Raw genomic sequence first — 115,343 nt, 5'->3', positions numbered from 1 at the left:
CAGATTTTGCAAAAATATTTCGGCAGCAGCGAAGAGGTGGAGTTCAACGTCTACTTCTCCGAAGGCGTGCTCGCGCGGACCCAATACATAGTGCGGGTCAACAATAATAACGTGGATGTAGACGTGAACGAAGTACAGAACAACCTGATTGAAGCGGCCCGCAGCTGGGACGACCGACTCGACTCCGTGCTGCTCTCCCATTATGGCGAGGCCCGTGGCAATGCCTTGCGTGGCCGTTTCAGCAGCGCCTTCCCCCGTGCCTACAAGGAAGATGTGCTGCCGGGCTCCGCTGTGGCAGACATCATGGCGCTGGACAACCTGAGCGAAGCCGAACCGCTGGGCATGCTGTTTTACCGCGCTCAGGAAGAAGAGAACGATCGCCGGGTTCGCCTCAAGCTGTTCCATCGCACCGAGCCCATTCACCTCTCCGATGTGCTGCCCATGCTGGAAAACATGGGGCTGCGGGTGATCGGTGAGACCCCGTATCAGGTGCGTACCCCTTCAGGGGATATATTCTGGATCCTCGATTTCTCCATGTTGCTGCGCGGTGAACAGCCCTTTGATCTTGAGCAGAGCCAGCAGCGATTCCAGGAAGCCTTCGCCGCCGTCTGGAACAAGGGGCTGGAAGATGACGGCTTCAACCGTCTGGTACTGGGGGCCGGCCTCACGGGTCGTCAGGTTTCTGTGCTGCGTGCCTACGCAAAATACATGCGCCAGACCGGGGTCTCTTTCAGCCAGTCCTATATCGAAGAGACCCTCACCCGTTATCCTGACATCGCCCAACTGCTGTTTACCCTGTTCGAGCAGCGCCTCGATCCTGCCAGCAAGCAAGATGCCAAGGTACAGGCCAAGCTCCATGATCAACTGGCAGCCAAACTGGATCAGGTCGCGAACCTGGACGACGATCGCATCATCCGCCGCTTTGTGGAGATGATCGACGCCACCCTGCGTACCAACTACTACCAGCTGGACAAGGCTGGGCAGATCAAGCCCTACATCTCCTTCAAGCTTGCACCGGCCAGCATTACCGACATGCCGTTGCCGCTGCCCAAATTCGAAATCTTCGTCTACTCGCCGCGGGTGGAAGGGGTGCATCTGCGCTGGGGCAAGGTGGCTCGTGGTGGCCTGCGCTGGTCCGATCGCAAGGAAGATTTCCGCACCGAGGTACTGGGTCTGGTCAAGGCGCAGCAGGTGAAGAACACCGTCATAGTGCCGGTGGGCGCCAAGGGCGGCTTCTACTGCAAGCAGATGCCGGTGGGGGCCGCCCGCGCCCTTATCCAGGAAGAGGGCAAGGCCTGCTATCGCCTCTTCATCCGCGGTCTGCTGGATGTGACCGACAACATCATTCAGGGCGAGGTGATCCCGCCCAAATCCGTGGTGCGTCACGACGAGGATGACTACTACCTGGTGGTGGCGGCTGACAAGGGGACGGCCACCTTCTCCGACATCGCCAACGAGATAAGCCAGGAGTATGGCCACTGGCTCGGCGATGCATTCGCCTCCGGCGGCTCAGTCGGTTATGACCACAAGAAGATGGGGATCACGGCCCGTGGTGCCTGGGAATCGGTCAAGCGTCACTTCCGTGAAATCGGCATCAATTGCCAGACCACCGACTTCACCTGCGTAGGGGTGGGTGACATGGCGGGCGACGTGTTCGGCAACGGCATGCTGCTCTCCGAGCATACCCAGCTGGTGGGTGCGTTCAACCACATGCACATCTTCATCGACCCGACCCCCGATGCGGCCAAGAGCTTCGTCGAACGCAAGCGCCTGTTCGAACTGCCTGGCTCCAGCTGGGATGACTACAACCGTGACCTCATCTCGGCAGGGGGGGGCATCTTCCTGCGCTCGGCCAAGTCCATCAAGCTGAGCCCGCAGATCCAGACACTGCTTGGTACCGACAAGGCCAGCATGGCCCCGAACGAGCTGATCAAGGCGCTGCTCTGTCTGAATGTGGACCTGCTCTGGAACGGCGGTATCGGCACCTATGTGAAGAGCGCCCGCGAGAGCGACGCCGAAGTGGGGGATCGCAGCAATGATGTGCTGCGGGTCAATGGTGGCGACCTGCGTGCTCGCATCGTCGGCGAGGGTGGCAACCTGGGCTTTACCCAGCTCGGTCGGGTGGAATACGCCAGCCAGGGTGGCCGCATCAACACCGACTTCACCGACAACGTGGGCGGGGTGGATTGCTCCGACAACGAGGTCAACATCAAGATCCTGCTCAACCAGCTGGTGGCTGCCGGTGATATGACCCTCAAGCAGCGCAACCAGATGCTGTATGAGATGACCGACGATGTGGCGCAAATTGTCATTACCAACGCCTACCGCCAGTCCCAGTCCATCTCGGTCACCAGTTTCCGTGGCACCGAGCAACTGAAAGAGCAGCAACGCTTCATCCAGGGGCTGGAGCGTGAAGGCAAGCTGGATCGGGGGCTGGAGTTCCTGCCCTCCGATGAGGAGCTGTCCGAGCGGATGGCGGCAGGGCAGGGCTTGACCCGTCCCGAGCTGGCGGTGCTGGTGGCTTATGGCAAGATGGTGCTCAAGGAGCAGCTCAACTGCCCTGAGATCACCGAGGAGCCTTTCCTGGCCAACATGCTGGTCACCAGCTTCCCGGCCAAGTTGCAGCAGCAGTTTGGTGCCGCGCTTGCCCAGCACCCGCTGCGTGGCGAAATCATTGCGACCCGGGTGGCCAACATGCTGGTCAACGACATGGGGCTCAACTTCGCCAGCCGGATGAAGGACGAGACCGGTGCCTCCGTGGCGGAAGTGGCTTGCTGCTTCGCCATGGCTCGTGAGGTGTTTGGCCTGGGGGCCCTGTGGCGTGACATCGAAGCGTGTGACAACCTGGTGGATGCCCAGACCCAGCTCGAGCTGATGTTCTACAGCCGCCGCATTGTGCGTCGTGCTACTCGCTGGTTCCTGCGTGCCCGCAATCGCAGCTGGAGCATCGCTGAGAACATCGCTTTCTTCCGTCCGGCGTTCGAGACCCTGGCGACCCACCTCTACGAGGTGATGGACGAGAGCGAGGTCGCAGAGCACCAGCAGGCAGTCGCTGCGCTGGTGGCCAAGCAGGTGCCGGATGCCATCGCCCGTCAGGTGGCTCACATGAGCAGTCTCTTCTCCAGCCTGGATCTGGCGCAGATTGCCGCTGAGCACAAGACCGACATACTGCGTGCCGCCAATGTCTACTATCGTCTCGGTGCCAAGCTGGATCTGCACTGGTTCCTTGAGCAGATCAACCATCAGCCGGTTGGCAACCACTGGCAGGCAATGGCACGGGCATCGTTCCGTGAAGATCTGGACTGGCAGCAACGCAGTCTCACATCTGTGGTACTGGAAGGGTGCAAAGAGCAGGGAGAATGCGCTACCATACTGGCCGACTGGATTTCGGAGCATGAGCAACTCTTGTCCCGTTGGACCCATATGTTGGCCGACTTCAAGACCACGAGTACCCACGAGTTCGCCAAGTTCTCGGTGGCCTTGCGAGAGTTGAACCTGCTCCAGTTGAATTGCCGAACCTCGGCATAACCCCGAAAGCCCCGGCCAGTTGCCGGGGCTTTTTTAAGGAGCAAAAATGTTGTACCCCCTCGCCAGGCATTTCTTGTTCAAGTTCAATCCCGAACAGGCACACGATCTCTCCATCAAATATTTGCCCCGCCTTCTCGGTACGCCACTTGATTGTTTCTTCCGCCATTCATTGCCCAAACGCCCCGTCACTGTCATGGGGCTTTATTTTGCCAATCCGGTCGGATTGGCAGCCGGGCTGGATAAAGACGGGGAGTGCATCGATGCATTCGGGGCCATGGGGTTTGGCTTTATAGAAGTCGGTACCGTCACCCCCAAACCCCAGAGTGGCAATGACAAGCCCCGTCTGTTCCGGGTTATTCCGGCAGAGGGGATCATCAACCGCATGGGATTCAACAATAAGGGTGTCGATCATCTGGTGGCGCAGGTCAAGAAAGCCAAATACCAGGGGGTCATCGGCATCAATATCGGCAAGAACAAAGACACCCCGATAGAGCAGGGCAAGGACGATTATCTGATCTGCATGGACAAGGTCTATGATCATGCCGGTTATATTGCCGTCAATATCTCTTCCCCCAACACTCCGGGCCTGCGTTCGCTCCAATACGGTGATGCCCTCGATGAGTTGCTCGCAGCCCTCAAAATGCGTCAGCAAGAGCTGGCCGCCCAATATAAAAAGTACGTGCCGCTCGCCGTTAAAATTGCACCGGACTTGAGTCTGGATGAAATTAATCAGGTCGCTGCATCCTTGATCAAAAACAGGATCGATGGCGTGATTGCCACCAATACAACCCTGGATCGGGAGATGATCTATGACATGCCCCATGCCGGTGAAGCCGGTGGCCTCAGTGGGCGTCCGTTGCAGCACAAGAGCACAGAAGTTATTCGCCAGCTGGCCAAGGCTCTGGACGGTGCACTGCCCATCATAGGGGTAGGGGGTATCGACAGCGCCATGGCTGCGCGGGAGAAGCTCGCTGCGGGTGCCAGTCTGGTCCAGATTTATAGCGGCTTTATTTATAAGGGCCCGAGTCTGGTCAAAGAAATTGTGACTCATATTTAAGAAATAAACGGGTGCCCTTTATTTAAAGTTGCTGAAATTCTCGACATGGAATAAAGTCGAGTAACGACTTTCAGTAAGGGCACCCCCATGTGTATCCAACCCAATGACAATTGGCAGTGGCATTATGATGCTCATGATGATCGTCTGATGCTGGATTTATCCGATCGCATGATATTCGCTACTGAATATAAAGGGCGACAATTGGTGCCCAGCTCCTTCACCACCCAACCTTTTTGTGTGGATGATGCTGCCCTCTATTATCAATTGATGGACAAAGCTGTCGAACTCGACTGGAGTACGCCACATCAGGTCCAGCTGGTACTCAATGCCATCGCTGTCAGTCGCTTTTATAAACCACTGATGCCACAAAGCTGGTTCTTTGGTGAGGTCCACCCCTTTATTATTCCTGAAACCGGATCCTTGGTGTGCATGAATACACCTCATGGCAAGGGGGAGTTCATGGTGATCGAAGCAGGTGAACAGGCCAGCGTGTGCCTCAATCTGACTGAGGATCTGATACTGACTACCAGCAAGATCCTGCCGCGCTTTGGTGTGATCAAGGTGATGAACAACCGCATGGCCGCCAGAGTTGCAACCCAGACACAATATCGTCAGGTGAGCTGATACTCATCCAAGTAAACGTGCTCAATATTTAGTCTGATTTTGTTCGTCCGATATTTTTTTGCCCCTTTGTTGTTGCTCCTCAATGCCCATCCTATTTGGTGAATAGCCCCTTTTCTGTCGCGCCATAGTACTTTTTGCCTCTCATGTTATGCCCACAAAAAAGCCCTCCTACCAAACAGGATAAGAGGGCGTAAAACACACACGACAGAAGGAATGGATGGTTTGTTTCAACAGCCGGGTCATGTTAGAGGGAATTGTTTCTTCTGAAACCTGATAGATATGACAGTCCGGCATAAATAGGCTATCGCCAGGCCGCGCCCAAAAAAATAGCCCTCCCGGTTTACGGACGATAACGGGAGGGCAAAACACGGGGTACAGAAAGGACTTGCTCTGTCGGAAAGATAATAACGCAATGAGTCTTGTTTGACGCCTGTCAGATATGGCAATTAGTGTGAATAACGGTGGAGCATTCATACCCGGATATGGACGCCATTACATAGCATCTTGCTCTGACGAGGCAATGAATATCCGGGGTCATCTGATGACCGCTCGTCTATAGCTGACCCACAAGCTGACCCACATGAGCATCACATCTCCATCAGGTTCCTATATGTCAATTGGCCAAGCCTTCTTGCGTATGTCAGATAAATGGGGATGGGGAGCAGGCTTGCCTGTACCTGTCCACGGGCCCTGTTTGTAGAGCCAGCGCGAAGCTTTTGCTGCTCCGGATCGGCTCTTAAGGTATAATGCGGCACTATTTTTATGGCATCCCCGTGAGCGTGATGAAAGAATTTTTTGCAACCTGCCCCAAGGGGCTGGAAAACCTGTTGGCCGACGAGCTGACCACACTGGGCGCAGAGCAGGTCCGTGAGACTGTCGCCGGCGTTCACTTCAAAGGCGAACTGGCTATTGGTTACAAGGCCTGTCTGTGGAGCCGTTTTGCTTCCCGCATCGTGCTGGTGCTGTCCGAATTCCAGATGAACGACGATCTGGATCTCTATCTGGGCGCCCACACCATCCCTTGGGAAGAGCACTTCTCCGGCACCTCCACCATTGCGGTGGACTTTACCGGTACCAACCCGGCCATTCGCAATACCCAGTACGGTGCGCTGAAGATCAAGGATGCCATCGTTGATCGCTTCACCAAACGCGGTCATGTGCGCCCGGATGTGGACAAAAAGGCGCCGGATATTCGCATCATGGCGCATCTGGGCAAAGGCAAGGCCAATATCACGCTGGACTTGTCAGGCCCGGCGCTGCACCAACGTTTCTATCGTCAGGGCACAGGCGAAGCACCGCTCAAAGAGAACCTGGCCTGTGCCATGATTGCCCGTAGCGGCTGGGCCGGTGAGCCCATGATGGACCCCATGTGTGGTTCCGGCACCTTGTTGATCGAAGCGGCCTTCATCGCCGCCGACATGGCGCCGGCGCTGCGCCGCGAGCGCTTCGGTTTCGATCGCTGGCTGCAACACGACAGCGAACTCTGGCAGAGCCTGATGATGGAAGCCCAGGTGCGCGCCAAGCGTGGCATGCAACGCTGCGAAGTGAAGCTGTTTGGCTGCGATGCCGACCCCCGTGTGCTCATGAAAGCCCGCGACAACGCCAAGGCGGCCGGTGTGGCCCACCTCATCACCTTCAAGCAAGCCGATGTGACCCAGCTTGAAAATCCGCTGCCGATGCCGGCCGTTGTTGAAGGGGAAGTGAGTCAGGGGGAAGCCCGTCAAGTCGGCATGCTTATCTCCAACCCGCCCTATGGCGAGCGTCTCGGCGAGTTTCCGGCCTTGCTCGAAGTGCATCAGGCACTCGGCGATGCCTTGCGTCGTGGCTTCCAGGGCTGGCGCGTATCCATTCTCTCTGCCTCGCCCGAGCTGCTGAGCTGTCTGCGTCTGCGTGCCGACAAGCAATATCGTCTGTTCAACGGGGCGCTTGAATGTCAGCTGCGCAACTACCAGATTGCACTGGATTCCGTGGCCTCCCAGAAAGAGGTGGCGCAGGACTTTGCCAACCGTCTGCGCAAGAATCTTAAAACCCTCGAGAAATGGGCGAGCAAAGAGGGCATCGACTGCTACCGCCTCTACGATGCGGACTTGCCGGAATACAATGCCGCCATCGACCGCTATCAGGATTACCTGGTGGTGCAGGAGTACGCCGCGCCCAAAGACATCCCCACCCAGAAAACTCGCCAGCGTCTGCTCGACATGGTGCAGGCCGCCATTAAGGTGACTGGCATGGACGGCGAGAAGGTGATCCTGAAGGTGCGCGAGCGTCAGGAGGGCAAACAGCAGTATCAGAAGCTCGCCGCAGAGCAGCACCGGATGGAGGTGCAGGAGTACGGTGCCCGTCTGTGGGTCAACCTCTACGACTACCTGGATACCGGCCTTTTCCTTGACCACCGTCAGACTCGCCGCATGCTGGGCCAGATGGCCAAGGGCAAGCGCTTCCTGAACCTGTTTGCCTATACCGGCAGTGCCACAGTGCATGCGGGTCTGGGCGGTGCCAGCGAGACCACCACGGTCGACATGTCCCACACCTATCTGAACTGGGCGCAGGACAACATGCGTCTCAACTCGCTGGTGGGCCGTCAGCACAAGTTTGTGCAGGCTGATTGCCTGAAGTGGCTGTCGGAAGCGGACGATCAGTACGACCTCATCTTTATCGATCCGCCGACTTTCTCCAACTCCAAGCGGATGGATGAGAGCTTCGACGTGCAGCGCGATCACCTGCTGCTGATGCAGCACTTGAAGCGTCTGCTGGCGGCCGATGGCACCCTGGTGTTCTCCAACAACAAGCGTCACTTCAAGATGGATCTGGCCGGGCTCGAGGCCGCTGGCCTCAAGGCGCAGAACATCACGAGCAAGACGCGTCCCAAGGACTTCGAGCGCAACCAGCATATCCACAACTGCTGGAGCATCACCCACGCCGACGTGCCAGCGGAGGCTTGATGCTGACCCTGTTTCACACCGACGGCTGCCACCTGTGCGAACAGGCATGGCAGCTGGTGGAGGAGGCCGGATTGGCCAGCCAGACCCGCCAGTGTGACATCATCAATGATGCCGAATGGCTCGCTGCTTATCGGGTACGCATTCCGGTGCTGCGCGATGAGGCCGGTCGCGAACTTGGCTGGCCCTTTACGTTGGCAGAACTCGGTGTCTGGGTAACTGCGCAGGCCAGTCACGGCTGAGCACGAATAGAGAAAAAGGGGGGCAGAGAGTATCTGGCCCCGCTTTTTTCATCAGGTAAAAAGGAAGAAACATGGCTTTATTAACATTGCACGGCGCTTGTCTGTCGTTCAGTGATTTCCCGCTGCTCGACAATGCCGAGCTCAGCATTGAGCGCGGTGAGCGTCTCTGTCTGGTCGGGCGCAACGGGGCGGGCAAGTCCACCCTGATGAAGATCATTGCCGGCGAACTGCCGCTCGATGACGGGCGCATGGTACAGCAGCAGGATCTGAAAGTGACTCGCCTCGAGCAGGATCCGCCTGCATCGAGTGACCTCACTGTGTTTGACTACACGGCCGAAGGGCTGGCCGGTGTCGGCGAGCTGCTCAAGCAGTATCACCATATCTCCATGGAGCTGGCCCACGATCCGAGCGATGCCAACATACGCATCATGAGCGATCTGCAAGAACAGCTCGACTATCAGAATGGCTGGCAGTTCGAGACCCGCATCAGCCAGGTACTGACCCTGCTGAACCTCGATCCCGATGCAACCCTGGACAGCCTGTCCGGTGGCTGGTTGCGTAAAGTGGCCCTGGCCCGTGCGCTGGCCTGCGATCCGGATCTGCTGCTGCTCGATGAGCCGACCAACCACCTGGATATCGAAGCCATCAACTGGCTGGAAGATTTCCTCAAGGATTTTCGCGGCGCCATCGTCTTCATCTCCCACGATCGGGAGTTCATCCACAAGCTGGCGACCCGGATCATCGATCTCGACCGCGGCGTGATCACCTCCTGGCCTGGCAACTACGACGAATATCTGCAAGGCAAGGAAGAGGCACTGCGGGTTGAAGAGCTGCAACATGCCGAGTTCGATCGCAAGCTGGCCCAGGAAGAGGTGTGGGTACGTCAGGGCATCAAGGCGCGCCGTACCCGCAACGAAGGCCGGGTACGTGCCCTTGAGGCGATGCGGATGGAGCGTTCCCAGCGTCGCGAGCTGCAGGGCAAGGCCAAGCTGCAAATGGACGATGTGAATCGTTCCGGCAAGCTGGTGTTCGAAACCGAAGGGCTGGGGCTGGACTTCGGCGATCGTACCCTGTTCCAGGGGCTGGATCTGCAGGTGCTGCGTGGCGACAAGATCGCCCTGGTGGGTCCTAACGGTTGCGGCAAATCGACCCTCATCAAGTTGCTGCTTGGCCAACTCGAGCCCAGCCGTGGTTTGGTCAAGGGGGGCACCAAGCTGGAAGTGGCCTACTTTGACCAGTATCGCGATCAGCTCGATCCCGAGCAGACGGTGATGGACAACGTGGGGGAGGGCAAGCAGGAAGTGATGGTGCGCGGCCGTTCCCGTCACATTCTGGGTTACCTGCAGGACTTCCTGTTTGAACCCAAGCGGGCACGTACCCCTGTGAAAGCCTTGTCAGGGGGCGAAAAAAACCGTTTACTGTTGGCCAAATTGTTCTTGAAGCCCAGTAATTTACTGATCCTCGATGAACCAACCAATGACCTGGATGTCGAAACGCTGGAATTGCTGGAGGAGCTGCTGGCGGACTATCCTGGCACCCTGTTGCTGGTCAGTCACGATCGTCGCTTTATCGACAATACAGTGACAGGTTGCTGGTTGTTTGAAGGGGATGGACGTATCAGCGATTACGTGGGCGGTTATGCCGACATGATGGCGACGCGGGCCCAGCAGAGCACACAGCTGGCGGCAAAAGCGGCTCAGGTCAAAACGCCAGAGCCTGTCGCTGTGGCAAGCCCTGCTGCCTCTAAAGTCAAAAAACTCTCTTACAAGTTGCAGCTGGAGCTGGATAATCTACCGGCCCGACTGGAACAGCTGGAGACTGAGCTGAATGCTCTGCAGGCGGAGGTAAACCATCCCGGTTTCTTCGCGTTGCCGAGCGATCAAACCCAGCTCAAACTGGATGCCCTGAATGCAGCAGAGGCTGCATTGGAACAAGCCTTCTCCCGTTGGGAGGAGTTGGAAGCGTTGAAACATCAGGACTAAGGAAGTAGATGAAAAAGCAATTATCCATGCTGGCCATTCTGGTCAGCGCCAGCCTGCACGCCCAGGCGGCACAAAGCCCCTTTTTCACCATTGTCGACGGGTCTGACAAGGGATTCGCCAGCGCGATCAGTGCCGATGGCAACGGGCTAGTCGGGATCAACACCAAAAACGACATGGCCGAGCACTTCTCGACTGTGCGGTTTGCTGACTTCCTGGTCGATCGTTTCCGTTTTGAGCAGGGCTGCATGCTCTCGAACTCGGTTTGCAACGCCTTCTGGAACGACAAGAGCAACTTTGCGTATCAGTGGCGTGTCGACTTTCTGGCCAAAACCGATCAGCGCAGCAACGTGGGTGACCTAGTCAGCAACGAAACTGATGGCTTGGTTACCGCTTTGGGTGACGTAGCGGGCACTCGTGTGGGCTACAAGATGGATGGCAAGCTGCGCACCGCATTTGCCATCGTCGAGGAAGGTAACGCCGTCAGCCTAAAGGATGGCGCCAGCACCCACAGCCTGAGCGTGCCAACCAGCATCAAAAAGCTGGATAACGGCCAGTACCTGGTGACCGGCACCGCTGCCACTGGCAAGAACATCGCCGTCAATTCCGAGACCTACAACTGGTGCTTCTCCGGTAACGACGGCCAGTATGGCGACTACCGCTACTGCCCGGGCCTCAACACCCAGGCCAGCTTCTGGTTGCTCAACAGCACTGGCACCTTCAACAAGCTGATCCAGGCCAACGAGTATTCCCGTGGCCGTAACGAAGTGATCCAGACGGCGTCGGCCCTCGGGGTCGCCAACGTCAATGGCAGCTTGTATGGTGTGGGTTACTCCTCCACCGGTGAAATTGGCAGCAACTACCTGGATGGCCGCAACCTGGCGGCATACTGGACGCTGGATCTGGCCGGTGGCAAGGTCGGTACCACCCAGACCATACCGCTGGCCGAAGGCGAGCCGGGCAAGGATGACGCCAAGCTGCAACACAGCTGGGCTGTGGGGGTCAATGACAACGGTTATGTGATTGGCAACCAGCGCTATCGCATCAACAAGGGTCAAAACCGCCCGGTCGAGATGTTTGTGTTCAACTTGAATACCAAACAGACGGCGAGTGTACCGTTGCAAGACAGCCCAATCAGCGGTGCAGGCTCGGAAGCTGCCGCCATCAACAACCACAACATGGTCGTGGGCTGGCGTGATTCTCGTCACCAGACCCAACCTGTGGTCAATGGCACCAACCGCATGCAGGAAGGTTTCCTGCTCAACGCCGCGACCGGTAAAAATTGGTATCTGAACGACCTGATTTGTGGTCTCGACGATGCTGGCGCCAAAAAATGCGCTCAGAACGGCTACTTCTATCACATCGCATATGCCAGCGGCATCAGCACGGATGGTACTGTCGCTGCGACGGCTTTTCGCTATAACAGCGAGAGCGATCTCAACAATCGTACCAATTCAACCATCGTTAGCGTGAAGCTGACGCCAGCCGTTGCCGATTACAAGAACAACGAGCCTGCAAGCTATGTGGTCGCCAATGCGCCGGTCAATAACCAGACCGGTCAGGATGGTGGCAGTGGTGGTGGTGGCAGCCTGTTCTGGCTGACTCTGCTGGCCCTGCCATTTACCTGGCTGCGCCGTTACCAACGATAAAATGGGATGTCACTAAAAATTAATGTGGTTCAGTGTCTTGTGTCACAATGACCGGATAGCATGACATTTTTTGTTTGACCCTGCCCATCTCGTGGGGTAAAGATGAAAGCGACCGATGAAAAATTGGTCGCTTTTTTTGTTCCACGAAGAGGGTCGTAGATGATGAAGAGACAAAAACGGGACCGTCTGGAAAGAGCTCGCGCTCGTGGTTATCAGGCTGGCGTGGTCGGCAAACAGAAAGAAGCGTGTCCGTACCAATGCCTGGATGCCCGAGGGCATTGGCTTGGTGGTTGGCGAGACGCCATGGAAGGGCGGGGTTCAGGCCTCTTCATGAAGTAATTGGTACTTCATCACTCATTACAAAAGGAAAGGGGCCATTGAGGCCCCTTTACGTTATCTCTTCATTACCACTAAATCAGTCGATCAGAATGCAGTGGTATCTTTGAACAGGCCCACTTTCAGATCGCTGGCGCTATAGATGGGACGGCCATCGACTTCCACGACGCCATCGGCGATCCCCATGACCAGTTTGCGGTTGATGACGCGCTTGAAGGTGATCTTGTAGGTCACTTTCTTGGCGGTCGGCAGGATCTGACCAGTGAATTTCACTTCACCCACACCCAGTGCACGGCCTTTGCCCGGACCGCCTTTCCAGCCGAGGAAGAAGCCGACCAGTTGCCACATTGCATCCAGACCCAGACAGCCTGGCATAACGGGGTCACCCGGGAAATGGCAGTCAAAGAACCAGAGGTCCGGCGTAATGTCGAGCTCTGCCAGGATCTCGCCCTTGCCGTGCTCACCACCGTTGTCGTTGATCTTGACGATGCGATCCATCATCAACATGTTGGGGGCGGGCAGCTGACTGTTACCCTCACCAAATAATTCGCCACGGCTGCAGGCGAGCAGCTCTTCACGGGTAAACGAGTCTTTGCCTTGTTCACACAGGGAAAGGCGGGGATCAATGGTGGTATTGTCTACGGTCACGCTGTTTATCCTTCATATGGGTCAAAGCCGGGCCAATTTAGCGTACACTTGTGCGCTAAACAACTCCGATCTCTTCTTTATTACAGGCTGAACAACCGGCCCAGCAGGCGGCGGATCAAGCCCCCCTTGAACGCGGTGCCATTCAATTCGTCCAGTCGCTGCTGGATCCGGCCAAACAGGGTATCCAGCATGTCCGGCTCACCCGCTACACAGCCAGTCAGCAGCTCGATAGCCTCTTCCACATGGTCCACCGGATGAATGTGGAACTGACCTGCTTCGACGGCGGCAATCACCTCGTCTGAGAGGTTCAACTGCTGGATGTTGGTGCTCGGCAGAATGATGCCTTGCTTACCTGTGATGCCATGGATTTTGCACACCCGGAAGAAGCCTTCAATCTTCTCGTTCACACCACCTACCGCCTGCACATTGCCGAACTGATCGACCGCGCCGGTGACGGCAAAGTGTTGATAGATGGGCTGGCGGGCGAGGGCAGAGAGGAGGGCGCACAGGCCGGTCAGAGAGGCGCTGTCACCATCGATCTCATGATAGGACTGCTCGAACACCAGATTGGCAGAGAGCGGCGAGGGGGTTTCTGCACCAAATTTGTTGGAGAGATAACCATGAATGATCATCATCGCCTTGGCGTGGATATGGCCAGCCAGCTCAGCTTTTCGTTCGACATCCGCTATGTCGCCATCGCCCAGATGCACGGTCGCGGTGAGACGTACAGGTTCGCCAAAATCATAGGGATGACCCGAGACCTGAATGACGGACAGGCCATTGATCTGGCCGATCTCCTCACCATCGGTTTGCAACAGGATCTGGCCGTCAATGACGCCCTGATCAGACTGTTCAACCAGATAATTTAGGCGGTAGTCCTGCTCTTCAAGGGCCAACCGGATATGCTCATCAGTCACGGTTTCGGCTTCCATTTCACGGGCCAGGCTGTCCGCCATGCGCATGATGGCACCGAGCTGTATCTCGGACAGAGAGAGCCACTCCTGATGGTCACACAGGCGACTGGCATGGCGACAGAGGGCGGCGAGGGCGGCCGGGGTGAAGTCCAGCAGTGTCCAACGCTCGCGTAACCATGCCAGATACTGCAGAAATTCAGGCAGGTCTTCATCAATGTTGACCTCTGATACCAGATCCGCACGAAGGAAGATGCGCTCGGACATGTCCCTGTCCAGCATCTGGAACTCGGATACCTCGAGGCGGTCACCGACCAGGATCAGCTTGAGCTTGATGGGGGTCGCTTCCGGGGTAAAGAAGGGAGTCAGGGTCTTGCCTTCCTGATAGGCATTCCAGTCCAGTTCGCCTTTCTGAATGGCATTCTTGAGCTTGAACCAGAGGTGGGGCTGATCCAGCAGCTCGTCGAGTTGCAATATCAGATAGCCGCCATTGGCCTGACGCAACAGACCCGGCTCCAGCAGATGCTGGTTGGCGTAAACAGAGCCTTGTTCGGTCTGATAGTTGATGGAGCCGAACAGGGTATCCCAGTTCAGATCCCGGCCATAAATCACCGGAGCTTCCTGATCTTCATGGTGGATCAGCAGGTTGATGAGCACAGGGTGCTGGAATTCGAGTCCTTGAGCCACATGGGCCGCCAGATCGGAAAGAAAGTCATCGATCTTGGGATCGTTGTTCTGCTTGCGCATGATGCGAGTGACCAGACGCTCGGCATCCAGATGGTGGCTCATCAGTTTGAGCAGTTCGCCAACCATTTCGCAAAACTCGATGCCGGTACCGGGTTGCAGACGCAACCAGATCGGTTTGAACGGGTTGTTCAAGTTTTCCGTATAACAGAGGTCAAACAGGTCACCATCCTTGCCATTGGAGGCAGCGATCAATGTCTGGCACACACCTTCATAGTCAGCGCCGGGGAAACCATTGAGCAGCATGACCGGGCAATCACCATCAAAACTGGCGAGGCGCTTGATGCCGGAAATCACTCTGGGTTGCAAGGCAGCGAAGGGAATGGGTTCTAGCTCGCTAAGTGCAGGGAACTGTTCAATCGCGAAAGCGGGTTTTAGTTGTTCTGATGTTAATTCAGCCACTTAAGATATCCGGTCGGAGATAGGATCATTTGTTTCCATTATACACAGTTCAATTTAGGGGAACAGAAAACAAGATACTCAATTTAACATAATATACATTATGCGCGGTTAGGTCATGCCCGTGGCTAGGGGTCAGGAACACCGCAGCCATAAGGGCTACAGCCGTTCCGGCTCCTTTGGTGTACTTCGCCAGGATGTCATACCAGGCCTGTTTGAGTTCGGGGTCTGTTGCTCTGACGGCTGCCAGACTTAACAGCACTTCTTTGGCATCCAAGCCAATTTCCTCGGCAAGCTTTTTCGCAGTCTCATCAGTGAGTTGCGACTTTCCTTTGTTCACAGCTGATATGTATGAGCTGGTAAATCCTAGGTCTGCGGCAACTTCCTGGAATTGGCTGTACTTTTTGGCCCTCATGTAGGCCAGAAGCAGCGTTTTAGAGTCCATATTTTTGTCTCCTGAGTGGTTAGACAATCGTCCCATCATACCGATTTTGGCGAAAAACAGCTTGTTTCCAATCAACTCGCCACATGGTTGAATGCATCAACCAACCATTTGATTGTGTGATATATGACCCACTCTAGCCCACAAAACCAGGATCTGCCCGCGCTCATTGAGCGCAAGGTCTACTGGCAGGCAGAACCAACCGGCGATTACTCCGCCTGTGTGGCGGGTCAGGTTGAGATGTTTCGCGACCTGCATGAAATGCGGATCTACCTGTCCATGACCTACCCCGATACGGCGTTTGAGCTGGTCGAGGTGACCCAGGACACATGGCAAGACTTCTATGACCAGGGAGTGTTTTTCGATGACTGGTCATAGATCCGTGATGCCGATAAATGGGGTTATCGGCGACAACCTGGATGTGAGCGTCCAGCCCTTTGTTGTCGGCTTTGGTCTGCTGCTGGTGCTCTGCCTGCTGGCTACCCTGGTTGGCTTGGTGGCCACCTCCTGGGATAAGCAGCTATGAGCGGCCATAAGACCCTGATCGACTATCTCTCCTTCACCTGGGCACCTACTGAGTTGCGCCAGATGGTTGAGTTAGCCAAGCAAGGTGCCCTGTTGAAGGCCATCCCCCGCTTCGATACCCAGAACAAGGCCATCCAGGCGGCGCTGTCTGCCCCGCCCGTTGAGGGGCTGCGTTACCTGTGGAAGCGTCCGGTGGGCTTTGCTCCCCTCGCCCGTTTCGACAAGGTGACAGAACGGCTTTATGACAAGGCTGAGCGGTTGGGCGTTGCCCCTGCCCCTGCGACCGTGGCGCGGGTATACGACAAGGCCTCCGAGCGGGTGAGCCTCAAAGGTATAGCCAAGTCCCCTGCCCCCGTCTTTACCCCGTCCATGACCGAAATGATGGAGCGGGCCTTGCACTCCAATTACAAATCCCGGGCCGACATGCGCAAAGAGCTCAAAGCCGTCTGCGCTGACCTGCTCAAGTTCTCCGAGTTTGAGGTGGTCGAGGGTGCCAAGTATTGGGAAGCGTATAACGACTTGATCGACAGCTACGGCGTCCAGTTCCTGGACACCCTCTGCTGCGCTGAGCTGGAGACATGGTTGGAGGAGCTGAACACCCGCATCGGTGTTCCCATTCCTGAGCCGCGCTTCACTATGCGCCCTCGCCGCTCCGGTCTGCATGGCTACGCCAATTCGGCTGACCTGCTGTGTGATGGCCTCCCCTGCGGCCTGATTGGTTGGGGTGCAGCTAACCACGGTTGCATGGTCAGTTTTTCCGGTGTGGGTTGTGCGGCCCTGGACTTCCAGGCTCTGCACTCTGTTATCTCTCACATTCCATCGGTGCGGATCACGCGGGTGGATTTGGCCCTGGACGATTACAGCGGCGACCACATCAGTTACCAGGGCGCGATCACTGCCGCTGAGGCTGGCGAGTTTCATCCGCAACGGGGCCGTGCGCCTTCCTGGATGAAAATCGAATCAGGTGAGTTCGTGATCTCCGAAATATCCAAGGGTATCGCCAAGCGCTTTGGCATGGTGCCGACCAAGGGATGTTCCTTTTATGTGGGTAGCCGGATAAACGGTAAATGCGCTCGCATATATGAAAAGGGAAAACAGATGCAGTCTGAGGAGCATCCTAATTGGGTTCGCGCCGAAGGCGAATTACACAACAAGGATAGAATTATTCCACTGGACGTCCTGGTAAACCCTGACCCCTATTTTTCGGGGATGTATCCGCAATTTGCTAAATGGCTGGATGCAGTTTCCCAGGAAGATACTGTGCCGGTTCGTGTGACCACGTTTAAGAATAAATTCAAAACGTCCAGGGACAATGCCGTTTTTAATATGTCTCGGATGGCAGGCCGCCTTGTCAATTGGTTAGCAAACATTGAGGGGTTAGCCCCAGAGAAGATTGTTAACCAATTAACTGCGCACCTGGGAGAAGATGATATTCCCGCACGGTTAAGAATGCCGCTGCCACCTGAGATTTTATCGGGTGCACATAATTTGGTATCGACCTAAAAATCAGGTTCTTCAAAGAAAGGGTAAATAATATGTCTCTGCTAACTGGTGTTCTGGTCACTCGTGTGACTCATGGTTATGGCGTTTCCCGTAAATCTGGCGCGCCTGTGCCTTATGACTTCGCCCAGGTGGAATATCTGGCGGTAGCCAATAACGTAAACAAGCCGGAGTGCAATATCACCTCCTGGGGCTATGAGGTTCGCCAGTTGGCCCTGCGCAATGATTCACCGACTATTAAAGAGCTGGCCGACTGCCCTAAATTGGTAGCGGTGGATCTTATCCTGGAAGCGGATCCCCAGAATCCGACCCGAAACGTTGTTGTTGGCTTCCAGCCTACCAAAAAGCCGGTATAACCGCCGCGCAACGAGGAGGAGGAGCGAGAGCGCGCAGCGAGCGACGACGAGGGCGCGATAATGCTTTGTTTAAATATTACCTCTGAGGGATATGCCCGTCTTGCTGAGGGGGATGCCTGTCAATACGTGCTCTTGACTGTCCAGGAGCACACCAAATTAACGGATATATCGAGCTGGTTTGAATTCGATACATCCACGGTAACGATGGCCTTTGGCTTTGGATTAATCATCTGGGTCGCTGGCCTCAAATTGGGCGCTATTGCCCGTGTCATTGTTGGTGCAAAAAGAGGATAAATATAATGCAAAAACTTTCAGGCTTGTTCCGTAACGGTTGTATCGCTGCTGTTGCTGCTGTTTCCGGTTCTGCTTTTGCAGAAGGGACAGGGGCGGCTGATGCTGCGGGCAAGGCACTTGAAGCGGCTCAGGCCGATGTGAATGCCACTTCACCCAAGGTGATGATGGTTGTCGCTCTGGTTGTTGGCTGTGGCATCCTGATCAGCCTTATTCGCAAAGCCTAAGCCATGTCCCTGCTTATCGGGACGCTCTGGTTTTTGTTCTTTGTCGAGGGATGGCGAACATCCTTTTCAATCTAAGGCGGCTTCGGTCGCCTTTTTTCATATTGGGGGCTGTGTGCGCATAGGTTGGCTTTTATTATTTTTTCCATCGTTTGCATTCGCTGTTATGGGGTGTCCTACTGGTGTTCCATTGGGTAATGTCACTATGGCGACACGTCTTCCTGTTTGCCTTAAATTTGAAGGTTCTGATTTAGGTGGCTGTCTCGTTGATTGTAAGGGTGTTTGCGTAGAGTTGCCTTTAGCTAACACTATGGGGCCTGTTGAAACAACGGGTTCGGCTTGTAGCTTGTCAGATAATGGCAGCGGTGATGGCGATTCGGATGGCAGTGGTAAAACTCCTGGTGAGGGTTCTTCGGGAACTAAGCCGATTGATGGTTGGCTTGATTTTCAGCCCGTTGTCGGTGATGCCACTGGGACTTCTGTTTCTGGTTCCGTTGCTAAACTAAATAAAAACCTGGGTCTTGCTTTTCGTCAGTTGATGGATGGCACTAAGCGGGATTCTAATAACATTAATTCTATTACTCATAGTGCTGAATCATTTGCTAGGGATATGAGAACAGCTCTCTACCATTTGGATAAAATGTCTAATGATGTTCTTCAGACTAAAAATAACAGCGCTGAGCTTTTGGGTGGAATTAACACATCTAATGAATATTTGAATGCAATAAACGCCAAGCTTGATTCTTTAGGTTCTTCATCTCCTGGCGGGGACAAAGATGGGGATGACTCAAAATTGTATGATGAACTGAAACAGTTTCATCTTAATACGTTTGGCCCTGATTTCGCTCAAAATAATATAGGGGGTAACTTTTATGATTTAGTGAGGGGGTATCAATATGATGTTAACAGTATAAAAGAGAGCGTTCATAACCTTGACACCACATTTAGTAGTTTTCATTGGAATACGTCTCAAGAGTTGCGGAATAACAGTATTGAAATGAACCGCAATATCAAGGCGATTGCCGAAATACTCAAAGGGAACGGCGGTGCTGGGGGTGATGGTAGTGGCTCAGGTAGTGGCGATGGTGAGGGTAGTGACATTGATTACAGTAAAATGCCTGGATCCGGTGATAACCCCCTTGCAGTCCAGGGCAGTAAATATAATTCTGCTTGCCAGGGAAAAGACTGTTTCTTTGATGTGCCTGCGATGCAAAAGAAACTCGATGATGCCAACAAGTCGCTGACAGACAAATACACGACTATTTCTGACGATGTGCAGAAGGTCTTTACCTTTAGCCTGTCCGGTTCTGCTGACCCGATGGAGTGCCTTGATTTATTCAGTCACCAGGGAAAAACCTATTCGGTTTGTCCGCCAACGGGGGACTACTGGCAGACGCTCGCCGCGATAATGATGTTTGTGTTCTATTTCATTGCGCTGATGATCATATTTAAGAGGTGATATATGGAATGGCTTGGAGAGTTCTTTAATTCGTTTTTCGCCGATATATATCAATTGGCGGTGCAGTTTGGCGCGTGGCTGGCCATCCGCTTGGCGGTGCAGTGGGTAGAGTTCAAACTATTTCTGTTGACGTTTACCTGGGATGTCGCCAAGGAAATATTGGTGAACGTTCACTTTAGTGAATTGCTGTCGTCATCCTTTAATTCCCTGCCGCCGACCATGAAAGGGATACTGTTATACATTCACCTGGACAAAGGGTTAACCATCCTCGCCCAGGCGTTTGTTACCCGCTTCATGCTCAATATGATGGGGTGGTAAATGTCTATCAAGATCCACCACGGCGCTCCAGGCTCCTACAAGTCGTCAGGGGCCATTCACACCGATGTGATACCCGCCATCAAGGCTGGCCGTCACATCGTTACCAACGTGCGCGGCTTCACGGCTGAGCGGTGCAGGGAGGTACTGGGCAAGGCCGTCCCCGATGACTTCCAGGTAACGTATATCGAAACCGAATCCCAGGAGGGACGGGATCATTTTGCTCGCTTCTATCACTGGGCACCCAAAGGCGTGTTCTTCCTGGTCGATGAGGTGCAACGGATATTTCCGCCTTCCTGGCGGCAGACTGATTTAGACCGGCTGGATTATCCAGGTGGGCCGGATGCAGCTAAAAACGATGGGCGACCGGAAACCATAGATGTGGCCTTTGATATGCACCGTCACCATAACTGGGACTTTGTATTTACGACTCCGAACATCAAAAAGGTGCACCAGGTAATTCGAGCTTCTGCCGAAACAGCCATTCGGCATACAAATATGGCGATATTGGGGATAGGTGGTCGTTACAAGACGGTATTACACCTCTCGGATAACTCCGGTTCGTCCATGTCTGATGTATTGCAAGCCAAGCCATTCAATAAGGTGCCCAAGTATGTTTTCAAGCTTTATGACTCAACTACAACCGGTAAAGTCTCGGATACAATCGCGGGCAGCTCGATACTACGAGATCCTAAAATTCTGTTTTTTCTGGCGGTGTGGGGGCTTTGTGTATTCTTTGGCTTCATCAAGCCTGAGTATATTGATGTTCCTGCTAAGGCCTCTCAGGCTGCTGCTGACGCCTCTTCGGTTCCTGGGGAGGTGGATGGTGCTCCCGCTGATGGGGTACGTCCTGGCGGCGCTCCTGCTGCGTCTCCTAGCGGGGTTCTTTCTGTAGGGCCATTCGCTGGGCATCGGATCATCATTAGCTGTCATGTCCTGGTGAAGGATCACCGGGGCGAGTATCGCGTTGAGTATTGCTTCTCACTGCGCAAGGGTGACGCGGTGCAACCGCTCTATAGCGATGATTGGCCGGATGAGCTTGCCAGCGTGGATGCTGTAAGCGGCTGTCATGCGGTGGTGAAGTACCAGGGCAAGCCGGTGGATGTGTATTGCGACCCTGATGGGGATACCCTGCGCCGGAAATACAATGCTGCCCTCTTCGCCGGCGGCGATACCAAAAACGCGCCATCGGATGACAGGTCATAACTATAAACATGAACGGGTATAAAAACTTAACCGCGACATGGCATTATTTATGTTAAATAAGGATGCCTAAGCCCTAAAGGACGGGGGCGGTAGCCCCTATAAGCCGCCCCTTGGTGCTAATTTGGCCCTCTAAAGTCTCGCGGCGGAACACGCAGATATAGCCCCGAGACTGGATCACCCCCTTCCCTGCTAAACCGGCTTTTAAGGCTATTCGAGTCTGAGGGAGGAGGAATGCCATAGCACCACTGGGCGCTATTATAAGTGGTAAATAAGGGCTCTATTCTCTAGTTCTTTGTCTAGTGGTGATTTATTGTTTAATGGTATTAAATCAAGAACGAAGTCATTTTTATTAACTTCATATTTAAAGAGCTTTATATGTTCAAAACGTTCTGGATCTGATTTTAGATATTCTATAATTGGCTTTGTGTCTTTGATTTCATACTTACTACCCAAGTATATTGAGTTTATTTTTTTTATTGAAATGTTTTTGAGTATCATGACTCCGTCATAATGTGCAACGCGTGAGACTAAATATCCGGCGTTAATTTTATTTGTGTTGCTATTTATATTGTAAATGTCGAAATTTTCATTTTTGTTTGTCTCGTCTTTTATTATTCTGTTCTCGTTTTCATACTGCAGCATTATTGAATGCAATTGGCTGTTTGCGTGTTTGTACACGACTATCTTATCTGCATATTCAAGTGGAATTATACTGCGGTGTTCTTTTTCATACATCCATTCATCGCTCTTTGTCCGTATGGCTTGCATTAATATATCTATGGTTCTATTCCCATCATAAAGGATATCACTGTCAAATCTTTTTGAGTCATATCTAACACGCTGTGGATTTAGGTCGAACATTGGCACATCATATTTTATTGGCTCTATAGCTGAAAACATATCGGTCTGATAACCAATGCATACACCTCTATGCGCACTACCATAATGAGACCACATTAGTAAGTTTCTGTGTGTTTCAGTCAGTGAGACTATTCCATAATTTTTGCTGATGTTTTTGTATGAAATGATTAAATCATTTTTAATTTCATTAATTTTTCGTCTACTTTTGTCTTTGTAAACATCTCTTTCTAGTAATTTATTTGTTAAGTTGAGAGCTAAATCTTCACTCAGTTCTTTCTCGAACGGATCGTTTAGTGATGTTGTAGTGGCTAATTTTATTGATGGTTCGTTTAAATGTTGTAGTAAATCAAGTGTTGATGAGTAGTATTTGAACAGTGTATTCATAATTCCCTCGATACTTTAAGTTTGCCCCCCCGTATAGTAATACGGGGGGAATTCTTTGCACAGAGCCTCCTGGCACCCTGGATCACATCTTTAGTGGTTTATGCTGTCCTGCAGCGCACATGGTCAACTCTATGGAGCACAAAATGCCAAGGATTGCCGGTAAGATAGGTGACCGGTCTATTGTCCCTTGTGTTTAGAGTGTTACTCTGTAGATAGAGTCCTCGAGCAAGGATATGTATGTCTGTTTTTGATGAGCTTTTCTATGTGAACCTACAAGCACAACCCAACGGGGATCATGAGGTTCATAGAGGGAGCTGTGACCATCTACCGCTGGACTCTCTGCTCATCTACCTGGGGCTTTTTCCAAGTCCATTGGCGGCGATTAACGCTGCTGAGAAACTCTACCCTCAAGTCAACGGATGTATCCTCTGCTGCGCCCCTTCTGATCGTCCAGTATGAGTGTGCTATGCTTTCCATTTAGGCCCCACCACATCTGGGGGAGTCATATGCATGACTTGAAGAAAGGAGACTTGGTTAGACGCCGTTCTGATGATCTCCTGATGGAAATTGATTCCGTAGAGCAAGACCTAGCTTGCTGTCACGTTGTAGAGCCCTTTATGCCTCCGCGAAAGATTGTCATATCTCTCGATGCTGTAGTGCTTGAGCATAAGGCCGAGAGCTTTTCGAGAGGCCTGGATAAGTAAGGGGGGCTTACACCCCCCTCCCCTTTGTCTAGCTGATACCGAGTTTCTTCCGCCAGTAGAACGCGGCCAATTGCCTTTCGGATCGTTCCACCTGGATGATGGCCAGGGCCTCGATCCTTCGTCTGTCGAACCTCACGCCGGTTGGAGAGACGAGGCAATCATTCGCCATTCGCCAGCCTTCCCAAGCCTTGAAGATCGTGGGCAGTTCCCGCCCAGATGCCATACGCATAAGCCGTTTATAGACAGGTGGGATATTTGTACCCTTATCCCAATATGTGACCTGCCTCACAGAAACGAAACATAGATTTGCCACCTCTTCAACGGAAAAGCCGCATTCAAACCAGCGAAATATGAAGTTTTTGGTCAACTCTCGTTCCATCCAAGTAAATACCTGATAAACCAGCAAAATTGCGTGGGCTGGCTTATCGGCCGGTTTCGGATGGGCATTTAACAAAACGTCGCATTATGCGCGGTTTTGTTTATGAGATGAAACACGATACCGAGTTGGTGCTCATCATGGTTCATGACGTCAGCTCTTGCTCCTATCAGCGCGCGTGTTCGGTTGGCCACTGTATCACTCATATTGATTTGTTATCTCTCACTCTTCATCGACACACCAACACACGTTCATTCATGCAACCTATCAAGCGGTTTATGGTTGGCGCTTTCGTGCCGTTCACTGTTGCCGGTGTGCAGATATTTGGAGGTGGTGTCTATGCTGTCATGACCCGCGTCAGCTTGAACATGGGATAAGGGTCGACCATTGAGATTGATGTCATGGGTAATGCCGGTGTGGCGAATGGAGTGCGGCGTCAGATTGCACATCTCGGCGGCGTCCTGGGTAAAGCCATCCTGTTCGGCCAGATTCGCAGCGGTCTGGATAACCGTCATCACCAGTTCACGTAGTTGACGGATACCGAGATTGGCATTGAGCTCTCCCTGTTCACGGCCATGCGCGGCGGCTTTATGGCGTACAAAGAGTGGTGTTTGTTCATTGGGGGCCGGCAATGGCGCTAACCCCAAGAAAGTGCGATAGCGCTTGAGCGCTTCCAGCAAGGCCTGAGACACCGCCACAGTACGTCGTTTTCCACCCTTGCTGCGTGGAATGTAATAGCCCCAGACGCCGGTTTTACCGTCACGGCGAAACTGGCCCATGACGGGCGTAAAACCCGGTCTGGCTGCCACTTCCGAGATGCGCAGATAGCAGGCATACATCAGGCTTATCAGAAAGCGGCTGCGTTCATGCTGTTCTGGCTGTTCGGTTGCCAGTCGCTCGGTCGCTTGCATGACATAGGACCACTGCAGCTCGGTGAAGGCCTGGCTCTGCTCATCGGTCTCCTGCTGAATTGGCCGCTTGACTCGTTGTAGCAACAATGCCGGATTTCTGTCCATGTACTCTTCCTGGATAAGAAACTGGAAGAAGGCCGACAAAATGGCGAGTTTGGTCTTCATTGCCTGCTCACTCAGGCGATACGGCAGTTCACGTCCCAGCTCCCGTTTGCCGAGGAACGGCCGCCACAGCGGATTGGGCAGCCGTTCTCCCCACTCTTTGTCGAGGATGAACTGCGCCACATTGCGGTAGGCAATCAGCTGGTCTGGTGGCGCCTGGCAATAGTCGAGATAGCGCATCATGATGCGCCGGGTCAGGTCTTTCGGGCTGATGGCCAGCTCGCTGAAACACCAGTGCAGAAATGTCGTCAGCTCGCTACGGTACGTTTTGTAGTTGTTCTCGTTATGGCGTTGCTCCAGCAGCCAGTCGACCGCCAGTTCGTAGACGAGGCCTGCATCGGGCACGTCGTTCAGGCTGAGGTTGGCCAGATACTGATTGACCTGGGGATTGCCCGCCTCCAGGTGAGCAAGGCCGTCAAACAGCGGCATGGCGGGTGGAAGTAACATTGAGGTCATGGTGGCACTTGCTTGGTCTATAGGATGGGAGCCGTGTGCTCTGTTCAAAAGCTGATGCCGATAAATGGGGTTATCGGCATCATGATGTGACAAAAAATCCAGCTGTGTGCGATGCCGCATCGGCTGTTGTAACCCGTTTGGGCGATTTTCTATGTTTATTCAATGGATATGCACCCTTGTTCGAAATTTCTCGGGGTAAATATCCGTAAAATTGACTGTAAATTCTTAAATTGTGAATAGCTTGGGGTGTTTGAGCTTGTTGTTTCACTGTTTCAACCTGGCGCCTCACTCCCCTTGCCTTCACGCCACGCTCTTGAGGGATTTTCCCTTGGGTTTGTCAGCGTCAGCCTTCTCTTCCATTGGTTGGGGATCCTCTTTGGTACTCCCCAGCGCCTTGCCACCGCGTAGTACGTTTTGCAGTACGTCACGCTGTTCGGCCAGGTAGAAGGCCAGGGTCTCTTGCTGTTCGGGTTCAAGATTGACAGGTGCCCCCGCCAGCAAGGTCATCAACTCGTCGGCGGTATCCAGCAGCTTGTCATAGGCATCCGCCTCTTTCTTGCTGGCAAAGGTCATCTTTTCCACTCCCCCACGCACGACAACATATTTGATTTCAACAGCCATAATGGCGTCCTCCTCATGATAGTGAACACAAGTATATGTACGGATATACAGTATTGCAAATATCCAGATAAAGCGGGTGATGATGAGAGACTGTGGCCGATTACGCGGCCATCATCACATTGATGAAAGGGTCATTTGACATCCGCTTTAAGCAAGCTGGATGATGGGCTCATGACGATCACAAGACAACTGCTCATACTGCTGCTGGTTGAAGTGATGCTCCTCGGGGGCATCGCGCATCTGGTCATTGGCCTCTCTCCCCTGCTCTCCCTGCTGTTTGTGGTATTGACGCTATTGGGGCTGCGCTGCCTGGTGGTATTGCTGACCTGGGGGTTCTCCCGCTTCTATCCGGCACCGGCCATCGGCTTGCGGGCCTGGTTACGCATGGTGGTTTGGGAGATGCTCGCCTATCTGTTTACCTTCACCTGGCTGCTACCATTTGAGCGGCTGCTGATGGCGCCGGACAGGCTTCCCCCCTCCCCCCTGCCCTTGCTGCTGGTTCACGGTTACGGTTGCAGTCGCGGGATCTGGCGGGTACAAAGAGCCCGTCTGGAAGCGGCCGGTCACGTGGTCGCCACCGTTACCCTGACTCCTCCTTTCGGTCATCTCGATGACATGGTACCCCTGCTGGCCAAGCGTATCGATGAAGTGCTGGCTGCCACGGGTGCCGCTCAGCTGGTGTTGATTGGCCATAGCATGGGGGGGCTGGTGTGCCGTGACTATCTTGCCCTGGCCGGCGGTGGCAAGGTGGCGCAGCTTATTACCCTGGCGACGCCCCATCAGGGCAGCCAGCTGGCGACCATTGCACTGGGTGACAACGCGCGGGAGATGGAGCCAGGCTCTGGCTGGCTGCAACGCTTCGCCGCAGTGCCGCTGTGTGTGCCCGGGATTTCGGTGCGCACCAGTCATGACAACTTTGTGTTGCCCCAGTCCCGTCAGCTGATGGCGGGCATGGAGGACATAGAGCTCGCAGCCCTTGGCCATCTCTCCCTTATCTACTCGTGCCGTACCACGGCCCTGCTGCTTACCCTGCTTGCCCGCTCCCAGCCAGAAACGAAAAGGGCCTGATTGCTCGGGCCCTTGGTGTTTGTGCTCTCTCTTGATCGATGAAAGCAGGTTAGAAGTGAATGCCCTTGATAAGGGTAGAGACCGCCATCTGATCCGCAGAGGCTTTGGACTCGCCGCCCTCTTTGGGATCCGAGAAGGTGCGAAAGCTGGTGTTCATGATCACCTGGGCCACTCGTGGCGCCAGGGCATGGATCACCTGACCAAATACCCCGAGGCGGGTAGCCAGCCGTACATGCTTGTTGATGATGGTGTCGCACACCAGATCGGCGGCCTCTTCCGGTGTCATCATGGGCACCTGCTCATACACCTTGGTCGGCGCCACCATGGGGGTTTTCACCAGCGGCATGTTGATGATGGAGAAGTTGACTCCTTTGTCCGCAAATTCGGACGCCGCGGTGCGCACCCAGGCATCGAGCGCCGACTTGGAGGCCACGTAGGCGGAGAAGCGCGGCGCATTGGTCAGCACCCCGATGGATGAGATATTGATAATGTGACCCTTCTTCTTCTCGATCATGGTGGGCAGCACCCCCATGATTACCTTGAGGGTGCCGAAGTAGTTGAGTTGCATGGTGCGCTCCAGATCGTGGAAACGATCGAAGGAGTCCTCGATGGCGCGACGGATGGAGCGGCCGGCATTGTTGATGAGGATATCCACCCCGCCGTGTTCAGCCACTATCTGTTTGGTAATAGCCTCCCCTTGGGCGAGGTCCGCCATGTCTCCCTGATAGACTTGCAGGGTCAAGCCCTGCTCGGCAAACTCGGCCTGGGTCTGTGCAATCTTGTGCTCGTCCCGGGCAATAGTCAGCACCCTGGCGCCAGCCTCGGCCAGCTTTTTCGCGGTGGCCTTGCCGATCCCCGAGGTAGCACCGGTGATCAGCACTACTTTACCCTCGACCCGGCCGCGCAGAGTGCGGTCGATGAACAGCTCGGGGTCGAGGTGACGCTCCCAGTAATCCCACAACCGCCAGGCGTAGCTGTGCAGCGGCGGCACTTCAATGCCGGTTCCTTTCAGTACCCGCTGGGCTTCGCGGTTGTCGAAGCGGGTGGGATAGTTGATGAGCCGGAAGATATCCTTGGGCAGACCGAGATCGGCGATGGCGGCATCGCGAATGCGGCGCACCGGCGTCAGTGCCATCAGCATGGCCATCAGGTGGCGGGGAATAAAGCTGAACAGGGCCGCATTGATGCGAATAGCTGGCTCGGGCGCGTGGGCCGCGCGGGAGAAGGTGCTCAGCATGTCGCCAACCCGCATCGGATGGGAGTCGGTCAGGTGAAATGCCTTGTTGTCCTCTCCGTCCAGATGGGCGATGTGATCGATGGCATCCACCACGAAGTTGACCGGCACCAGGTTGATGCGCCCCCCCTCGACACCGATGGCGGGCATCCAGGGCGGCAGCAGGCGCCGCAGCTTCTGGATAGTCTTGAAGAAGTAATAGGGGCCATCCACCTTGTCCATCTCGCCTGTGTTGGCATCCCCCACCACTATACCGGGTCGGTAGATGCGCCAGGGGATGGTGCTCTCCTTGCGCACTATGCCCTCGGCCTCGTGCTTGGTCTGGAAATAGGGCATGTCGAGGTGTTCTGCCTCATCGAACATGTCTTCACGAAACAGGCCGTCGAACAGACCGGCCACTGCGATGGAGCTGCAATGATGGAAGCAGCGAGCGCCGAGTCGTTCGGCCAGTTGCAGCGCCTGACGGGTGCCCTCAGTATTGACCTGCTGCTGAATACCCGCCTTGGCGTTGAGGTCATAGATGGCAGCGAGATGGAGGAAGTGATCGATATTGCCGACGAGTGGTTCCTGCTCGGTGGCGCTCACTCCGAGTTGGGGATGGGTCATGTCTCCGACGATCGGGATGGCCCTTTGCTCGTCGACTCCCCAGTAAGCCAGCAATTCGGGTACCCGCTCAAGATGGGCTGCGCGCATCAAGAAATGCACCCGGCTATTCGGGCGCTGCAGCAGTTTTTTTATCAGTCGGCGGCCGATAAAACCGCTGCCCCCCGTGATGAAATAGTCCATGGTATTTATTCCCTTACTGATTGGGCTGTTAGTTGTCGTTAGATATATCACGCTTCAATTGGAAATATGCATTCGAACATCATCTTCGTGACCGAGACCAAAATTACCACGACTGCCTGTTCCGTTATTAGGTAGAACCCTCTATTTTTTCCCCATAGACTGAGAATGAAAGCTCAGTAATGCCACAACGAATGTTCCAAGGTTGTTGTCATTACCTCATCCCACTCTCCAGTAAGGAAACAATCATGGCCAAGAAATTGAAATCGCTGGCAAGCTCGGTGACCGACAACCAGCTCACCTCGACCATCAAAGAATCCACCCAGCAGATCTGGCTGGCGGGCTTGGGTGCCTATGCCAAGGCACAAGAGGAAGGGGGCAAGATCTTCGAAGCCCTGGTGCAGGAAGGCGAAGCATTGCAGACCCGCACCCGTCAGAGTGCCGACGAAAAGATCGCGGCCATCACTGACAAGACCACAGGGACCTGGGGCCGTCTGGAACAAGTGTTCGAGGATCGCGTGGCCCGCGCCGTTGCCAGCCTCGGTATCCCGACCCGCAAGGATATCGACAAGCTCTCCAAGCGGATGGCCGAGCTGACCGAAGTAGTACAGCAACTGGTCGATGCACAGGATGACACGGTTGCACCGGCTGCCGAAGCCAAACCTGCCTCCGCCACTGTCGCCAAGAAACCGGCGGCCAGGAAGCCACCGGTGAAAAAGGCCGCAGCCCCCATCGCCAAGGTGAAAGAAGAGGTCAAGGCGTTGGCGTCCGAGGTAGAAAAAGTCGCCAAGGATGTCAAGGAGAAGGGCGAGACCACCCTCTCCTGATCTGACCGGCCAGACCTGCTTGGCCTGGCATAGTGATTGACCGGCCCATGCCCTCTTGCTGGGCCGGTTTTGCTTGAGAAGGGAGGCTGTGTCATGAGCACGATTGCGATTGCCCTCGCTGGAGGGGGTCCTCTGGGGGGGATTTACGAGATCGGAGCCTGCGCCGCCCTGGCCGACAGTATCAAGGGGCTGCGTTTCGAACAGGCCGATATTTATGTGGGGGTCAGTTCAGGTGCCGTCGTTGCCTCGGCGCTGGCCAATGGCATTTCCCCCGACAAGCTGGTGCGGATCCTGCTCAGCGATGACAGCAGCGAGTTTTTCGACCCCTCTACCCTGCTGCGCCCCGCTTTCGGTGAATACCTTGACCGACTGACCTCACTGCCGCCATTGGCGTGGGAGTGCCTGGCCGATTACCTCTCCGCCCCCTGGAACAAAAGCTTACTCGGCTCCTTGCAAGGCATGTCCAAAGCGATCCCGACAGGTTTGTTTGACAGCCGCGGGGTGGATCGCTTCCTGACCCAATTTTTCTCTCGCCGTGGCCGCAGCAATGACTTTCGCAAACTCAAGAGCCGCCTGTTCGTCATCGCCACCGAGCTCGACACAGGCCGCGCCGTGGCATTTGGCAGCCCGGGGCTCGACGATGTGCCCATTTCGGCGGCGGTACAAGCCTCTGCTGCCCTGCCCGGCCTGTTTCCACCGTCATTGATCAATGGCCGTCACTATGTGGACGGTGCGCTGATCAAGACGCTGCATGCCTCGGTGGCACTGCAGGAGGGAGCCGATCTGGTGTTTTGCATCAACCCGCTGGTGCCGTTCGATGCGGGGATCGCCAGCGAGCGCCCCGCCAATCTGGTGGACAGTGGTTTGCCTGTGGTGCTGGCCCAGACCTTTCGCGCCATCATACATTCGCGCATGCACGTGGGGATGGATCGCTACAAGCATCAGTACCCGGATGCCGACGCCTTGCTGTTCGAGCCCTCCCAGGCTGATGGCGAAATGTTTTTTGCCAATGTGTTCAGCTATCGGGATCGCCGCCACCTGTGCGAGCACGCCTTCCAGCATACCCGTCGTGATCTGTGGCAGCGCCGGGCTGAACTTGGCCCCATCCTCGCCAAGCATGGGCTTGAGCTCAATCTGGGGGCGCTGGCCGATCAGCAGCGCTCCCTGCTCACTCCGGGGACTGGCTCGGTCGCGGCACTGGATGCCTCCCTGACCCAATTGCAACATTGGTTGACCCATCGTTATGGCGGCAAGAGCCGCCGGCAACCGAAGGAGTAGCATGGAGAGCAAACCAAAGCGGCGAACGCGGGAGCGGATCTTGGCCACCGCCCTCACCCAGTTCAACCTGCTGGGTGAGCCGACCGTCACCACCTCCGCCATCGCGGCCGAGCTGGAGATGAGTCCGGGCAATCTCTATTACCACTTTCACAACAAGGAAGAGATAGTCAACGCCCTGTTCGGCGAGTTCGAACAGGAGATGGCTCATCTGCTCGACACCGTCACCCCTCCGCTGGATGAAACAGAAGATATCTGGTTCTTCTTGCACCTGATGTTCGAACTCATCTGGAAATATCGCTTCTTCTACTATGACATCAGCACCCTGATGAGCGGCAATCACAAGGTGGAGCTGCGCTTCTCTGCTCTGCTGCGGCGCAAGGAACAGACCGCCGCCGCCATTTGTCACAGCCTGTCCGGCAGTGGCTTGCTGCAGGGCAGCGACGCCCAGATCGCGGCCCTGGCGGCCAATATCGCGCTGGTGGGCACCTTCTGGATCTCCTATCAACGGGCACTGCACCCGCGGGCCGATGCCGACATCGCCCTCGGGGTGTTTCAGGTAATGCAGCTGGTGGCCCCTCGTCTGCGGCCCAATGCCCGTGCCCATCTGGATGCCATCGCCATGCATTACTGCCCGTCCCTTGCGACGCGGGCACCCAATTCCGATTTTTAACAGGGAGCACAACATGACCATTTCACAGCAAAAATTGTCCGAGTTCACCCCGTTCCCCTGGCCGGACGCGGCCTATGACTACGCGGGGGCGGGTCTCAAGCAACATTGGGCTCGCCTGCATCAGGGGGATGCAGAACCCTGGCCTCAAGACGCTCAGGTGCAAGCGGCCTGGCGTGCCTACCATGCCGGTGACTTCGGTCAGGCGGTGGCATTGGGGAATGCGGCGGGGGACGCGGGCCTCAACGTGATGAACAAGGCGCTGGTGATCCACGCCAGCTACCTGCTGGATGACAAATACGCCAAGCGGGCGGCATTCGAGCTGGCCGCCAGCAACGCCGAACAGTTGCAAAAGCGTCAGCCCGACAATGCCAACGGCTGGTATTTCCACGCCCTGGCGCTGGGTCGCTATAGCCAGGTGATCTCGGTCTCCAAGGCTCTGTCACAAGGGATAGGTGACAAGATAAAAACCAGTCTGGAAAAAGCACTGACACTGGCCCCCGAGCATGCCGAGGCCCACATCGCCTTCGGTGCCTGGCATGCGGAGATCATCGACAAGCTGGGCGCCATGATCGGCGGGATCACCTATGGTGCCAAAAAAGACGAAGCTGAGCGTCACTTCAAGGCTGCGTTGGCCATACTGCCCCACTCTGCCATCGCCCGCATGGAGTACGCCAATGCCATGGTGATGATGCATGGCAAGAGCAAGATGGCGGCGGCCGAAGCGCTCTATGCCGAGGCTGCCGAGTGTGAGCCCATGGATGCCATGGAGCGGCTCGATGTGGAAGCGGCCCGTGAGGAGCTGGAGGACGAATAACGCCGCCTTGTGGCCATGAAAGAGGCCAACCCTTGGGTTGGCCTCTTTGTTTTCCTGTAAGACAGCTTGCTCGGTACGCTTAGTCTCCTTGCAGCAGTTGCTCGAGTACCGCAGGGTCATAGACCAGATCCGGTTCCATCAGCACCAGCAACAGTAGTTGTTCAAACTCCACGGCAAAGCGGTCGACGATAAGGTCAGGGTCCGGCACCCGCTTCTTGTCGGTGATGAGGCCAAGTTGCACCTTGTTGTCATAGGAGAGGATGGAGACACCGACACCTATGTCACCCGCCTGGGGCACCCAGAACAGGGGCTGGCGCAGACGGGCACCGGCCAGATAAAGGGTCTGCTGGGGACCGGGCACATTGGTGATGACGGCGCTGGCCTTGGCCGAGAGAATATCGATGGTCTGCTGTTGCAAGGCCTTGGGGGCCATGCCCATTATCTCCAGCAGGTTCAGCACCACGGCTGGTTGCAGGGAGGACTTGAGCGCCTGCATCCGCTCTCGCACCGCATGCAGCCGTTGCAGCGGGTGTTCGATATCCAGAGGCAAGTCCATGGCCACCAGCCCGAACCGGTTGCCAAGGGCACCGTTGTCGTCGGGGGCGCGCATATTGACCGGCACCAGGGCCCGTATTGCGACACCATCGGCGTCATCCCCTTTCTCAATCAGATAGTGGCGAAGCGCTCCTGCGGTGGCGGCAATCAGCAGATCGTTGACTGAACAGCCGAGCACCCGTCCTACCGCCTTCACATCCGGTAGCGGTATCTGTTCAGACCAGGCCACCCGCTTGGTGCTGCCTGTCTCCCCTTTCAGCCGTGTCCTGGCATCGTCTGAGAGGGTGGCGATGGTGTAGAGCTCGGCGGTCACATCCCGGCTTATCTTGAGGTAGTCCATCGCCTTGGTGGGATGGGTCAGCACTTCGACATACTTGGACCAGAGGGTGCCGGTCAGCTTGAGACCGGCTCGCAGCAGGCGACTGCCCTGATGAGCGTCGTGGTCGTCATCATGGTCGCTGGCCAGGGGCTCGGGCTGCGGGCGCGGCGCGGACACCGGGCTCTCATCCATCATGGTGAGCAGAGCGCGCACCAGGGAGAATCCATCTCCCATGGCATGATGAAAGCGAACCACCAGCGCCTGACCACCGAGGGAGGTATCCACCAGGTGCATCTCCCACAGGGGGCGCTGATGGTTGAGCGGGGTGGAGGCAAAGTCGGCCACCAGCCGCTCCAGCTCGGCCTTGCCAGCCTTGCCCGGCAGGATCACCCGCTTGAGGTGCAAATCGAGATCGAAATCGGGATCGTCACGCCAGTAGTACTCCCCCCCCTCCATGCTGGCCTTTTGGTGAAATCTGGGCTGTACCCGTATGGTGTACTCGAGACTGGTACGCAGCTGGGCCTCGTCGAGCTGACCGTCAAACATCAGCACACCGACGATTTGCATCAAATTGTTGGGTCTGTCCATCCGCAGCCAGGCGGTATCGACACAGGAGATAAGTTCACACGGTGACATGGTTTTTTCCTACCGTTTCGCTTATTTGTCCGCCATCTTCCCATGAAGACTGCAATATCGATGGCGAACAAACAGGAGTCGTATATGTTGGTGCCAATACGCTTCGATTAATTATTTCTGCCTGGGCAGAATGAAACGTGGCGACGTGAACATGGCATCGTAAAAAAATAATTGTTCCGCTCGTCTTGCCTCCGGTTTATTTGTTATTCGGAGGTCGTCGCATCGTTCATTTAATATACAGACGTGCTGTCTAGCATCTATTTTCGGCGACAGACAGAGCGAGTGTTGATGTTCCTGTGCGGCTTATCCCTGACTGGGACAAGGCAGGCGGTTATCGACATATTCGAGGATCTCCTGCTCCAGCACGCTGCGTACCGGCAGCAGCATCAGGCCGAGACGCACCTCCAGTTGCAGGTTTGTGTCGGTCAGGCAGAGAAAGCCATTGACCCCGGCACCGCGAAACAGCAACCGGGTCTCTTCCTCATCTTCCCATTCACAGTCGAGTTGGTACTCCTCGCTCATGTCTTGTGCAATGGCTTCGGCGGCGAGCCGCACACCGGCCAGCCCCAGGGGGTGCTGGCGATTGACCTGGATGGTCGACAGGCTGCTGCCGACAAGGGGATCGTATAGGAACATGCTAACTCTCTGAGCGATGACAACATTTATTGATATTAAACACATGAATCAAACAAGTGAAAGCCATTTGCAACATAATTGGGACTCACTTAACAAAGCCGCTTGAGCAAGGGCACCACGCATTTATCCCCTGCCCGCCCGCGAGTTACACTCAAGGAGAAGGATGTATCAGCGCGGTAGTGCACGCTACTATCCGCCTCACTATCCACTTATCATGTGCCCTGTTTTAATCCGTTCGCCAAGCCATTCGTTGCAGGTCACCAGAGAGCTGAATATGACCCAAGAGACACGCCTATCCGATGATCCGCAGTCCGAAGAAGAGAGCACACTGGGGCGGCTTTATCGTCAGCTCAATCGGGTCGCCTCCCTGCGCGAGCAGATGCGTAACCACCCGGAAGATCAGCAAGACAGAGACAGATTGCGTCAATGGCAGGCAGATCGCTTGGGTCGCACCCACAGGGATCTGCTGGTGAGCGAGCGCTACGGCCCGGCCGCCGAATTTTTCCTGACGGATCTCTATGGCCCCGGGGATTGTGCCCGGCGCGATGCGGACGTGATGCGCGTCATGCCGACCGCCGAGCGATTGCTGCCGGAATCGGGCCTCAAGGTGCTGGCCCAGGCGATTGAGCTTGACGCCCTCTCCGAGGAGCTCGACTACCTGATGGTGGTGGCGCTGCGTCGCAGTGGCGCCATAGGTCGGTTGACGGCAACGGCGTATGCCCTCGCCTATCGGGAAGTGGGCGAACCCGGGCGGCGCGCCCATCAGATAACCCTGGTCACAGAGCTGGGAATGACGCTTGACAGGTTGGCCCGCAAGCCTTTCCTCGGCACCACCCTCAAACTTGTCTCTGGGCCGGCTCATCTGGCGGGGCTCGGCGAGCTTTTCTCTTTTGTCGAGCGCGGTTATCGGGTCTGTCATCAGATGGGGCGGGCCAACGAATTTCTGGAAACCATCGCCAGCCGGGAAACAGCCATCATGACGGCGCTGTTTGACGGGGATGCCAGCGTGCTGGCCTGACTGGCGGCGCGTGACGCTCCAATAAAATAAGAAGCGGGCCCCTGCGGCCCGCGTCTATTTCTGGTGGGGAAACCTGCGGATCAGATCACCAGCAGATCCATAAAGGCGTGGACCGGTGTGCTGGCCAGCTGCTTGCCATCCTGGCAGAGGGCGAGAATATCGTGCACCCGTTTGGCCGGGAAGCGTGTCGCCAGATTGTGCTGGAATTTTTCCACCAGCAGGGGGATCCCCTCCTCCCGCCGGCGACGGTGACCGACCGGATATTCCACCTCCACCTTGGCGCTGTGACTGCCATCCTTGAAGAAGACCTGGATGGCATTGGCGATGGAGCGCTTGTCTGCCTCCAGGTATTCGCGGCTGTAGCGTTTGTCTTCCTGTACCACCATCTTGGCGCGCAAGGCATCGATACGGGGATCGGCGGCCACGTCATCTTCATAGTCCTCGGCTATCAGGCGCCCGAAGATGAGCGGCACGGCCACCATGTATTGCAGGCAGTGATCCCGATCCGCCGGGTTGTTGAGTGCCCCCACCTTGCTGATGATGCGAATGGCCGATTCATGGGTGGTGAGCTCGATGCGGTCGATCTCATCCAGTCGTGCCTTCACCTCCTCATGCAACTTCATGGCGCACTCGACGGCTGTCTGGGCATGGAACTCGGCCGGATAGGCGATCTTGAACAACACGTTCTCCATCACATAGCTGCCATAGCCCTGATGCAGGGCGAACTGATTGCCCTTGAACAGCACATCGTAGAAGCCCCACTTGGGTGCGCTCAGTACGCCGGGATAGCCCATCTCGCCGCTCATGGTGATGAGTGCCAGTCGCACGGCGCGCGATGTCGCATCCCCGGCCGCCCAGCTCTTGCGTGACCCCGCGTTGGGGGCGTGGCGATAGGTGCGCAGGCTCTGGCCATCGACCCAGGCCTGAGAGACCGCATCGATCACCTGATCGCGATTGCCCCCCAGCATATGGGTCACCACTGCGGTACTGGCGACTTTCACCAGCACAACGTGATCGAGCCCGACCCGGTTAAAGGAGTTCTCCAGCGCCAGCACGCCCTGGATCTCGTGAGCCTTGACCATGGCGGTCAGTACATCGGCCATGGTGAGCGGCGCCTTGCCCTCGGCGACACGAGTGCGCGACAGCCAGTCAGCGGTAGCCAGAATACCCCCCAGGTTGTCGGAAGGATGGCCCCACTCGGCGGCCAGCCAGGTGTCGTTGTAATCGAGCCAGCGAATGATGGCGCCTATGTCCCAGGCCGCCTTGACCGGATCGAGGCAGAGCTGGGTGCCGGGCACCCGGGCACCAAAGGGCACGACCGTGCCCGGCACGATGGGCCCCAGATGCTTGGTGCACTCGGGAAAACGCAAGGCCAGCAGGCCGCAGCCCAGGGTATCCATCAGGCAGTAGCGGGCCGTATCGAGCGCCGCCTGGCTGGTAATGGGGTGGTTGCAGACATAATCGGCAATATCGACCAGCACCTGATCGGGAGAAGGTCTGTGGTTGACGTCGACGTTGGCGGACATCGTGATTTCCTTATCGTTGTTGCAGAGAGACGAAATGACGGGGGGCCGGGCCGACGTAATCGGCGCTCGGGCGAATGATCCTGTTGTGTTCCCGCTGCTCCATCACGTGGGCGCACCAGCCGGTGACCCGCGAGCAGACAAAAATGGGCGTGAACAGCTTGGTCGGGATCCCCATGTAGTGGTAAGCGCTGGCGTGGAAAAAATCGGCATTGGGGAACAAGGCTTTCTCCTCCCACATCACCTTCTCCGCCTCACAGGAAACGCGATAAAGACGTGAGTCTCCCACCGCCTCGGCCAGCCTGGCCGACCACTCCTTGATGATGACGTTGCGGGGATCCGAGGTGCGATAGACGGCGTGGCCAAAGCCCATGATCTTCTCCTTGGCGATGAGTTTCGCCTGCAGCTCGCGCCGGGCCTGGGCTTCATCCTGCCAGGGCTCGATCATCGCCATGGCGGCCTCGTTGGCACCACCGTGCAGCGGCCCGCGCAGGGTACCGATGGCGGCGGTAATGCAGGAGAACATATCAGAAAGCGTGGAGGCACAGACCCGGGCTGCGAAGGTGGAGGCGTTGAACTCATGCTCCGCATAGAGAATGAGGGAGACATGCATAACGCGGCGCGCCAGCTCGCTCGGGGCTTTCTGGTGCAGCAGGGCCAGGAAGTGGCCACCGATGCACTCCTCATCGGTATCGAGCGCAATGCGCAGCCCTTCGTGGCTGAACTTGTACCAGTAGAGCAGTATGCCAGGGAAGGCCGCCAGCAGCCGATCAGCCACTTCATGCTCGTGCTCGAAGCCCTCTTCCGGCTCCAGATCGCCGAGCATGGAACAACCGGTACGCAACACATCCATGGGATGGGCAGTGGCAGGGATGCGCTCAAGCACCTCCAGCAGGGCGGTGGGCAAGGTGCGCAGGCGACGCAGCTCGCGCTTGTAGTCCACCAGTTGTTGTTCACTGGGCAAGGCTCCCTTGAGCAGCAGATAGGCAACCTCTTCAAACTGGGCGCCCTCTGCCAGCTCCTTGATGTCATAGCCGCGATAGGTGAGCCCGGTACCGCTCTTGCCCACGGTGCAAATGCTGGTCTCCCCCGCGCTCTGACCCCGCAGGCCGGCGCCGCCCAATGGCTTCTGTTGTCCCATAACCTTGCCTCCTAATCCCTGGATGTGAACAGACGATCCAGTGTCTGCTCGTAATGGTGATAGCCGAGGAAGTCATACAGGGCTTCCCGGGTCTGCATTGTGTCCACGACGGCTCTTTGGTGGCCATCCTGGCGAATGTGCTGATAGACGTTGAGCGCGGCCTGATTGGCCGCCCGGCTGGCACTCAGGGGATAGAGCACCATGTCGACCCCATGCTTGGCGAGCGCCTCTTTATCAAACAACTCGGTCTGGCCGAACTCTGTCATGTTGGCGAGGATGGGCACCCCGGCCGCCTGCTTGAAGCGATCATACTGACCAAGCTCGGTCACCGCCTCGGCGAAGATCATGTCTGCTCCGGCGGCCACATAAGCGGCGGCGCGCTCCAGCGCAGAGCCAATCCCCTCCACTGCCAGTGCATCGGTGCGTGCCATGATGACGAAGTCATGATCCTCACGGGCATCTACCGCCGCCTTGATGCGATCGCACATCTCCTCCAGCGAGACCACCGCCTTGTTGGGTCTGTGGCCGCAGCGTTTCTGGGCAACCTGATCTTCCATGTGTACGGCGGCGACACCGGCGCGTTCGAAGGCGCGAATGGTGCGGGCGATATTGAAGGCGCCGCCCCAGCCGGTGTCGATGTCGACCAGCAGTGGTACCCTGGTGGCCGCCGTGATCCGCTCTGCATCGATCAGCACATCATTGAGGGAGGTCATGCCGAGATCCGGCAGGCCATGGGAGGCATTGGCCACGCCGGCACCGGAGAGATAGATAGCCGCAAAGCCGCTACGTTCGGCCATCAGGGCCATGTAGGCATTGATGGTGCCGACGATCTGCAGTGGCCGTTCGTTGGCAAGGGCTGTGCGAAAACGCAGGCCTGCCGAAGGGGTAAGGCTGGACATCATGACTCCTTTCATTTGTCTGGTCTGACTATCTAATATCACGTTTACGTTAACGTCAATCATACTTTCGTGGCAGAACGGCGCCAGGCAAGACAGGGCGCGGGTTTTAGGGTAAATTTCACCAATTCCTTCAACAGGTTGAATCGTATGTCGGATCCCAATCCCGTGATCGTCTGCCCGGCTTGCGACTTGCTGATCGAACGCAAGTTATTGCCAATGCGACGCCACGCTCACTGTCCCCGTTGCCATCAGCATCTGTATGGACGCTACGCCTTTCGCCCCTCCCAGTTGATGGCCCTGACCATCACAGGTTTTCTGCTGCTGCCCTCCGCCTTCTTCGAACCGCTTATCTACCTGCGTCTGGCCGGGGTGAACTCGGATGCCAACTTGCTCAAGGGCATCCTGGTGCTGATGGTCGAACACGAATTCTGGGTGGCGGGACTGGTGCTCTGGTGCGCCGTGCTGGCACCGGTGGGCCTGCTGCTCGGTATCTTTTTGCTGTCCTGTGGTCTGGCCAAGCGTTGGCACATACTGGCCCCGACCCTGAAAGCGGTGGAGGTGTTTCGTCACTGGGCCATGCTGGAGGTCTACATCGTCAGCCTGCTGGTCGCGCTGTTCAAACTGATCGATATCGCCGATGTGCGCCTGGGGGGCGGCTTGTTGAGTCTGGGTATTCTGATGCTGCTCAACATGACACTGCTGACCCTGTTTGATCCCGCGCCTTACTGGGAGCGCGTGCCACTGGAGGAGCCGGGACATGACCCAGACCAGCGCCCGTGAGCTGGGGCTCTGCCGCTGTCACAGCTGCGGTTTGCTGGTGCGCCATCAGGCCGGCGCAGTCTGCCCCCGCTGTCACAGCAAGTTGCAGTTGCGCATCCCCCATTCGCTGGCCTGGTCATGGGGCTTGCTGGCACTGGCCACCTTCATGTTGCTGCCCGCCAATCTGCTGCCCATCACCCACTTCTATAACAAGGGATTATTGCAGTCCGATACCATCTTCAGCGGTATCATGATGCTCTATCGCAGCAAGATGTCGGGGATCGCCACCATAGTGCTGACCGCCAGCATCATAGTGCCGGTGGGCAAAATTTTGGGGCTGGGCTGGATCTGCTGGCAGTTGCAGCGCACCAAGCCGGTGCGGCGCAAGCGTCAGCTAATCATGTATCGCATCATCGATTTTATCGGCCGCTGGTCCATGCTGGATTTGTTTGTCATCTCGCTGATGGTGGCGTTGGTTGATCGCGGCGTGTTGCTCAATGTGCGGGCGGGCCCCGGCGCTACGGCGTTTGCCTGCGTAGTGGTGCTGACCATGATGTCGGCCAGGATGCTGGATACCCGGCTGCTGTGGGACAAAGCGGCCCGCTGATACCCCTTGGATAATCTCCCTTTCTGTTTTTGGACAAGGTGACTTGTTGATGATTTGTTTGTATCTGAAGTGCTGTTCACATCAGCCAATTAAGGAGTCGGTATGATCGGGGCTGAACCCGTCATTGAGAAGCGTCGCTGGTTATCGCCAGTCTGGTTGTTGCCCTTCATTGCCCTCTTGCTGGCGGTCGGGTTCATCTACCAGCAGTTTGCGAGCAGTGGACAACTTATTCGCATCAATTTTGCCCAGGGCAACGGCATTCTGCCGGGCAAGACCCAGCTGCGCTATCAGGGGGTGGCCATAGGGGTGGTGCAGGATCTGGAGCTGGCTGAAGATGGCCACAAGATAGCGGTACTGGCCAAGATAGACAGCCGAGCCCGTTCGCTTATCCGCAAAGGCTCCGACTTCTGGCTGGTGAGCCCCAAGGCATCGCTGACCGAAATTTCCGGCCTCGATACCCTGGTCTCCGGCAACTACATCAACCTGCAGCCCGGCCGGGACAACAATCCGCTGGAAGAGGAGTTTGATGCACTGGACGGCCCTCCCCCGGGTTATCAGGCTCAAGGGCGCATGTTACACCTGACTGCTGACTCGCTGGGGTCGGTCGGGATTGGCGCCAGGCTTTATTTCCGTGGTATCGAGGTGGGCAGCGTCATCAATACCCGCTTGGGCCAGGACAACCAGAACGTGATCCTGGATCTGGTGATCGAGCCGCGCTTCGAGCACCTCGTCAAGGCTGACACCCGTTTCTGGAACATCAGCGGCATCAAGGGGTCCTTCAGTCTGGCCGGCGTCAGTGTGGAGGCGGGCAGCCTCACCTCCATCCTCAGCGGCGGCATAGCATTTGACTCTCCCAAAGCATCCCCAGAGCCACAAAAGGGGCAGACCTTCACCCTCTACAAGGGGCTGGCCGAGGCCGCCCGTGGTGAGCGGATCGACATAGCCGCGGGGGATCTGCCCATCAAGGAGGGAATGCCCATCCTCTATGAGGGGATCGAGATTGGCCGTATTGACCCCATTCGCCTGACCGACAAAGGCCGGATCGTGACGGCTTTGATCAACCCGGAACAAGCATTTCGGATCACCGGCGAAAGCCGGCTGGTCTGGGAGACGGTTTCCCTCGGCACCAGTGGTCTCAAGCACGCTGATCGCCTGCTGGCAGGGCCCGCCATTCGCCTCGACTATGTGGCGGGGGAAAGGGTCAAAGCCGTCACCTTGAGCGGCCAGGATCAGGTCAGCGGCACCCGGCTCACACTGTTGGCCGATGATCTGGCGGGCCTCAATGAAGGGGCTCCGCTCTGGTACAAGGGGTTGCAGATTGGTCAGATAAACCAGCTGAGCCTGGATGCCAACGGCAATGCCAGCGTCGCTCTGGTGGTCAATACGCAATATCAGCACTTGCTGAAACGGGCCCGCTTCTATCGGGCCTCGCCGCTGCAGATCGACGCCGATCTCAGCGGTATCAAGGTGGAAACCAGCCCGGCAAGCGCCTGGATTGGCGGCGGTATCAAGCTGGTGCAGGCCGTCACCGGTGAGCGCATCAACCGCCTCTACCCGAGCCAGGAGCTGGCATTGCTCGGTACCCGTGATGCCAAGCCTCAGCGCTGGTTGCTCAAGGCAGAGCAGGCAGATGGTATCGGCATCGGCTCACCCGTGCTCTATCTGGGGCTTGAAGCGGGCAAGGTCAAGCAACTGCGCGCGGCCAAAGAAGGGGTGGAGATCGAACTGGAGATTGACGGCGTTTATGCTCCCCTGCTCTCCCGGCAGCCGCAGTTCTGGAAAAAACCGGCCCTGGATACCCGGGTGCGCGTCGATGGCGTACACGTCAAGGTGGGCAATCTTGCGACCCTGCTACGCGGTGCCATCGAGTTTGACAGGCTGGGAACCGGCCGCAGCAGCCATCAACTGTTTGATAGCAAAGAGCAGGCACGGGCGAAAGTGCGCGCCCTCTCCCTGGTGGCCGACAACAATCCGGGTCTGGGGGTCGGCAGCCCGATCCGCTATCGCGGTGTCGACATCGGCAAGATTGAGCAAATTGAGCTGGAGCCATCGCTGGGTCAAGTGATCTTCAAGGCCGAGCTGGATGGTCAGTATGCGGAGCGCTTTATGCAATCCGGTGCCCGTTTTACCCTGGTACAAGCCAAGTTGGGATTGGGCGGCATAGCTCACCTCGATACCCTGATCAAGGGAGCCTTCGTGGAGGCTCAGCCAGGCCAGGGGGCGGGCAAGGACCATTTCCCCTTGAGTCAGACGGGCCCGGTTGGACTGGCCTTGACCCTCAAGAGCCCGTCGGTCAGCGGCTTGAGTGTTGGCAGCCCCTTGCTGTTTCGCAAACTGGTGGTGGGCAGCGTCACAGGCGTGGCGTTGGCACGCGATGGCAGCGAAGTGTTGATCGATGTGAGCGTGGATCAGGAGTATGCCCACCTGGTGCGGGCCAACACCCGCTTCTGGAACGTCTCCGGCGTCAAGGCAGATATAGGCCTGACCGGGGGCACCATCGAAGTGGAAACCGTGCAGAGCCTGCTGGCGGGCGGCATTGCCTTCAATACCCCAGAGCGGGAGATGGGGCCGACCGTCAAGGCGGGCCATCGTTACCCCTTGCATGGCAAGGCAGAGAAAGAGTGGCTGGAGTGGAGCCCTCGCATTCTGCCCTGATCGTCTCTTTCCTATCACACCAGCCCGGCCATGACGCCGGGCTTTTTTATGTTGCCGGTCGGCACTGTTAAGAAAATTCCTAGCCTTGTGATAGGATATCGCCCCTTATTTTGGGTCAACGAGACGGCGCCGTGCACGACAATACCTATCTTCCCGATCACTTCTTGCACCACATTGCGGCCATCATGCCGGCTCATCTCTCCATGGATGAATTCGTAGCCAGTTGTCGGCGGCCGCTGCGGCGCAGCATCCGGGTGAACACGCTGAAGATATCTGTCTCCGACTTTGTGATGCAGATGCAGCCACTTGGCTGGCAACTCGATGCCGTTCCCTGGTGCGAGACCGGTTTCTGGTTGACCCGGGCCGATGAGTCCGTGCCCCTTGGCAATACGGCAGAGCACCTGAGCGGTCTCTTTTATATTCAGGAAGCGAGCTCCATGTTGCCGGTGACTGCGCTATTTGCCAGCGATCAGGTCAAGCGAGATGGCATGCTGCTGGATGCGGCGGCCGCACCTGGTTCCAAGACCACCCAGATCGCGGCCTTGATGAACAACCAGGGCATGCTGGTTGCCAATGAATATTCCAGCAGTCGGCTCAAGGTGCTGAGTGCCAACATCCAGCGCTGCGGCGTCACCAATGTGGGCATGACTCACTTCGATGCCAAGGTGTTTGGCCAGTGGTTGCCGGAGACCTTCGATGCCATCTTGCTCGATGCCCCCTGCTCCGGCGAAGGGATAGTGCGCAAAGATGAAGATGCCTTGCGCAACTGGAGTATCGAGAGCATCGACGAGATTGCGGCGGTGCAGCAAGGGTTGTTGGAGAGCGCGTTTCACGCCCTCAAACCCGGCGGCGTGCTGGTCTACTCCACTTGCACCTTGAGCCAGCAGGAGAATCAGGAAGTCTGTCAGTCTCTGCTGGAGAAGTTCGGCGATGCCCTGACGGTAGACTCGCTGGCCGACCTGTTCCCCAGTGCGGAGCAGGCCTGTACGCCCGAAGGATATCTGCACGTTTGGCCCCAGATCTTCGACAGTGAAGGCTTTTTCGTCGCCAGAATACGCAAGCATCACTCAGTGCCCAACACCATGTTCAAGCCGGGCAAACTCGGCAAGTTCCCCTTCTCGCCACTGCTGGCCAAAGAGGCTGAGCCCATGTTGCGCGAGATTGAAGCCAATTTTGGTGTGGTACCCCAAGGTCAGCTGTTTGGTCGCAATGACGAGATCTGGCTCTTCCCTCACCTGTTTGGGCTGGTGCAGGGCAAGCTGCGTTTCGATCGCATCGGCATCAAGCTGGCGGAGACCTTCAAGAAGGGCTATCGCCTTACCCATGAGTGGGCACTGGCCTATGGCGACAAGGCGACACAAGGGGTTGTCGAACTCGACAGTGCCAATGCGCGAGAATTCATGATGGGGCGGGACGTCTGGCCCGAGCAGGAGGCTAGCACTGGCGAGGTGATCGTTCGTTATCAGGGGCACACTCTGGGCATGGGGAAGTGGGTCGGTAGCCGGGTCAAGAACGCCCTGCCCCGTGAGCTGGTGCGCGACAACAATCTGTTCGGTGCATAAACTCCGCGCCTGATCGAGTCTGAAAAACCCACACTTCAGTTGAACTTTTATTCGGATCTTGAAAAGCCTTGAGCCTTGTCTAAGCTTAAGGCTATCCGAACACCAGTTAGCGCACGGCTCTGCAAAGAGCCAATTCCCCTATGCCAGGTACAAGGAATTCGTACCTGGCTTTTTTTATGTCCGGACGTTCTGTTTTCTGCCTTTCACTCAAGCACATCCGCCATCTCTTTCTCAACCTGGGGCTGGGATGACAACTCATGCTGATAGAGCAGATCGATCGCCTGCTCGATGAGCGAAGCCTGACTGTCTTCAAGGTGCATCCCCAATTCCTGTAACCGCTCGGCGTGGCGATTGCTTATCCAGCACTGCAACCGGCTATGGGTTTCCTGCTTGCGTTTCACATGCTGGCGCTGTCGTTCGGCATTGTTGTGTGGGGCAGCCGCTTGGGGCTCATTCACGTTTATTTCCTGGCTCATATGACCTTGCCATGTTCTGCTTTAACATTTGTTATCTCTAACCTGTGGCGCATTGTTGCCTGAACAAGAAGGCTTTCCCCTCCCATCAGGCACTTTGCAAAGTGCGATAAATATATCATTAGATCAACAAGATGCAATTTAACATAAAAAATGCAGTGACGCGGAGTGTCACAACAAGCCATCCAGGGCGTGATCGGAAAACTTGTGGGCATCGTCGAAATACTCCTGCAGGGTACGCATGTCCTTGTGGCGAGTCACCTCTATGATCTTGTTCATGGGTTTGCCGGCGGTGACGGCCGAGGTGATGAATCCCCGTCGCAGGCTGTGGCCACTGACATAAAGATCGTCGATGGCCTGGCCGGTGCGCCGCTTGATCATCAGGTTTATCCCCTGGGGGCCGAGGGGTTCCGACATAAGCTGACCCCAGCGGTTCATGCGACGAAACAGCGCACCTTCGCCGATCCGACTTTTTTTAAGCCAGGTGTGCAGCGCCGAGACGGGGCAATACTGCTTGCCAGGAATTAGCGCTATCTCGGTTTCATGGAGCTGATGTTTGCTCGGCTTGAGGCGAAGCCGGATCCCCTGCCCCACAAAATCGAGATCGCTGACCTCGATTCTGGCCGCCTCCGAGCGGCGCAAGGCACCACTGAACATCAGCAGCAGCAGGGTATGATCCCGTAAACCGGCCAGGTTGGAGGTGTCGATTTCATCGAGTACCCTGGCCAGCGGTTGCAGGGTCAGCGCCCCCGTCTTGCGCTTGCGGTTATCACCAAGACGCACTATGCCACGCATCATCTCCTTGATTTCGGCATGCTCGGTCGGCATGGGATGAATGCCTTTCTGCTTGAAGGCGTAGCGGATCCCGGCCAGTCGCCTGACCAGGGTCGCAGGCTTACGTGGTTCACCGTTGCGCAGCTCCCCTTTCCCTTCCTCTTTATCCAGCCACACCCAGTCCGCCAATATGCCATCGGCCTGATCCGCCAGAAAATTCATGATGTCGTGATGAGTGGTTTGCAGCGGGTCAAGCCCGTGGAGCTGGCACCAGAATACGAAAATACGGGTATCGGCCTGATAGGCATTGAGAGTGGAATCCGCTTTGGCACTGCGCAAGAAGCGTCTCGCCCGACTATTGAGCTGAGGATCGAACACAGTCTGCAATGACTGATAAACAGGGGGTGAAACGGTTGGGTAAGCCACGTAAGTCTATGATTCAATGCGGAGTTTGGGAGGATCTTACAGGATCCTTCATATACATCAAGTATCGATAATGAATATTATCGATACTTATAGAACCGCTAATTAAAACCCCTGAACCTCGATTTTCACCTGCAGCAAGATCATCTGTAATGAACAGGTATTCAACGACTTCATCGCGCTGACATTCAATGAGAAGTGAGAGATAACAAGTGGGATAGGCAGTGATAACGAGGGAAAGTATGCGGATGATTTGAAATAAAGAGGCCCTTTTATCCGGGGCCTCGTCGTCTATTTTTTTGCCAACTTGAACAGTTCAAAGAAGTTTCGGCTGGTCACCTCTGCCAACTCGCTCAGCGGCATCTGACGAAGGTCGGCAATAAACTGGGCAACATCTCGTACAAAGGCAGGCTCGTTCTCCCTCCCCCGATGAGGCACAGGGGCAAGATAGGGAGAGTCCGTTTCGACCAGCAAGCGCGCCAGCGGCAGCGCCTTGACCACGGCTTGCAGCGCGGACGCATTCTTGAAGGTCGCTATGCCGGAAATGGAAATATAGAAGCCCATCTCCATCGCGGCCTGGGCCATCTCCAGGGATTCGGTGAAACAGTGCAACACACCGCCCACCTGGTCGGCCCCCTCTTCACGCATGATCTGCAGGGTATCTTGCTGTGCATCACGGGTGTGAATGATCAGCGGCTTGCTCAAGGCGCGGGCGACCCGGATGTGTTCGCGGAAGGAGGCTTGCTGCACCTCCTTGTTTTCCGGCGAGTAGAAGTAGTCGAGACCAGTCTCGCCGATGGCGATCACTCTTTCGTCCGCCGCCTGGGTCAGCAACAGCTCGGCATCGACACCGGGTTCCTGATTGAGCGGATGCACGCCACAGGAAGCAAACACCTGGGGATAAGGGGCGATCGCCGCCAGCATGGTCGGAAACTGTTCCTGGGTGACACTTACACACAGAAAGTATCCCACGTCCTGCTGCGCAGCCTTGGCCAGCACGTCGGCCATGTCGGTCTGCTTGCTGCCATAGCTGAGGCGATCGAGGTGGCAATGGGAATCAACGAGTAACATAAAGAACCTTTGCGTCTTGTCAGATTTATAACCAGCGGCTGAGCCAGTTCATCAGATGAATGGTGGGATTGGAGAGCTGGCCAGGTTGGCAGGCGGCCTTGAGCGCCACGAGCTGCTGCTCCGCCTCCAGCAACTTTTCGCTGGAGTTGCCCTCGGCCAACTGCTGACTGAGGGCCGCCAGATCCGGCATCGCCAGCTGATGATGACCACAGCCGGCCTGAGTCTTGAGTGCATCGCACAAGAACAGCTGCAACCAGTGCAGCCTTACCTGAGTTTCATCCGCCAGCTGGCTGCAAACATGGGTGGCCCGAGTCGGGGTCAGTGACAGGGAGACGAAACTCTCCAGCAACTCCCGGCGTTTGCCATCCTGCTGCTCTTCGATGTAACGCAGCACCCGCAGTGGAGCCCCCTGGCAGATCCGCACCTGAGCCAATGTGGCCTGGTGACCCTGTTCAGCCAGCCAGCGTACCGTCTCCCCTTCCGTCGGCAACTGGCAGACGTGCTTGTGACAGCGGCTCAGGATAGTGGGCAATAGACGGGAAACCTGGGAGGCAATCAGCAGCAAGAGACTATCGCCGGCCGGCTCTTCCAATGTCTTCAGCAAGGCGTTGGCAGCGGACTCCGTCATGCGCTCCGCATCCGGAATGATTACCACCTTGCCCCGACCAAGCTGGGCCGAGTTCTGCAAGCGAGCGCAGATCTCGCGAATGGCTTCGACCCCTATGGTCTTGCTGTCGATTGTAACGGTACCAAGATCCGGGTGATGTCCCTTGTCAAACAGCTGGCACGAGTGGCACTGGCCACAGGGCTCTCCGCGATCCGGCTGCTGACAGAGGTGCAAGCGCGCCAATCGTTTTGCAAGCTGCTCCTTGCCAAGACCGGGATCGCCGAGCAACAACCAGGCGTGGCCCAGCCGACCGGCCTGGGCCGTCTGACTCAGGGCATGCCAATCCGGGATCAGCCAGGGATACATACGTGCTCGTTCGACAGGTAGTGGTCCAGTGCGGCCTCGATGGCCGTTTTGACCTGATCCGGAGTTTGTCCGGCATCGATCACCCGGATGGAATCATCCTTGGCGGCCAGTTCGAGATAACGGCTGCGAGTGCGCTCGAAGAAGCTGAGCTGCTCCAGTTCGATCCTGTCCAGCTCGCCACGATGACGGGCTCGCTGCAAACCAAGGGCAGGATCGATATCGAGATAGAGGGTGAGATCCGGTTTGAAGTCACCGAGCACCGCCTGCTTGATGGCGCCGATGAGCGCCGCATCGATGCCACGGCCGCCGCCCTGATAGGCCTGGGAGGAGAGATCGTGACGATCCCCCACCACCCAGCGCCCCTCAGCCAGAGCCGGCTTGATCCGGGTCTCGACCAGTTGCACCCGGGAGGCATACATCAGCAACAGCTCGGCTTCGATGGTAAGGCGCTCGTCGTGCACCTCCTTGACGATAGCGCGCATCCGCTCGGCCAGCGGGGTTCCCCCAGGCTCACGGGTGCATTCGATCTGGTCTATGCCGTGGCGTTGCAGATAATCGGTAACATAACGTACCGCGGAGCTCTTCCCTGCCCCTTCCAGTCCTTCAATCACGATAAATTTAGACATTAGGGTTTCTTCAATATGTATTCGCGAACCGCCCGATTGTGTTCATCGAGGGTCTTGGAGAAATAGTGGGCACCGCCCCCTTTGGCGACGAAATAGAGATAGTCGGTCGACTTGGGGTTGAGGGCCGCTTCGATGGAAGCCTTGCCGGGCATGGCGATGGGCGTAGGCGGCAGGCCATCGATCACATAGGTGTTGTACGGATTCACGTCCGTCAGATCGCTGCGGCGGATATTGCCATCGTAACGATCCTTGACCCCGTAGATGACGGTAGGATCTGTCTGCAGCTTCATGCCAAGACGCAAGCGGTTGACGAACACGGAGGCGATCTGCGCCCGCTCGTCCGGCTGGCCCGTCTCTTTTTCGATGATGGAAGCCATGATCAGCGCTTCATAAGGGGTCTTGTAGGGCAGATTGGCCTGGCGCTTGTCCCAGCTCTGTTGCAGGAAGGCTTTCATGTCCTGATAAGCGCGACGCAGTATGGAGATGTCGCTGGCATGGGTGGTATAGGCGTAGGTCTCCGGCAGGAACCAGCCCTCCAGTTTGCCATTGTCGATGCCAAGCTCGTGAGCCAGGTCGGCTTCAGATTGCTCCACGGTCAGCCGCTCCAGATAGGGCGCGCCGGAGAGCTGCTTCAGCCAATCCTCAAAACGGGAGCCCTCGACGAAGGTCAGGCTGAAATGAAACTCCTTGCCCGATGCAAACAGAGAGAGGGTCTCTTTAAGTGGCGCCCCTTCCTTGATCTCGTAGGTACCGGATTTGATGGCAACCAGCTCGGGGTGACCACGCAGCCAAAGCCGCACGGCCCAGGGACTGGTTTCCCCCTCCCCCAGCTCGGCGATCAGGCGCGCAGCATGGGCCCCTTTCTCGACGGTAAAGAGGCGTGTCGGCCCCTTGTTGGTGAGCGTCTCCACCTGCTGCCACTTGTGATATACATAGCCCCCGGCCACGGCAACTGTCAGCGCCGCGCCCGCGAGCAGGGTGTAAAGCCGATTAAACTTCAATGACCAAACGCTCCTGTAAACGGCGGATCAATACCGGGCTCGGATACTGAGTATCCCCAATGCCGGTCACCGGCACTATGCCCATCAGGGTATTGGTCAGCCATACCTCTTCGGCCTGCCACAGTGACTCCAGCGGAGCCTCCACGACACGCAGTTCAATACTCATCTGTTTTAGCATCGCCATCACATGGCGCCGCATGATGCCATCAATACCGCAGTGGGAAAGATCCGGTGTAAACACCGTCTTGCCACGGCGCCAAAACAGATTGGCACTGACACCTTCTACCAGAAATCCCCGACTGTTCAAGACTATACCTTCGACTCCCGAACGCGTCGCAAGTTCGCTTTTCAGCAAGACCTGTTCCAGCCGGTTCAGGGTCTTGAGTCCCGCCAGCATGGGGGCATCGCCGAGCCGTTGCTGGCAAACCAGCAGTGGAATGCCGTTTTGCTGCCAACCCTGATAATGGCTCGGGTAATCGGCAAGGGAGACGATGCGGGTAGGCGCCTCGCAGGCACTGCCGTCATAACCGCGCCCGCCAGTTCCCCTGGTCAGCATCACCTTGGCGACAGCCTGCGTCTGGCTGGCAGCCAATTGCGCCACCTCCCGGGTCAAGGTTGACCAGTCCATCCCGGCAAATCCGAGTCTGGCGCTGGCCTGCTGCAGCCGTGCCAGATGGGCAGGCCACCAGACAACCTGACCGTTTCTGACCAGCATGGTGGTGAAATGACCATCCCCATAGGCCAGCCCACGATCCCTGGCGGACACAACATCTGTCTGCATTCCATTGATAAGCAAAAGGATCCCTCCGATAAAAAAGGCCCGATACCGGCAGTATCGGGCCCGAGTCATCCGCCCTGGGGCGAATTATACGCGTTTGAAGATCAGTGAGCCATTGGTGCCGCCAAAACCGAACGAGTTGGACAAGGCATACTCAAAGTGACCAGGTTTGGCTACGTGGGGCACCAGATCCAGATCGCACTCTTCATCCGGATTGTCCAGATTGATGGTGGGTGGTGCCACCTGATCACGCAGCGCCAGCACTGTGATGATGGCTTCGATAGCACCCGCCGCCCCCAGCAGATGGCCGGTCATGGACTTGGTGGAGCTGATCATCAGGGCGCTGGCATGCTCGCCAAACACCTGCTTCATGCCGCGCAGCTCGGCCACATCACCCAAGGGGGTAGAGGTGCCGTGGGCATTGATGTAGCCGATCTGCTCGGGAGCGATACCGGCATCCTTGATGGCATTTTTCATGGCGCGCGCGCCACCGCTGCCGTCAGAGGGAGGTGCCGTCATATGATAAGCATCGCCACTCATGCCAAAGCCAACCAGCTCGGCATAGATCTTGGCACCACGGACCTTGGCGTGTTCATACTCTTCCAGTACCAGTACACCGGCGCCATCACCCAGCACAAAACCGTCGCGATCCTTGTCCCACGGGCGACTCGCCTTCTGGGGCTCGTCGTTGCGGGTAGAGAGTGCCTTGGCCGCCGCAAAACCACCCATTCCCATGGGGGTAGAAGCCTTTTCGGTACCGCCGGCTACCATCACGTCCGCATCACCGTAGGCGATCATGCGGCCGGCCATGCCGATGGCATGGGTGCCTGTGGTACAAGCAGTAGTCACCGCTATGTTGGGGCCTTGCAGTCCCTTCATGATGGAGAGATGACCGGACACCATATTGATGATGGTGGAAGGCACGAAGAAGGGGCTCAGCTTGCGCGGGCCACCGTTGATCAGGCTGGTATGGTTCTGTTCAATCAGACCCAGACCGCCGATACCGGAACCTATGGCCACACCGACCCGCTCTGCATTGTCTTCATTGACAACCAGACCCGCATCATCGAGCGCCTGGATCCCCGCTGCCACGCCGTACTGGATGAAGAGATCCATCTTGCGGGCTTCTTTGCGGTTGATACCGTACTGTTCGGGATCAAACTCTTTGACCTGGCCTGCGAAACGGGTCGCAAACTCGCTGGCATCAAAATGTTCGATAGGAGAAATGCCGCTCTGCCCGTTGAGCAGGGCTTGCCAGCTGGATTCGGCAGTGTTGCCCACCGGGGAAAGCATCCCCAAGCCGGTCACCACGACTCTGCGTTTTGACACTGAGGTAGTCTCCGAGAGGTATTTTGAAAGGGAGTAAACATAAAAGAAGCGGCCCTTGGGCCGCTTCTTTCAGAACAGGAACTTATTCCTGATTAGCGGTGATGTAATCGATAGCCGCTTGAACAGTAGTGATCTTTTCGGCTTCTTCATCAGGAATTTCGGTATCGAATTCTTCTTCCAGCGCCATTACCAGTTCAACGGTATCCAAAGAGTCAGCGCCCAGGTCGTCGACGAAGGAGGCAGCGTTCTTGACGTCTTCCTCTTTAACACCCAGTTGTTCGATGATGATTTTCTTTACGCGTTCTTCGATGTTGCTCATGACCTGAATTTTCCTTTAAAAATACGCTATTGCGTCTGGTTGGGGTAGTTTATTCAATTAACGTCAGTTTGCAAGTAGCTTGCCTCTGGTCAAACCACGAAATTCGCCAAACTTCGGCGTACTATCGCAAATTTGAACAGATCTCACGACAAATTGATTACACCATGTACATCCCGCCGTTAACATGCAGGGTTTCGCCAGTGATATAGGCGGCATCATCCGACGCCAAGAATACCACAGCTGCGGCAATTTCTTTTGGATCACCCAAACGGGCTGCTGGCACCTGATTCATGATGCCGGCACGTTGTTCATCATTCAGTGCCCGGGTCATGTCGGTCTCGATAAAACCGGGCGCAACCGCATTCACTGTAATACCACGGGATGCCACTTCCCGAGCCAACGATTTGGTAAAGCCAACCAGACCCGCCTTGGCGGCTGCATAGTTGACCTGGCCTGCATTGCCCATGGTTCCGACCACGGAGCCGATGCTGATAATCCGGCCATGACGCTTCTTCATCATGGCACGCAATACTGGCTTGCTCAGACGATAGAGGGAAGTCAGGTTGGTGTCGATGATTTCATTCCACTCGTCATCTTTCATACGCATCAACAGGTTGTCGCGGGTGATGCCGGCATTGTTGATCAGGATATCGATGTCGCCGAAACGCGCCTTGATGGCCGCGAAAACAGTCTCGATGGATTCAGGACTGGTCACGTTCAGTGCCATGCCACAACCCTGCTCACCCAGATAGGCGCTGATAGCCTCTGCGCCGCTGTCGCTGGTCGCTGTGCCGACGACTTTTGCGCCACGGGCCGCAAATGTCTCGGCAATCGCACGGCCGATACCACGACTGGCACCGGTCACCAACACAACCTTATTGGTAAAACTCATTATCTGCTCCTGTTTACTTGGACTGGGCCAGCGCCAGCTCGAAAGAGGCTACATCGTTGGCATGGATACCTTCCACGCGCTTGTCGATGCGCTTGGCCAGCCCGGTCAATACCTTGCCCGGCCCCATCTCGATCTCGAGGGTGACACCGTCATTGGCCATCCGCTCCACCGTCTCGGTCCAACGGACCGGACTGGACAGCTGACGCACCAGCGCTTGCTTGATGGCGGCCGGATCCTGTTCGCAGGATACGTCGACATTATTGATGACTGCGATGGTTGGAACCTTGATCTCGATCCCGTCCAGCGCAGCCGCCAGTTTTTCTGCGGCAGGTTTCATCAGTGCACAGTGGGATGGCACCGAGACCGGCAGCGGCAATGCCCGCTTGGCGCCAGACTCTTTCATCAGTACGTTGGCGCGCTCAACCGCTTCCTTGTGACCGGCGATCACCACCTGGCCCGGGGAGTTGAAGTTGACCGGAGAGACCACCTGACCTTGCGCCGCTTTTTCGCAGTTGGCAGCAATGGCTTCGTTATCCAGACCTATGATGGCCGCCATGGCACCGGTCCCTTCCGGTACGGCTTCCTGCATGGCCAAACCACGCAGTTCAACCAGTTTGACCGCATCGGTGAAATCCAGCGCGCCGCTGCACACCAGTGCTGAGTACTCACCCAGACTGTGGCCGGCCATCATGGCGGGGGTCGCCCCACCCTGCTGCTGCCACAGACGCCACAGGGCGACGGAGGCCGTCAGCAACGCTGGCTGGGTGCGCCAGGTTTTGTTCAGATCTTCAACCGGACCATCCATGACCAGGGCAAACAGGTCATAACCCAGCACCTGGCTCGCCTCGGCGAAGGTTTCCTTGATCACGGCGTGTTGCTCGGCCAGCTCGGCCAGCATGCCAACGGCTTGGGAGCCTTGTCCCGGGAAGGCAATGGCAAATTGGGTCATCATTGATTCCTTTAAGGTAAGACAAAACGAAATCGGTCACGGGATGATGCCTTGGCGCCATCCCGCTGAAGATCAGAGGCGGATCAGCGCCGAACCCCAGGCGAAACCACCGCCGAAGGCCTCCAGCAGTACCAGCTGGCCCGGTTTGATCCGGCCGTCACGCACCCCTTCATCAAAGGCAATGGGCACGGAGGCAGCAGAGGTGTTGCCGTGTTTGTCGAGGGTCAGCACCACTTTATCGAGGCTCATGCCGAGCTTCTTGGCGGTCGCGCTGATGATGCGGAAGTTGGCCTGATGCGGCACCAGCCAGTCGAGTTCGCTCGGCGCTATGCCAGCGGCTGCCAGCGTCTCGGTCACGATCTCGCTCAGCCGCGTCACCGCCACCTTGAACACATCGTTGCCCTTCATATACATGTAGGCTTCGAGCTCGGCGCCCGGCATGCCGCGACGAGGGTGTGGCAGCTTGAGCAGATCGCCATAACGGCCATCGGCATGAAGGTGCGTTGACAGGATCCCAGGCGTCTCGCTTGCGCCAACAATCACAGCCCCTGCTCCGTCACCAAACAGTATGATGGTGCCGCGATCTTGCGGGTCACACATGCGGGACAGCACATCGGCGCCAACAACCAACACATGGCGGGCGGCCCCGGACTTGACGAACTGATCGGCAATGGAGAGCGCATAGGTGAAACCGGCGCAGGCGGCTGCCACGTCAAATGCAGGAATGCCTGGCACACCGAGTAATCCCTGCAGCTCGCAGGCGGCAGCCGGGAAGGCGTTTTCGGCGCTGGTGGTAGCCAGCACTATCATGTCGAGATCGGCAGCGGTCAGACCCGCAGCTTCCAGGGCGCGCAGGGCGGCCTGGTGAGACAGGGTGGCGACAGTTTCGTCGGCACCGGCAATACGGCGTTCACGGATCCCGGTACGTTCCACGATCCACTCATCACTGGTTTCAACCATTTGCTCGAGATCGGCGTTGGTACGCACTGAACTCGGCAGATAACTGCCAGTACCCAGAATTTTGCTATGCATAGAGTTCTTATAGATCCCTGTCGGAAAAGACAGATTCAAGGCGATCTGCTATTTGCAATGGAAGTTGATGCTTGGCCTCTTGTGCGGCCAGCAGGATCGCATTACACAGAGCGTGCCGTTCGGCTCGCCCATGGCTTTTTACCACAATGCCGCGCAATCCTAACAGACTTGCACCGTTATACTGGTCGGGGTTCAGGTAAGAAAAACGTCGTTTGAACATAAATCCGGCGAGTCGGCCAAGAAAACTGCGTTTTTTGCGGGGATATCCGGCCAGCTGGGCCATCATCCGCACTACCCCTTCCGCCGTTTTGAGGGCGACATTGCCAACAAAACCATCGCAGACAATAACATCACACTCGCCGCTGAAGATGCGATCCCCCTCGACAAAGCCAACGAAATTGAGTGCGCTGCACTGACGGAGCAACTCTGCGCTGTGACGCACCAGGTCATTGCCCTTTATCTCCTCCTCCCCCACGTTGAGCAAGGCAACCCGGGGCGACGCAATGCCTTCAACCTTTTCGGCCACCACCGACCCCATCACAGCGAACTGCAACAGGGTGTCGGCATCGCAACTGACATTGGCCCCCAGATCCAGCATCACGGTACGCTTGCCGCTCAAGGTCGGCAGCGCCTTGATGAGCGCAGGTCTGTCGACACCGGGCAAGGATTTGAGCACACACTTGGCCATGGCCATCAGGGCACCGGTATTACCGGCACTGACGCAGGCATCGGCCTCACCGGCTTTCACCAGATTGAGCACAACCCGCATGGAGGAGTCTTTCAGAGTTCTCAGCGCCACGATCGGCTTGTCGCCCATGCCAACCACCTGGGATGCATGTACGAAACGAACGCGAGGATGAGTCAGCAAGCCATGTTGCTGCAATAAAGCAGTGGTCTGGTGTTGATCACCAACCAGAATGAGTTTTAGCTGGGGCAAAAGAGACAGTGCCTGCACAACGGCAGGCACTGTTTCCGAGGGGCCAATATCTCCCCCCATTATGTCTAGCGCGACAGTTTGCGTAGACAAAGGCAATCCTTAAGCGATTACCTTTTTACCGCGGTAGAAACCATCGGCAGTCACATGGTGACGACGATGAATTTCACCACTGGTCTGATCAACAGTCAGAGCTGCACTGGTCAGCGCATCGTGTGAACGACGCATGCCACGCTTGGCACGGGTTTTACGGTTCTGTTGTACGGCCATTGTAGGCTAACTCCTAGATTCACTTACGTTTAAGCTCTTCAAGAACTGCAAAGGGATTCGGCCGCTCATCAGCAGGTTCAATATCACCCCAAGTCATGTCCATGTTACCGCGAGGGCACGCATCCATTGGATGCATTGCCACCTGAGGCAACGAGAGGATGAGTTCATCCTCCAGAACTTGATGAAGATCTATCTCGCCGTTTTCGTCCAACTCAATGGGCTCATAAGCTTCCGGCAGTTCTTCCTCGTTTGTTTTTTCAAACAGCGGAGTGTAGATAAAATCAGCTTCACAAAGGTGCTCGAATGTCTCTCCACAACGCTGGCAAACCAGGTCAACCTTGGCATGGGCAGTGCCTTTCATAACGGTCAACTTCTGGACATCTTTGCCAAAGTGCAGTGATACATCAACATCACTCTGCAAGCCTGCGGTTGATTCCTCCAGCCTGGGCATCTGCGACTTTTCCACTATCCCGACATAGTCGAGCAGCTTCAAGGCATTACGGACTGGATCAACCTTAACGGGCAACTTCACCTTTTGCATAGGGCGCGAATATTATAGGTCCAACAACTGATAGTCAAAGGAAAAAGTCCTTACCGCCGATGATTTTAACCATACAAGTCCCTGAGATGCCGGGACTTGTTCTCATCGGTGGCTGATTATGCCATAAACAGCAGGATCCTACACAGGATCCTGTCCGGATTTACTGCTCACTCAGAATGACAACCCAAGTGCCATCCGCATCATTGCCGGTCCAGCATGGAAACCTCATCGGAGATTTGCCCGGCTCACGGCGTGGCGATACCATCGGCACCTGACTGCATCAAATCAGGACATCACAACACAATGCCAACACAGCTTATCCTCGCCTCCACGTCCCGCTATCGCAAAACCCTGTTGGAAAAACTCGGCCTTCCCTTTGAATGTGCAGCGCCCGAGGTGGATGAATCTCCCCTGCCCGGCGAATCTGCCGAGGCATTGGTGGCGCGGCTGGCCTATGCCAAGGCGAATGCCATTGCCAACCGGCGTGATCAGGGACTGATCATAGGGTCCGATCAGGTGTGTGTCTGCGACGGTCAGATCCTGGGCAAGCCGGGCACTGTGGAGAAAGCGGTGGCACAACTGATGGCCGTACGGGGCCGCTGCATCACCTTTTATACCGGCCTGTGCGTACTGGATGCCGCCAACGGCAAAGCAGAACAGCTGGTGGAGCCCTTCACTGTGCACTTCCGCACTCTGGATGAGACCGCCATTCGCCGCTACGTGGCAGCGGAGATGCCCCTTGATTGCGCGGGCAGTTTCAAATGTGAAGGTATGGGGATAGTGCTGTTCAAAGGGCTGGAGGGGCGCGATCCCAACGCTCTGATCGGCCTGCCCCTGATCGGTCTGATCGAGCTGCTGGAACGCCATGGCCTCGCCCTGCCCTGACGGGAATGGCCTATCCACGACGAGCCAAACGAAAAACGGGAGCCAAGGCTCCCGTTTCGTCATCTATTCAACTGGCATATGGCAAGACTAACCCAGCAGCAGCTTCAACTCATCCATGGTATCGACGACCGCAAGCGGATCATGTGTCTGCAAGCGCTTCTTGTCGTGCACACCCCAGCTTACGCCGATCCGCGGCATGGCGAGCGCTTCTGCCATCGCCATGTCGTGGATGGAGTCACCGATCATCACTGCCTGATGGGGAGCAAAGCCCAGCTCATCCAGAATTTGCGTCAACATCAGAGGATCGGGTTTGGAGTTGGCCTCGTCCGCGCCACGGGTGGCAGCAAACAGCGGCCGCAGGCCGGTATCATCCAGCACCCGATCCAGCCCGCGTCGAGACTTGCCTGTCGCCACCGCCAATGTAATTCCCTGCCCGTGCCAGTGATGCAGCAGCGCACTCGCCCCGGCAAACAACGGACTCGGTGTACCGTCATGCAGATAGTGATGACGATAGCGGGCGATCAGGGCGTTGACCCGCTCGCCGCCCGGCGCCAGGTCAAACAGCAGTGGAATGCCGACCTCCAGGCTGAGCCCTATTATCTGATGTGTCTGCACCGCAGTGGGCACCGGCTCGCCGCAATCGCGCGCCGCCCCCGCGACGCAGGCAACAATCCGCCCCACCGAGTCCATCAGGGTACCGTCCCAGTCGAAAATGGCGAGTCGGATAGCCTTCATCAGCGTGCCAACTTGTTGAGGAAATTGTCGAGCTCAGGCGCGAGCGGCGCCTCGATCAGCACCTCGCGGCCATCAACCGGATGAGTGAATGTCAGCTTCCAGGCGTGCAAAAATAGCCGTTTCAGCCCTTGGCTGCGCATTTTCTCGTCAAAGGCAGCTTCCCCATACTTGTCATCACAGGCAATGGGATGACCTGCATGCTGGGTATGGACCCGGATCTGGTGGGTACGCCCCGTGATCGGGCTGCACTCGACCAGGGTCGCCTCGGCAAATTGACGGGCAATCCGGAAACGGGTTTCGGATGGCTTGCCATCACTGCTGACCCGCACCACCCGTTCACCGGATTGCAGATCGTTCTTGCGCAGCGGCGCATTGACCACCTTGACGTGGGGCTGCCATTGGCCGCGTACCAGCGCCAGATACTGTTTGCGCATGGTTTTGACCCGCAACTGCTCATGGAGGCTGCGCAGCGCACTGCGCTTCTTGGCAACCAGCAGCACGCCAGAGGTGTCACGATCCAGCCGATGCACCAGCTCCAGGAAGCGGGCGTCCGGGCGCAGGGCTCGCAGTCCCTCTATGACGCCAAAGCTCAGACCGCTGCCGCCGTGCACGGCCATGCCGGACGGTTTGTTGAGCACTATCATGGCGTCGTCTTCAAACAGGATCTGGCTCTCCAGACGCTGGATGCTGCCAAGGTTGGCAGAGGGCAGTTCGTTTTTCTCGGCAACCCGCACGGGGGGAACCCGCACCTCGTCGCCCGGGCAGAGTTTGTATTCCGGTTTGATGCGCTTTTTATTGACGCGCACTTCCCCTTTTCGAAGGATGCGATAAATCAGGCTCTTGGGGACGCCCTTTAGCTGAGTCTTGAGAAAATTGTCGATGCGCTGCCCTTCATGCTCAGCTTCGATGGTGAGCAGCTGCACTTGTTGTTGTATCTGTGTCATGGCGCGGATTTTAACACTGCCGGCGCCCCTTGGCTGCATGCTTTGTTGAAAAATGGCGCCTTGCTATAAAAGTGGTTTAAATGGGATAATAAACAAGGTTTTGTCATTGTGTTCAAGCCTTGTACTAAGTGGCCAATATTTATGCCACCCAATCCCAAAACACCGTGTATACAAGAACATGACGGTTCCCGGGTGCGAGGTACAACGCATGGAGAACACAAGCAGAACCGATTATTTGTCTCCACATCGGCATCCTTAATTCATGCCTTCTCGAGAAGGCCGAACCAGAGCGCCCTTAGTTTGCGCCTCATGCATACCCCAACCGGGAGGTTGCCCAAGTATGCTGAAGACCCGAGGCCGGCGCCGGCAGGATCCTGTGGAGGAAATCAAAATGACAAAATAACGAGAACTCAATGAAAAGAATGCTAATCAACGCGACTCAGGAAGAGGAGTTGCGCGTAGCGCTGGTTGACGGACAACAGCTCTACGATTTGGATATTGAAAGTCCGGGCCATGAGCAGAAAAAAGCGAACATCTACAAGGGTAAGATCACCCGCGTAGAACCCAGTCTCGAAGCTGCTTTTGTCGACTACGGCGCTGAACGCCACGGTTTCCTGCCGTTAAAGGAAATCGCCCGCAATTACTTCCCCTCCGGTTATTCCTATCAGGGTCGTCCCAACATCAAAGAAGTGGTCCGCGAAGGCCAGGAAGTGATCGTCCAGATCGATAAAGAAGAGCGTGGCACCAAGGGTGCAGCCCTCACCACCTTTATCAGCCTGGCCGGTAGCTACCTGGTGCTGATGCCGAACAACCCCCGTGCAGGCGGTATCTCCCGCCGCATTGAGGGCGATGAACGGACAGAACTGAAAGAAGCTCTGAGTGGACTGACAGTGCCGGACGGCATGGGCCTCATCGTGCGTACCGCCGGTGTGGGCAAATCCCCGGAAGAGCTGGAATGGGATCTCAACGTTCTGCTCAACCACTGGGATTCCATCCACAAGGCGTCACAAGACCGAACTGCTCCCGTGCTTATCCACCAGGAAAGCAACGTGATAGTACGTGCCATTCGTGACTACCTGCGTCGCGATGTCGGCGAGATCCTGATCGACGACCCTGTCATCTTTGAACGTGCCCGTGCTCACATCGAGCTGGTTCGTCCCGATTTCCTCAACCGCGTGAAGCTGTACAAGGGTGAAGTTGCCCTGTTCAACCACTTCCAGATTGAGAGCCAAATCGAGTCGGCCTTCCAGCGCGAAGTGCGCCTGCCCTCCGGCGGCAGCATAGTCATAGACCCGACCGAAGCACTGACCTCCATCGATATCAACTCCTCCCGCGCCACCAAGGGCGGCGATATCGAAGAGACGGCGCTGCAAACCAATCTGGAAGCGGCCGATGAAATTGCCCGTCAATTGCGTCTGCGCGACCTGGGTGGTCTGATCGTCATCGACTTCATCGACATGACGCCGGTTCGCCATCAGCGCGAAGTGGAAAACCGTCTGCGTGAAGCGGTACATCAGGACCGCGCCCGCATCCAGCTGGGTCGTATCTCCCGTTTCGGTCTGCTGGAAATGTCCCGTCAGCGTCTGCGCCCCTCCCTCAACGAGTCCAGCAGTCATATCTGCCCCCGTTGCCAGGGCCAGGGGGTCATCCGTGACAACGAATCACTGGCCTTGTCCATCCTGCGTCTCATCGAAGAAGAGGCCATGAAGGACAACACAGAGCAGGTTCATGCTCAGGTGCCGGTTGATGTTGCCGCCTATCTGCTCAACGAGAAGCGCGCCTCCATCGCCAGTCTGGAACAGCGTAATGAAGTACGTCTGTACATCATTCCTAACCAGCATCTGGAAACCCCGCACTACGAAGTGACCCGCATCCGTCAGAACGAAATCCCGGAAGCGGCCAGCTACGAGCTGAAAACCGAGATTGCCAAGCCGGTCTACCAGCCGAAGCAGACTCAGGTGATCGAGCGTGAGCAACCGCTGCTGCAAGGCTTCGTCCAGGCACCTCAACCGGCTGCGCCGGCTGCAGTTGCGGCCCCCGTCGCGGCGCCAGCCCCCGTTACCGCCAAAGCGGAAGCGGGTCTGTTTGGCAAACTGTTCAAGGCCATTTCAGGTCTGTTCGGTTCCGACGCAGCCCCTGCCGATGTCAAGGCACCAGCCGAGAAACCGGCATTGCAACGGGAAGCACGCAAGGACGAGGCTCATCGTCATCAGCGTGATGATACCCGTGGCCGTGGTCAGCGTCCCCGTCGTGACGACAACCGCAACAGCCGCAACACAGCTGAAGCGGGTGAGAAGCGCGAAGGCGCCGCCAGCCGCGAGGGTGGCGAAAGCCGCAACCGTCGTCCGCGCAAAGAGCGCGAACCTCGTCAAGAGCGTGAGCCCCGTCAGGAACGTGAAACTCGCACTGAAGTACGCAGCGAGCAGCGTGTGGAACGTGAGCCCCGCGAACCGCGTCAGGAACGTGAACCGCGCGCCCCGCGTCCGGCTCGTGAGCCCCGTGCGCCGCGCGAGCCCCGTGCCGAGGTGGTCGTTGAAGCGGTAGAAACCGTTGAAACTGCCGTTGTCATCGCAGAGCCGCAGCAGGAAAAAGAGCAGAAAGTCGCCGAGCGCCGCGAACGTCGTCAACTGCGCAAGCAGATCCGTGCCGACGTACCGGCCAGCGATGTCGCTGTTGTGCCGACCGAGGCTCCCGTTGCTGTCGTGGCGGATGCCGTTGAGCAGAGTGACGAGCAGGCCGACGGCCAGCGTCGTTCCCGTCGCACCCCGCGCACTCAGCGTATCGAGGGTCAACGCCGCAAGCGCATCAACGAAGATGCCCGCAGCCAGCGTGATGATGAAGAGCCGCAGGCCGACACTGCAACCATGACCACAGCCGCCCAGGCGGATGCTGCTCAGGTGAAGGTGGAAGAGCCGGCTGTGCCTGTCGTCACCATCCCGAGCGCCGCTGCCATTGCCGCTGCCGTACAAGCCTCTTCCGCTCTGACCGAGCACGTAGTGGCAGAAGCCGTTGCCGAAGAAGCACGTGAGCAAGCAGAAGCCGCCGTAGCCGTAGTTGCAGCACCTGTCGTGACCGACACCGTTGCAACCGTTGCCGAAGCTGACGTAGCCCCTGTTGCTGCCGAGCCGGTTGTGGCAGAGGCAGTGACTGCGCCAGTCGTTGCCGAAGTGACCCCCGTCATTGAAGCAGCACCTGTCGATGTCAAGACTGCTGAGGTCGTTGCAGCAACGCCTGCTGTTGAGGCCCCTGTTGTTGCCGAAGCAGCCCCGGTTGTCGACACTGCGCCCATTGAGGCAGCTCCTGCTGTCATCGAAACTGCGCCGGTCGTGACTGCTGACGTTGCTGTGGTTGAACCGGTCGCTGAGCCTGCGGCTGAACAGCCTGTTGCCAAGGCAGCTGTTGCAGCCCCTGTGACCAAGCAGGTCAACAAGGGTGCCGGTCTGCTGGCCAGCGCTCGCAAGGCTTCTGCCCCTATGGCAACGCCTGCTGTGGCGCCAGCCCAGCCGGAGCGTGAGCCGGTAGAGCAAGCACCGCTGGTTCGCAGCGAAGTGGCAAGCTCTGGCCGTCATGCGGGCAGTACTGCTGCCGTCAATGTGGCAACCAGCCCGGCTGGTCGTCCTTGATTGCTGGCTAACTAGCCTGATAGAAAAAGAGCCACACAGTGTGTGGCTCTTTTTTTTATCATCAATTCGGGTTGAGGGGCTCGTAGTGCAATATCCCCCGCTCTGCCGGTATATAAGATTCCCCTGCCCCGCACCAGTCAGCTGGTGTCATCCCTTTGGCAACGCTAGCAAGCCCTTCTTGCCTCTCCAGCCAGTCCGCTTCATTAAACAATGATGCCTGGCATCGCGCTTATGATTGATGCTTGCCTGTTATCACCCCTCTCTCTGACAAATGCGCTGTTGAGCAAGAGCCCTGCACATGCCCTGCTCGCCCTTGTCTACCCGTGTCTGTCTTGCCGCAGCTAGCAAGCAGAGACTCTGCTTAGCCAGGATGGCTCTCTGCGGTAATCGAGGACATATTGGCATCTCCCAGATGATGAGCACAGATGCCCCCTCTTGCGCCTTGGGCATGTACCGTATGCAGCCCCTTGAGGGACGTCTGCAATGCACAGGGTTACTGTTGGCATATAGGAATATGCATGTTAGATAAGCGGCGTTATTGGATGAACAACGCATCCAGTTTGATGGCATATATAATATAACCAGGAAGCCCATCCTGTTTGGTCAACGCTTTATATTGCTTCGAGAAGAAGCAGACGGACTCTGATCCAGAGAAATGAAAAAAGGGCCCGTAGGCCCTTCGTCAATCAACAAGATTAGCTGTTATCAGCCGCCAAACAGATGGTGACTGATAAGGAACAGACCGCCCGAGAGCAACATGGTCAGCGGCAAGGTCAGCACCCAGGCCATCAATATGGTCTTGATGGTCTGGCTCTGCAGGCCAGATTTGTTCGCTACCATGGTCCCCGCTACCGCAGAAGAGAGGATATGGGTGGTGGACACAGGCATACCGGTCAAACTGGCAACACCGATGGAAGCTGCCGCAGTGATCTGGGCGGCAATGCCCTGGCTGTATGTCATGCCGGTGGCGCCTATCTTCTCACCCACTGTGTAGACGATACGACGCCAGCCTACCATGGTGCCACAACCCAGCGCCAAGGCGATGGAGACGATGACCCAGGTCGGTGCATATTCAGCAGTCGCTGTCAGATCCTTGCGCCATTTGGCAAGGTCAGTCAGCTCTTTGGCCGGCAGCGGCAGCTTGGACACCTTGCGGGCTGTGTCGTCAATGCACAGCAGCAGGCGACGCACTTCCCGACGATTGGTCAGGTCCATCTCTTCATAGGTGCGCACAGCGCCCAGACGGGCATCCAGGGTTGCCATGTTTTGCAGCGTAGCGTCCGCAGAGCAATGGGTCATCAGCTCTTCCTGGGCCTGGGCGGGCACCTTGAAGTCCACGACCTGAGACACCAGCTCGTGGTTGCGCTGATAGATCTCCATGATGCGCTGGTTGGCATCCTGGGTGCGATCCAGCTCGTAGGAACGGCTGTTCATGTCCAGTGCAAAATAGGCGGGGGCCATGCAGATCAACACCAGCATCACCAGACCAATGCCCTTCTGACCATCGTTGGAGCCGTGCACGAAGCTTACCCCCATGGCAGAAGCCACCAGGGTGAGGCGCGCCCAGAACGGCGGATGCTTCTTGCCATCCACCAGCAACCGCTCTTCCGGAGTCTTGTGGATTTTGCTGCCCAGCCAGACTCGCTTCATGGCAAACAGCAACAGGGCGGCAACGATGAAGCCCACGGTCGGCGAGATGATCAGGGAAAGCATGATGTCGATCGCTTTGGCGACGTTGATGCCCTGAGTCAGCGGCTGATGGTTGAGCCAGGCATAGGCACCGCCTACCCCCAGAATGGAACCGATCAGTGTGTGAGAACTGGAGGCCGGAATGCCCAGGAACCAGGTCCCCAGATTCCAGACAATGGCGGAAAACAGCAGGGAGAACACCATGATCAAACCCTGGGTGGAATCCATGCCCAACAGCAAATCAATCGGCAGCAAATGGACAATGGCATAGGCCACGCCCAGACCGCCGAACATGACGCCAAAAAAGTTGAAGATCCCGGATGCGACTACCGCCAGGTGAGCCGGCATCGCTTTGGTGTAGATAACCGTTGCTACCGCGTTGGCGGTATCGTGAAAGCCATTGATGAATTCATAGGCAAGCACAAAAAAAACGGCCAATACCAAACCGATTGACCACCACAAACCCAAACCACTAAACATTTCAAACATAAAAAACGAACCTGTTTATGAGTTGCGGCGGATTATGCCAGAAGGCTGGCGGTGCCATACCCGTTGTTGAAATATTTCAGTAAGAAAAAAAAAGGGCATTCAGTAGGGAAATAGCTTAGAGCCAGTCACGACGAGGCTTGTCGTTGATTAATTAAACAAACTTGAGCTGACAAAAACAGTCCCCAAATGGGGACAATTCATCACATTCTTGCAGCGCAAGACAGATTTTCTATCGGTTCCAACGTCAATTTTCGGCCGACCGACACCTGATAATGGAGACATAAGGGCAAGCAATCAGCCCGCTCCCCTGCCCCAACCACTTGGGTCTCCTGCACGCTGGCACTGGGCACAATGGCAAGCCCAACAGTAAGGGGCGCCATGGGCGCCCCTTTCAACACTCAGCAAGTGGATCACATCAGGGGATATCAATCCTGGTTGATGCGGCTGGCAACGGCGCCCTGCTGGCTCTTGTACTTGGCGTTTTCCCGCTTGTTGTAAGGGCGGGCGGCTGGGCCGGAAAGCATCTCGAAGTTCAAGGCACCGATCTTCATCTTGGGGCGTAGCGCCAGCGGCAGTTTGCCACCGTTGTAGAACTCCAGCACAATGCGGCCAGACCAGCCCGGATCGATCCTGTGCGCGGTGACGTGCACCATCAGACCGAGACGGGCCAGGGAGGAGCGGCCATCCAGCCAGCCGACAATATCCGCAGGCAAGGTGACGGATTCATAAGTCACCGCCAGCGCCAGCTGACCCGGGTGCAGATAAAAGGCTTCGCCATCCGGGATGTGGATCTCGTCGCTCATCACCCGATCGATGGCATCGGCCATCTCGCTGTTCGGGCCGCTCAAGTCAATATAGGGAGCGGTATGATCGCGAAATACCCGAAACTCGTTGCCCAGCAGCACATCGACGCTGACGCCGCTGATCCGCTCAACACCGGGCCTTGGCTCAATGACGATCTTGCCCTCATCCAGATGACGTTCAATATCGGTATCACAAAGACGCATTGGGCGACTCTCCTGACAAAATGTTCATTTAAAAAAGCCGGGCATCACCCGGCTTGTTTCATCTTAACCAATCAACATGTGGCGAATGCGCGCCTTGAGCATGTCGATGGCGATGCGGTTCTTGCCACCGCGGGGCACGATCACGTCCGCGTACTGCTTGGAAGGCTCGATAAACTGCAAAAACATGGGGCGCACGGTTTTCTGATACTGCTTGAGTACGGAATCCATGGTACGACCACGCTCCTGTACGTCACGCACCAAACGGCGCAGCAGACAGATATCCAGCGGGGTATCCATGAAGATGGAGGCATCCATCAGATCCCGCAAGCGACTGTCGGTCAGCAGCAGGATCCCTTCCAGAATGATCACCCGACGCGGGGCGAACGGTGTCACCTCGTTCATGCGGGTGTGCTCTGTATAAGAGTACTGGGGGATATTGACCGCATCCCCTTTCACCAACTGGCTCAGATGCTGCACCAGCAGATCGTGATCCAGGGCATTGGGGTGGTCATAGTTGGTTTTGACCCGCTCTTCCATGGTCAGGTGGGTCTGATCACGGTAGTAGCAATCTTCGGTGATCACACCAATCTGACCTGCGCCCAGTTCGGCCACCAGCTCTTCATAAATGGTTTGAGCGATAAGACTCTTGCCAGACGCGGATGCGCCAGCAATACCGATGATCACACACGAATGTTGAGTATCAGACATTGAAAATACCTAAAGAGAAGAGCAGTGGGGATTGTTTAAACCGATCCATTATATAAAAAAGGGTGAGCCATGCCCACCCTCAAATCCACCTCAAACATCCGACAGCCGATTATTCATCCAGCGCCATGGTATAGAGAGGGGTCGCAATCGGTTTACCGCTGAAATAGAGTTCAGCTCCCACCCGACGAGCCAGCTTCAGATAGGCCTGGGCCAGGCTTCCTTCCGGTGCCCCGAACACGGTTGGGCAGCCATCATCCATGTGTTGGCGGATATCAATGTGCAGCGGCAGCTGACCCAGCAGCGCCACTTGATACTGCTCTGCCATCTTCTGGCCGCCACCTGTCCCGAACAAGGACTCGTGATGACCGCAGGCACTGCAGACGTGATAGCTCATGTTTTCTATGATGCCGAGCACGGGCACATTGACCTTGTTGAACATGGCAACCCCCTTGCGGGCATCGGCCAGCGCCACATCTTGCGGCGTAGTGACGATCACGGCGGCTGACGTGGGTACCTGCTGGGCCATGGTGAGTTGTATGTCCCCCGTGCCTGGCGGCATGTCCACCACCAGATAGTCCACCTCGCCCCAACGGGTCTCATGGAGGATCTGGGCCAGCGCCTTGCTCGCCATGGGGCCGCGCCAGATGGTGGCATCCTGCTCGGCCACCAGATAACCAATGCTGTTGCTCTTGAGGCCACAGGCGATCACCGGCTCCATCAACTTGCCGTCAAGGCTGCTGGGACGCTCCTTGAGGGTACCCATCATGGTCGGAATGGAGGGGCCATAGATGTCTGCATCCAGAATGGCGACCCGCGCCCCCTCTTTTTGCAGCGCCAGCGCCAGGTTGACGGCGGTGGTGGACTTGCCGACCCCGCCCTTGCCGGAGGCGACCACCAGGATGTTGCGAATGCCCTGCACCGCGGCCAGCCCTTGCGCCCGCGGCATGCTGGCCACCTCGATGTCACAGGTCCAGTCGATGCGGGTCGCACCGGTAGCGGTACGCAGGCGAGCATCGAACTCCTGCTTGATCTGCTCAAACAGGGAACATCCGGCAAAGGGCAACACCAGTTTGATGACCAGGCCTTGCCCTTGCTGCTCTATGCTGCGCGCAAACCCGGCCGCAACCAGATCCTTGTCCCACCCTGTCGGCTTAAATTCGGCCAGGATCTGTTTTACTGAATCAATCACCAGTAACTCCTCATTATCTTGTCATTATCTTGAGGTGAACTGTTACCGCACACAAATCAGTGGCTTGCCTGCTTGCCAACCAGCGCGAGCACCAGGGCGGACAGCGCCGCCACCCTAGGCAGGCGACCCCCAATTCGGGTAACATGCACGGCACTGTATCATCCCAACAAGCACATCAAGAACGACTATATGGCAACTGATCCTCGTACAATGCTGGTAACCTGCGCCCTCCCCTACGCCAATGGCTCCATCCATCTTGGCCACATGCTGGAACACATCCAGGCCGATATCTGGGTTCGTTATCAGCGAATGCGTGGCCATCAGGTGCACTTCATCTGTGCCGATGATGCCCATGGCACCCCCATCATGCTCAAGGCGCAACAGATGGGGATCACCCCGGAAGAGATGATCGCGGCTGTCTCCAAAGAGCACCAGACCGACTTCGCCGGTTTCAATATCAGCTTCGACAACTATCACTCCACCCACAGCGATGAGAACCGCGAACTGGCGGAGCTGATCTACGGCCGTCTGAAAGACGGTGGCTTTATCAAGGGCCGCACCATCACTCAGCTGTTCGATCCGGAAAAATCCATGTTCCTGCCGGACCGCTTCGTCAAGGGCACCTGCCCCAAGTGCAAGTCTCCGGAGCAATACGGCGACAACTGCGACAGCTGCGGTGCCACCTACAGCCCGACCGAGCTCATCGATCCGAAATCCGCCGTCTCCGGTGCGACCCCGGTGATGAAGGACTCCGAACACTTCTTCTTCGACCTGCCGCAGTTTGAAACCTGGCTGGCCGGCTGGGTACGCGGCTCCGGCGCCATTCAGGAAGAGATGGCCAACAAGATGCAGGAGTGGTTCGAGAGCGGCCTGCAGCAGTGGGACATCACCCGCGACGCCCCCTATTTCGGTTTCGAAATCCCGGGCGCACCCGGCAAGTACTTCTACGTCTGGCTGGATGCTCCCATCGGCTATATGGCGTCGTTCAAGAACCTGTGCAACAAGCGCGGCGATATCGACTTTGACAGCTACTGGAAGGCGGACTCCGAGGCCGAGCTCTATCACTTCATCGGCAAAGACATCGCCTACTTCCACTGCCTGTTTTGGCCATCCATGCTGGAAGGGGCGGGTTTCCGCAAGCCGACCAAGGTCAACGTACACGGCTATGTGACCGTCAACGGTGCCAAGATGTCCAAGTCCAAGGGCACCTTCATCAAGGCCTCCACCTACCTGAACCACCTGGATCCGGAGTGCCTGCGTTACTACTACGCCGCCAAGCTCAACAGCCGCATCGACGATCTGGACTTGAACCTGGATGACTTCGTGGCCCGCGTCAACGCCGACGTGGTCAACAAGCTGGTCAACCTCGCCTCCCGCAATGCCGGCTTCATCGCCAAGCGTTTCGACGGCAAGCTGGCCGCTACCTGTGCCGAGCCCGAGCTCTATGCCGAGTTCACCAACGCCAGCGCCTCCATCAGCGAGGCCTATGAAGCGCGCGAATTCAGCCGCGCCATCCGTGAGATCATGGCGCTGGCCGACAAGGCCAACCGCTATGTGGACGAGAAGGCGCCCTGGGTGCTGGCCAAGCAGGAAGGCGCAGACGCCGAGCTGCAGGCGGTCTGCTCCGTGGGCATCAACCTGTTCCGCGTGCTGATGGCCTACCTCAAGCCGGTCATGCCGCTGCTGGCCGAGCGCGCCGAAACCTTCCTGGGTGAGACCCTCACCTGGGATGGCGTCGCCCTGCCGCTAACCAACCATCAGCTGACCCCCTTCAAGGCACTGTTCTCCCGCATCGAGCCTGCCAAGATTGAAGCCATGATCGAGGCCTCCAAGGAAGATCTGGCCAAGGAGCAGGCACCGAAAGTGACAGGCCCGCTGGCAGATGACCCCATAAGCCCAACCATCTCCTATGAGGATTTCGCCAAGCTTGATCTGCGCGTGGCGCTGATCAAAAAGGCGGAAGCGGTACCGGAAGCGGACAAGCTGCTCAAGTTGCAACTGGATCTGGGCGGTGAAACCCGTCAGGTCTTCGCCGGCATCAAGTCCGCCTACAACCCGGAAGATCTGGAAGGCAAGCTGACCGTGATGGTGGCCAACCTGGCGCCGCGCAAAATGCGCTTTGGCATGTCCGAAGGCATGGTGCTGGCCGCAGGCCCGGGCGGCAAGGACCTCTGGATCCTGGAGCCGCAGGAAGGCGCCCAGCCAGGCATGCGCGTCAAGTAACCACGCTTGATGCCCCCCATGAGAAGAGAGGCCATCTGGCCTCTCTTTTTTATGCCATTTTCCCACAGCATGGGCAGACTCGCCCCCTATCCCCCACACATAGGCGGTTGTTGCTGCGGCACAATTTGCCTAGACTGCCTTTTCACCAAGGGGCGCACATGGGCCCGTCACTCATCAGACAAGGAGCAAACATGATCACCTTATACGGAACCCCGGTCAGCCGGGCACTGCGCATATCCTGGTTACTGGAAGAGTTGGGCGTGGCGTGGCAATTTCAGTTTCTCGACTTCGCCAAGGGCGAGAATCGCAGTGAGTGGTTTCTGGCGCTGAACCCGAGCGGCAAGATGCCGGTGCTCAAAGATGGGGATTTCGTACTGACCGAATCCGCCGCCATCATGCAGTACCTGGCCGAAGTCTATGGCTCGGATTGGCTGCCAGCCAGAGGGACGCAGGCATCGGCGTTGCATGCCCAGTGGGTCAGCTTCATTACCTGTGAGCTGGAGCAACCCTTGTGGACCATCGGCAAGCACAAGTTTGCCCTGCCGGAACCCCAGCGCCTGCCAGCCATCTTCCCCACCGCCAAGTGGGAGTTTGACAAGGCGGCGGCCATCGCCGAGTCCTGGGTGCCCGAGCAGGGCTACCTGCTGGGGGAGCAGATCACCATAGCGGATCTGCTGCTGGCCCATACCCTGATGTGGGCAACCCGCTTCGAGCAGACCATTCCCCCCAAGCTGACCGCCTATCGGGATCGCCTGGCCAAACGCCCTGCGCTGCAAGCCGTGCTGGCCAAGACCCAGGCCATCGCCGACGCCGCCCAGGCCAGCTGACGCCAACATAGGCAAACGGGAGCCCCGATGGCTCCCGTTTTTATGCGTGGCATGGCGGTTTCCCTCCGCTCAATTGGTGTGAAATCCCCCCTTCTGTGGTGGCGGCGCCTCTTCATACTCCATCCGGGTCACCTCGGCGGTGCGCGGGCCTCGCTCCAGCCAGCCCAGCATCATCTGCACCCCCTGCTCAGGCCCGCAGATCAGGATCTCAACCGACCCGTCTTCCAGGTTGTAGGCGTAGCCACGCAGTCCCAGTTGCAACGCCCGCTCACGGGTAAAGTAGCGAAATCCCACCCCTTGCACCTGACCCCAGACGTGCACGACAAACGATTGCTCTCCCATTTCTCACACCTTTCCCTTAAGAAATTTCTCTCCAAGGCGATAATGAGCGCGACACTCTCTTCCCCCTTGCAGGACGCAATACCATTATGAAAGAAGTAAAATTCCGGTGGGTTGACCGCTATCTCATTCATCTCACGATCAGTGAAAAATTTCTCATTACCTTCTGGTGCCCTCTGCTGTTTATCGCCTTCCTCACCTGGTATCTGCTGGCTGACAGCCATAGTCAGCAAATACAAATGCGGCTGAGCCAGTTGCAACTGAGGGTCGACACCAGCGCCCAGCTGGTGAGCCAGCAACCGACCCTCACTCTGCCTGCGGATCTCACCCTGAGTCCGACCGGCAGTGTCGGCCTGACCCAACAGGGAGACAACTACCGCTTCAGTGCCAGCGCAGGCCAGGCTGGCTTCGTGACCGGCAGCCTGGATGCCGGTCGCTACTCCATGTGGGACGGACAGGGCACCACCCTCACCATCATCGCCGTGCTGGCGGCCTTGCTGGCCCTCATCACCCACTACCTGATGACCTTTGTCTCCGGCGCCCTCTACTCCACCAACAAGGCGTTGCAGACAGTGGCTGACGGGGATCTCACCTTCCGTCTCAACTTCTTCCCGGTGCGGGACGAGTTCTCCATCCTGGCGGGCAGCATAGACAGATTCACCGACCGCCAGCACAAGATAGTGCAGCTGGTGGAAGAGTCTGCCGAGGCACTTACCATGGCCGCCGACGAGTTTCGTGACCACGCCAGCGAAGGAGAAACCATGGCCCGCTCCCAGCGCCAGCACATGGACTCCCTGGCCGCCGCCATGGAGCAGATGTCGGCCGCCATCCGGGAAGTGGCGCGCAATGCCAACGACACTCTGCAACAGACCCGCCAATCGAGCGAAGAGGCGGCCAACGGCGCCGCCCGGGTATCGCGTACCATAGCCGCCATCCGCACCCTGGCCGACGAGATAGGCAACGCTTCCGGCGCGGTGGAACGACTGACCCACAACGCCAATCGCATCAACGAGGTGGTCAACGTCATCAATGCCATCTCCCAGCAGACCAATCTGCTGGCCCTCAACGCCGCCATCGAGGCGGCCCGCGCGGGTGAGCAGGGACGCGGCTTTGCGGTGGTGGCGGACGAGGTGCGCACCCTCGCCAGTCGCACCCAGCAAGCCACTGTGGAGATCCAGCAGATGATCGAAGAGCTGCAGGCCGGCACCGGCGCCCTCAATGACATCATGGAGAAGACAGTCGGCCGCGCCGCCAGCAGCCAGGCGCTGATCAGCGAGGTGGGGCTCGACATCGACAAGCTCAGCAACCACAGCGATGCCGTGCTGGAAATGAGCACCCAGATAGCCACCTCCAGCGAGGAGCAGAGCTCGGTCGCCGGGGAGATCACCCGCAACCTGGACCAGGTGCGCCACGAAGCGGGTCAGGTGGAGGAATCCGCCAGCGCCGCTGTGGCCGGCACTGCCGGTCTCAAAGGCACGGCAACCGAGCTGGCCCAGGCATTGAAGGGGCTCAAGATCTGATCTGAAGCGGATGCCAGATCAGACAAGCCAGGCTCTCTTGCCAAGGTTGTTTGAGTTTTACCAGCGGGCCACATAGAATGTGGCCCCTTTTCTTTTTACCATCGGCAAACACCCATGAGCGTTTTCATCTATCTCGTCAAAGGCCGCGAAAAATCCCTGCTGCGCCGTCACCCCTGGATCTTCTCCAAGGGGATTGAGCGGGTTGAAGGCAATCCTGTTGACGGCGATACCGTCGAGATCTACGCCAACGATGGCCGGTGGCTCGCCCGTGGTGCCTGGTCAGGCAGCTCCCAGATCCGTGCCCGGGTCTGGACCTTCGATAAAGAGGAGACAGTCGATCTCGACTTCTTCCTGCGTCGCCTCAAATATGCCCAGGAGTCCCGCGATCCGCTGATCAAGCGTCAGGGCCTCACCGGCTATCGCCTGTGCGCCGCCGAATCCGACGGTCTGCCGGGTCTGACCATAGACCGTTATGCCGATTTCCTGGTGTGCCAGATCCTCTCCGCCGGTGCCGAGTTCCAACGCGAGCTGATAACGCAAGCGCTGCGCACTCTCTACCCCGAGTGCAGCATCTATGAGCGCTCCGATGTGGCAGTGCGCAAGAAGGAAGGTCTGAAAGAGCGTACCGGCGTCATCCATGGCGAGACTCCGACCGAGCCGGTGGTGATCGAAGAGAACGGCGTGAAGATCCTGGTGGATATCCGCAACGGCCACAAAACCGGTTTCTATCTGGATCAGCGTGACAACCGTCAGGCGGCAGCCAAGTACACCGAAGGCAAGCGGGTGCTTAACTGCTTCAGCTATACCGGTGGTTTTGGCGTTTATGCCCTCAAGGGCGGCGCCAAAGAGTTGGTCAACGTCGATCTCTCCCAGAATGCGCTGGATATCGCCCGCCAGAATGCCGAGCTGAACGGTCTGGATACCAGCAACACCCAGTTTATCCGTCACGATGTGTTCAAGCTGCTGCGTGAATATCGCGAGAAGGGCGAGAAGTTCGACGTCATCGTGCTGGATCCGCCCAAGTTCGCCGAGAGCAAGGCCCAGCTGCTGGGTGCCTGCCGCGGCTACAAGGACATCAACATGCTGGCGTTCCAGCTGTTGGCGCCGGGTGGCGTGCTGCTGACCTACTCCTGCTCCGGCCTGATGGAGCAGAGCCTGTTCCAGAAGATCGTTGCCGATGCGGCGCTCGATGCCGGTCGCGATGCCCAGATCCTGGAGCTGTTGTCACAAGCCTCCGATCACCCCATTGGCACCGCCTATCCGGAAGGCTTCTATCTCAAAGGGCTGGTGGTTCGCGCCCGCTGATCGTCAATACCCGTTCCCTTTGATCAAACAGGCCCGCATTGCGGGCCTGATTTTTAGGCATCGCTGCGTATAATGCCCGAGCCAGACGCGGCTCCCTTGCCCCCCTCATTCTTCTTCCGCCTGTTATCTTTCCCTGTCTTTATTTCACTGCTTGAACTGTTGTTGTACACAATCCGTGCACACTTTATGACTTTAATCACACCCGTATGACTCTCTTTTGGGTAGTGTGATCCCGCCTGTGACCAGCATGAGTCAAGGCTGCGGAGTCATCAGGTTTGATGCCCCTGCACAACAACAAAATCGATGTCAGGCCAAGCTGAACATCGCAAGGGATACCATCATGAATCAATCATTGCCGCTGTTGACGCCGCTGCGGGGCATCGCGGCCCTGATGGTGGTGCTGTTCCATGCCCGATTGCTGCTCTTTCCCCAGTGGATGGAGTCGATCGCAGGCCACACCCAACTCATCGAGAACGGCTACCTCTGGGTCGATCTCTTCTTTATTTTGAGCGGCCTGGTGCTGGCCCACGTCTACGGGGAGGCATTCAGCCACAGGCCCCGCACCATCGGCTATGGACGCTTCCTCTGGCTGCGGCTGACCCGGGTCTACCCCCTCTACCTTGTCACCCTGGTGCTGCTGGTTGGCTGGGAGCTTTACAAGGCGCAGCATGGGATTGGCTTCTATGCAGGCCCCCTGTTCAAGATGTGGGAGTGGGAGGGGATGCCGCCCTTCGGCTCCCCCTTCACCCCGGCTGATGCGCTGCCAAGCGCCTTCCTGCTGCTGCAGGTGGTAACCGATCACGGGCTGACCTGGAACTTCGCCGCCTGGTCCCTCAGCGTGGAGTGGATAAGCTACCTGCTGTTCCCGCTGCTGATCCCGCTCGCCGTGACCCGCAGTCGCTGGGGCCATCTCGCGCCGCTGCTGGCGCTGACGGTGCTGGCTTATATCGTGCACAGCCGGGGCACCCTGGATGTCACCAGCGGGACGCTGGCGGTGGGACGCGGGGTGAGTGAATTCGTGCTCGGACTCTGGCTGCTGCCCAGAGTCAAGGCCGCGCGACGCTTGCCCATGATGCAACGGGATCTGCCGTTGCTGCTCGCCTTTCTCCTGCCCTTCGTGCTGATGCAGTTCACCATGACGCCGCAGCTGACCCTGTTGCTGATCGGTGCCTACGTGTTGCTGATCTGGATTGCCGCCGCTCAGGGGGAGCGCCAGAGCCCGCTGCTGCGCCTGCTGGACAACCGCCTCACCAACTGGCTGGGAGATCTCTCCTACTCCATCTACCTGCTGCACGCGCTGGTGCTGCTCACCGGCTGCGAGCTCATCCACTATCTGGCGCCGGGGCTAACCGAGTGGTGGTATGCCCAGACCAGCCCGCTGCTGGGGGTGGTGGCGACCCTGTTGATGCTGGCAGTGCTGATCGGCCTCTCTTCTTTAAGCTACAACCTGCTGGAGCGGCCACTGCAACGGCGTCTGCGCCGCCTTGGCAAGTCGCGGCAACCGGCGGCGATGGAGCGAGTCAGTTAAACAAGCAGTGACCAAGCCTGGATAACCTATCGGTCAGCGTCTCCAGGTTTGCTCAGGCGGCTCGGATGCTAGCTAAAACCGATGCTGTTGTGCATGGAACCATGGTTACCAGCACCCTGCCCGTCAATCCTTGCCTCCCCCAATAATCTGAAAAAGGGGTCACCTTAAGAAGGGGCCCCTTGATACCGGGTTTAGCCATGATATGGCTCACCGCAGTCGGCTTATTTAACGCCGTAACTGGTCAGGATCTGATCCATGGTCCCGTCTGCACTGATGATTGCCAATCCCTTGTTGAAAGCCTCGATCAACTCCTGGCTGCGCGGGTTTTTCACGCCGCTGGCGATATGGAGCGGGTTGGTGGAGAGTGCATTGGCCGTGAAGGCAAACTTGCTGGCATCCATACCCTGCTGGGCCATGATGGCCCGCGCAACAACCTCGTCTTCCAACGTCAAATCGATACGCCCATCAAGCAGCTTCTTCAGATTGGTCGGCAAGTCACCGGCCTCCTGGCGGTTTAGCTCAGCCTGCATGAAGTCGTCACCGTAGCCATAACCCCGCACTATGCCAATGCTCTTGCCTTTGAGACTGGCCAAGCCATTCAACTCGAAACTGCCGCCAGCCAACTGGATAAATTTGACCTGATTCTTCAGATACTCGTCACTGAAACGCAGTGACTTGGTGCGAGCTTCGGTGAACCATGCACCTACCAGAATATCGATATTCCCTTCCTCAACTTCCGACAACGCCCTGGCCCAAGGCATGATGCGCATGTCGAGCTCATAACCCTGGGTGGCAAGTGCACGTTTGACCAGCTCTACCGAGATGCCTTTGTTGGCATCAATGACAAAGGGCGGCCAGGGATCTTGCGCAGCCGTCACACTGGCGGCATGCGCCCCAAAGGTCGACAGCGCCAGCAGTAATCCTATCATCCATGATTTCATCTCATACCTCTTGCCTGTGTGGGGAAACCCTTTGAGATAAGAGGAGCGAAGGACACTTTGTCAAGGCAGCAGAGACGACAGGCTATTGTGATTCGAACCCGCAGAGTCCTTGTGGCATAATACCCTGTCCAATGGCCCGCTCAGGGTCATCTCCTTTTGCCTGATATACGCTGTTTCATCTTGAGAAACAGCCAAACAAGGGGTAATCATGTCTTCCATTCGTCTAACCCAATACAGCCACGGGGCTGGCTGCGGCTGCAAAATTTCTCCCAAGGTGCTCGACACCATTCTCAAGAGCCAGATCCCGGGCTTTGACGACCCGACCCTGGTGGTTGGCAACAGCAGCAAGGATGACGCGGCCGTGGTCGATATCGGCAACGGTCAGGGCATTGTTTCCACCACCGACTTCTTCATGCCCATCGTCGATGATCCCTTTACCTTTGGCCGCATCGCGGCCACCAACGCCATCAGCGACATCTACGCCATGGGCGGCAAGCCCATCGTTGCCATTGCCATCCTAGGCTGGCCCATCAACACGCTCGCTCCCGAAATTGCGCAGCAGGTGATCGACGGCGGCCGCCAGGTGTGCCATGAAGCGGGCATATCCTTGGCTGGCGGCCACAGTATCGATGCCCCCGAGCCCATCTTCGGTCTGGCGGTGACCGGTATAGTGCCGCTCAACGCCATCAAGCAGAACGACACGGCCAAGGTGGGTGACACCCTCTATCTGACCAAGCCCCTCGGTATCGGCATACTCACCACGGCCCAGAAGAAAGGCAAATTGAAGCCAGAGCATGAGCAGCTGGCCCCCGACGCCATGTGCACCCTCAACAAGATTGGCCAGCGCTTTGCCGAACTGCCCGGCGTGCACGCCATGACGGATGTGACCGGGTTTGGTCTGGCGGGACACCTGCTTGAGATGTGCGAAGGCTCAGGGGTGTGTGCCACCCTCGATTTCAAGGCGCTGCCACTGCTCGACGAGGTAGATTACTACCTGTCCGAGGGCTGCGTACCGGGCGGTACCCTGCGCAACTTCGATTCCTATGGCGCCAAGCTCGGTGCCATGGATGAACGTACCCGCAACATCATGTGCGATCCGCAGACCAGCGGCGGCTTGCTGGTTGCCGTCGGTAAAGAAAGTGAAGCCGAGCTCCTTGCCATCGCGACACAAGCGGGGCTGACCCTCTCCCCCATAGGCCAGCTGAAAGCCTATACCGGAAACCAGTTTATCGAGGTTATCCAATGAGTCAGCGGCTGCTTGCTATTGATACGGATCTGGCTCGGACGTCTCTGGAGGCCCTGCGATGAGCCAACTGCCACTCACCTCGGATCTGGCCCGGATTTTTCTGGATGATGTCCCGCTCATCGACTTGCGTGCCCCCATCGAGTTCAAGGAAGGGGCCTTCCCCTGCTCGACCAGTCTGCCCCTGATGACAGACGATGAGCGTGCCCAGGTGGGCACCTGCTTCAAGCAGCGAGGCCAGGCGGCGGCGATTGAACTGGGTCACCAACTGGTGGGGGGCGCCGTGCGTGCCGAACGGCTCGACGGCTGGCTGGCACAGTTACGAAAACAGCCCGATGCCCTGCTCTACTGCTTTCGTGGCGGCCTGCGCTCACAAACCGTGCAACTCTGGTTGCACGAGGCCGGGGTCACCCGTCCCCGGGTAGCCGGTGGCTACAAGGAGATGCGCCGTTTCCTCATCGATACCCTGGACAAAGCAGCGGCCGAGTGTCACTGGACAGTGCTGACCGGCATGACCGGCTCCGGCAAGACCCATATGCTGGAGCACGTGACTCAGGCGGTGGATCTGGAAGGGCATGCCCATCACAGGGGCTCGTCATTTGGTCAGCTTCCAGGGGGCCAGCCCAGCAACATCAATTTTGAAAACAAGCTGGCCATCGAACTGCTCAAGCGCCGCCACCAGGGTGAACATGCCTTCGTGGTGGAGGACGAGAGCCGGCTCATCGGTCGCTGCTGCCTGCCCAACCCCCTGTTTGATGCCATGTGCGAGGCACCGCTGGTGGTGGTGGATGTGCCGCAGAGCGAGCGTGCCGAACAGATCCGCCAGGACTATGTGCACGATCTCTGGCTACGTTATCAGGCCATGTTTGGTGCCGAAGAAGGCTGGCCACTGTTTGCGGCCTATCTCACCGATGCTCTGGCCCGCCTCAAGCGCCGCCTTGGCGATCAAGCACACCGCGAGCTGGACCAGCTGATGCAAATCGCCCTCGCCGAGCAAGCCAACAGCGGCACCACCGAGCGCCATCTGGCCTGGATCACCCTGCTGCTGACCCGCTACTACGACCCTATGTATCTCTATCAACTGGGCAACAAGCGTGAGCGCATCGTGTTCCGGGGTGAGAAGCAGGCCTGTCTGGACTTCTTTGCCGAGCAATACGCAGCCCGGCAGCAAGGCTGACTCACCCCCGTCAAACAAGAGGACCCCCTATGTTGAAATTCGAGGTGATCCCGGTCACCCAATTTGCCCAGAACTGCTCCCTCATCTGGTGTGACGAGACCCACCAGGCGGCGCTGATTGACCCGGGTGGCGAGGCCGACAAGCTGCTCGCAGCCATCACCCAGCACGGGCTTACCCTGACCCACATCCTGCTGACCCATGGCCATCTGGATCACGTGGGCGCCGCCGCAGAGCTGCGCGAAACAACCGGCGTAGCCATCACAGGCCCCCACAAAGAAGATGCCTTCTGGCTCGACATGCTGCCCCGGCAGAGCCAGATGTTTGGCTTCGCCCATACCCCTGCTTTCACGCCGGACAGCTGGCTTGAACAGGGTGACAAGGTGCGAGTGGGCAACTGCGAGCTGGAGGTCTATTTCTGTCCGGGCCACACTCCGGGCCACGTCATCCTGCTCAGCCAGGCCGAAAAAATCGCCTGGGTTGGTGACGTGCTGTTCGCCGGCAGCATAGGCCGCACCGACTTCCCACGCGGTGATCACGGGACGCTGATCAAGTCGATCACCGAGACCCTGCTGCCCCTTGGCGATGACATCGTCTTCATCCCCGGCCACGGCCCCAGCTCGACGTTCGGCCGCGAGAAGGCAAGCAATCCCTACCTGACGCAACCTATCTGGTGATCTCCCGCTCCTCGCGGTTGTCCCACTGGCTCTTGAGGTGCAAGATCTCCGGCATGATCTCGAGAAAACGTGCGAGCAGCCGGGGATCGAAATGCTGGCCAGCCCCGTCACGCAGCGTGGCCAGCACCTGCTCCAGCGGCCAGGGCTCCTTATAAGGACGACACATGCTCAGGGCATCAAACACATCGGCGATGGCCACGATCCGCGACGCCTCGGGGATCCCTTCGCCGGTCTCCCCTGCGGGGTAACCCGAGCCATCCCACTTCTCGTGGTGATGCAGGGCAATCTCCGCCGCCATGCGAAAGATGGGGGCGTCTGAACGGCTCAAGATTTCGTAGCCGATGCGCGGGTGGGTGCGCATGATGACCCACTCCTCTTCGGTGAGAGGACCGGGCTTCTTGAGGATGTGATCGGGGATCCCAATCTTGCCCATGTCGTGCATGGGGGCCGCCAGCTCCAGCAGCTCCGACTGCTCCGGACTCCAGCCCGCCGCGCTGGCCAGCGCACGGGCGTAGGCGGCCATGCGCCAGATATGCACCCCGGTGTCGGTGTCGTTGTAGTGACCCGCCTCGCTCAGCATCACGATGGCGGTGCGGTAGCTGTGCTCGAGCTGATCGAGGCGCACCAGAGAGAGGTGGTTGCGCACCCGGGCGCGTACCGTGCTCGGGCAGACCGGCTTGTAAATATAATCCACCCCGCCTGCCTCGAACCCCTGGCTCTCGCTGTCTGTGTTGTCGCTCGCCGTGATAAACAGCACCGGGATCCCGGCATAGGCCGGATCGGCCTTGAGCCGGCGGCACACCTCGTAGCCATCCATGTCAGGCATGCGCACGTCAAGCAGGATCAGGGCGGGCTCGTGGCGCGCCACGGCGGCCAGCCCCTCCTCGCCCCCCTTGGCGAAGAAAAGGCTGTACTCCTCCTTGAGGATTTGTCGCAGCAGCCCGAGGTTGCTCGGCTCGTCGTCGATGATCAGCACACGCGGTCGATTCATGATCCAGGAGCCTCCCGATTTTCCAGATAATCCTCCAGTTTGCCGGTCGCAAGCTGGATGTCGAACAGCTCCAGGGCTGTACTGATCTCGCTCACCAGCTCAGAGGGCAAGTAACTCTTGGCCTGGTCCAGCGCCGGTTCGATCAGCTCCAGATCCTCGCTCCTGAAGGCCTGACGTAGGGCATGCAGACACACCTCCTGCGCCTCACCCTGCGCCAGCGGGGAGCTGACTGCCCCCGGCTCGCGCCCGGCATAGATGTCGATGGCCTGCTGCGCCCGCTCTAGCGCCTCAAACAAGGGGGTAATGAGCTGACTGGTGTCCCCTCCCTGTTCGATGGCTTCGTTCAATTCCGCACTGATACGCGCCACATCGGTGAGCGACAGGCTGCCCGCCACCCCCTTGAGCTTGTGGGTCAGACTCGCGGCCGCGTCCGTCTCGTGCTGGGCGATGTAACCCGGCAGCATGGTACCGACCGTCATGTAGTCATCGCGAAAACGCCGCAGGTACTTGAGATAGACCGACTCCTCGCCCCAGTTGCGCAGGCCGGTATCGATGTCGATGCCGACCACCGGCTCCTGGGCTGGCAGCGTGTCGCAGACAGTGAGCGGCACCACACTGTCTGGCAGGTAGCGCAGCAAGGTCGCGATGAGCTGCTCCACATCGAGGGGCTTGGCGATAAAATCGTTCATGCCAGAGGCCAGTGCAGCCTCGCGCTGATCCTTGAACACCCCGGCGGTGAGCGCCAGCACGGGGGTCTCCGCGCGTCCCGGTAGCTGGCGCAGACGACGGGTCGCCTCATAGCCATCCATCACCGGCATCTGCACGTCCATGAGCACCAGATCGATGCGCTGCGCCGGATCGGCAAGGCAGGCCAGAGCCCGCTCCCCGTCGATGGCGGTGATCACCTCGGCCCCCTCCCGCTGCAGCAAGCGGGTTGCCACCTCCAGGTTGATGTCGCTGTCATCGACCAGCAGTATGTGCACATCCGGCAGGCGCTGATGGCGCTGACCGCTTTCCAGCGGCTCCACATGTTCGCGCTTCTCGTGAATGAGGCGCGCCACCGCATTGTAGAGACTGGAGCCGGTGACCGGCTTGTGCAGCACCAGATCCACCAGCTCCGAGCCGGGGCGGCGCATCAACTCTTCCTGGGAATAGGCGGTCGCCATGATGATGATGGGCGAGCGATCCTGCTGCTCGAAGGCACGGCGAATGGCCACGCAGGTCTCGAGCCCGTCCATGCCCGGCATCATCCAGTCGAGCAGGATTACGTCGAAACGCTCCCCCTGGCGCAGCAGATGGTGCAAAGCCTGCTCGCCCGACTCCACCACCCGTGACTGCCAGCCGAGGGAGCCCACCGTCATCGACAGGGTATCGCGGGTCACCTGGTTGTCGTCGGCGATAAGCAGCGAAACGTGCTGCAGCCGTTCGTGGAACACTTCCGGTCGCTCTACCTGAGCCAGCCGGACACGGAACCAGAATTCGCTCCCCTTGCCCAGTTCGCTGATGACACCGATGTCGCCCCCCATCAGGCTCACCAGACGGCGGCTGATGGTCAGGCCAAGCCCGGTTCCGCCAAACCGGCGGCTGGTGGAGGAGTCGGCCTGGGAGAAGGCATTGAAGATGTTGGCCTGCTGCTCGGGCGGAATGCCGATCCCGGTGTCGCGCACCCGAAACAGCAAGGTGGCGGTGCCGTCTTGCTCGGCTTCCAGCTCGACCTTGACCTCCACCTCCCCGCGCTCGGTGAACTTGATGGCGTTGCCGGTCAGGTTGAGCAACACCTGTTCGAGGCGCAGGGCATCCCCAATCAGGTGGGTGGCCCGCTCGGGGGCACTGCTCACCACCAGTTCGAGGTGTTTTTCGCCCACGCAGGTGGACATGATGGCCGCCACGTGATCGAGTACCTCTTCCAGACTGAATGGCACCTGCTCGAGCTCGAGCCGGCCCGACTCAATCTTGGAGAAATCGAGAATGTCGTTGATGATCCCGAGCAGTGCCTGCCCGGCCTGGTGGATCTTGCGCACCAGGGCCCGCTGACCATCGTCTAGTCCTCCCTGTTCGAGCAGGTAGGTCAGCCCCATGATGGCGTTCATGGGGGTACGGATCTCGTGGCTCATGTTGGCGATGAAATCCCCTTTGACCCGCGCGAGCCTGGCCGCCTCCTGTTGTGCCAACTGCTCCCGATGCCGACTGTGCACCAGCGAGGCCACTCCGGCGCCGAACAGCAACAGCAAGGTGGCGCAGCTGGCCGAGATGAGCCCCCAGATGTGAGTGCGGATGGCCAGCAGCTCGCTGCGTGGCACCATGGAGGCAGCTTTCCAGATCAGCTGATCGTGATTGAGTGCCGGGTACAGAGTGGTCCAGCTCCACAGCCCGTCTACCAGCTCAACCTGGCCGCTCGAAGCACCCAAGAATGCCTGCCAGGCCTGGGGAGAAAACTGCTTCAAGGTGAGGTCCGGACGCTCGAGCATGAAGCCCCACTCTTGTGACGGATCCGGGCTGCGCAGCCAATAACCGTCCTGGTTGAACAGCATGGTGTGATCGGCGGCCTTGCCACTGCTGTTAGTGAACTCCTTGAGCATACGAGCGGCCTGCACGTTGATAAGCAGCAAGCCCAGATCGCGGCCCCCCAGACGCATGCGCTTGGCGATACGGATCATGGGATTGAAGGGGCGATCGATCACCCCGTGTTCGACGTTGAGATCGAGCGGCGAGACATAAACCCGCTCCCAGGGCAGCGCCATGGCATCGCGAAAATAGTAACGCTCCCCTTTGTTTTGCAGCTGGTCGTCGGCCACACGCTGCATATACAGGCCCTGACGATCGATGCGCACCCGCTCCATGCCGTCCGGCGCCAACCAGCGCACCTGGGCATAGTCGGGATTGCGATTCATCAGAACGGTGAACTGGGCAGCAATGCTGTCACGTTCGCCGCGCCCCGCAGCTTCGAGCAGAATGGGCTCTTCAGACATGCTGCGCACATGGCGCAGCGGCACCGCCAGCTCGTCATCGAGACGGCTGCTGGCCAGAGCCAGGAAGGTGCTCTCATCGCTACGTAGACGGTAGAGCTCGCGCTCGACCAGTGCGTCACCCAGCAGGTACCCCCCCACCAGGACCAGCACCAGAATGGGTGAGAACAGCAGGAAATATCCCCGTATGATTCCCTTCATGACGGTCAACATCACCCCGCATATGGACTTGTTCGAATACCTTACATGTGTCAGAGCACCACAATTGGTGCCCTGCTGTCAATCATGCCTACAAGTAAAGACTAACGGTACTTTTTGAGTATTTTATTTTTATCGGGAAAAAACGCCGTAAAAACAAAGAGGCCACCCGATTGGGTGGCCTCTTCACAGGAACCTTCGTTGCCGATTAAACGCGAACGAAATCCAGGTGAACCAGCTTCGGCTTAACCGGGTGACGCTGGATAGCCTTCACTTTAACGTTGACTTCTTCACCGTTGATGACCAGGGTCAGCACGGATTCGTAGAATTCCGGCTTCTCTTGGGCAATGATGAATTTTTTGTGGTCAACAGTGATGGACTGAGCTTCTTTGCCGGCACCGTAGATGATGGCAGGAACTTGGTCAGCGTGACGCAGGCGGCGGCTCGCACCTTTCCCCAGGTCAGAACGGACTTCAGCTTGGAATACGAAAGACATAGTGGTTATCTCATATAGATGAATTTATGGTGCTGACTGCGACCGGTCAGCACCTCGCAAAACGAGGGCGCATACTAGCATGGGCCCTGAACAGTGACAAGATACCTTAACGCCCCTGCTCCAGTCGGGCAAAACGCTGCTGCCGCTGTGCCGGACTCAGGGCATCGAAGCGCGCCAGCGTCTGCGGCGCAGGGCAGTAGAGGGTATCCCCCGCCTTCACCCGGATGCCGTTGCCCATCAGCGGGCGATTGTCATCGACAATGGCCAGCAGATAGCTGTAAGTGTCCCCCGCTATGCCAGTGACAGTGCCGTTCTGAGCCAGGGTCGCAGCAATGCGCCACAGGGTTTCTCCCGATGCCACCCGATGACAGACCTGCTTGCCACCACCGGCAGCGGGAGCCGCCAGCGTCAAGGTCGTGTTGACGGATGTCGGTGTGACAACGGGTTGCGATTCTCTCTTGGCCTCGTCTCGGGCGACACTCGCCAGCATGGCCTCCGGTGCCAGCCAGGTTGCGCGCAGATTGAGACTCACCAGCAGCGGCTCGGCCCCATCACGGATGGCTCTTGGCTGACCGGGCATCACAGGCGAAGAAAATTCCGCCATAAAGGGTACCTGACCAGGGATCGCAGCCTGTTGGCTCTGCCTCTGATCCAAGGCAGGCAGCAGGGGTGCAAGCCCGTAGGCGGCCTCATCGATACGCCTGAGCCGTGCCAGATACGCCTTGGAGAGTTGAGCCTCCCCCTCGAACAGGTCAAAAGGGGGCACCAGCCGGGCCGGAAACAGCACCTGCCAGCGGCCCTTCTTTTTCTTGAGCTCAAGGGGAGGAAATTGATTGCCCCGCCAGGCCACGAACATGGCCGGCGGAGTACGGTGTAGCGGGTAATACTCCGGGTTCAGTTGTACCCAGGTTTGCTCGGCTATGGGTTGATAGCCACTGATGTTGACCATTGCCACGCTTAACCAGAATCCAAGCATCCTTGCTCCTCCGTTAGCCTTTTCCTGGTCGGCGGCAAGGGCCACCGACACGAAGACCTGCCTGTCTCCTACAGCAGATTAGCACTGGGCGATGGCGTTGAGCACCCGTTTATCTGACACCGGATAGGGGGTCCCCAGATTCTGGGCGAAGAAGGAGACCCGCAACTCCTCGATCATCCAGCGGATATTGGCCACTTCGGTCGGGATCAACTGGGATTTGGGGATCTTGGCCAAGAGAGCCTTGTACTCGGCTTCAACGCTCTGCACCTTGAGCATGTAAACCCGATCCCGGTTGGGATCGATGGCCAGCTTTTCCATCCGGCGCTCGATCGCTCGCAGGTAGCGCAGCAAGTCCGGCAGCCGCTGCCAGCCGGTCTCGGTCACGAACCCCTTGTGAATGAGGTTGCCCAGCTGAAGCTGGATATCCGACATGGCAAAGGCGGTGTCGAGCTGCATCTTGCCCTTGAGCCGCTTCTTGATTTCGTGAGAAAGCGTCAGCACGGCTTCCACCTGGCTGGCCACTTCCACCACGGCATCGTTGAGCTCGGCGCGCACAAATTCCTTGAGCGCTTCGAAACCGGCCTCATCCCAGGCCAAGCCGCCATGCTGTGCAATGAGCTTGTCGCAACCGCAGGCAATGCAGTCATCGATAAGCTCGGCCACCTTGCCAAACGGGTTGAAGTAGAGCCCCAGCTTGGCCTTGTTGGGCAGCTTCTCCTGCAGGTACTTGATGGGAGATGGCACGTTAAGCAGCACCAGTCGGCGCTGGCCCGCCCACATCAGCTGCTGCTGGGCCACAGCGCTCTCCACCAGCTGGATGGAGACCGAATCTTTCTCATCCACCAGTGCCGGATAGGCTTTCACTTCGAAACCACCGCGCTTCTGGCTGTATTCCTGCGGCAATTCGCCAAAGCTCCACAGCGTCAGGCCTGACTGCTCTATGTCGTCGTCCGCCACCTGGGACAGCGTCTCCTGCACACGCCCACGCAAGGATTCTTTCAGCGCCTCCAGATCCTTGCCTTCCGCAATAAGCTTGTGCCTATCGTCCACCACCCGGAAGGTGAATTTCAGGTGATCGGGCACCGCAGACCAATCCCATGACTCGCGGGGCACAGTCACCCCCGTCATGCGCCGCAGTTGACGCTCCATCTCGTCCAGCAGTGGTCCCTGCTCGGGGTTGAGGCTGGCGAGCAGCGCATCGGCGTAGTTGGGGGCCGGTACGAAATTTTTGCGCATCGGCTTTGGCATGGATTTTATCAGCGCCACCAGCAACTCATGACGCAGCCCGGGGATCAGCCACTCGAATCCCTTTACCTCCACCTGATTGAGCAGTGGCAGCGGAATATGCAGGGTGACGCCATCGGCCGCCTCCCCCGGTTCAAACTGGTAGCTCAATTTAAGTTTGAGTCGTCCCTGCTGCCAGAAGTTGGGATAGTCGAGATCACTGATGTGGGCCGCATCCCCCTTCATCAGCATCTCCCGCTCGAAGTTGAGCAGCTCTGGATCCTGCTTTTGCGCCTCTTTCCACCAGTTGTCGAAGTGGCGACTTGATATCACCTCTTCCGGCAAACGGGCGTCGTAGAAGCGGAACAAGTCCTCATCCTCCACCAGAATGTCGCGACGGCGGGACTTGTGCTCCAGCTCCTCCACTTCGGCCAAAAGCTTGCGGTTGTCGCCAAAGAAGCGGTGACGGGTCTCGAAATCCCCCTCCACCAGGGCACGACGGATAAAGAGCTCTCGACACAGCACAGGATCGAGGCGGCTGAAGTTGATGGTGCGCTCATTGACCAGCGTCAGACCAAACAGGGTCACTTTCTCCTTGGCCATGACGGCGCCATTCTTCTTCGACCAGTGGGGATCGCTGTGGTGCAGCTTGATGAGGTGAGCCGCCAGCGGCTCCACCCACTCCGGCTCAATCTTGGCATTGACCCGGGCGTAGAGGCGGGAGGTTTCCACCAGTTCGGCGGCCATCACCCACTTGGGCGGTTTCTTGAACAGACCCGAGGCCGGGAAAATGTGGAAGCGGCCGTTGCGGGCGCCGAGAAACTCGGGCTTCTCCAGATCCTTGTTGCCGATATGGCTCAGGAGACCGGTCAGCAAGGCGCAATGTACCGTCTTGAAATCCGCCGGTTCATGATTGGCTTTAAAGCCCAGCTCTTTCACCGTCTGGCGCAACTGGAAGTGAATATCCTGCCATTCGCGCACCCGCAGGTAGGAGAGGAACTCCTTCTGGCACATGCGGCGGAACGGGTTGCTGCCCAGTGCATCCTGCTGCTCTTTGAGGTAATTCCACAGATTGACGAAGGCAAGGAAGTCAGAGTCCTTGTCTTCAAAACGCTTGTGTTGCTCATCGGCGGCCTGCTTCTTCTCCATGGGCCGCTCGCGGGGATCCTGGATGCTGAGGCCGGCGGTGATCACCATGACCTCGCTCATGCAACCGGTTTGCGCCGCCGTGATCACCATCTTCGCCAAACGGGGATCAAGGGGAATGCGCGACAGCTGACGACCTATGTCGGTCAACTGCAGTTTGGGCTCCTGATCCTGGGTGCCAGGCAGCTCTCTTACTGCCTCCAGCTCCTTGAGCAGGCTCAGGCCATCCTTGATGTGGCGTGACTCGGGCGGCTCGACGAAGGGGAAGGCCTCCATGTTGCCAAGGCCGAGTGCCAGCATCTGCAAAATGACGGAGGCCAGGTTGGTACGCAGGATCTCGGGATCGGTAAAAGCGGGACGATTGTTGAAATCCTCCTCGGAGTAGAGGCGGATACAGATACCGTCCGCCACCCGGCCACAACGCCCTTTGCGCTGGTTGGCACTGGCCTGGGAGACCGGCTCTATGGGCAGGCGCTGCACCTTGGTACGCCAGGAGTAGCGACTGATGCGGGCGGTACCCGGGTCTATCACATAACGGATGCCCGGCACTGTGAGGGAGGTTTCCGCCACGTTGGTGGCGAGCACGATGCGCCGCCCGGCGTGTTGCTGGAACACTCGGTTCTGCTCTGTGTTGGAGAGGCGCGCATAGAGCGGCAGCACTTCGGTATCTCGCAGGCCCAGTTTGTTCAAGGCATCGGCGGTATCGCGGATCTCCCGCTCGCCGTTCATGAAGATGAGAATGTCCCCCAGTCCTTCCTCGGCCAGCTCCTGCACCGCATCAAAGATACCCTGCAACTGATCGCTATCGTCACTCCCTTCCAGCAGCGGCCGATAGCGCACATCGACGGGATAGGTGCGGCCGGAGACTTCGATCACCGGCGCCTTGTTGAAATGGCGGGAGAAGCGCTGGGGATCTATGGTAGCCGAGGTGATGATCACCTTGAGATCGGGGCGCCTTGGCAGCAGCTGCTTGAGATAACCCAGAATGAAGTCGATGTTGAGGCTGCGCTCGTGGGCCTCATCGATGATGATGGTGTCGTACTGGGTGAGCATCCGGTCGTTCTGGATCTCCGCCAGCAAGATACCGTCTGTCATCAGCTTGATGTGGGTCTGCTCGCTCACCTGATCGGTAAAACGCACCTTGTAACCCACGTACTGGCCGAGTTCTGACTCCATCTCCTCTGCGATACGGGCAGCCACAGTACGGGCAGCCAGACGGCGCGGCTGGGTGTGGCCGATGAAGCCCTTCACCCCGCGCCCCAGCGCCAGGCAGATCTTGGGGATCTGGGTCGTTTTGCCCGAGCCGGTTTCACCGGCGATGATCACCACCTGATGCTCACTGATCGCCTTGGCGATCTCTGCCTGCTTCTGGCTGACAGGCAAGTTGTCCGGGTACGTGACCTTGGGGACACCGGCCAGACGGGACTGATAACGCGCCTGCGCTGCGTCCAGATCGGCGGCAATGGTCTCCAGCACTGTGATCTGCTTGCCCTCGGGCAGCTTCTTGACCCCGTTCAGACGACTGGAAAGACGACGGGCATCAAGGTTCATGCAGGCTGAAAGACGGCGGCGCAGCGCCTCGATAGAGAGAGACAAGGTACAAATTCCTTAATAGAGAGCCCGGCATGGGGCCATATCGACAAGCTTCGGCAGATCCTAAAGAGCGGGGGGGAGCGGTGCAAGCCTTAAAGCGATTGGGGTAGCGATGAAAGCCGGAATACATCCGGTATGAAGAGAGTGCCTGAATAAAAAGAGCAGGCACCCGGCCTGCTCCTGATGACGTCTTCCACTCAACCCGATCAGACCCGGGCCTTGTGCACGAAGCAGGTACCCAGCTGGGCATGGATCGCCTGCATCACATCGTGACGGCTGATCACCCCGAGCAGGCGCCCCTCCTCCACCACCGGATAGATCTTGGGCTTTTGCCCCATCATCATCTCGGCCAGCTCCAGAATGCTGGTATCAGGCCCGACGGCCAGCACCTCATTGCGCATCACATTCTTGACCTGAGCCACCTGCTCGCAGTGATAGGCCTCTTTGAGCATGACGGCAATACAGTCCTGCTCGGACACCCAACCAATGAGATGACCCAGTGCATCCACTACGGGGCCACCGAGCTGGCGGCTATTGAGAAACTTTTCCACCGCAGATTGCACCATCATGTCAGCGCTGAACGTGATGGGCCGGTGCTGCATGTAATCCTTTGCTTTTAGTGATTCCATTGTGCTTCCCCCAACCAGCCTCCCGGGCGGGAGGCGCAAGTCAGACACTATGTCCGACCCACACCAAGCATAGCTCGCCCAATATCAGGAGATGGATTGCAGCAGCAACAGCAACTCGTTCTGGCTGTGGCAGTCGGTTTTCTTGAAGACCCCTTTGAGGGTCGAGCGGACTGTTTCCACCTTGACACCGCGCAGCTCAGCGATGTCGTTGCTGCTATAACCCTTGCTCATCAGCACCAACAACTCTTTCTCGCCGATGGTGAGGGGGTAAAGGCTCGCCAGTGCCTCGATATCGGGATTGAATGAGTGTTCGGGATCACGCAGCACCACTTCCACATAGCGCTCAAACCGGCTGAGGCCGCTCATCAGGGTGCACTGGATCAGCAAGGGCCTTAAATTGGCCTGACGGGGAATGGACATATAAGCGCTCGCTCCCGGCAACAGGTAAGCAAAGCCATTCAATATCTCTTTGAACTGGCGTTGCTGCTCCTTATTTTGCAGCGAGAAGATACCATTGATGGCCCGCAGCTCCACATTTTCATCTGAGATACGGTTGAAGGCCACATTGGAATAATGGATATGGCCTTTGTCATCGACGATGGCACTGGGCTTATTATGATTTTTAACCAACTGCTGCAGCTGGTAGTTCTGGGTCTCCAGAGCCAGCAGATTCCAATAATGGTGGCTCCAGGCAGCCAGGCCGGAATAAACCTCTCCCAGTGAGGAGATATCCTGAGCACTGAAATCATCCTGGCTGGCACCACGATAGGTACACAGGCTGCTAAGGCCCCGCCCCTTCACCCGGCAGACGCCACCCGCCGCAAACTGGGCGCCGAAGCTGGCCAGCAATCCTGCCGAATTGGACAGGGTGGTGGCATTGACTATGCCCTGGCAGCCCTTGTCCAGATAATGATTGAACCACACATCCTGACGATGGTGTTGCACATAGAACTGCTGCTGAGCCTCGGTCAGGCCGCTTGAGAAGAGTTTTATCCCGTCGCTTTTGTCATCATCCCGTAACAAAAATAGCGAGGAACTCCCCGACACATCGGTGCGGAACTGATCCACCACCAACTTAATGTCAGAATCATTAATACCGCACTCATATAACTGGCTTATATAGGGCGATACCCTTTCCTTTACTAATGCCTTCACACCCGAACTCCTAATTCTTATTTTTATTGAGGAGGCATCTTACTCTGCAATGAGAAACGCGAAAAGTAGTCAAATGAACAAAGGTTTTATAACTGTTCCGTAAATAGTAATGATGAAACGACATAAGGGTGAGCGAAAGCGAAAATTTAAAATCCAAGTTAATGTTTTTTATGCTTTTTGTCGCTATGGATTTTTTTGTCGGTCTAAAGATTCCTGTCTCTGTGACATCCTGATTACCCGACAAGCCTCACATTTTATCCCTTTTGCCATGACAGCGGGTCCAGCCCGGATAAAAGCGCGACACCCTGCAACCCGCGGCGCTGCGATACCGGGTCTACGCAGACAAGCCACAGGTTATCTATTCCATCGTGCTGGCGCCTGAACCAAAAACCCTCATCCCAAAGAGCCGGGCAAGCCGTTAATTGTCTGGGTCCCCTCATAAAAGACTCAAGTTGAGCTTGTTTCTCAATGGTTAATTTTGTGTTTTATTTGTGAGCGCAGACGGGTATTGTATATACAATTCGTTAGATGGATATCGGACAGGTATCAACCACAAGGAGAGTGTATGGAACCGGAAAATGCATTGATAGCGCCCACCAGATCAGCGGCGGGGATCAAGCTGCTGCTAGCCAGCCTGTTTGGTATCGCCATCTTCTTCATCCCCTTTGAACTGGCAGGCCGCAGCACCATCATGGTGGACCACCTGGCCGGTTTTCTGATAGCGCAGCGCCCACTGGCGGTGGGGTTGATCCTGTTGCTGATTGGCTATGGTGCCATCACCCCCTTGCTGGATGGTCGCTGGCGCGCCCGTCCCATCGACCGGCTTCTGAGCCTGTTCAAGCTGATCGGCCTGGTACTGGCACTCATGTATGTTGCCAATCTGGGGCCAGCCTGGCTGATGACGCCGGATCGTCTGCCCTTCCTGTTTGACAAGCTGGCCATGTCGGTCGGTCTTATCGTGCCCATTGGTGCCATGGCCCTTACTTTCTTGCTCGGCTTCGGTCTGCTGGAGCTGATAGGCGTACTGATGCAGCCCGTGATGCGGCCGCTGTGGCGCACGCCGGGGCACTCTGCCATTGATGCGGTCGCCTCTTTCGTCGGCAGCTATTCGGTGGGACTGCTCATCACCAACCGGGTCTTTCTCGCGGGTAAATACACTGTGCGCGAAGCCGTCATCATTGCGACCGGGTTCTCCACCGTATCGGCCGCGTTCATGATCATAGTGGCCAAGACCCTCAACCTGATGGAACACTGGAACTTCTATTTCTGGTCCACCCTGGTGATCACCTTTGTCATCACCGCCATCCTGGCGCGCGTGCCCCCCATCTCCAACATGGCCCATCATGGGGAAACCGACGAACCATTGCCCGCCGGCAAGAACCGCTGGCAAGCCGCACTGGCATCTGGGTTGATCCAATCCAGCATGGCGCAACCCGTACTGCGCCAGTTGCAGGACAACCTCAAGGATGGCCTGCTGATGGCGGCTGCCGTGGTGCCCACCATATTGTCGGTCGGTTTGCTCGGTCTGTTGCTGGCACAACATACCCCGCTGTTCGACCTGCTGGGCTGGCTGCTGTGGCCGCTCACCTGGCTGCTGGAACTGGGCGAACCGCTGGAAACTGCCAGGGCACTTTCAGCCGGGCTGGCAGAGATGTTCTTGCCCGCCATTTTGCTCAAAGATGCCGACCTGCTGGTGCGCTATGTCACCGCAGTGGTATCGGTCAGCTCGGTTCTCTTCTTCTCCGCCTCCATACCCTGCATCCTGGCCACCCGGATCCCGGTGAGTGTGGGCCAGCTGGTGGTGATCTGGCTGCTACGCACCTTGCTTGGCATAGTGCTTGCCGCACTGTGCGGCAAGCTTGCCATGGCAGCAGGCTGGCTGAGTTAAGCAAGGTGGCAACACCCCAGTGATGACGCGCAAGCGCGTGCACAAACCAATAAGGCGCCCGAGGGCGCCTTATTGGTTTCGGGGCTGCCATTACACCAGCCCGGTACCGGGGCGCTTAATCGGAAAAAGCGCCATAAAAAACGCAGCTGACACAGATCCCTGTATCAGCTGCGTCTTGGTCACGCTTGATAGGGCTTGCGATGCCAGATGAGGAACGAATGAAACACTCACTCTGCGCCACATCGCAAGGAGCATCAGACCGATCTGGCCCTGAGCCCGCCCCCCTATCGACGCATTGGATTTACGTCAGCATCCTTAGAAGGGCAGCTTCATGCCTGGGGGCAGTTGCATGCCACCGGTCAGCTCGCCCATCTTGCTCTTGCTCTGCTCTTCCACACGACGTACGGCATCGTTGACGGCGGCAGCAACCAGATCTTCGATCATCTCTTTGTCATCTTCCATCAGGCTCTGATCGATCTCGATGCGACGCACGCTGTGACTGCCAGCCATGGTGACCTTGACCATACCAGCACCGGCTTCGCCGACTACTTCCATCTCGGCAAGCTGCTCTTGCATCTTTTGCATGCGCTCTTGCATCTGTTGGGCCTGTTTCATCAGGTTCCCCATTCCACCTTTACCAAACATATGTCGTCTCTCGTCTTGAAATCCGGCATCCAGCGCCGGGCTGTGGGCTTGTTCTGTCCTAAATGGGGACAGGCAAACCCCTTTTCAACCGGGCACTGGGCCCGGCATGGGTTTTAACGAATCGTATTCAACTGCTCAGCGGTTCTATGCTCTCCTGGTGGAGCACGGCGCCAAACCTTTGTCTGAGAAATTGCACATTGGGATCCTGCTCCAGATCCCGGCTCACCTGCTCGCGCACCCCCAGATAGAGGCGATGCTCGATCTCAAGGGGGGTTTCCTGATCTGGCACAGTCCCCAGTGTCACCTCCACCTGCACGGCTTGGCCAAGCTCGGGGCCTATGATCTCGGCCAGATCGGCACGGGCCCTGTCGCTGACCAGATGACGCTGTTCAGGTTTCAGGGTCAACAACACCTTGTCTCCCTGCCGGGTCATAACAGAGTTGATCGCAAGCTGACGCAGCCGGCCACCGACACCGGTACGGGCAATCAACTCAGCCCAGGGATCGCCGCAATTGACCAGCAAGGAAGACGGGATCAGTCTGGCGACCTCTTCCCCCTCCTCGGGTTGGTTGTCGCTCTCCAGCTCATCCCAGTCGATGGTCTCCATCACGGAGGCAACCATGGGCGCTGGCTCGCTGGTAGCAACCGCTTGGGGCATCACGGGGGCGGTGCTGGACACGGCAGGCGCTACCTGCGCCCTCGCGGCCGGCGTACCGTCCAGATCCCAGGGTGGCAGATCATCGGGGTTGGGGCGAGCCCTGGTGGGCGCCTGAGCCAGGGCTGCCTGATCATAGGCAGGCACGGCACTGGCTCCCGAAGCCGCCGTCTGTGCCACATTCGCCATTGACGCACTGGCAGCAGACTCGCCAAAGCCTTGATTCAGATACTCTTCATAGTCGCTGCCCCCCTCATCATACGCATCCAGCGGCGGCAATTCGTCATATGCCGTCACAGGGGCTGAATGATGGACAGGCGCCACAGCCGCCCCTTGCCAGGGAGCTGATGGTGGTGTGACGGCTGGCTGAGCGACAGGGCGCCCCTCGGGCGCAGCCACCGGTTTGATGGGTGCAACACGCGGGGCCTGGGCTGTCGCAGGCTCGCTGCGCAATCGACTGCGCAGCAGATTGCGCTTGCCCAGCAGGCTCTGCATGCTGGACGCGGCAGACGGTGCGGCTTCAGGCTCAACCACCGACTCGGCGGCTGTCTCAGTCGGCACCTCGGTGGGTTGCTCAGCTGCCACTGCCATGTCTGAAGGAAGGTGCTGCATCGCCTCATCGGCAGCCACAACGGTGCTGATCGGGGTGCTCGGCGCATCCATGACAGGCTGCGCCTCGTAGCCCATCTGCTGCGCTTCGCGCAGCAACTCGTCCTGTTCGACAAAGAGCGGCGCGCTCAGCGCATCGCTGGCCATCTCCTGCTCATCCGTCTCGAGCACGGCATGCGCAACAAGGGGCACCATCTGGGTGGCGGTATGTTCTACCGACACGGATCCGGGGGCAGCAGGGGGAGCCACAATCGCAGTGGCCAGCGTCGGGGCGGAGTCAGCCCCGCGGGACTTTCCCAGCTGGGCCGGCGCGGCTCCCATCCCTCCCGCCATGGAGGGTGGCAGAACCGTGAGATTGGCAGGATGCACGGCCTCACGACGCGGGGAGAAAGCCAGCATGCGCAAGCACGTCATCTCCAGCGAGGTGCGACCGTCCGGTGCCCAAGGCAGATCTTTTCGTCCCCCCAGCACGATTTGGTAACAAAGCTGCACCTCTTCCGGGCTCATGGCCTGGGCAAGTTGCAGCAGAGACTCGGCATCGGCCCCCTGCTCCTGCACTGTGGCAGGCAACAGCTGTGCCATGGCAATGCGGTGCAGGAGACCTTCCAGCTCGGCATGGAGCTGATCAAAATCGGGGCCCAGGGTAGCGATTTCAGTGATTTTGGCCATGGTGGCCGCAGCATCCTGGCGCAGTATCGCCTCCAGCAACTGGTGCAGGTGACGATGGTCCAGGGTGCCCAACATGGCCAGCACGCTTTCAAGGCGCACGCTGCCATTGCCATGGGCCAGCGCCTGATCGGTCAGACTCAGGGCATCGCGCATGCTGCCATCGGCCGCCTTGGCCAGGGCCAGCAGGGCACGCGGTTCGAACGGTTGAGCTTCCTGATCCAGTACCCACTCCAGCTGCTTGGCAATTTGGGTCTGATCCAGACTCTTGAGATGAAACTGCAAGCAACGGGAGAGAATGGTAATGGGCAGCTTCTGCGGATCCGTGGTGGCCAGCAGAAACTTCACATAGGGAGGCGGCTCTTCCAGGGTTTTGAGCAGGGCGTTGAAGCTGTGACGCGACAACATGTGTACCTCATCGATGAGATACACCTTGAAGCGGCCACGGGCCGGGCGGTACTGCACGTTATCGAGCAGCTCGCGGGTATCTTCCACCTTGGTGCGGGAGGCGGCGTCAATCTCCAGCAGATCGACAAAGTTGCCCTGATCAATCTCGCGGCAGGTATCGCATACGCCGCACGGGTGACTGCTGATCCCCTGCTCGCAATTGAGACTCTTGGCCAGAATGCGGGCTATGGTGGTCTTGCCGACCCCTCGGGTACCGCTGAGCAGATAGGCATGATGCAACCTCCCCTGATCCAGGGCGTTGGTCAAGGCGGTCAGCACATGATGCTGGCCTACCACTTGTTCAAACGTATGGGGGCGCCATTTACGCGCCAGAACCTGATAGCTCATAAATCTCGATGCAGGGATAACAAGGCATTGAGGCAGAATGCTAACACAAATGGATGTTGGGCTGTATCGGCTATCGGCGAGGTCGGGAGGGATCGCTTGAATTTCAAACCGATGCCCGGACGGGCACCGGTTTCGAGACACGCAACAAGCTGACGAGGCCTGCTTTGCATACTGGGGGATTATTCGCCGGCCAGTTCGACCAGTGAGACGACCTTGATGCCGGCGGCAGTCAGGCGGGCGTCACCACCCAGGGACGGCAGTGAGATGATGAAGGCCGCATCGGCCACCTCACCACCGGCACGGCGGATAAGCTTGACGGTCGCATCGACGGTACCGCCGGTCGCCAGCAGATCGTCAACCACCAGCACCTTGTCACCCGGCACTATGGCATCGGTGTGCAGTTGCAGGGTGTCGGTGCCGTACTCGAGGGCATAGGACTCTTCAATCACGGCGCGGGGCAGTTTGCCAGGCTTGCGCACAGGCACAAACCCCAAGCCCATGGCGAAGGCGACCGGTGCACCGAAGATGAAGCCGCGGGCTTCCGTACCGACGATCTTGGTGATCCCTTGATCACGATAATGCTCGGCCAGCAGATCGATGGTGGCCTTGAAGGCCTCCGCATTCTCTATCAGGCTGGTGATGTCACGAAACAGAATGCCCGGCTTCGGATAGTCGGGAATGGTCTTGATGCTCGCTTCGATAAATTTCAGGGTTTCCGGATTCATGGTTTGACCGTTTGTTTTTCGACCCAGATGGCCGTTTATCTCATCTTCCCGCCAGCGGGAAATAAAAAGGCCCATCACGCAACATGACAGGCCGACTCCATAGCATTATTGCCGCAATAGCTTAGGGACTTCACTTCTCCATTGCAACTGGCTCCAGTACTGGCAAACGTATTAACCAGGTGAGCAGGATCACCATTATGGCAATGAGCAGCAATCTGACCCAGAGCAGAGGCACCACCGCCAGGGACACAGAGAAAGAGAGCAGGATAAAGACGACAGCGCGGCGGCGGGCATGACGGCGAATGCCGCGGTGCAGCTGCCAGTCGACGATGGGCGGCCCGAACCAGGGGTGAGCCAGCAACCAGCGGTGAAAGCGGGGAGAAGAACGGGCAAACAGCGCCGCCGCCAGCAACATGAAGGGAGTGGTTGGCAGCAGTGGCAGCACTATCCCGACAATGCCGGTCACGAAGGCCAGCCAGCCCAACCCCATCAGACACCAACGTTTCATGGCTGCTCCTTTACAATGCACCTCTGCTTAGCCTAACAGAATTGGCCCAAAAGCCGACAACGTCGGCTATCTCCACAGCAATCTGCGGCTCATCAGCCTCCATGAAGCTGCCAACGGCTATCATCTCTGCAATCCCTTGCCTTCGGAACCGGTTATGCGCGTTATCATGTTCATCCCCTTGCGCTAGGTGGCTGATTCATCCCGACGTGTGGGCCGACGGCTGACAACGCCGGCCATTGCCACTACAATCTGCGCTCTTTTTTCTCCCCTTGTCTTCGGAAGCAGCTATGCGCGTTATTTTGGCCCCCATGCAGGGGGTGCTGGATCACCTGATGCGGGAGGTCCTCACCTCCGTCAACGACTACGACCTCTGCGTGAGCGAATTTATCCGTGTGGTCGATCAGCTGCTGCCTGCCAAGGTGTTTTATCGGATCGCGCCCGAACTCAAGCAGGGCGGCAAGACCCGCGCCGGCACACCTGTGCGAGTACAACTGCTGGGGCAGCACCCTGAATGGCTGGCAGAAAATGCTGTGCGTGCCATCGAGCTCGGTTCACCGGGGGTCGATCTCAACTTTGGCTGCCCTGCCCCCACAGTGAACAAGAGCAAGGGGGGCGCCGTCTTGCTCAAGGAGCCCGAGGCCGTCTACCGCATCGTCAAGGCGGTGCGTGAGGCGGTGCCCGCTCATCTGCCGGTCAGTGCCAAGATCCGTCTCGGTTACGATGACAAGGATCTCTACCTGGAGAATGCTCAGGCTGTCTATCAGGCTGGCGCCAACGAGCTGGCGGTACATGCCCGCACCAAGCGCGAAGGCTACAAGGCGCCGGCTCATTGGGAGTATGTGGACGCCATCCGCCGCGCCCTGCCCATCCCCGTCACCGCCAATGGCGAGATCTGGGATCACCAGGATGCCCTGACCTGCGCCAGTGTCTCCGGTTGCGACGCCCTCATGGTGGGCCGGGGCGCCATCTCCCTCCCCAATCTGGCCAACGTGATGAAGACCGGCTGCGCTCACATGAGCTGGGCAGCAGTGTTGCAGCTGATGGTGAGCTACACGGAGCAGGATCTGGCGAGCGAGAAGGCGGATTACTATCCCAGCCGCATCAAACAGTGGTTCAGCTACCTCAAGCGGGAATACCCGCAAGCCGACCTGTTGTTTCGTGATATCCGCCTATTCAAGGAGACGGATCCCATTCGCGAGGCCCTGTTGCAAGCCACGAAAACTGTGATCTAACCGTCCTTTACTTGACGCATATCATCTTGATAATCCTGTCGCTTCCCTATACTGCCCTGGATTTGTAATTCGTCTGTTGGGGGCTAGTGTGTGTGAAATGACGCAAGCCCGGTTGGCCGTGTGGCGTGAACGCCTGCTGGCTGACTGGGCGCAAGTAAGAGGAGAGCTGATCGATCAGCTCAAAGCCTGCCGGCGTGACGAGTGGGCGGAAAAAGTGGATCACTGCGAGCGGGATCAGCTGGTTGACCTGACCAGTCGTCTCGATTTGCCCAAGGTGGAGCAGAGTGTGGCGAGCCTCAAGCGGATCGATGCGGCTCTCTGTCAAATGGATCTGGGCCTTTATGGTCTTTGCTCCGATTGCGAGGAGCCGCTCTCCATCGAGCAACTCGAGCAGGATCCGACCCTGCAGCGCTGTCCGCGCTGCGAAACCCGTTATGACAAGGGGTTCCACGCTCACGAACTCTAAGGGATGCACATTCGTGCATCCTCTCTTCCCGGCTGGTCAGGCTGTCGCTTCTATCCAATAATCAACAACAACCGTGCTGAACAGGGATGTTTCCGTGTACAGAGTCTTGTTGTTATGGTGTTTGTGTTTCACCGCCTGGGCACAGGAGTCACTGAGCGTGGGCTGGTCAAGCTGGCACCCGTTCAGCTTTCGCGATGAACAACAGCAGTTGCAGGGGCTGGACATAGAACTGCTGGAGGCCATCTTCAACCGGGCCGACTTCGAGGCCCGCTACATCGAAATGCCCTGGGCCCGGACCCTGCGCGAGCTCGAGTTCGGCTCCCTCCAGATGACGATGACGGCCAACAAGACAGTTCAGCGGGAACAGTTTGCCCGCTTCTCCATCCCCTATCGCCATGAAAGCACAGTGCTGATCATCCGACACCAGGACAAAGCACGCTGGCAAGGGGTCGACCAGCTATCCGAGCTGCTGCCCCTCACCCAATTCACCATAGGCGTGCTGCGCGACTTTGATTATGGGGCGGATTTTCGCACCTTCATGCAGGCCCCCCAGGTGACGGACCGTCTGATCGTCAGATTGCGGATGGAGCAATTGATCAAGCTGCTACTGGCGGGGCGCATTCAGGGGGTGGTCATGGATCCCATGGGCATGCAGGAACTGGCCCTCGCGGGCATATGCCTCGATAAACTGACCACCTTGCTCGATATCCAGCAAAACCCCGTGCATTTGATGCTAAATCGCCGCACTACCACAGAGCCGCAGTTGCAGCGCCTTGATGAGGCCATACGGGCGCTGATGCAAAGCCCGCAATACGCCCAAATCCTTGCCCGTTATCACTACCCGCTGCACTGAGGCAGATATAAAAAATGGGCCCAGCGGCCCATCTCTCTTTTGGTATCTGTTATTGGGCCAGCAAATGACCCACCAGCTCATGACGCCACCCTTGCAGCAACATGGGCTTGTCGCTTCGGGCGCGCTCTTCATCGCTCATGCGCCAGCTCCAGGTGAAGTACTGGTGAATGATCTTCTTGCTCGCCACCAGTTCAGGCGGAATATTGCAGGCCTTGGCCTTCTCTTCCACCATCCCCTTGATGCGCTTGAGTTCAGCCTTGTACTGGGGATAATCCACCAGTCGGCGGATCGGCTCGGGCCAGCTATCCGGCTCGCTGCGCTGGGCCTGGGCCACTATGTCCAGCATCCGCTTGCCATGGATCTTGATTTCGATGGGGGCCAGACCCAATTCGTTGAGGTCGCGCAGGGAGGCCGGACGACGCTCAGCCACCTTGAACAGGTGCAGCTCCTTGACCACGAAGTTGAGAGCCAGATCCCGGCGCACCGCTTCCTGCTGACGCCAGGCAGCCAGCTCGCGCAGTATGGCAAGTTCGCGGCGCCCCAGTTGCCAGGCGTTGATAATGTCGAGATAGGCTTGATAGGGATCGCTACCCTGGGTCTTGCGAGCCGAGTGGTTCTGGCACTCCTGCTCGAACCAGGCAAATTTGCCGCTTTCGTGCAGTTTGGCCATCACCTTCTCGTAGAGGGGCATCAGGTAGAGCACATCGGCGGCTGCGTATTCGAGTTGACGTTCGGTGAGCGGGCGAGCAAGCCAGTCGGTACGCGCCTGATCCTTGACCAGATCCACCCCGAGAAACTCCTTGGCCAGCGCACCAAAACCCACAGAGACACCATAGCCCAGGAAGGCCGTTGCCAGCTGGGTGTCGTGCATCTGATTGGGCAGGTGACCGGCTTCATGCTGGATCAGCTCAAGGTCTTCGCCGGAAGCGTGCAGTATGGCGATCTGCCCTGCCCGACCGAGCCGTTGCCAAAGGGGGGCGAGATCCAGGGTGAGTGGATCCAGCAACGCCAGATGCTCACCATCATAGATCTGGAACAGACCCAGCTGGGGGTAATAGGTGCGGGTACGAACGAATTCTGTATCGATGGCCAGGGGAACGTCGGCCAGGGAGGCGAGATACTGCTCCAGTTCGGCTTGCTGAGTGATAAGTTGATAGTGCATCGTTGCCTGCGCGTTGATCAGGGCCAAAAGAAAAAACCGTGGAATGACCCACGGTTTTGCATGACAGCAGCGGATCGCCCGTTATTGCTTGGCAATTTCCTCGTCGCGCAGCACGCGCCGCAGGATCTTGCCCACATTGGTCTTGGGAAGTTCGTCGCGAAATTCTACCAGTTTCGGCACCTTATAGGCAGTCAGATGTGTGCGGCAGTGGGTAATTATCTCGTCCTCCTGCAACTTTGCATCTTTCTTGACCACGAAGATCTTCACCAGCTCGCCGGATACCTTGTGCGGCACACCAACGGCGGCCACTTCCAGCACCTTGGGATGGAGCGCCACCACGTCTTCGATCTCGTTCGGATAGACGTTGAAACCCGAGACCAGGATCATGTCCTTCTTGCGATCAACAATCTTGAAAAAACCCTGCTCGTCGCACACGGCGATATCACCGGTACAGAGCCAGCCATCCTGCATCACCTCGGCGGTGGCTTCCGGTCGCTGCCAGTAGCCCACCATCACTTGCGGGCCGCGCACCTGCATCTCGCCCGGCTTGCCGAGCTCGGTGATCACCTGACCTGCGTCATCCACCAGCCGGATATCGGTAGAGCAGACCGGCAGACCGATGGAGCCGTTGTAATCGAGCAGATCGTAGGGGCAGACGCTCACCAGAGGGGAGCACTCGGTCAGCCCATAACCTTCCAGCAGCGGGGTATCGGTCAGCCCCTTCCATTGTTCAGCAACCGCCCGTTGCACCGCCATGCCACCCCCTATGGTCAACTTGAGCTTGCTGAAATCCATCGACTGGAACTCGCCGTTGTTGACCAGGGCATTGAACAGGGTGTTGACCCCCGTGATGCAGGTGAAGGGGTATTTTCTGATCTCTTTGACAAAGCCCGGTATGTCGCGCGGGTTGCTGATAAGCAGGTTGTACCCGCCCATGCGCATGAACAGCAGACAGTTCACTGTGAGGGCGAAGACGTGGTAGAGCGGCAGCGCCGTGACCACAAACTCCTTGCCACGCTCCAGCATGGGGCCGTAGACGCCAAGACACTGCTCGACGTTGGCAATCATGTTGCGGTGGGTCAGCATGGCGCCCTTGGAGAGACCAGTGGTGCCACCTGTGTACTGCAGGAAGGCGAGATCGTCGTTGGTGATCTCGGGCTTGATGTATTGCAGATAGCGACCCTTGGCGAGGGCCTGGCGCATGGTGCTGGCATGGGGCAGATTGTATTTTGGCACCAGCTTCTTGACGTATTTCACCACGAAGTTGACGAGCGTGCCCTTGGCCAGCCCCAGGTTGTCACCCATGCGGGTCAGGATGACATGCTTGATCGGGGTGTCGTAGACCACTTTTTCCAATGTATGGGCAAAGTTGGAGACGATGACAATGGCCTTGGCGCCGGAGTCCTTGAGCTGATGTTCCAGCTCACGGGGGGTATAGAGGGGGTTGACGTTCACCACTATCATGCCGGCGCGCAGTATGCCGAACACGGCAATGGGATATTGCAGCAGGTTCGGCATCATGACCGCTACCCGATCACCCTGACTGAGCTTGAGGTCATTTTGCAGGTAGGCGGCAAAGGCGCGGGACTGCTCTTCCAGCCGGCGGTAGGTGATGGTCTGCCCCATGTTGACGAAGGCTGGTTGATCGGCGAACTCGGTCACCGACTCTTCAAACATTTCGACCAGGGAGCTGTATTGGTCTGGATTGATCTCGGCGGGGACCCCTTCCGGATAACGCTTCAGCCAGACTTTTTCCACGAACTTCTCCTGCATAACTAGCACCTGTGCGCTCACTGTGTTGCCTCCGTCCCTGTTCACATCCATTTCAATTGGTTGTTTTAAGCTCATGCTCTAATGCCGCACATACTTACATAGGGCAACATCAATTAACAGCAAATTAACAACAGAAAATGTGAGGAGGAAGACAAACCTGGAATGATTCAAAGCCGGTGATTCTAACGAATTTGACAAAATTTTTCGATACAAACGGCGGTATCGGCCGAATTTTCCATATGAAAATGGTGGTTTCCCGCCAAAACGACCCTTTCTATCCGCTCGAATGCACCATGACGCAGCTGCCACTGCGCCAGCAGACTGACAAAGCCCTGCTCACCCCGGATAAAGAGCACAGGACAACGGATGGCACGGATCAGCGCCTGGGCCTGGCCTTCGCTCATGCGCATCGGCGAGAGATCCCGCAGGCGGGGATCGCTGCGCCAATACCAGCGCCCTGCCCGTTCAACCAGCTGCCGTTCGCAGATAAGGCGGGCGGCCGATGGGGCTATATCCGCCACCTTGCAACGGGCCATTACCGCTTCGTCGATGGAGGCGAACCCATTGGGGGCTCGCTCGCAAGTACGGCTGCGATTCAAGATCGCTTTACGCAGTTGCTCCGGCACTGTGTCATCGGGCTGGGTCAGTGGTCCTAGCCCCTCCAGCATGATAAGTCGCTCAACCTGCTCGGGAAAGACACCGGCATAAGCAGAAGCGATCAGGGCACCGAGGGAGTGACCGAGCAGGATAAAACGGGACCAGCCGGTGGCCTGAGTGATCTGGTAGAGATCATCGAGCCAGTCGACAAAAACATAAGGGGTAGCCTTGTGATCTGAATGACCATGACCCGGCAGATCGACACAGACCAGATGAAAATCTGCCAGATAGGGTGCCAGAGGCAGAAAACTGGCGCCGTTGTCGAGCCAGCCGTGCAGCGCGATCAGCAGCGGCTTGCCCTGCTGATCAGGGGCCGGTTGTTCGTTCTCAAGCAAGGCCACCCGCCGACCATCGGCCAGGGTGACCATGTTCTCCTGCATGGTGACAGTCATGAGCAACCTTAGCGGCGCAGCGGCCGTCTCGGCCAGAAGGGATCATAGAAGGGGTCGTAGAAGTAAGGGTCCATGTAGCGGATCTCCACCTCCTTCACCGGCGGCCACAGCTTGCTGGAGTTGGCATTGAGCACGGAGAAGCGATACTTGTGCTCGCCAATCTGGCTGTCTACCGGTTTGTCTATGGTACCCAGCACCGTCAGGCTGCGTCCCTTGGCATACAGAGTCGGATCGACAAATCCCTTCATGATGGCCAGAAATCGGCCCGGGCTCTGCTCGGTCTGCTCTGGCACGCCGTTGGACTTGAGCGGCAGATAGACCACCTCGACGACGCTCTGATCCGCCTTGTTGTGTACCGCCGAAATGACCCCGCTCCAGCGGGCAGGCTTGCCTTCCTGACCAACCAAGCCGGGCTGATAAGCCACCAGCTGGTTTGCGGGCTCATACGCCAGCTCCTTGGGTACCGAGCTGCACGCACCGAGCAGCAAGCCTGCCAACCCTATCACCATCGCACGCTTGATCATGTCACTCTCCTTTTTGGGATACAGATACCGGGCGCGTTACCAGCCCTGTTGGTATGCAGCAAGAGCACCATCAATGCCACGGCTCTTCGCCGTTATTCGCGGCCCGGCAGTTTTTTCCAGGTCACCTTGTCTCGCAAATAGACGGGCGTGGCCTGCTCCACCGGCACCGCCTCCCCCGCCAGCCAGGCGGCGCGTGCCAACGGCAGCATGTCAACCGCGGCCGGGAAGCGCACCTGGCTCACCGCCAGTTCTGCAGCAAGATCAGCAAGGGCTTCGCCATAAGTTTCAAAACCTGTGCCAACCCGGCTCCAACTGCCAGTCAGCTTGCCATGTGCCAGCGTACGGTCAGCCACCAGAGTGACCGGATCACTCACCACTTCGTCACCCACCAGCTGCATGCGGCCATCCTTCAGCTCGTACTGACCGAAGTAAACCTCCCCCATGCGCGCATCGATGGCGGTCAACACCCGCTCGGCGCCCTCCAGCCGGCGAGCACCCTGCGCCATGGCAGCCAGTGTGGAGATGCCAATGAGCGGCACGCCAACGCCGAACGCCAGCCCCTGGGCCACACTGATCCCGATCCGCACGCCGGTAAAGGAACCCGGGCCACGGCCGAAGGCGATGGCATCAAGCTCGCCCAAGGCTATCCCGGCATCGTCCAACACAGCCTGAACCATGGGCAAAATTTTACGGGTGTGATCCCGCGGCGCCTCTTCCCAGCGGGAGAACAGCGTGTCACCCACCAGCAAGGCGGCAGAGCAGGCTTCGGTGGCGGTATCAACGGCCAGGATCTTCAACTCGTTCATGCTTTCCAATCTCTATAACATCAGTCAATTACATAACCGGCAAGTCCAGGACGAACTCACTGGCTGTTCAAATCAGTGTATTTTTTCAGCGCAATCCGTTCAGGGCTGGCTGAAGAAGGCGCACCGGCAGGCTCACTCACAGCGATCGAAGAAGTTACCCAGCGTCCCCAACGCCCGCGTACGGGGAATAGCTGGCAAACTCTTGATAAAGGTGGCGCCGTAGGGTTTGTTGACCATGCGTGGATCACAGATGACCAGTACGCCGTGATCACTGCGATCACGAATGAGCCGCCCGACCCCCTGTTTCAAGGCAATCACCGCCTTGGGCAGCTGTATATCGGCGAAGGGATCGCCCCCTTTGAGCTTGCAGTCATCGACCCGCGCCTTGAGCAAGGGATCATCCGGACTTGCAAACGGCAGCTTGTCGATGATAACACACGACAGAGCAGCCCCCCGCACGTCTATCCCTTCCCAGAAACTGCTGGTGGCCACCAGCACGGCGCGGCCATTCTCCACGAACTCCTTGAGCAGTCGCTGCTTGTTATCCTCCCCCTGCAGCAAGACGGTGCGGCCAATTTCACGGCGCAGCACCTCTGCCACCTGACGCATCACCTGATGACTGGTGCAAAGGAAAAAACAGCCCCCCGGCGTCTTGTTGATAAGGGGGATCATCAACTGGGCCAGCTGTTCGCCCCGCCCGAAGGCATTGGGCTCGGGCAGAAAACGGGGCACGCACAGCCGCGCCTGCTCGGCGTAGTCAAACGGGCTGTCGAGAATAAGTTCGGCGCTGCCGGCCAGTCCCAGCTCGGCTTTGAAGTGATCGAAGCGCATATCCACCGTCAGGGTGGCAGAGGTAAAGATCCAGGCCACCTCGGGCCGCAGCACCTCGGCGCCAAACCGCTCGGCCACCGACAGCGGGGTGATATTGAGGGAAAAGTGAAGCCGCGAGCAGTCATACCAGTAGGAGAAACCGGTCTGGTTGATGGCCAACACCTCCCCCAAGCGGGTGCGCAGTTCGCAGATCCGCTCGAAGGCATGATCCAGCTGCTCACCACGCCCCAGCGCCAGTTTAAGCACCTCGTAACAGAGCCCGAGGGCATCATTGAGACGTGCCAGCGCCTGGGCCCAGAGCGGATGGCGCAACATGTCGCGGGTATTGCCGCGCCCGCCATCCACCCCGAAGGCGAGACGCAAGTCCTGACTGGCGATGGAGAGCCGGTCCGCCGCCTTGCCAAGCTGCCCCATATCGTGCGCCTCGGCCCGATAGGCCAGCTGGATATCCTGCGCCAGATCCTGGATGGTGCGGCTGCCCACCGACTTGCCGAAGTAGTTGGTGGCGATCTCCGGCAGCTGGTGCGCCTCGTCGAACACATACACCTGTGCTTCGGGCACCAGCTCGCCAAATCCGGTGTCTTTCACCGCCATATCGGCGAAGAAGAGGTGATGATTGATCACCACTACCTGGGCATCCATGGCGCGGCGGCGGGCCACCACCAGATGGCAGTCGTCGTAATAGGGGCAGTCGCGACCGAGGCAGTTGTCGTTGGTGCTGGTGACGTGGGCGAGGATCTCGGCATTCTCCTGCAATCCCGGAATATCCCCCACATCGCCATTGTCGGTGGCGGTAGACCAGGATTTGACCTTGACCAGATCATTGAGGATGTCAGGCTTTTGCAGATGGGATTCGCTCAAGAGCCGGTTCATCCGCTCTATGCACAGATAGTTGCTGCGCCCCTTGAGCAGGGCCACTGGTGGGGTGTAGGAGAGCGCGCCTGTGATGGTCGGGAGATCCCGGTAGAAGAGTTGCTCTTGCAGGTTCTTGGATCCGGTGCTGATCACCACCCGCTTGCCGGATTCCAGCGCTGGCACCAGATAGGCGTAGGTCTTGCCGGTGCCCGTGCCCGCCTCCACCAGCAGACGGCCGCCACTCTTGATCGCGCTGGAAACAGCCTCGGCCATGGCCAGTTGCGGGGCGCGGGCAACAAAGCCGTCGATGTGGCTGGCCAGAGGGCCATCTGGCTTGAACAGGGTCTGGATGGTCAAAGGGGCGTCCCGCTGCAAAAGCGGGCATTATGCCAAAAGCGTGGCGAAAGCGGGACTGATAATGCGTTCAGACGAAGAGATCGATCTGATGGTCGGGGTCCGGCTTGTGATCATCCTCTTCAACCTTTGGCTGATCACGCTTGGCATTGGGATAGGCTTGCTGGCGTTGCTGGGATTCGCCGTTGTCCGTGCTGGTCTTGCGCAACTGGTGTTTCTTGCTGATCTGGGTCACTTCCCGCTTGATGTCGTCAGGATTCGGGGCAGCAGGCGCTCTGGGCAAAATGGGGAATAACAGGTCCTGGCTTGGCATGGTCTCGACTCCTCTGGGGCATCTTGTCTAGTTATCGACCAGAAAACCGTTTTCTTCACTTTAATCGATGAAATCACAATTTCGGGTTGCTTTTTCTGTCAAGGAAGGTAGTTTAAATCGGGCGTCAACTACGACATCTTCTTTGTAAAGGATTGATTACATGAAGTTCACCCTGCTGAAGACTCATCACCACCATCATCATCCCGACTAGTCTTTCAGGAGGTTGACTGCTGGAAGACACTTAACTGGTGACTTCCAAAAGGACCGCAAGATTCATAAACCCTCGGAAGCACATACTTCCGAGGGTTTTTTCGTTTTTGACTAGAAGGAAATCGAGCAAATGGAAACACAACGCCTGCGTATCGCCATGCAAAAGTCCGGTCGTCTGAGCCAGGATTCCCAAGCCCTGTTCAAGAGCTGCGGCCTCAAGATAAACCTGCGGGAGCAGCGTCTCATCGCCCATGTGGAAAACATGCCCATCGACATACTGCGGGTGCGTGATGACGACATCCCCGGTCTGGTGATGGAAGGGGTAGTCGACCTTGGCATCATAGGTGAAAACGTGCTGGAGGAAGCGCAGCTCATTCGCGCTTCCCAGGGACTGCCTGCGCAAGTGAAAACCCTCAAGCAGCTCGATTTTGGGGGTTGCCGCCTGTCGCTGGCGGTACCGGACGATGTGGCCTACACAGGGCCCGAAAGTCTGGCAGGCAAACGCATCGCCACCTCTTACCCGGGTCTGCTCAAACGCTTCTTCGACGAGAAAGGGCTCAATTTCAAGAGCGTCATGCTGGGCGGCTCGGTGGAAGTGGCGCCGCGCGCGGGTCTGGCCGATGCCATCTGCGATCTGGTCTCCACCGGTGCCACCCTGGAAGCCAACGGCCTCAAAGAGGTGGAAGTGATCTACCGCTCCAAGGCGGTGCTGGTGCAAGCCCCCAACCCCTTGAATGAGGCCAAACAGAAGCTCATCGACAAGTTGCTGCCCCGCATCCAGGGGATGCAGCAGGCCCGCGAGAGCAAGTACATCATGCTGCACGCCCCGAAAGACAAGCTCGATGCCATCACGGATCTGCTGCCGGGCGCCGAGCGCCCCACCATCATGCAGCTGGCCGGTGACACCAATCAGGTGGCCCTGCACGTCGTTTCCAGCGAGACCCTGTTCTGGGAGACCATGGAGCAGCTCAAGGCCCTCGGCGCCAGCTCCATTCTGGTGCTGCCCATCGAAAAAATGATGGAATAAGGAAGGGACATCATGCAGACCCTGATCTGGAAAACCCTCTCCCCTGCCCAGCAGGCCGACGTGCTGACCCGCCCTGCCCTCAATGACGAGGCCGATATCGGCGCAGTGGTAAAGGAGATCATCGCAGCCGTCCGCAGCCGTGGCGACGAGGCCCTGCGCGAGCTGAGCCTGCGCTTCGAGCGCGCCCCCCGTGAACAACTGCGGGTCAGCGAAGCCGAAATCGAGGCCGCCTGCGAGCGTCTGGATAACGACATCAAAGACGCCATCAAGGCTGCCATTGCCAATATTCGCACCTTCCATGCGGCGCAAGTACAGCCCGTGGTGCGGGTAGAGACCCAGCCCGGTGTGGTGTGCGAGCTGCGCACCCAACCCATCAGCCGGGTCGGTCTCTATGTGCCTGGGGGCAGCGCGCCGCTCCCCTCCACCGTCATGATGCTGGCCATTCCGGCAGGCCTAGCCGGTTGCCGTGAAGTGGTGCTCTGCACCCCGTCCCCCGCAAGCGACGAGATACTGTTTGCCGCCCGCGCCTGCGGGGTCGAGAAGGTATTCGCCATCGGCGGCGCGCAGGCAATCGCCGCCATGGCTTATGGCACAGAGAGCATTCCCAAGGTGGACAAGATCTTCGGCCCGGGCAACGCCTACGTGACCGAGGCCAAGGGGCAGGTTTCCCGCGACTGGTGCGGCGCCGCCATCGATATGCCCGCCGGCCCCTCCGAGGTGCTTGTGATTGCCGACGAGAGCGCCAATCCCGCCTTCGTGGCGGCAGATTTACTTTCTCAGGCCGAGCACGGCCCCGACAGCCAGGTAGTGCTGGTCACCACATCGCCGCTGCTGGCCGATGCTATTGCGGGCGAGATCAAGCGCCAGTTGGCCCAACTCAGCCGCCGCGAGATCGCCGCCAAGGCGCTGGGTTCAAGCCTGGTGATCCTTTGCGACACGCTGGATGAGGCCTGCGCCATCTCCAATGCCTACGCCCCGGAGCACCTGATCGTGCAGACCCAAGCGCCCCGCGAGCTGCTGGACCAGCTCGAGAACGCCGGTTCCATCTTTCTGGGCCAATGGACGCCGGAGTCGGTGGGGGATTATGCCAGCGGCACCAACCACACCCTGCCCACCTACGGCTATGCCCGTACCTGCTCGAGCCTGGGGCTGGCCGATTACCAGCGCCGCTACACTGTGCAGGAACTTAGCGTCGAGGGCATCCAGGGGCTCGGCCCCATAGTCCAGCGCATCGCACAGGCCGAGGGGCTCGATGGACACAAAAATGCCGTGACGCTGAGATTGAATGCACTGCAAAAGGAGCGGACATGAATAACACCGCACCAAGGGGGCTCGATGCCCCCATCAATAACGCCGTCACCCTCAGGTTGAACGCCTTAGCCATTGAGTCACAGCAAAACGCACAGCAGAAGGATTTGTCATGAGCATCGCCAATCTGGCACGCCGCGTGGTGCGGGCCCTCACCCCCTATCAATCCGCTCGCCGCATCGGCGGCAAGGGCCATGTCTGGCTCAACGCCAACGAGGCGCCGCAGGCCTATCCCTTCACCATCGAGGGAAATCGTCTCAACCGCTATCCAGAATGCCAACCGGCCGAGGTAGTCAACGGCTACGCCGCCTATGCGGGGGTCAACCCCGACCAGGTGCTGGTCAGCCGTGGAGCCGACGAGGCCATCGAACTTCTGATCCGCACCTTCTGCGAAGCGGGGGAAGATCAGATCCTCATCTGCCCGCCTACCTACGGCATGTACGCCATCAGTGCCGAGACCTGTGGCGTGGGCATAGTCGAACAGCCGCTTACCGCCTGTCGTCAGCCGGACTGGCCCGCCATCGCTGACCGCCTGTCTGATGTGAAGCTGGTGTTCCTCTGCTCCCCCAACAACCCCACAGGGGATCTGGTGGGCCGAGACGGCCTTATCGCCCTGCTGGAGAAAGCACGCAATCGCGCCATTATCGTGGTGGACGAGGCCTACATCGAATTTTGCCCCAAGGCGTCCGTGGTGGACTTGCTGGCCCGCTTCCCCAATCTGGTGGTGACTCGTACCCTCTCCAAGGCCTTTGCCCTGGCCGGGATCCGCTGCGGCTTTACGCTGGCAAGCCCTGAGGTCATCTCCATGCTGGCCAAGGTGATCGCCCCCTATCCCATCCCGGATCCCATCGCCCAGATAGCGGCGCAGGCGCTCTCCCCCATGGGGCTGGAGCTGATGCAGGAGCGGGTCGCCGAGCTCAACAAGCAGAAGGCGCTTATCAAGACAGCACTGACAGCGCTGCCTTGTGTGAGAGAAGTATTCGAGGACAAGGGCAACTTCATACTGGTGCGCTTCGTTGACAGCACCGCCGTGTTTGCCGCCATGAAAGCTGCCGGCATCATATTGCGGGATTTCTCCACCAAACCGGGCCTTGAGAACAGCATTCGCATTACCATCGGCTATCAGAACGAAATGGACGCCGTGCTTGCAGTCCTGCGTGATCAGCCCGTCAGTTTATAAGGATGTAATTTATGAAGACCCCGTTTTTGTTTATCGACCGCGACGGCACCCTGATCGAGGAGCCGGTGACCGACAAGCAGGTGGACAGCCTCGCCAAGCTGCGCTTCGAGCCCATGGTGATACCAGTACTGCGCGAGCTGCAGGCTGCCGGTTACGTGCTGGTGATGGTGACCAACCAGGATGGACTGGGCACCGCCAGCCTGCCGCTGGAGAACTTCCAGCCCCCTCACGACCTGATGATGCATCTCTTTGAATCCCAAGGGGTCAGCTGGGAGCAGGTGCTGATCTGCCCGCACTTCCCCACTGACGGCTGCAGCTGCCGCAAACCCCACCTCGGGCTGGTGAAGGAGTATCTCGCCTCGGGTCGCATCGACTTTGCCAACTCCTTCGTGATTGGCGATCGCCAGACCGATCTGCAGCTTGCCGAGAACATGGGCATTGGTGGCATTCGCTACCACCCGCAGGATCACAACTGGCTCACCATTCGTGATCAGCTGCTATCCAAGGGGCGCGTGGCCGAAGTGGAGCGCTACACCAAGGAGACCCGCATCAAGGTAGCCGTTGATTTGGACCCTTCTGCCACAAACAAGAGTGGCGGCAACCAGGTCGCCACCGGCATCGGCTTTTTTGATCACATGCTGGATCAGATAGCGACCCACGCAGGTTTCAGGCTCAAGCTGAACGTCAGCGGTGATCTGCACATCGACGATCACCACACGGTGGAAGATGTGGGACTGGCGCTGGGTCAGGCCATGCGCCAGGCCCTTGGCAACAAGCGCGGCATAGGCCGTTTCGGCTTCGTGCTGGCGATGGACGAGGTGCAGGCCGTGATCGACGCACGTCCCCTCACCGAGCAGGAAGTGAGTACGGCTCTGGATCTCAGCGGTCGCCCCTACTTCGTGTTTGACTGCCCGAGCGGCTTTGGCCGCGACAGCGTGGGCGAAATGGCAACCGAAATGGTGCCCCACTTCTTCCGCTCCTTGTCGGATGCCATGGCCATCACCCTGCAGATGAAGGTGGGCAGCGGCAACACCCACCACCAGGTGGAAGCACTGTTCAAGGGCTTTGGCCGCGCCCTGCGTCAGGCCATCCGGGTGGAAGGGAGCGAGCTCCCCTCCAGCAAAGGGGTATTGTGATGGATATGAGCAAACAGAAGCGGGTCATTATCGGCACAGCCGTGATGGTGAAAATCTCGCCAATCGACATAGGTAAGGCACGATGAACAATCAGAAACTGGTCATCATCGACACCGGCTGCGCGAATCTGGCCTCGGTCAGAATGGCGTTTGAGCGCCTCGGCGTGCAACCGCTGGTTTCCAGCAAGGCGGCCGATATCGAGCAGGCTGACAAGCTGATCCTGCCCGGCGTCGGCACGGCGGTGGCCGCCATGAAGAACCTCAACGAACGGGGGCTTGTGCCCCTTATTCGCGCCGCCAAACAGCCGCTGCTGGGCTTTTGCCTCGGCATGCAGATGCTGGCGGAAGCCTCCGAAGAGAGCATGATGACTGATGGCAGTGAAGGCCAGCTCATCGACTGCCTTGGCATAGTGCCTGGCAGGATCCGGCTGATGGATGTGGGCAATTTGCGCCTGCCCCACATGGGCTGGAACCAGATTGAGCACGACGGAACGCACCCGCTGCTGAGCGGCATTCCAAGCGGCAGCTACTTCTACTTCGTCCACTCCTACGCTTTGGAGGTGACGAAGGCGACACTCGCCACCTGCGATTATGGCCAGCCCTTTACCGCCATCGTGAGCCGGGACAACTTCTTTGGCGCCCAATTCCACCCGGAGCGCTCAGGCACAGCCGGTGCCCGTTTACTGAAAAACTTTCTGGAGCTGTAACAAGGATGATTATTCCCGCCATCGATTTGATAAATGGTCAGGTCGTACGTCTCTATCAGGGGGACTATGACCAGAAGACCGAATACAGCAGCAGCCCCCAGGCCCGCTTTGATGAATATGTCTCCCAGGGCGCTGTGCAGCTGCATCTGGTGGATCTGGACGGCGCCAAGGATGCAAAGGCCCGCCAGTTGCCCCTGCTGACCCAGCTGCTGTCGGCTACTGAAGCGCCTGTGCAGGTCGGCGGCGGCGTGCGCACCGAGCAGGATGTGGCAGACCTCTTGGCCGCCGGTGCCAGCCGGGTGGTGATTGGCTCCACTGCCGTCAAATCACCGGATCTGGTGGCAAGCTGGATGGAGAAATATGGCCCCGAGCAGATAGTGCTGGCGCTGGACGTCAATATCGATGCCCAGGGCAATCGCCATATCGCGGTGGCAGGCTGGCAAGAGAACAGCGGCGTGACCATAGAGGCGCTGATAGAGCGTTTCCTCCCTGCCGGTCTCAAGCATGTGCTCTGTACCGACATCAGCCGCGACGGCACCCTTTCCGGCACCAACGTCGAGCTCTATCGGGATCTCTGTGCCCGCTACCCGAGTGTGGGCTTCCAGGCCTCCGGCGGTATTGGTGGCATCGCGGATATAGAGGCGCTCAAGGGCACAGGGGTCAAGGGGATCATCCTTGGTCGCGCCCTGCTGGAGGGCAAGTTCTCGGTGGGCGATGCCATCGCCTGCTGGGCCAATGGCACGCTAGGCTGACGGCCTGGCCAGCAGGCATGGCATGGCATGGCATGGCAGCACAGAGGTTGGACAAACGCAGCTCCATCAAGGGGTAGGTCGAGGTAAGTCCTTATTACTCGGTAACAATTGACTCTATACTCGACTGATTGAAACAAGTCATGGAGGACTTATGTTCACATCTCACTCCGCCACCATACTGATCGTCGATGACTCGCCCGAGAATTTGATGGTGCTGACCGACCTGCTCTCGCCCACCTACCGGGTGCTGGCAGCCCAAAGCGGAGAGAAGTGCCTGCGGATTGCCACTGGCAAGACACTGCCGGATCTCATTTTGCTGGATGTGATGATGCCAGGCATGGATGGTTATGAAGTGCTCAAACAGCTGCGTACAAGTCCTGAAACCAGCCGCATCCCTGTGGTGCTGCTCACCGCCCTCGCCGACAGCCAGAGTGAAGAGTATGGACTGTCGCTGGGAGCGGCTGACTACATTACCAAGCCCATCAAGCCGGCCATTGTTCAGGCTCGGGTACGCACCCAGCTGGAGGCCAAGCAGGCCCGCGACGGCCTGCAGAGCCAGAATACGGCACTGGAGGCCGAAGTGGCGCGGCGGATGACAGAGAACGATCTGATCCAGCAGGTCTCCATCCGCGCCCTCGCTCACCTGGCGGAGATTCGGGATCCCGAAACCGGCAATC

101 protein-coding genes and 1 other annotated feature (2 of these 102 cut by a window edge) are annotated in these 115,343 nt (G+C 57.8%); of the genes, 47 read left to right on the top strand and 54 right to left on the bottom strand.

Going from position 1 to position 115,343, the window contains the following annotated elements; genetic code table 11:
* The 8 genes from GWQ29_RS11650 to rmf form a co-directional block, all read left to right on the top strand.
* Positions 1–3,528 carry the 3' portion of an NAD-glutamate dehydrogenase gene (locus tag GWQ29_RS11650; protein ID WP_275919480.1) on the top strand. The gene continues 1,314 nt to the left of window position 1, outside the view, so 3,528 of the gene's 4,842 nt are visible here — the last part of the coding sequence; its start codon lies off the left edge, out of view; the stop codon is at positions 3,526–3,528.
* 46 nt (positions 3,529–3,574) lie between these two features.
* Positions 3,575–4,585: a quinone-dependent dihydroorotate dehydrogenase gene (gene pyrD, locus GWQ29_RS11645; RefSeq protein WP_275919479.1), complete on the top strand. Its 1,011-nt coding sequence runs from the start codon at positions 3,575–3,577 to the stop codon at positions 4,583–4,585.
* An 87-nt stretch (positions 4,586–4,672) separates the two neighbouring features.
* The gene (locus tag GWQ29_RS11640; RefSeq protein ID WP_265462301.1) at positions 4,673–5,209 is read left to right on the top strand and encodes a cell division protein ZapC; all 537 of its coding nucleotides are present in this window, start codon (positions 4,673–4,675) and stop codon (positions 5,207–5,209) included.
* Between the two features lie 746 nt (positions 5,210–5,955).
* The gene (gene rlmKL / locus GWQ29_RS11635; RefSeq protein WP_275909203.1) at positions 5,956–8,151 is read left to right on the top strand and encodes a bifunctional 23S rRNA (guanine(2069)-N(7))-methyltransferase RlmK/23S rRNA (guanine(2445)-N(2))-methyltransferase RlmL; all 2,196 of its coding nucleotides are present in this window, start codon (positions 5,956–5,958) and stop codon (positions 8,149–8,151) included.
* Entirely contained in the window at positions 8,151–8,390 is a 240-nt protein-coding gene (locus tag GWQ29_RS11630; RefSeq protein WP_099993245.1) for a glutaredoxin family protein, read from the top strand. Before rlmKL ends, GWQ29_RS11630 begins: the two co-directional genes overlap by 1 nt.
* 71 nt (positions 8,391–8,461) lie before the next feature.
* Positions 8,462–10,372, top strand: coding sequence for an ABC transporter ATP-binding protein (locus GWQ29_RS11625; RefSeq protein WP_087755692.1), 1,911 nt, complete (start codon positions 8,462–8,464; stop codon positions 10,370–10,372).
* Between the two features lie 8 nt (positions 10,373–10,380).
* Positions 10,381–12,018, top strand: coding sequence for a DUF3466 family protein (locus tag GWQ29_RS11620; protein WP_275909205.1), 1,638 nt, complete (start codon positions 10,381–10,383; stop codon positions 12,016–12,018).
* Between the two features lie 162 nt (positions 12,019–12,180).
* Positions 12,181–12,357, top strand: coding sequence for a ribosome modulation factor (rmf, locus tag GWQ29_RS11615; protein ID WP_010674759.1), 177 nt, complete (start codon positions 12,181–12,183; stop codon positions 12,355–12,357).
* An 84-nt stretch (positions 12,358–12,441) separates the two neighbouring features.
* On the opposite strand, the gene fabA is transcribed toward rmf, so the two are convergent.
* From fabA to GWQ29_RS11600, 3 genes are all read right to left on the bottom strand, one after another.
* A complete protein-coding gene (gene fabA / locus GWQ29_RS11610; RefSeq protein WP_005315696.1) occupies positions 12,442–13,002 on the bottom strand; it encodes a 3-hydroxyacyl-[acyl-carrier-protein] dehydratase FabA in 561 nt (186 codons plus the stop codon).
* Between the two features lie 80 nt (positions 13,003–13,082).
* Positions 13,083–15,059 (bottom strand): Lon protease family protein, encoded by a 1,977-nt coding sequence (locus GWQ29_RS11605; RefSeq protein ID WP_275919478.1) that lies wholly within the window; start codon positions 15,057–15,059, stop codon positions 13,083–13,085.
* Positions 15,060–15,108: 49 nt separating this feature from the next.
* The gene (locus GWQ29_RS11600; RefSeq protein WP_275919477.1) at positions 15,109–15,576 is read right to left on the bottom strand and encodes a helix-turn-helix domain-containing protein; all 468 of its coding nucleotides are present in this window, start codon (positions 15,574–15,576) and stop codon (positions 15,109–15,111) included.
* A gap of 48 nt (positions 15,577–15,624) precedes the next feature.
* On the opposite strand from GWQ29_RS11600, the gene GWQ29_RS11595 reads away from it, so the two are divergent.
* From GWQ29_RS11595 to GWQ29_RS11560, 8 genes are all read left to right on the top strand, one after another.
* Entirely contained in the window at positions 15,625–15,876 is a 252-nt protein-coding gene (locus GWQ29_RS11595) for a hypothetical protein (RefSeq protein ID WP_275919476.1), read from the top strand.
* On the top strand, positions 15,863–16,024 hold the full coding sequence (locus tag GWQ29_RS11590) for a hypothetical protein (RefSeq protein ID WP_158003961.1): 162 nt from the start codon (positions 15,863–15,865) through the stop codon (positions 16,022–16,024). The genes GWQ29_RS11595 and GWQ29_RS11590 overlap by 14 nt, the downstream gene beginning before the upstream one ends.
* Positions 16,021–17,526, top strand: a complete 1,506-nt coding sequence (locus GWQ29_RS11585) for a replication initiation factor domain-containing protein (RefSeq protein WP_058393904.1) — start codon at positions 16,021–16,023, stop codon at positions 17,524–17,526. Before GWQ29_RS11590 ends, GWQ29_RS11585 begins: the two co-directional genes overlap by 4 nt.
* A gap of 32 nt (positions 17,527–17,558) precedes the next feature.
* Positions 17,559–17,879 carry a hypothetical protein gene (locus GWQ29_RS11580; RefSeq protein ID WP_059167776.1) on the top strand — a complete coding sequence of 107 codons (321 nt, stop codon included), beginning with the start codon at positions 17,559–17,561 and terminating at the stop codon, positions 17,877–17,879.
* A gap of 299 nt (positions 17,880–18,178) precedes the next feature.
* On the top strand, positions 18,179–18,397 hold the full coding sequence (locus GWQ29_RS11575) for a major coat protein (protein ID WP_265456639.1): 219 nt from the start codon (positions 18,179–18,181) through the stop codon (positions 18,395–18,397).
* 202 nt (positions 18,398–18,599) lie between these two features.
* Positions 18,600–19,853: a hypothetical protein gene (locus tag GWQ29_RS11570; RefSeq protein WP_275919475.1), complete on the top strand. Its 1,254-nt coding sequence runs from the start codon at positions 18,600–18,602 to the stop codon at positions 19,851–19,853.
* Positions 19,854–19,856: 3 nt separating this feature from the next.
* Positions 19,857–20,171 (top strand): DUF2523 family protein, encoded by a 315-nt coding sequence (locus GWQ29_RS11565; protein WP_275919474.1) that lies wholly within the window; start codon positions 19,857–19,859, stop codon positions 20,169–20,171.
* Positions 20,172–21,374 (top strand): zonular occludens toxin domain-containing protein, encoded by a 1,203-nt coding sequence (locus tag GWQ29_RS11560; protein WP_275919473.1) that lies wholly within the window; start codon positions 20,172–20,174, stop codon positions 21,372–21,374. It begins immediately after the preceding gene.
* Between the two features lie 255 nt (positions 21,375–21,629).
* On the opposite strand, the gene GWQ29_RS11555 is transcribed toward GWQ29_RS11560, so the two are convergent.
* The 4 genes from GWQ29_RS11555 to GWQ29_RS11540 form a co-directional block, all read right to left on the bottom strand.
* The gene (locus GWQ29_RS11555) at positions 21,630–22,619 is read right to left on the bottom strand and encodes a DUF2971 domain-containing protein (protein ID WP_275919472.1); all 990 of its coding nucleotides are present in this window, start codon (positions 22,617–22,619) and stop codon (positions 21,630–21,632) included.
* A 732-nt stretch (positions 22,620–23,351) separates the two neighbouring features.
* A complete protein-coding gene (locus GWQ29_RS11550; RefSeq protein WP_272947731.1) occupies positions 23,352–23,546 on the bottom strand; it encodes a DUF3653 domain-containing protein in 195 nt (64 codons plus the stop codon).
* A 404-nt stretch (positions 23,547–23,950) separates the two neighbouring features.
* Positions 23,951–25,228 (bottom strand): site-specific integrase, encoded by a 1,278-nt coding sequence (locus tag GWQ29_RS11545; RefSeq protein WP_265422002.1) that lies wholly within the window; start codon positions 25,226–25,228, stop codon positions 23,951–23,953.
* Between the two features lie 300 nt (positions 25,229–25,528).
* A complete protein-coding gene (locus GWQ29_RS11540) occupies positions 25,529–25,849 on the bottom strand; it encodes a YebG family protein (protein WP_265422003.1) in 321 nt (106 codons plus the stop codon).
* A gap of 171 nt (positions 25,850–26,020) precedes the next feature.
* Between GWQ29_RS11540 and GWQ29_RS11535 the strand changes: the two genes are divergently transcribed.
* Positions 26,021–26,917 (top strand): alpha/beta fold hydrolase, encoded by an 897-nt coding sequence (locus GWQ29_RS11535; protein ID WP_265422004.1) that lies wholly within the window; start codon positions 26,021–26,023, stop codon positions 26,915–26,917.
* A gap of 49 nt (positions 26,918–26,966) precedes the next feature.
* Here GWQ29_RS11535 and GWQ29_RS11530 read toward each other — a convergent pair whose 3' ends face one another.
* The gene (locus GWQ29_RS11530; RefSeq protein ID WP_099993235.1) at positions 26,967–28,937 is read right to left on the bottom strand and encodes an SDR family oxidoreductase; all 1,971 of its coding nucleotides are present in this window, start codon (positions 28,935–28,937) and stop codon (positions 26,967–26,969) included.
* 245 nt (positions 28,938–29,182) lie between these two features.
* On the opposite strand from GWQ29_RS11530, the gene GWQ29_RS11525 reads away from it, so the two are divergent.
* From GWQ29_RS11525 to GWQ29_RS11510, 4 genes are all read left to right on the top strand, one after another.
* Positions 29,183–29,761, top strand: a complete 579-nt coding sequence (locus GWQ29_RS11525) for a phasin family protein (RefSeq protein ID WP_265432648.1) — start codon at positions 29,183–29,185, stop codon at positions 29,759–29,761.
* A gap of 93 nt (positions 29,762–29,854) precedes the next feature.
* A complete protein-coding gene (locus tag GWQ29_RS11520) occupies positions 29,855–31,039 on the top strand; it encodes a patatin-like phospholipase family protein (protein WP_265462310.1) in 1,185 nt (394 codons plus the stop codon).
* A 1-nt stretch (position 31,040) separates the two neighbouring features.
* Positions 31,041–31,709: a TetR/AcrR family transcriptional regulator gene (locus GWQ29_RS11515; protein ID WP_275907029.1), complete on the top strand. Its 669-nt coding sequence runs from the start codon at positions 31,041–31,043 to the stop codon at positions 31,707–31,709.
* A gap of 13 nt (positions 31,710–31,722) precedes the next feature.
* The gene (locus GWQ29_RS11510) at positions 31,723–32,523 is read left to right on the top strand and encodes a hypothetical protein (RefSeq protein WP_275919471.1); all 801 of its coding nucleotides are present in this window, start codon (positions 31,723–31,725) and stop codon (positions 32,521–32,523) included.
* Between the two features lie 79 nt (positions 32,524–32,602).
* Here GWQ29_RS11510 and GWQ29_RS11505 read toward each other — a convergent pair whose 3' ends face one another.
* Positions 32,603–34,033 (bottom strand): wax ester/triacylglycerol synthase family O-acyltransferase, encoded by a 1,431-nt coding sequence (locus GWQ29_RS11505; RefSeq protein ID WP_275919470.1) that lies wholly within the window; start codon positions 34,031–34,033, stop codon positions 32,603–32,605.
* 303 nt (positions 34,034–34,336) lie between these two features.
* Complete coding sequence (locus tag GWQ29_RS11500; RefSeq protein WP_085941456.1) at positions 34,337–34,714, bottom strand: polyhydroxyalkanoic acid system family protein; 378 nt, start codon at positions 34,712–34,714, stop codon at positions 34,337–34,339.
* A 229-nt stretch (positions 34,715–34,943) separates the two neighbouring features.
* On the opposite strand from GWQ29_RS11500, the gene GWQ29_RS11495 reads away from it, so the two are divergent.
* Entirely contained in the window at positions 34,944–35,687 is a 744-nt protein-coding gene (locus GWQ29_RS11495; RefSeq protein WP_275919469.1) for a hypothetical protein, read from the top strand.
* Between the two features lie 80 nt (positions 35,688–35,767).
* Here GWQ29_RS11495 and GWQ29_RS11490 read toward each other — a convergent pair whose 3' ends face one another.
* Genes GWQ29_RS11490 through prpB form a run of 3 tightly spaced genes read right to left on the bottom strand, consistent with a single transcriptional unit; the run spans position 35,768 to position 39,250 of the window.
* Positions 35,768–37,213: a bifunctional 2-methylcitrate dehydratase/aconitate hydratase gene (locus GWQ29_RS11490; RefSeq protein WP_275919468.1), complete on the bottom strand. Its 1,446-nt coding sequence runs from the start codon at positions 37,211–37,213 to the stop codon at positions 35,768–35,770.
* Between the two features lie 10 nt (positions 37,214–37,223).
* A complete protein-coding gene (gene prpC, locus GWQ29_RS11485; RefSeq protein WP_265422011.1) occupies positions 37,224–38,351 on the bottom strand; it encodes a 2-methylcitrate synthase in 1,128 nt (375 codons plus the stop codon).
* 11 nt (positions 38,352–38,362) lie between these two features.
* A complete protein-coding gene (gene prpB, locus GWQ29_RS11480; protein ID WP_265422063.1) occupies positions 38,363–39,250 on the bottom strand; it encodes a methylisocitrate lyase in 888 nt (295 codons plus the stop codon).
* A gap of 147 nt (positions 39,251–39,397) precedes the next feature.
* On the opposite strand from prpB, the gene GWQ29_RS11475 reads away from it, so the two are divergent.
* The 4 genes from GWQ29_RS11475 (at position 39,398) to rsmF (ending at position 44,833) form a co-directional block, all read left to right on the top strand.
* Positions 39,398–40,030 carry a paraquat-inducible protein A gene (locus GWQ29_RS11475; RefSeq protein ID WP_275909215.1) on the top strand — a complete coding sequence of 211 codons (633 nt, stop codon included), beginning with the start codon at positions 39,398–39,400 and terminating at the stop codon, positions 40,028–40,030.
* A complete protein-coding gene (locus GWQ29_RS11470) occupies positions 40,008–40,616 on the top strand; it encodes a paraquat-inducible protein A (RefSeq protein ID WP_005311518.1) in 609 nt (202 codons plus the stop codon). Before GWQ29_RS11475 ends, GWQ29_RS11470 begins: the two co-directional genes overlap by 23 nt.
* Positions 40,617–40,718: 102 nt before the next feature.
* Positions 40,719–43,271: an MlaD family protein gene (locus GWQ29_RS11465; RefSeq protein ID WP_275919467.1), complete on the top strand. Its 2,553-nt coding sequence runs from the start codon at positions 40,719–40,721 to the stop codon at positions 43,269–43,271.
* A 131-nt stretch (positions 43,272–43,402) separates the two neighbouring features.
* Positions 43,403–44,833 (top strand): 16S rRNA (cytosine(1407)-C(5))-methyltransferase RsmF, encoded by a 1,431-nt coding sequence (gene rsmF / locus GWQ29_RS11460; protein WP_275919466.1) that lies wholly within the window; start codon positions 43,403–43,405, stop codon positions 44,831–44,833.
* Between the two features lie 203 nt (positions 44,834–45,036).
* Here the strand turns inward: rsmF and GWQ29_RS11455 are convergent, their stop codons facing one another.
* The 15 genes from GWQ29_RS11455 to yceD form a co-directional block, all read right to left on the bottom strand.
* Complete coding sequence (locus GWQ29_RS11455; protein WP_005311516.1) at positions 45,037–45,309, bottom strand: RepB family protein; 273 nt, start codon at positions 45,307–45,309, stop codon at positions 45,037–45,039.
* Positions 45,310–45,477: 168 nt separating this feature from the next.
* The gene (locus GWQ29_RS11450) at positions 45,478–46,506 is read right to left on the bottom strand and encodes a site-specific integrase (RefSeq protein ID WP_125729907.1); all 1,029 of its coding nucleotides are present in this window, start codon (positions 46,504–46,506) and stop codon (positions 45,478–45,480) included.
* Between the two features lie 288 nt (positions 46,507–46,794).
* Complete coding sequence (locus GWQ29_RS11445) at positions 46,795–47,574, bottom strand: YchF/TatD family DNA exonuclease (RefSeq protein ID WP_275919465.1); 780 nt, start codon at positions 47,572–47,574, stop codon at positions 46,795–46,797.
* Positions 47,575–47,599: 25 nt separating this feature from the next.
* The gene (gene holB / locus GWQ29_RS11440; protein WP_275919464.1) at positions 47,600–48,547 is read right to left on the bottom strand and encodes a DNA polymerase III subunit delta'; all 948 of its coding nucleotides are present in this window, start codon (positions 48,545–48,547) and stop codon (positions 47,600–47,602) included.
* Positions 48,532–49,173, bottom strand: a complete 642-nt coding sequence (tmk, locus tag GWQ29_RS11435; protein WP_099993209.1) for a dTMP kinase — start codon at positions 49,171–49,173, stop codon at positions 48,532–48,534. Before tmk ends, holB begins: the two co-directional genes overlap by 16 nt.
* Positions 49,173–50,174, bottom strand: a complete 1,002-nt coding sequence (gene mltG / locus GWQ29_RS11430) for an endolytic transglycosylase MltG (RefSeq protein ID WP_021138904.1) — start codon at positions 50,172–50,174, stop codon at positions 49,173–49,175. Before mltG ends, tmk begins: the two co-directional genes overlap by 1 nt.
* On the bottom strand, positions 50,164–51,024 hold the full coding sequence (gene pabC / locus GWQ29_RS11425; protein WP_275919463.1) for an aminodeoxychorismate lyase: 861 nt from the start codon (positions 51,022–51,024) through the stop codon (positions 50,164–50,166). The genes mltG and pabC overlap by 11 nt, the downstream gene beginning before the upstream one ends.
* Before the next feature lie 15 nt (positions 51,025–51,039).
* Positions 51,040–52,281 carry a beta-ketoacyl-ACP synthase II gene (gene fabF, locus GWQ29_RS11420; protein WP_275919462.1) on the bottom strand — a complete coding sequence of 414 codons (1,242 nt, stop codon included), beginning with the start codon at positions 52,279–52,281 and terminating at the stop codon, positions 51,040–51,042.
* A gap of 82 nt (positions 52,282–52,363) precedes the next feature.
* The gene (gene acpP / locus GWQ29_RS11415; protein ID WP_005300909.1) at positions 52,364–52,600 is read right to left on the bottom strand and encodes an acyl carrier protein; all 237 of its coding nucleotides are present in this window, start codon (positions 52,598–52,600) and stop codon (positions 52,364–52,366) included.
* 157 nt (positions 52,601–52,757) lie between these two features.
* Entirely contained in the window at positions 52,758–53,492 is a 735-nt protein-coding gene (gene fabG, locus GWQ29_RS11410; protein ID WP_058394355.1) for a 3-oxoacyl-ACP reductase FabG, read from the bottom strand.
* A 13-nt stretch (positions 53,493–53,505) separates the two neighbouring features.
* Positions 53,506–54,441: an ACP S-malonyltransferase gene (gene fabD / locus GWQ29_RS11405; RefSeq protein ID WP_275919461.1), complete on the bottom strand. Its 936-nt coding sequence runs from the start codon at positions 54,439–54,441 to the stop codon at positions 53,506–53,508.
* 72 nt (positions 54,442–54,513) lie between these two features.
* Positions 54,514–55,473, bottom strand: coding sequence for a beta-ketoacyl-ACP synthase III (locus tag GWQ29_RS11400; protein WP_021138909.1), 960 nt, complete (start codon positions 55,471–55,473; stop codon positions 54,514–54,516).
* A gap of 7 nt (positions 55,474–55,480) precedes the next feature.
* Entirely contained in the window at positions 55,481–56,500 is a 1,020-nt protein-coding gene (gene plsX / locus GWQ29_RS11395; RefSeq protein ID WP_011898705.1) for a phosphate acyltransferase PlsX, read from the bottom strand.
* A 9-nt stretch (positions 56,501–56,509) separates the two neighbouring features.
* Positions 56,510–56,677, bottom strand: coding sequence for a 50S ribosomal protein L32 (gene rpmF, locus GWQ29_RS11390; protein WP_005311492.1), 168 nt, complete (start codon positions 56,675–56,677; stop codon positions 56,510–56,512).
* A gap of 19 nt (positions 56,678–56,696) precedes the next feature.
* Positions 56,697–57,218 carry a 23S rRNA accumulation protein YceD gene (gene yceD / locus GWQ29_RS11385; protein ID WP_005311491.1) on the bottom strand — a complete coding sequence of 174 codons (522 nt, stop codon included), beginning with the start codon at positions 57,216–57,218 and terminating at the stop codon, positions 56,697–56,699.
* Between the two features lie 303 nt (positions 57,219–57,521).
* On the opposite strand from yceD, the gene GWQ29_RS11380 reads away from it, so the two are divergent.
* Positions 57,522–58,103, top strand: a complete 582-nt coding sequence (locus GWQ29_RS11380) for a nucleoside triphosphate pyrophosphatase (protein WP_275919460.1) — start codon at positions 57,522–57,524, stop codon at positions 58,101–58,103.
* Positions 58,104–58,190: 87 nt separating this feature from the next.
* Here the strand turns inward: GWQ29_RS11380 and GWQ29_RS11375 are convergent, their stop codons facing one another.
* Together GWQ29_RS11375 and rluC are read right to left on the bottom strand one after the other, a co-directional pair.
* Positions 58,191–58,838 carry an HAD-IA family hydrolase gene (locus GWQ29_RS11375; protein WP_275919459.1) on the bottom strand — a complete coding sequence of 216 codons (648 nt, stop codon included), beginning with the start codon at positions 58,836–58,838 and terminating at the stop codon, positions 58,191–58,193.
* A complete protein-coding gene (gene rluC / locus GWQ29_RS11370) occupies positions 58,838–59,782 on the bottom strand; it encodes a 23S rRNA pseudouridine(955/2504/2580) synthase RluC (RefSeq protein WP_005311488.1) in 945 nt (314 codons plus the stop codon). The genes GWQ29_RS11375 and rluC overlap by 1 nt, the downstream gene beginning before the upstream one ends.
* Before the next feature lie 413 nt (positions 59,783–60,195).
* Here rluC and rne point away from each other — a divergent pair, with 413 nt between their 5' ends.
* Complete coding sequence (gene rne, locus GWQ29_RS11365; protein WP_275919458.1) at positions 60,196–63,405, top strand: ribonuclease E; 3,210 nt, start codon at positions 60,196–60,198, stop codon at positions 63,403–63,405.
* 705 nt (positions 63,406–64,110) lie between these two features.
* Here the strand turns inward: rne and GWQ29_RS11360 are convergent.
* From GWQ29_RS11360 to apbC, 4 genes are all read right to left on the bottom strand, one after another.
* Complete coding sequence (locus GWQ29_RS11360; RefSeq protein WP_042467361.1) at positions 64,111–65,583, bottom strand: inorganic phosphate transporter; 1,473 nt, start codon at positions 65,581–65,583, stop codon at positions 64,111–64,113.
* A 425-nt stretch (positions 65,584–66,008) separates the two neighbouring features.
* A complete protein-coding gene (gene dcd, locus GWQ29_RS11355; RefSeq protein ID WP_005311470.1) occupies positions 66,009–66,590 on the bottom strand; it encodes a dCTP deaminase in 582 nt (193 codons plus the stop codon).
* 63 nt (positions 66,591–66,653) lie between these two features.
* Entirely contained in the window at positions 66,654–67,298 is a 645-nt protein-coding gene (gene udk, locus GWQ29_RS11350; protein WP_021138915.1) for a uridine kinase, read from the bottom strand.
* Positions 67,299–67,407: 109 nt separating this feature from the next.
* Positions 67,408–68,490: an iron-sulfur cluster carrier protein ApbC gene (gene apbC / locus GWQ29_RS11345; protein ID WP_087755727.1), complete on the bottom strand. Its 1,083-nt coding sequence runs from the start codon at positions 68,488–68,490 to the stop codon at positions 67,408–67,410.
* Between the two features lie 186 nt (positions 68,491–68,676).
* On the opposite strand from apbC, the gene metG reads away from it, so the two are divergent.
* Both metG and GWQ29_RS11335 read left to right on the top strand, forming a co-directional pair.
* A complete protein-coding gene (gene metG / locus GWQ29_RS11340) occupies positions 68,677–70,710 on the top strand; it encodes a methionine--tRNA ligase (RefSeq protein ID WP_275919457.1) in 2,034 nt (677 codons plus the stop codon).
* A gap of 191 nt (positions 70,711–70,901) precedes the next feature.
* The gene (locus tag GWQ29_RS11335) at positions 70,902–71,537 is read left to right on the top strand and encodes a glutathione S-transferase family protein (protein WP_021138918.1); all 636 of its coding nucleotides are present in this window, start codon (positions 70,902–70,904) and stop codon (positions 71,535–71,537) included.
* A 69-nt stretch (positions 71,538–71,606) separates the two neighbouring features.
* Here the strand turns inward: GWQ29_RS11335 and yccX are convergent, their stop codons facing one another.
* Positions 71,607–71,879, bottom strand: coding sequence for an acylphosphatase (gene yccX, locus GWQ29_RS11330; protein ID WP_275919456.1), 273 nt, complete (start codon positions 71,877–71,879; stop codon positions 71,607–71,609).
* An 86-nt stretch (positions 71,880–71,965) separates the two neighbouring features.
* Here yccX and GWQ29_RS11325 point away from each other — a divergent pair, with 86 nt between their 5' ends.
* From GWQ29_RS11325 to GWQ29_RS11315, 3 genes are all read left to right on the top strand, one after another.
* Complete coding sequence (locus GWQ29_RS11325; protein ID WP_275919455.1) at positions 71,966–73,396, top strand: methyl-accepting chemotaxis protein; 1,431 nt, start codon at positions 71,966–71,968, stop codon at positions 73,394–73,396.
* A 114-nt stretch (positions 73,397–73,510) separates the two neighbouring features.
* Positions 73,511–74,701 (top strand): class I SAM-dependent methyltransferase, encoded by a 1,191-nt coding sequence (locus tag GWQ29_RS11320; protein WP_271774947.1) that lies wholly within the window; start codon positions 73,511–73,513, stop codon positions 74,699–74,701.
* Positions 74,702–75,041: 340 nt separating this feature from the next.
* Entirely contained in the window at positions 75,042–76,229 is a 1,188-nt protein-coding gene (locus GWQ29_RS11315) for an acyltransferase (protein WP_275919454.1), read from the top strand.
* 221 nt (positions 76,230–76,450) lie between these two features.
* On the opposite strand, the gene GWQ29_RS11310 is transcribed toward GWQ29_RS11315, so the two are convergent.
* Complete coding sequence (locus tag GWQ29_RS11310; protein ID WP_181455222.1) at positions 76,451–77,170, bottom strand: transporter substrate-binding domain-containing protein; 720 nt, start codon at positions 77,168–77,170, stop codon at positions 76,451–76,453.
* 205 nt (positions 77,171–77,375) lie between these two features.
* Here GWQ29_RS11310 and selD point away from each other — a divergent pair, with 205 nt between their 5' ends.
* Genes selD through GWQ29_RS11295 form a run of 3 tightly spaced genes read left to right on the top strand, consistent with a single transcriptional unit; the run spans position 77,376 to position 80,264 of the window.
* Entirely contained in the window at positions 77,376–78,416 is a 1,041-nt protein-coding gene (gene selD / locus GWQ29_RS11305) for a selenide, water dikinase SelD (protein WP_258394171.1), read from the top strand.
* A gap of 58 nt (positions 78,417–78,474) precedes the next feature.
* Positions 78,475–79,590: a tRNA 2-selenouridine(34) synthase MnmH gene (gene mnmH / locus GWQ29_RS11300; protein WP_169046133.1), complete on the top strand. Its 1,116-nt coding sequence runs from the start codon at positions 78,475–78,477 to the stop codon at positions 79,588–79,590.
* Between the two features lie 29 nt (positions 79,591–79,619).
* Positions 79,620–80,264: an MBL fold metallo-hydrolase gene (locus tag GWQ29_RS11295; RefSeq protein ID WP_275919453.1), complete on the top strand. Its 645-nt coding sequence runs from the start codon at positions 79,620–79,622 to the stop codon at positions 80,262–80,264.
* On the opposite strand, the gene GWQ29_RS11290 is transcribed toward GWQ29_RS11295, so the two are convergent.
* From GWQ29_RS11290 to GWQ29_RS11260, 7 genes are all read right to left on the bottom strand, one after another.
* Positions 80,254–81,255 carry an HD domain-containing phosphohydrolase gene (locus GWQ29_RS11290; RefSeq protein ID WP_275919452.1) on the bottom strand — a complete coding sequence of 334 codons (1,002 nt, stop codon included), beginning with the start codon at positions 81,253–81,255 and terminating at the stop codon, positions 80,254–80,256. The two genes, GWQ29_RS11295 and GWQ29_RS11290, sit on opposite strands and share 11 nt — an antisense overlap.
* Positions 81,252–84,422: a response regulator gene (locus GWQ29_RS11285; protein ID WP_275919451.1), complete on the bottom strand. Its 3,171-nt coding sequence runs from the start codon at positions 84,420–84,422 to the stop codon at positions 81,252–81,254. The genes GWQ29_RS11290 and GWQ29_RS11285 overlap by 4 nt, the downstream gene beginning before the upstream one ends.
* A gap of 205 nt (positions 84,423–84,627) precedes the next feature.
* Positions 84,628–84,915 (bottom strand): 50S ribosomal protein L25, encoded by a 288-nt coding sequence (rplY, locus tag GWQ29_RS11280; RefSeq protein WP_005311442.1) that lies wholly within the window; start codon positions 84,913–84,915, stop codon positions 84,628–84,630.
* A 106-nt stretch (positions 84,916–85,021) separates the two neighbouring features.
* Complete coding sequence (locus tag GWQ29_RS11275; protein ID WP_275919450.1) at positions 85,022–85,891, bottom strand: LysM peptidoglycan-binding domain-containing protein; 870 nt, start codon at positions 85,889–85,891, stop codon at positions 85,022–85,024.
* A gap of 78 nt (positions 85,892–85,969) precedes the next feature.
* The gene (gene hrpA, locus GWQ29_RS11270) at positions 85,970–89,857 is read right to left on the bottom strand and encodes an ATP-dependent RNA helicase HrpA (protein WP_275919449.1); all 3,888 of its coding nucleotides are present in this window, start codon (positions 89,855–89,857) and stop codon (positions 85,970–85,972) included.
* Positions 89,858–90,060: 203 nt separating this feature from the next.
* Positions 90,061–90,483, bottom strand: coding sequence for a CBS domain-containing protein (locus tag GWQ29_RS11265; protein ID WP_005311439.1), 423 nt, complete (start codon positions 90,481–90,483; stop codon positions 90,061–90,063).
* A gap of 84 nt (positions 90,484–90,567) precedes the next feature.
* Positions 90,568–91,638 (bottom strand): LuxR C-terminal-related transcriptional regulator, encoded by a 1,071-nt coding sequence (locus tag GWQ29_RS11260; RefSeq protein ID WP_034523647.1) that lies wholly within the window; start codon positions 91,636–91,638, stop codon positions 90,568–90,570.
* Between the two features lie 565 nt (positions 91,639–92,203).
* Between GWQ29_RS11260 and GWQ29_RS11255 the strand changes: the two genes are divergently transcribed.
* Positions 92,204–93,526, top strand: coding sequence for a YjiH family protein (locus tag GWQ29_RS11255; protein WP_271770792.1), 1,323 nt, complete (start codon positions 92,204–92,206; stop codon positions 93,524–93,526).
* 315 nt (positions 93,527–93,841) lie between these two features.
* Here the strand turns inward: GWQ29_RS11255 and GWQ29_RS11250 are convergent, their stop codons facing one another.
* The 4 genes from GWQ29_RS11250 to GWQ29_RS11235 form a co-directional block, all read right to left on the bottom strand.
* The gene (locus GWQ29_RS11250) at positions 93,842–94,171 is read right to left on the bottom strand and encodes a YbaB/EbfC family nucleoid-associated protein (RefSeq protein ID WP_011898717.1); all 330 of its coding nucleotides are present in this window, start codon (positions 94,169–94,171) and stop codon (positions 93,842–93,844) included.
* 127 nt (positions 94,172–94,298) lie between these two features.
* A complete protein-coding gene (dnaX, locus tag GWQ29_RS11245; RefSeq protein WP_275919448.1) occupies positions 94,299–96,896 on the bottom strand; it encodes a DNA polymerase III subunit gamma/tau in 2,598 nt (865 codons plus the stop codon).
* A 179-nt stretch (positions 96,897–97,075) separates the two neighbouring features.
* Positions 97,076–97,621 (bottom strand): adenine phosphoribosyltransferase, encoded by a 546-nt coding sequence (gene apt / locus GWQ29_RS11240; RefSeq protein ID WP_005311419.1) that lies wholly within the window; start codon positions 97,619–97,621, stop codon positions 97,076–97,078.
* A gap of 130 nt (positions 97,622–97,751) precedes the next feature.
* Positions 97,752–98,129: a YbaN family protein gene (locus tag GWQ29_RS11235; protein WP_005311418.1), complete on the bottom strand. Its 378-nt coding sequence runs from the start codon at positions 98,127–98,129 to the stop codon at positions 97,752–97,754.
* 287 nt (positions 98,130–98,416) lie between these two features.
* Here GWQ29_RS11235 and dusC point away from each other — a divergent pair, with 287 nt between their 5' ends.
* From dusC to GWQ29_RS11220, 3 genes are all read left to right on the top strand, one after another.
* Positions 98,417–99,361: a tRNA dihydrouridine(16) synthase DusC gene (dusC, locus tag GWQ29_RS11230; protein ID WP_059167819.1), complete on the top strand. Its 945-nt coding sequence runs from the start codon at positions 98,417–98,419 to the stop codon at positions 99,359–99,361.
* 97 nt (positions 99,362–99,458) lie between these two features.
* Entirely contained in the window at positions 99,459–99,827 is a 369-nt protein-coding gene (locus tag GWQ29_RS11225) for a TraR/DksA C4-type zinc finger protein (RefSeq protein WP_021139343.1), read from the top strand.
* 94 nt (positions 99,828–99,921) lie between these two features.
* Positions 99,922–100,680: a transporter substrate-binding domain-containing protein gene (locus GWQ29_RS11220; RefSeq protein ID WP_275919447.1), complete on the top strand. Its 759-nt coding sequence runs from the start codon at positions 99,922–99,924 to the stop codon at positions 100,678–100,680.
* Between the two features lie 49 nt (positions 100,681–100,729).
* On the opposite strand, the gene rnd is transcribed toward GWQ29_RS11220, so the two are convergent.
* The 7 genes from rnd to GWQ29_RS11185 form a co-directional block, all read right to left on the bottom strand.
* Complete coding sequence (gene rnd, locus GWQ29_RS11215) at positions 100,730–101,842, bottom strand: ribonuclease D (protein ID WP_042467386.1); 1,113 nt, start codon at positions 101,840–101,842, stop codon at positions 100,730–100,732.
* A gap of 81 nt (positions 101,843–101,923) precedes the next feature.
* Positions 101,924–103,600 (bottom strand): long-chain-fatty-acid--CoA ligase FadD, encoded by a 1,677-nt coding sequence (gene fadD / locus GWQ29_RS11210; RefSeq protein ID WP_275919498.1) that lies wholly within the window; start codon positions 103,598–103,600, stop codon positions 101,924–101,926.
* A 197-nt stretch (positions 103,601–103,797) separates the two neighbouring features.
* Positions 103,798–104,664 carry an alpha/beta hydrolase gene (locus GWQ29_RS11205; RefSeq protein WP_275919446.1) on the bottom strand — a complete coding sequence of 289 codons (867 nt, stop codon included), beginning with the start codon at positions 104,662–104,664 and terminating at the stop codon, positions 103,798–103,800.
* A gap of 8 nt (positions 104,665–104,672) precedes the next feature.
* Positions 104,673–105,188, bottom strand: a complete 516-nt coding sequence (locus GWQ29_RS11200; RefSeq protein ID WP_059167822.1) for a Slp family lipoprotein — start codon at positions 105,186–105,188, stop codon at positions 104,673–104,675.
* A gap of 92 nt (positions 105,189–105,280) precedes the next feature.
* The gene (gene tsaB, locus GWQ29_RS11195) at positions 105,281–105,994 is read right to left on the bottom strand and encodes a tRNA (adenosine(37)-N6)-threonylcarbamoyltransferase complex dimerization subunit type 1 TsaB (protein WP_275919445.1); all 714 of its coding nucleotides are present in this window, start codon (positions 105,992–105,994) and stop codon (positions 105,281–105,283) included.
* Between the two features lie 132 nt (positions 105,995–106,126).
* A complete protein-coding gene (locus tag GWQ29_RS11190) occupies positions 106,127–108,037 on the bottom strand; it encodes an ATP-dependent DNA helicase (RefSeq protein WP_005311395.1) in 1,911 nt (636 codons plus the stop codon).
* A gap of 67 nt (positions 108,038–108,104) precedes the next feature.
* Complete coding sequence (locus tag GWQ29_RS11185) at positions 108,105–108,347, bottom strand: hypothetical protein (RefSeq protein ID WP_021139335.1); 243 nt, start codon at positions 108,345–108,347, stop codon at positions 108,105–108,107.
* Between the two features lie 186 nt (positions 108,348–108,533).
* Positions 108,534–108,658: a sequence feature (His leader region), on the top strand.
* A gap of 29 nt (positions 108,659–108,687) precedes the next feature.
* Here GWQ29_RS11185 and hisG point away from each other — a divergent pair.
* The 7 genes from hisG to GWQ29_RS11150 form a co-directional block, all read left to right on the top strand.
* Entirely contained in the window at positions 108,688–109,584 is an 897-nt protein-coding gene (hisG, locus tag GWQ29_RS11180) for an ATP phosphoribosyltransferase (RefSeq protein ID WP_005311391.1), read from the top strand.
* Positions 109,585–109,596: 12 nt separating this feature from the next.
* Positions 109,597–110,895: a histidinol dehydrogenase gene (gene hisD, locus GWQ29_RS11175; RefSeq protein ID WP_275919444.1), complete on the top strand. Its 1,299-nt coding sequence runs from the start codon at positions 109,597–109,599 to the stop codon at positions 110,893–110,895.
* Between the two features lie 109 nt (positions 110,896–111,004).
* Entirely contained in the window at positions 111,005–112,072 is a 1,068-nt protein-coding gene (gene hisC / locus GWQ29_RS11170) for a histidinol-phosphate transaminase (protein ID WP_265422035.1), read from the top strand.
* Between the two features lie 11 nt (positions 112,073–112,083).
* A complete protein-coding gene (gene hisB, locus GWQ29_RS11165) occupies positions 112,084–113,208 on the top strand; it encodes a bifunctional histidinol-phosphatase/imidazoleglycerol-phosphate dehydratase HisB (protein WP_275919443.1) in 1,125 nt (374 codons plus the stop codon).
* Between the two features lie 82 nt (positions 113,209–113,290).
* A complete protein-coding gene (gene hisH, locus GWQ29_RS11160) occupies positions 113,291–113,914 on the top strand; it encodes an imidazole glycerol phosphate synthase subunit HisH (RefSeq protein WP_275909238.1) in 624 nt (207 codons plus the stop codon).
* Positions 113,915–113,919: 5 nt separating this feature from the next.
* Positions 113,920–114,666 carry a 1-(5-phosphoribosyl)-5-[(5-phosphoribosylamino)methylideneamino]imidazole-4-carboxamide isomerase gene (gene hisA / locus GWQ29_RS11155; RefSeq protein WP_275919442.1) on the top strand — a complete coding sequence of 249 codons (747 nt, stop codon included), beginning with the start codon at positions 113,920–113,922 and terminating at the stop codon, positions 114,664–114,666.
* Positions 114,667–114,817: 151 nt separating this feature from the next.
* Positions 114,818–115,343 carry the 5' end (the start) of a two-component system response regulator gene (locus tag GWQ29_RS11150; RefSeq protein WP_275919441.1) on the top strand. 584 nt of this gene lie beyond the right edge of the window, so the window shows 526 of its 1,110 coding nt (coding positions 1–526); its start codon is at positions 114,818–114,820; its stop codon lies off the right edge, out of view.

Source organism: Aeromonas sp. 2HA2 (genome assembly GCF_029237345.1).
Taxonomy (GTDB): Bacteria; Pseudomonadota; Gammaproteobacteria; order Enterobacterales; family Aeromonadaceae; genus Aeromonas; species Aeromonas salmonicida.
Note: the sequence above shows the minus strand (reverse complement) of the source record. Positions and strands in the feature narration are given on the sequence as shown.

Excerpts from the sequence above, each read along its gene's own strand:
- pyrD (WP_275919479.1), top strand. The coding sequence starts at position 3,575 with ATGTTGTACCCCCTCGCCAGGCATTTCTTGTTCAAGTTCAATCCCGAA.
- GWQ29_RS11640 (WP_265462301.1), top strand. The coding sequence starts at position 4,673 with ATGTGTATCCAACCCAATGACAATTGGCAGTGGCATTATGATGCTCAT.
- rlmKL (WP_275909203.1), top strand. The coding sequence starts at position 5,956 with ATGCGGCACTATTTTTATGGCATCCCCGTGAGCGTGATGAAAGAATTT.
- GWQ29_RS11630 (WP_099993245.1), top strand. The coding sequence starts at position 8,151 with ATGCTGACCCTGTTTCACACCGACGGCTGCCACCTGTGCGAACAGGCA.
- GWQ29_RS11625 (WP_087755692.1), top strand. The coding sequence starts at position 8,462 with ATGGCTTTATTAACATTGCACGGCGCTTGTCTGTCGTTCAGTGATTTC.
- GWQ29_RS11620 (WP_275909205.1), top strand. The coding sequence starts at position 10,381 with ATGAAAAAGCAATTATCCATGCTGGCCATTCTGGTCAGCGCCAGCCTG.
- rmf (WP_010674759.1), top strand. The coding sequence starts at position 12,181 with ATGAAGAGACAAAAACGGGACCGTCTGGAAAGAGCTCGCGCTCGTGGT.
- GWQ29_RS11595 (WP_275919476.1), top strand. The coding sequence starts at position 15,625 with ATGACCCACTCTAGCCCACAAAACCAGGATCTGCCCGCGCTCATTGAG.
- GWQ29_RS11590 (WP_158003961.1), top strand. The coding sequence starts at position 15,863 with ATGACTGGTCATAGATCCGTGATGCCGATAAATGGGGTTATCGGCGAC.
- GWQ29_RS11585 (WP_058393904.1), top strand. The coding sequence starts at position 16,021 with ATGAGCGGCCATAAGACCCTGATCGACTATCTCTCCTTCACCTGGGCA.
- GWQ29_RS11580 (WP_059167776.1), top strand. The coding sequence starts at position 17,559 with ATGTCTCTGCTAACTGGTGTTCTGGTCACTCGTGTGACTCATGGTTAT.
- GWQ29_RS11575 (WP_265456639.1), top strand. The coding sequence starts at position 18,179 with ATGCAAAAACTTTCAGGCTTGTTCCGTAACGGTTGTATCGCTGCTGTT.
- GWQ29_RS11570 (WP_275919475.1), top strand. The coding sequence starts at position 18,600 with ATGGCGACACGTCTTCCTGTTTGCCTTAAATTTGAAGGTTCTGATTTA.
- GWQ29_RS11565 (WP_275919474.1), top strand. The coding sequence starts at position 19,857 with ATGGAATGGCTTGGAGAGTTCTTTAATTCGTTTTTCGCCGATATATAT.
- GWQ29_RS11560 (WP_275919473.1), top strand. The coding sequence starts at position 20,172 with ATGTCTATCAAGATCCACCACGGCGCTCCAGGCTCCTACAAGTCGTCA.
- GWQ29_RS11555 (WP_275919472.1), bottom strand. The coding sequence starts at position 22,619 with ATGAATACACTGTTCAAATACTACTCATCAACACTTGATTTACTACAA.
- GWQ29_RS11550 (WP_272947731.1), bottom strand. The coding sequence starts at position 23,546 with ATGGCATCTGGGCGGGAACTGCCCACGATCTTCAAGGCTTGGGAAGGC.
- GWQ29_RS11545 (WP_265422002.1), bottom strand. The coding sequence starts at position 25,228 with ATGACCTCAATGTTACTTCCACCCGCCATGCCGCTGTTTGACGGCCTT.
- GWQ29_RS11540 (WP_265422003.1), bottom strand. The coding sequence starts at position 25,849 with ATGGCTGTTGAAATCAAATATGTTGTCGTGCGTGGGGGAGTGGAAAAG.
- GWQ29_RS11535 (WP_265422004.1), top strand. The coding sequence starts at position 26,021 with ATGACGATCACAAGACAACTGCTCATACTGCTGCTGGTTGAAGTGATG.
- GWQ29_RS11530 (WP_099993235.1), bottom strand. The coding sequence starts at position 28,937 with ATGGACTATTTCATCACGGGGGGCAGCGGTTTTATCGGCCGCCGACTG.
- GWQ29_RS11525 (WP_265432648.1), top strand. The coding sequence starts at position 29,183 with ATGGCCAAGAAATTGAAATCGCTGGCAAGCTCGGTGACCGACAACCAG.
- GWQ29_RS11520 (WP_265462310.1), top strand. The coding sequence starts at position 29,855 with ATGAGCACGATTGCGATTGCCCTCGCTGGAGGGGGTCCTCTGGGGGGG.
- GWQ29_RS11515 (WP_275907029.1), top strand. The coding sequence starts at position 31,041 with ATGGAGAGCAAACCAAAGCGGCGAACGCGGGAGCGGATCTTGGCCACC.
- GWQ29_RS11510 (WP_275919471.1), top strand. The coding sequence starts at position 31,723 with ATGACCATTTCACAGCAAAAATTGTCCGAGTTCACCCCGTTCCCCTGG.
- GWQ29_RS11505 (WP_275919470.1), bottom strand. The coding sequence starts at position 34,033 with ATGTCACCGTGTGAACTTATCTCCTGTGTCGATACCGCCTGGCTGCGG.
- GWQ29_RS11500 (WP_085941456.1), bottom strand. The coding sequence starts at position 34,714 with ATGTGTTTAATATCAATAAATGTTGTCATCGCTCAGAGAGTTAGCATG.
- GWQ29_RS11495 (WP_275919469.1), top strand. The coding sequence starts at position 34,944 with ATGACCCAAGAGACACGCCTATCCGATGATCCGCAGTCCGAAGAAGAG.
- GWQ29_RS11490 (WP_275919468.1), bottom strand. The coding sequence starts at position 37,213 with ATGTCCGCCAACGTCGACGTCAACCACAGACCTTCTCCCGATCAGGTG.
- prpC (WP_265422011.1), bottom strand. The coding sequence starts at position 38,351 with ATGGGACAACAGAAGCCATTGGGCGGCGCCGGCCTGCGGGGTCAGAGC.
- prpB (WP_265422063.1), bottom strand. The coding sequence starts at position 39,250 with ATGTCCAGCCTTACCCCTTCGGCAGGCCTGCGTTTTCGCACAGCCCTT.
- GWQ29_RS11475 (WP_275909215.1), top strand. The coding sequence starts at position 39,398 with ATGTCGGATCCCAATCCCGTGATCGTCTGCCCGGCTTGCGACTTGCTG.
- GWQ29_RS11470 (WP_005311518.1), top strand. The coding sequence starts at position 40,008 with ATGACCCAGACCAGCGCCCGTGAGCTGGGGCTCTGCCGCTGTCACAGC.
- GWQ29_RS11465 (WP_275919467.1), top strand. The coding sequence starts at position 40,719 with ATGATCGGGGCTGAACCCGTCATTGAGAAGCGTCGCTGGTTATCGCCA.
- GWQ29_RS11455 (WP_005311516.1), bottom strand. The coding sequence starts at position 45,309 with ATGAGCCAGGAAATAAACGTGAATGAGCCCCAAGCGGCTGCCCCACAC.
- GWQ29_RS11445 (WP_275919465.1), bottom strand. The coding sequence starts at position 47,574 with ATGTTACTCGTTGATTCCCATTGCCACCTCGATCGCCTCAGCTATGGC.
- holB (WP_275919464.1), bottom strand. The coding sequence starts at position 48,547 with ATGTATCCCTGGCTGATCCCGGATTGGCATGCCCTGAGTCAGACGGCC.
- tmk (WP_099993209.1), bottom strand. The coding sequence starts at position 49,173 with ATGTCTAAATTTATCGTGATTGAAGGACTGGAAGGGGCAGGGAAGAGC.
- pabC (WP_275919463.1), bottom strand. The coding sequence starts at position 51,024 with ATGACTCGGGCCCGATACTGCCGGTATCGGGCCTTTTTTATCGGAGGG.
- acpP (WP_005300909.1), bottom strand. The coding sequence starts at position 52,600 with ATGAGCAACATCGAAGAACGCGTAAAGAAAATCATCATCGAACAACTG.
- fabG (WP_058394355.1), bottom strand. The coding sequence starts at position 53,492 with ATGAGTTTTACCAATAAGGTTGTGTTGGTGACCGGTGCCAGTCGTGGT.
- fabD (WP_275919461.1), bottom strand. The coding sequence starts at position 54,441 with ATGACCCAATTTGCCATTGCCTTCCCGGGACAAGGCTCCCAAGCCGTT.
- GWQ29_RS11400 (WP_021138909.1), bottom strand. The coding sequence starts at position 55,473 with ATGCATAGCAAAATTCTGGGTACTGGCAGTTATCTGCCGAGTTCAGTG.
- rpmF (WP_005311492.1), bottom strand. The coding sequence starts at position 56,677 with ATGGCCGTACAACAGAACCGTAAAACCCGTGCCAAGCGTGGCATGCGT.
- yceD (WP_005311491.1), bottom strand. The coding sequence starts at position 57,218 with ATGCAAAAGGTGAAGTTGCCCGTTAAGGTTGATCCAGTCCGTAATGCC.
- GWQ29_RS11380 (WP_275919460.1), top strand. The coding sequence starts at position 57,522 with ATGCCAACACAGCTTATCCTCGCCTCCACGTCCCGCTATCGCAAAACC.
- GWQ29_RS11375 (WP_275919459.1), bottom strand. The coding sequence starts at position 58,838 with ATGAAGGCTATCCGACTCGCCATTTTCGACTGGGACGGTACCCTGATG.
- rluC (WP_005311488.1), bottom strand. The coding sequence starts at position 59,782 with ATGACACAGATACAACAACAAGTGCAGCTGCTCACCATCGAAGCTGAG.
- rne (WP_275919458.1), top strand. The coding sequence starts at position 60,196 with ATGAAAAGAATGCTAATCAACGCGACTCAGGAAGAGGAGTTGCGCGTA.
- GWQ29_RS11360 (WP_042467361.1), bottom strand. The coding sequence starts at position 65,583 with ATGTTTGAAATGTTTAGTGGTTTGGGTTTGTGGTGGTCAATCGGTTTG.
- dcd (WP_005311470.1), bottom strand. The coding sequence starts at position 66,590 with ATGCGTCTTTGTGATACCGATATTGAACGTCATCTGGATGAGGGCAAG.
- udk (WP_021138915.1), bottom strand. The coding sequence starts at position 67,298 with ATGTCTGATACTCAACATTCGTGTGTGATCATCGGTATTGCTGGCGCA.
- metG (WP_275919457.1), top strand. The coding sequence starts at position 68,677 with ATGGCAACTGATCCTCGTACAATGCTGGTAACCTGCGCCCTCCCCTAC.
- GWQ29_RS11335 (WP_021138918.1), top strand. The coding sequence starts at position 70,902 with ATGATCACCTTATACGGAACCCCGGTCAGCCGGGCACTGCGCATATCC.
- yccX (WP_275919456.1), bottom strand. The coding sequence starts at position 71,879 with ATGGGAGAGCAATCGTTTGTCGTGCACGTCTGGGGTCAGGTGCAAGGG.
- GWQ29_RS11325 (WP_275919455.1), top strand. The coding sequence starts at position 71,966 with ATGAAAGAAGTAAAATTCCGGTGGGTTGACCGCTATCTCATTCATCTC.
- GWQ29_RS11320 (WP_271774947.1), top strand. The coding sequence starts at position 73,511 with ATGAGCGTTTTCATCTATCTCGTCAAAGGCCGCGAAAAATCCCTGCTG.
- GWQ29_RS11315 (WP_275919454.1), top strand. The coding sequence starts at position 75,042 with ATGAATCAATCATTGCCGCTGTTGACGCCGCTGCGGGGCATCGCGGCC.
- GWQ29_RS11310 (WP_181455222.1), bottom strand. The coding sequence starts at position 77,170 with ATGAAATCATGGATGATAGGATTACTGCTGGCGCTGTCGACCTTTGGG.
- mnmH (WP_169046133.1), top strand. The coding sequence starts at position 78,475 with ATGAGCCAACTGCCACTCACCTCGGATCTGGCCCGGATTTTTCTGGAT.
- GWQ29_RS11295 (WP_275919453.1), top strand. The coding sequence starts at position 79,620 with ATGTTGAAATTCGAGGTGATCCCGGTCACCCAATTTGCCCAGAACTGC.
- GWQ29_RS11290 (WP_275919452.1), bottom strand. The coding sequence starts at position 81,255 with ATGAATCGACCGCGTGTGCTGATCATCGACGACGAGCCGAGCAACCTC.
- GWQ29_RS11285 (WP_275919451.1), bottom strand. The coding sequence starts at position 84,422 with ATGAAGGGAATCATACGGGGATATTTCCTGCTGTTCTCACCCATTCTG.
- rplY (WP_005311442.1), bottom strand. The coding sequence starts at position 84,915 with ATGTCTTTCGTATTCCAAGCTGAAGTCCGTTCTGACCTGGGGAAAGGT.
- GWQ29_RS11275 (WP_275919450.1), bottom strand. The coding sequence starts at position 85,891 with ATGCTTGGATTCTGGTTAAGCGTGGCAATGGTCAACATCAGTGGCTAT.
- GWQ29_RS11265 (WP_005311439.1), bottom strand. The coding sequence starts at position 90,483 with ATGGAATCACTAAAAGCAAAGGATTACATGCAGCACCGGCCCATCACG.
- GWQ29_RS11255 (WP_271770792.1), top strand. The coding sequence starts at position 92,204 with ATGGAACCGGAAAATGCATTGATAGCGCCCACCAGATCAGCGGCGGGG.
- GWQ29_RS11250 (WP_011898717.1), bottom strand. The coding sequence starts at position 94,171 with ATGTTTGGTAAAGGTGGAATGGGGAACCTGATGAAACAGGCCCAACAG.
- dnaX (WP_275919448.1), bottom strand. The coding sequence starts at position 96,896 with ATGAGCTATCAGGTTCTGGCGCGTAAATGGCGCCCCCATACGTTTGAA.
- apt (WP_005311419.1), bottom strand. The coding sequence starts at position 97,621 with ATGAATCCGGAAACCCTGAAATTTATCGAAGCGAGCATCAAGACCATT.
- GWQ29_RS11235 (WP_005311418.1), bottom strand. The coding sequence starts at position 98,129 with ATGAAACGTTGGTGTCTGATGGGGTTGGGCTGGCTGGCCTTCGTGACC.
- dusC (WP_059167819.1), top strand. The coding sequence starts at position 98,417 with ATGCGCGTTATTTTGGCCCCCATGCAGGGGGTGCTGGATCACCTGATG.
- GWQ29_RS11225 (WP_021139343.1), top strand. The coding sequence starts at position 99,459 with ATGACGCAAGCCCGGTTGGCCGTGTGGCGTGAACGCCTGCTGGCTGAC.
- rnd (WP_042467386.1), bottom strand. The coding sequence starts at position 101,842 with ATGCACTATCAACTTATCACTCAGCAAGCCGAACTGGAGCAGTATCTC.
- GWQ29_RS11205 (WP_275919446.1), bottom strand. The coding sequence starts at position 104,664 with ATGACTGTCACCATGCAGGAGAACATGGTCACCCTGGCCGATGGTCGG.
- GWQ29_RS11200 (WP_059167822.1), bottom strand. The coding sequence starts at position 105,188 with ATGATCAAGCGTGCGATGGTGATAGGGTTGGCAGGCTTGCTGCTCGGT.
- tsaB (WP_275919445.1), bottom strand. The coding sequence starts at position 105,994 with ATGAACGAGTTGAAGATCCTGGCCGTTGATACCGCCACCGAAGCCTGC.
- GWQ29_RS11185 (WP_021139335.1), bottom strand. The coding sequence starts at position 108,347 with ATGCCAAGCCAGGACCTGTTATTCCCCATTTTGCCCAGAGCGCCTGCT.
- hisG (WP_005311391.1), top strand. The coding sequence starts at position 108,688 with ATGGAAACACAACGCCTGCGTATCGCCATGCAAAAGTCCGGTCGTCTG.
- hisD (WP_275919444.1), top strand. The coding sequence starts at position 109,597 with ATGCAGACCCTGATCTGGAAAACCCTCTCCCCTGCCCAGCAGGCCGAC.
- hisC (WP_265422035.1), top strand. The coding sequence starts at position 111,005 with ATGAGCATCGCCAATCTGGCACGCCGCGTGGTGCGGGCCCTCACCCCC.
- hisB (WP_275919443.1), top strand. The coding sequence starts at position 112,084 with ATGAAGACCCCGTTTTTGTTTATCGACCGCGACGGCACCCTGATCGAG.
- hisH (WP_275909238.1), top strand. The coding sequence starts at position 113,291 with ATGAACAATCAGAAACTGGTCATCATCGACACCGGCTGCGCGAATCTG.
- hisA (WP_275919442.1), top strand. The coding sequence starts at position 113,920 with ATGATTATTCCCGCCATCGATTTGATAAATGGTCAGGTCGTACGTCTC.